111 protein-coding genes (2 of these 111 cut by a window edge) are annotated in these 111,587 nt (G+C 73.1%); 55 read left to right on the plus strand and 56 right to left on the minus strand.

Going from position 1 to position 111,587, the window contains the following annotated elements; all coding sequences use genetic code 11:
* From ABD671_RS08020 to mgrA, 7 genes are all read left to right on the plus strand, one after another.
* Positions 1-2,828, plus strand: the 3' end of a protein-coding gene (locus ABD671_RS08020) for a fibronectin type III domain-containing protein (protein WP_344732775.1). The gene continues 3,883 nt to the left of window position 1, outside the view; 2,828 of the gene's 6,711 nt are visible here — the last part of the coding sequence; its start codon lies beyond the left edge, outside the window; it ends in the stop codon at positions 2,826-2,828.
* A 280-nt stretch (positions 2,829-3,108) separates the two neighbouring features.
* A complete protein-coding gene (locus ABD671_RS08025; RefSeq protein WP_344732777.1) occupies positions 3,109-3,375 on the plus strand; it encodes a hypothetical protein in 267 nt (88 codons plus the stop codon).
* Positions 3,375-4,601 carry a non-hydrolyzing UDP-N-acetylglucosamine 2-epimerase gene (gene wecB, locus ABD671_RS08030; RefSeq protein ID WP_344732778.1) on the plus strand — a complete coding sequence of 409 codons (1,227 nt, stop codon included), beginning with the start codon at positions 3,375-3,377 and terminating at the stop codon, positions 4,599-4,601. The genes ABD671_RS08025 and wecB overlap by 1 nt, the downstream gene beginning before the upstream one ends.
* 11 nt (positions 4,602-4,612) lie before the next feature.
* Positions 4,613-5,230 carry a hypothetical protein gene (locus ABD671_RS08035; protein WP_344732779.1) on the plus strand — a complete coding sequence of 206 codons (618 nt, stop codon included), beginning with the start codon at positions 4,613-4,615 and terminating at the stop codon, positions 5,228-5,230.
* The gene (locus tag ABD671_RS08040) at positions 5,227-6,528 is read left to right on the plus strand and encodes a glycosyltransferase (protein ID WP_344732780.1); all 1,302 of its coding nucleotides are present in this window, start codon (positions 5,227-5,229) and stop codon (positions 6,526-6,528) included. The genes ABD671_RS08035 and ABD671_RS08040 overlap by 4 nt, the downstream gene beginning before the upstream one ends.
* On the plus strand, positions 6,525-8,198 hold the full coding sequence (locus ABD671_RS08045; RefSeq protein WP_344732781.1) for a CocE/NonD family hydrolase: 1,674 nt from the start codon (positions 6,525-6,527) through the stop codon (positions 8,196-8,198). The genes ABD671_RS08040 and ABD671_RS08045 overlap by 4 nt, the downstream gene beginning before the upstream one ends.
* The gene (gene mgrA / locus ABD671_RS08050; protein WP_344732782.1) at positions 8,195-9,199 is read left to right on the plus strand and encodes an L-glyceraldehyde 3-phosphate reductase; all 1,005 of its coding nucleotides are present in this window, start codon (positions 8,195-8,197) and stop codon (positions 9,197-9,199) included. The genes ABD671_RS08045 and mgrA overlap by 4 nt, the downstream gene beginning before the upstream one ends.
* Positions 9,200-9,229: 30 nt before the next feature.
* Here mgrA and ABD671_RS08055 read toward each other — a convergent pair whose 3' ends face one another.
* The 4 genes from ABD671_RS08055 to trhA form a co-directional block, all read right to left on the minus strand.
* Positions 9,230-10,405, minus strand: a complete 1,176-nt coding sequence (locus ABD671_RS08055) for a glycosyl hydrolase family 18 protein (protein ID WP_344732783.1) — start codon at positions 10,403-10,405, stop codon at positions 9,230-9,232.
* An 18-nt stretch (positions 10,406-10,423) separates the two neighbouring features.
* Positions 10,424-11,794: a flavin-containing monooxygenase gene (locus ABD671_RS08060; protein ID WP_344732784.1), complete on the minus strand. Its 1,371-nt coding sequence runs from the start codon at positions 11,792-11,794 to the stop codon at positions 10,424-10,426.
* Entirely contained in the window at positions 11,791-12,987 is a 1,197-nt protein-coding gene (locus ABD671_RS08065) for a serine hydrolase domain-containing protein (RefSeq protein WP_344732785.1), read from the minus strand. Before ABD671_RS08065 ends, ABD671_RS08060 begins: the two co-directional genes overlap by 4 nt.
* Before the next feature lie 179 nt (positions 12,988-13,166).
* A complete protein-coding gene (gene trhA / locus ABD671_RS08070; RefSeq protein WP_344732786.1) occupies positions 13,167-13,898 on the minus strand; it encodes a PAQR family membrane homeostasis protein TrhA in 732 nt (243 codons plus the stop codon).
* A gap of 99 nt (positions 13,899-13,997) precedes the next feature.
* Here trhA and ABD671_RS08075 point away from each other — a divergent pair, with 99 nt between their 5' ends.
* Positions 13,998-14,771: an isoprenyl transferase gene (locus tag ABD671_RS08075; RefSeq protein ID WP_344732787.1), complete on the plus strand. Its 774-nt coding sequence runs from the start codon at positions 13,998-14,000 to the stop codon at positions 14,769-14,771.
* Here the strand turns inward: ABD671_RS08075 and ABD671_RS08080 are convergent.
* A complete protein-coding gene (locus ABD671_RS08080) occupies positions 14,759-15,379 on the minus strand; it encodes a hypothetical protein (protein ID WP_344732788.1) in 621 nt (206 codons plus the stop codon). The two genes, ABD671_RS08075 and ABD671_RS08080, sit on opposite strands and share 13 nt — an antisense overlap.
* Before the next feature lie 342 nt (positions 15,380-15,721).
* Between ABD671_RS08080 and phoH2 the strand changes: the two genes are divergently transcribed.
* The 3 genes from phoH2 to ABD671_RS08095 all read left to right on the plus strand — a co-directional run bounded on the left by phoH2 (position 15,722) and on the right by ABD671_RS08095 (position 18,670).
* Entirely contained in the window at positions 15,722-17,092 is a 1,371-nt protein-coding gene (phoH2, locus tag ABD671_RS08085; RefSeq protein WP_425574898.1) for an RNA 5'-3' helicase PhoH2, read from the plus strand.
* A 241-nt stretch (positions 17,093-17,333) separates the two neighbouring features.
* Positions 17,334-18,011, plus strand: coding sequence for an aggregation-promoting factor C-terminal-like domain-containing protein (locus tag ABD671_RS08090; RefSeq protein ID WP_344732790.1), 678 nt, complete (start codon positions 17,334-17,336; stop codon positions 18,009-18,011).
* A gap of 68 nt (positions 18,012-18,079) precedes the next feature.
* The gene (locus ABD671_RS08095) at positions 18,080-18,670 is read left to right on the plus strand and encodes a nucleoside/nucleotide kinase family protein (protein ID WP_344732791.1); all 591 of its coding nucleotides are present in this window, start codon (positions 18,080-18,082) and stop codon (positions 18,668-18,670) included.
* 221 nt (positions 18,671-18,891) lie between these two features.
* Here the strand turns inward: ABD671_RS08095 and ABD671_RS08100 are convergent, their stop codons facing one another.
* Both ABD671_RS08100 and ABD671_RS08105 read right to left on the minus strand, forming a co-directional pair.
* Complete coding sequence (locus ABD671_RS08100) at positions 18,892-20,301, minus strand: class II fumarate hydratase (protein ID WP_344732792.1); 1,410 nt, start codon at positions 20,299-20,301, stop codon at positions 18,892-18,894.
* Positions 20,298-21,059 (minus strand): spermidine synthase, encoded by a 762-nt coding sequence (locus ABD671_RS08105; RefSeq protein WP_344732793.1) that lies wholly within the window; start codon positions 21,057-21,059, stop codon positions 20,298-20,300. Before ABD671_RS08105 ends, ABD671_RS08100 begins: the two co-directional genes overlap by 4 nt.
* A 53-nt stretch (positions 21,060-21,112) precedes the next feature.
* Here ABD671_RS08105 and ABD671_RS08110 point away from each other — a divergent pair, with 53 nt between their 5' ends.
* Positions 21,113-21,547 (plus strand): hypothetical protein, encoded by a 435-nt coding sequence (locus ABD671_RS08110; RefSeq protein WP_344732794.1) that lies wholly within the window; start codon positions 21,113-21,115, stop codon positions 21,545-21,547.
* Between the two features lie 84 nt (positions 21,548-21,631).
* On the opposite strand, the gene ABD671_RS08115 is transcribed toward ABD671_RS08110, so the two are convergent.
* The gene (locus ABD671_RS08115) at positions 21,632-23,317 is read right to left on the minus strand and encodes a fumarate hydratase (RefSeq protein WP_344732795.1); all 1,686 of its coding nucleotides are present in this window, start codon (positions 23,315-23,317) and stop codon (positions 21,632-21,634) included.
* Positions 23,318-23,352: 35 nt separating this feature from the next.
* Positions 23,353-24,414 (minus strand): LacI family DNA-binding transcriptional regulator, encoded by a 1,062-nt coding sequence (locus ABD671_RS08120; RefSeq protein ID WP_344732796.1) that lies wholly within the window; start codon positions 24,412-24,414, stop codon positions 23,353-23,355.
* 41 nt (positions 24,415-24,455) lie between these two features.
* On the opposite strand from ABD671_RS08120, the gene ABD671_RS08125 reads away from it, so the two are divergent.
* A complete protein-coding gene (locus ABD671_RS08125) occupies positions 24,456-25,814 on the plus strand; it encodes a GH1 family beta-glucosidase (RefSeq protein ID WP_344732797.1) in 1,359 nt (452 codons plus the stop codon).
* A 126-nt stretch (positions 25,815-25,940) separates the two neighbouring features.
* Here ABD671_RS08125 and ABD671_RS08130 read toward each other — a convergent pair whose 3' ends face one another.
* From ABD671_RS08130 to ABD671_RS08140, 3 genes are all read right to left on the minus strand, one after another.
* Positions 25,941-26,897, minus strand: a complete 957-nt coding sequence (locus ABD671_RS08130) for a carbohydrate ABC transporter permease (protein ID WP_344732798.1) — start codon at positions 26,895-26,897, stop codon at positions 25,941-25,943.
* Positions 26,898-26,949: 52 nt separating this feature from the next.
* Complete coding sequence (locus ABD671_RS08135) at positions 26,950-27,942, minus strand: carbohydrate ABC transporter permease (protein ID WP_344732799.1); 993 nt, start codon at positions 27,940-27,942, stop codon at positions 26,950-26,952.
* A gap of 84 nt (positions 27,943-28,026) precedes the next feature.
* Positions 28,027-29,403, minus strand: a complete 1,377-nt coding sequence (locus tag ABD671_RS08140) for an ABC transporter substrate-binding protein (RefSeq protein ID WP_344732800.1) — start codon at positions 29,401-29,403, stop codon at positions 28,027-28,029.
* Positions 29,404-29,751: 348 nt separating this feature from the next.
* Here ABD671_RS08140 and ABD671_RS08145 point away from each other — a divergent pair, with 348 nt between their 5' ends.
* The 5 genes from ABD671_RS08145 (at position 29,752) to ABD671_RS08165 (ending at position 34,895) form a co-directional block, all read left to right on the plus strand.
* Positions 29,752-30,831, plus strand: a complete 1,080-nt coding sequence (locus tag ABD671_RS08145) for an ABC transporter ATP-binding protein (protein ID WP_344732801.1) — start codon at positions 29,752-29,754, stop codon at positions 30,829-30,831.
* A gap of 219 nt (positions 30,832-31,050) precedes the next feature.
* Entirely contained in the window at positions 31,051-32,166 is a 1,116-nt protein-coding gene (locus ABD671_RS08150; RefSeq protein WP_344732802.1) for an ABC transporter substrate-binding protein, read from the plus strand.
* Between the two features lie 4 nt (positions 32,167-32,170).
* Positions 32,171-33,049, plus strand: coding sequence for an ABC transporter permease (locus tag ABD671_RS08155; protein WP_344732803.1), 879 nt, complete (start codon positions 32,171-32,173; stop codon positions 33,047-33,049).
* Positions 33,046-33,819 carry an ABC transporter permease gene (locus ABD671_RS08160; protein ID WP_344732804.1) on the plus strand — a complete coding sequence of 258 codons (774 nt, stop codon included), beginning with the start codon at positions 33,046-33,048 and terminating at the stop codon, positions 33,817-33,819. The genes ABD671_RS08155 and ABD671_RS08160 overlap by 4 nt, the downstream gene beginning before the upstream one ends.
* A complete protein-coding gene (locus ABD671_RS08165) occupies positions 33,816-34,895 on the plus strand; it encodes an ABC transporter ATP-binding protein (protein WP_344732805.1) in 1,080 nt (359 codons plus the stop codon). The genes ABD671_RS08160 and ABD671_RS08165 overlap by 4 nt, the downstream gene beginning before the upstream one ends.
* Before the next feature lie 125 nt (positions 34,896-35,020).
* Here ABD671_RS08165 and ABD671_RS08170 read toward each other — a convergent pair whose 3' ends face one another.
* Entirely contained in the window at positions 35,021-35,926 is a 906-nt protein-coding gene (locus ABD671_RS08170) for an alpha/beta fold hydrolase (RefSeq protein ID WP_344732806.1), read from the minus strand.
* Positions 35,927-36,022: 96 nt separating this feature from the next.
* Here ABD671_RS08170 and ABD671_RS08175 point away from each other — a divergent pair, with 96 nt between their 5' ends.
* Complete coding sequence (locus tag ABD671_RS08175; protein ID WP_344732807.1) at positions 36,023-36,886, plus strand: alpha/beta fold hydrolase; 864 nt, start codon at positions 36,023-36,025, stop codon at positions 36,884-36,886.
* Between the two features lie 110 nt (positions 36,887-36,996).
* Here ABD671_RS08175 and glpX read toward each other — a convergent pair whose 3' ends face one another.
* Positions 36,997-38,025, minus strand: coding sequence for a class II fructose-bisphosphatase (gene glpX / locus ABD671_RS08180; protein WP_344732808.1), 1,029 nt, complete (start codon positions 38,023-38,025; stop codon positions 36,997-36,999).
* A 122-nt stretch (positions 38,026-38,147) separates the two neighbouring features.
* On the opposite strand from glpX, the gene ABD671_RS08185 reads away from it, so the two are divergent.
* A complete protein-coding gene (locus tag ABD671_RS08185; protein ID WP_344732809.1) occupies positions 38,148-38,768 on the plus strand; it encodes a DNA-3-methyladenine glycosylase I in 621 nt (206 codons plus the stop codon).
* Positions 38,769-38,778: 10 nt separating this feature from the next.
* On the opposite strand, the gene ABD671_RS08190 is transcribed toward ABD671_RS08185, so the two are convergent.
* Positions 38,779-40,098, minus strand: a complete 1,320-nt coding sequence (locus ABD671_RS08190; RefSeq protein WP_344732810.1) for an SLC13 family permease — start codon at positions 40,096-40,098, stop codon at positions 38,779-38,781.
* Positions 40,099-40,133: 35 nt separating this feature from the next.
* On the opposite strand from ABD671_RS08190, the gene ABD671_RS08195 reads away from it, so the two are divergent.
* Entirely contained in the window at positions 40,134-40,688 is a 555-nt protein-coding gene (locus ABD671_RS08195; protein ID WP_344732811.1) for a DUF4245 domain-containing protein, read from the plus strand.
* A gap of 50 nt (positions 40,689-40,738) precedes the next feature.
* Here ABD671_RS08195 and ABD671_RS08200 read toward each other — a convergent pair whose 3' ends face one another.
* Positions 40,739-40,975 carry an exodeoxyribonuclease VII small subunit gene (locus ABD671_RS08200; protein ID WP_344732812.1) on the minus strand — a complete coding sequence of 79 codons (237 nt, stop codon included), beginning with the start codon at positions 40,973-40,975 and terminating at the stop codon, positions 40,739-40,741.
* The gene (gene xseA, locus ABD671_RS08205) at positions 40,968-42,215 is read right to left on the minus strand and encodes an exodeoxyribonuclease VII large subunit (RefSeq protein ID WP_344732813.1); all 1,248 of its coding nucleotides are present in this window, start codon (positions 42,213-42,215) and stop codon (positions 40,968-40,970) included. Before xseA ends, ABD671_RS08200 begins: the two co-directional genes overlap by 8 nt.
* A 64-nt stretch (positions 42,216-42,279) precedes the next feature.
* Here xseA and ABD671_RS08210 point away from each other — a divergent pair, with 64 nt between their 5' ends.
* On the plus strand, positions 42,280-43,290 hold the full coding sequence (locus ABD671_RS08210; protein ID WP_344732814.1) for a 4-hydroxy-3-methylbut-2-enyl diphosphate reductase: 1,011 nt from the start codon (positions 42,280-42,282) through the stop codon (positions 43,288-43,290).
* Here ABD671_RS08210 and ABD671_RS08215 read toward each other — a convergent pair.
* The gene (locus ABD671_RS08215; protein WP_344733104.1) at positions 43,259-43,720 is read right to left on the minus strand and encodes a GtrA family protein; all 462 of its coding nucleotides are present in this window, start codon (positions 43,718-43,720) and stop codon (positions 43,259-43,261) included. The genes ABD671_RS08210 and ABD671_RS08215 overlap by 32 nt on opposite strands.
* Positions 43,717-44,799 (minus strand): glycosyltransferase family 2 protein, encoded by a 1,083-nt coding sequence (locus tag ABD671_RS08220; protein WP_344732815.1) that lies wholly within the window; start codon positions 44,797-44,799, stop codon positions 43,717-43,719. Before ABD671_RS08220 ends, ABD671_RS08215 begins: the two co-directional genes overlap by 4 nt.
* A 155-nt stretch (positions 44,800-44,954) precedes the next feature.
* Between ABD671_RS08220 and ABD671_RS08225 the strand changes: the two genes are divergently transcribed.
* Positions 44,955-45,575 (plus strand): L-threonylcarbamoyladenylate synthase, encoded by a 621-nt coding sequence (locus tag ABD671_RS08225; protein ID WP_344732816.1) that lies wholly within the window; start codon positions 44,955-44,957, stop codon positions 45,573-45,575.
* Here ABD671_RS08225 and ABD671_RS08230 read toward each other — a convergent pair.
* The 4 genes from ABD671_RS08230 to ABD671_RS08245 form a co-directional block, all read right to left on the minus strand.
* Positions 45,516-46,013, minus strand: a complete 498-nt coding sequence (locus ABD671_RS08230; RefSeq protein WP_344732817.1) for a DUF6542 domain-containing protein — start codon at positions 46,011-46,013, stop codon at positions 45,516-45,518. The two genes, ABD671_RS08225 and ABD671_RS08230, sit on opposite strands and share 60 nt — an antisense overlap.
* The gene (locus ABD671_RS08235) at positions 46,010-47,182 is read right to left on the minus strand and encodes a DNA recombination protein RmuC (protein WP_344732818.1); all 1,173 of its coding nucleotides are present in this window, start codon (positions 47,180-47,182) and stop codon (positions 46,010-46,012) included. The genes ABD671_RS08230 and ABD671_RS08235 overlap by 4 nt, the downstream gene beginning before the upstream one ends.
* A 278-nt stretch (positions 47,183-47,460) precedes the next feature.
* Positions 47,461-48,468 (minus strand): NAD-dependent epimerase/dehydratase family protein, encoded by a 1,008-nt coding sequence (locus ABD671_RS08240; RefSeq protein ID WP_344732820.1) that lies wholly within the window; start codon positions 48,466-48,468, stop codon positions 47,461-47,463.
* Positions 48,469-48,606: 138 nt separating this feature from the next.
* Complete coding sequence (locus tag ABD671_RS08245) at positions 48,607-49,395, minus strand: exodeoxyribonuclease III (protein WP_344732821.1); 789 nt, start codon at positions 49,393-49,395, stop codon at positions 48,607-48,609.
* A gap of 67 nt (positions 49,396-49,462) precedes the next feature.
* Between ABD671_RS08245 and ABD671_RS08250 the strand changes: the two genes are divergently transcribed.
* On the plus strand, positions 49,463-51,223 hold the full coding sequence (locus ABD671_RS08250; protein ID WP_344732822.1) for an NAD-binding protein: 1,761 nt from the start codon (positions 49,463-49,465) through the stop codon (positions 51,221-51,223).
* Here the strand turns inward: ABD671_RS08250 and ABD671_RS08255 are convergent.
* Together ABD671_RS08255 and ABD671_RS08260 are read right to left on the minus strand one after the other, a co-directional pair.
* A complete protein-coding gene (locus tag ABD671_RS08255) occupies positions 51,175-52,836 on the minus strand; it encodes a PH domain-containing protein (protein WP_344732823.1) in 1,662 nt (553 codons plus the stop codon). The genes ABD671_RS08250 and ABD671_RS08255 overlap by 49 nt on opposite strands.
* Complete coding sequence (locus tag ABD671_RS08260; RefSeq protein WP_344732825.1) at positions 52,833-53,348, minus strand: PH domain-containing protein; 516 nt, start codon at positions 53,346-53,348, stop codon at positions 52,833-52,835. The genes ABD671_RS08255 and ABD671_RS08260 overlap by 4 nt, the downstream gene beginning before the upstream one ends.
* A gap of 103 nt (positions 53,349-53,451) precedes the next feature.
* Here ABD671_RS08260 and ychF point away from each other — a divergent pair, with 103 nt between their 5' ends.
* The 6 genes from ychF to ABD671_RS08290 all read left to right on the plus strand — a co-directional run bounded on the left by ychF (position 53,452) and on the right by ABD671_RS08290 (position 57,327).
* On the plus strand, positions 53,452-54,525 hold the full coding sequence (gene ychF / locus ABD671_RS08265; protein ID WP_344732826.1) for a redox-regulated ATPase YchF: 1,074 nt from the start codon (positions 53,452-53,454) through the stop codon (positions 54,523-54,525).
* A 399-nt stretch (positions 54,526-54,924) separates the two neighbouring features.
* Positions 54,925-55,479 (plus strand): hypothetical protein, encoded by a 555-nt coding sequence (locus tag ABD671_RS08270; protein ID WP_344732827.1) that lies wholly within the window; start codon positions 54,925-54,927, stop codon positions 55,477-55,479.
* Between the two features lie 39 nt (positions 55,480-55,518).
* The gene (locus tag ABD671_RS08275; protein WP_344732828.1) at positions 55,519-56,250 is read left to right on the plus strand and encodes a TIGR02391 family protein; all 732 of its coding nucleotides are present in this window, start codon (positions 55,519-55,521) and stop codon (positions 56,248-56,250) included.
* A gap of 224 nt (positions 56,251-56,474) precedes the next feature.
* On the plus strand, positions 56,475-56,708 hold the full coding sequence (locus ABD671_RS08280; RefSeq protein ID WP_344732829.1) for a hypothetical protein: 234 nt from the start codon (positions 56,475-56,477) through the stop codon (positions 56,706-56,708).
* Positions 56,705-56,908: a hypothetical protein gene (locus ABD671_RS08285; protein WP_344732830.1), complete on the plus strand. Its 204-nt coding sequence runs from the start codon at positions 56,705-56,707 to the stop codon at positions 56,906-56,908. The genes ABD671_RS08280 and ABD671_RS08285 overlap by 4 nt, the downstream gene beginning before the upstream one ends.
* Positions 56,905-57,327 (plus strand): hypothetical protein, encoded by a 423-nt coding sequence (locus tag ABD671_RS08290; RefSeq protein ID WP_344732831.1) that lies wholly within the window; start codon positions 56,905-56,907, stop codon positions 57,325-57,327. The genes ABD671_RS08285 and ABD671_RS08290 overlap by 4 nt, the downstream gene beginning before the upstream one ends.
* A 19-nt stretch (positions 57,328-57,346) precedes the next feature.
* On the opposite strand, the gene ABD671_RS08295 is transcribed toward ABD671_RS08290, so the two are convergent.
* Entirely contained in the window at positions 57,347-57,823 is a 477-nt protein-coding gene (locus ABD671_RS08295) for a hypothetical protein (protein WP_344732833.1), read from the minus strand.
* 65 nt (positions 57,824-57,888) lie between these two features.
* Here ABD671_RS08295 and ABD671_RS08300 point away from each other — a divergent pair, with 65 nt between their 5' ends.
* Complete coding sequence (locus tag ABD671_RS08300) at positions 57,889-58,197, plus strand: putative quinol monooxygenase (RefSeq protein WP_344732834.1); 309 nt, start codon at positions 57,889-57,891, stop codon at positions 58,195-58,197.
* Between the two features lies 1 nt (position 58,198).
* Positions 58,199-58,729: an HIT family protein gene (locus ABD671_RS08305; protein WP_344732835.1), complete on the plus strand. Its 531-nt coding sequence runs from the start codon at positions 58,199-58,201 to the stop codon at positions 58,727-58,729.
* Between the two features lie 6 nt (positions 58,730-58,735).
* Here the strand turns inward: ABD671_RS08305 and ABD671_RS08310 are convergent, their stop codons facing one another.
* Both ABD671_RS08310 and ABD671_RS08315 read right to left on the minus strand, forming a co-directional pair.
* On the minus strand, positions 58,736-59,779 hold the full coding sequence (locus ABD671_RS08310) for a zinc-dependent alcohol dehydrogenase family protein (protein WP_344732836.1): 1,044 nt from the start codon (positions 59,777-59,779) through the stop codon (positions 58,736-58,738).
* 21 nt (positions 59,780-59,800) lie between these two features.
* Positions 59,801-60,265, minus strand: a complete 465-nt coding sequence (locus tag ABD671_RS08315) for an AAA family ATPase (protein ID WP_344732837.1) — start codon at positions 60,263-60,265, stop codon at positions 59,801-59,803.
* A 39-nt stretch (positions 60,266-60,304) separates the two neighbouring features.
* On the opposite strand from ABD671_RS08315, the gene ABD671_RS08320 reads away from it, so the two are divergent.
* The 3 genes from ABD671_RS08320 to ABD671_RS08330 are packed head-to-tail and all read left to right on the plus strand — an operon-like array spanning position 60,305 to position 62,431.
* Positions 60,305-60,715: a VOC family protein gene (locus tag ABD671_RS08320; RefSeq protein WP_344732838.1), complete on the plus strand. Its 411-nt coding sequence runs from the start codon at positions 60,305-60,307 to the stop codon at positions 60,713-60,715.
* A gap of 46 nt (positions 60,716-60,761) precedes the next feature.
* Positions 60,762-61,175, plus strand: a complete 414-nt coding sequence (locus ABD671_RS08325) for a VOC family protein (RefSeq protein WP_344732839.1) — start codon at positions 60,762-60,764, stop codon at positions 61,173-61,175.
* A gap of 20 nt (positions 61,176-61,195) precedes the next feature.
* Positions 61,196-62,431, plus strand: a complete 1,236-nt coding sequence (locus ABD671_RS08330) for a hypothetical protein (protein WP_344732840.1) — start codon at positions 61,196-61,198, stop codon at positions 62,429-62,431.
* A 123-nt stretch (positions 62,432-62,554) separates the two neighbouring features.
* Here the strand turns inward: ABD671_RS08330 and ABD671_RS08335 are convergent, their stop codons facing one another.
* The 4 genes from ABD671_RS08335 to ABD671_RS08350 all read right to left on the minus strand — a co-directional run bounded on the left by ABD671_RS08335 (position 62,555) and on the right by ABD671_RS08350 (position 67,900).
* Complete coding sequence (locus tag ABD671_RS08335; protein ID WP_344732841.1) at positions 62,555-64,330, minus strand: redoxin domain-containing protein; 1,776 nt, start codon at positions 64,328-64,330, stop codon at positions 62,555-62,557.
* An 81-nt stretch (positions 64,331-64,411) separates the two neighbouring features.
* Entirely contained in the window at positions 64,412-65,341 is a 930-nt protein-coding gene (locus ABD671_RS08340) for an alpha/beta hydrolase (protein ID WP_344732842.1), read from the minus strand.
* 10 nt (positions 65,342-65,351) lie between these two features.
* Positions 65,352-65,984: a TetR/AcrR family transcriptional regulator gene (locus ABD671_RS08345; protein WP_344732843.1), complete on the minus strand. Its 633-nt coding sequence runs from the start codon at positions 65,982-65,984 to the stop codon at positions 65,352-65,354.
* On the minus strand, positions 65,981-67,900 hold the full coding sequence (locus ABD671_RS08350; protein WP_344732844.1) for a flavin-containing monooxygenase: 1,920 nt from the start codon (positions 67,898-67,900) through the stop codon (positions 65,981-65,983). The genes ABD671_RS08345 and ABD671_RS08350 overlap by 4 nt, the downstream gene beginning before the upstream one ends.
* 66 nt (positions 67,901-67,966) lie before the next feature.
* Here ABD671_RS08350 and ABD671_RS08355 point away from each other — a divergent pair, with 66 nt between their 5' ends.
* From ABD671_RS08355 to ABD671_RS08365, 3 genes are all read left to right on the plus strand, one after another.
* The gene (locus ABD671_RS08355; RefSeq protein ID WP_344732845.1) at positions 67,967-69,004 is read left to right on the plus strand and encodes an alcohol dehydrogenase catalytic domain-containing protein; all 1,038 of its coding nucleotides are present in this window, start codon (positions 67,967-67,969) and stop codon (positions 69,002-69,004) included.
* 42 nt (positions 69,005-69,046) lie between these two features.
* Positions 69,047-70,468 carry a phytoene desaturase family protein gene (locus ABD671_RS08360; protein WP_344732846.1) on the plus strand — a complete coding sequence of 474 codons (1,422 nt, stop codon included), beginning with the start codon at positions 69,047-69,049 and terminating at the stop codon, positions 70,466-70,468.
* Positions 70,469-70,676: 208 nt separating this feature from the next.
* On the plus strand, positions 70,677-72,521 hold the full coding sequence (locus ABD671_RS08365) for an N-acyl-D-amino-acid deacylase family protein (protein WP_344732847.1): 1,845 nt from the start codon (positions 70,677-70,679) through the stop codon (positions 72,519-72,521).
* Here ABD671_RS08365 and ABD671_RS08370 read toward each other — a convergent pair.
* Complete coding sequence (locus tag ABD671_RS08370; protein WP_344732848.1) at positions 72,434-73,414, minus strand: sterol desaturase family protein; 981 nt, start codon at positions 73,412-73,414, stop codon at positions 72,434-72,436. The genes ABD671_RS08365 and ABD671_RS08370 overlap by 88 nt on opposite strands.
* Positions 73,415-73,478: 64 nt before the next feature.
* Positions 73,479-73,802 carry a DMT family transporter gene (locus tag ABD671_RS08375; protein ID WP_344732849.1) on the minus strand — a complete coding sequence of 108 codons (324 nt, stop codon included), beginning with the start codon at positions 73,800-73,802 and terminating at the stop codon, positions 73,479-73,481.
* Between the two features lie 78 nt (positions 73,803-73,880).
* Here ABD671_RS08375 and ABD671_RS08380 point away from each other — a divergent pair, with 78 nt between their 5' ends.
* Together ABD671_RS08380 and ABD671_RS08385 are read left to right on the plus strand one after the other, a co-directional pair.
* Positions 73,881-74,447: a TetR family transcriptional regulator gene (locus tag ABD671_RS08380; RefSeq protein WP_344732850.1), complete on the plus strand. Its 567-nt coding sequence runs from the start codon at positions 73,881-73,883 to the stop codon at positions 74,445-74,447.
* Between the two features lie 4 nt (positions 74,448-74,451).
* Positions 74,452-75,150: a YoaK family protein gene (locus ABD671_RS08385; protein ID WP_344732851.1), complete on the plus strand. Its 699-nt coding sequence runs from the start codon at positions 74,452-74,454 to the stop codon at positions 75,148-75,150.
* A 57-nt stretch (positions 75,151-75,207) separates the two neighbouring features.
* Here the strand turns inward: ABD671_RS08385 and ABD671_RS08390 are convergent, their stop codons facing one another.
* The 18 genes from ABD671_RS08390 to ABD671_RS08475 form a co-directional block, all read right to left on the minus strand.
* On the minus strand, positions 75,208-75,999 hold the full coding sequence (locus ABD671_RS08390) for an SDR family oxidoreductase (protein ID WP_344732853.1): 792 nt from the start codon (positions 75,997-75,999) through the stop codon (positions 75,208-75,210).
* A gap of 178 nt (positions 76,000-76,177) precedes the next feature.
* Positions 76,178-76,879: an aspartate/glutamate racemase family protein gene (locus ABD671_RS08395; protein WP_344732854.1), complete on the minus strand. Its 702-nt coding sequence runs from the start codon at positions 76,877-76,879 to the stop codon at positions 76,178-76,180.
* A 5-nt stretch (positions 76,880-76,884) separates the two neighbouring features.
* Entirely contained in the window at positions 76,885-78,477 is a 1,593-nt protein-coding gene (locus ABD671_RS08400) for an NCS1 family nucleobase:cation symporter-1 (RefSeq protein WP_344732855.1), read from the minus strand.
* A gap of 136 nt (positions 78,478-78,613) precedes the next feature.
* Positions 78,614-79,342: a GntR family transcriptional regulator gene (locus ABD671_RS08405; RefSeq protein ID WP_344732856.1), complete on the minus strand. Its 729-nt coding sequence runs from the start codon at positions 79,340-79,342 to the stop codon at positions 78,614-78,616.
* 1 nt (position 79,343) lies between these two features.
* Positions 79,344-79,811 carry a nucleoside deaminase gene (locus ABD671_RS08410; RefSeq protein WP_344732858.1) on the minus strand — a complete coding sequence of 156 codons (468 nt, stop codon included), beginning with the start codon at positions 79,809-79,811 and terminating at the stop codon, positions 79,344-79,346.
* Positions 79,808-82,552 (minus strand): molybdopterin-dependent oxidoreductase, encoded by a 2,745-nt coding sequence (locus tag ABD671_RS08415; protein WP_344732859.1) that lies wholly within the window; start codon positions 82,550-82,552, stop codon positions 79,808-79,810. Before ABD671_RS08415 ends, ABD671_RS08410 begins: the two co-directional genes overlap by 4 nt.
* Complete coding sequence (locus tag ABD671_RS08420; protein WP_344732860.1) at positions 82,549-83,361, minus strand: FAD binding domain-containing protein; 813 nt, start codon at positions 83,359-83,361, stop codon at positions 82,549-82,551. Before ABD671_RS08420 ends, ABD671_RS08415 begins: the two co-directional genes overlap by 4 nt.
* On the minus strand, positions 83,361-84,182 hold the full coding sequence (locus tag ABD671_RS08425; protein WP_344732861.1) for a MurR/RpiR family transcriptional regulator: 822 nt from the start codon (positions 84,180-84,182) through the stop codon (positions 83,361-83,363). The genes ABD671_RS08420 and ABD671_RS08425 overlap by 1 nt, the downstream gene beginning before the upstream one ends.
* Complete coding sequence (locus ABD671_RS08430; RefSeq protein ID WP_344732862.1) at positions 84,179-85,462, minus strand: allantoate amidohydrolase; 1,284 nt, start codon at positions 85,460-85,462, stop codon at positions 84,179-84,181. Before ABD671_RS08430 ends, ABD671_RS08425 begins: the two co-directional genes overlap by 4 nt.
* Positions 85,459-86,682, minus strand: a complete 1,224-nt coding sequence (locus tag ABD671_RS08435; protein WP_344732863.1) for a pyridoxal-phosphate-dependent aminotransferase family protein — start codon at positions 86,680-86,682, stop codon at positions 85,459-85,461. The genes ABD671_RS08430 and ABD671_RS08435 overlap by 4 nt, the downstream gene beginning before the upstream one ends.
* Positions 86,679-88,085 carry an allantoinase AllB gene (gene allB / locus ABD671_RS08440; protein ID WP_344732864.1) on the minus strand — a complete coding sequence of 469 codons (1,407 nt, stop codon included), beginning with the start codon at positions 88,083-88,085 and terminating at the stop codon, positions 86,679-86,681. Before allB ends, ABD671_RS08435 begins: the two co-directional genes overlap by 4 nt.
* An 11-nt stretch (positions 88,086-88,096) precedes the next feature.
* Positions 88,097-89,014, minus strand: a complete 918-nt coding sequence (gene pucL / locus ABD671_RS08445) for a factor-independent urate hydroxylase (RefSeq protein ID WP_344732865.1) — start codon at positions 89,012-89,014, stop codon at positions 88,097-88,099.
* Between the two features lie 6 nt (positions 89,015-89,020).
* The gene (gene uraH / locus ABD671_RS08450; RefSeq protein ID WP_344732866.1) at positions 89,021-89,347 is read right to left on the minus strand and encodes a hydroxyisourate hydrolase; all 327 of its coding nucleotides are present in this window, start codon (positions 89,345-89,347) and stop codon (positions 89,021-89,023) included.
* Positions 89,344-89,868, minus strand: coding sequence for a 2-oxo-4-hydroxy-4-carboxy-5-ureidoimidazoline decarboxylase (uraD, locus tag ABD671_RS08455; protein WP_344732867.1), 525 nt, complete (start codon positions 89,866-89,868; stop codon positions 89,344-89,346). The genes uraH and uraD overlap by 4 nt, the downstream gene beginning before the upstream one ends.
* Before the next feature lie 229 nt (positions 89,869-90,097).
* Positions 90,098-91,624: an AtzH-like domain-containing protein gene (locus ABD671_RS08460; protein ID WP_344732868.1), complete on the minus strand. Its 1,527-nt coding sequence runs from the start codon at positions 91,622-91,624 to the stop codon at positions 90,098-90,100.
* Positions 91,621-92,700 carry an acetamidase/formamidase family protein gene (locus tag ABD671_RS08465; RefSeq protein WP_344732869.1) on the minus strand — a complete coding sequence of 360 codons (1,080 nt, stop codon included), beginning with the start codon at positions 92,698-92,700 and terminating at the stop codon, positions 91,621-91,623. The genes ABD671_RS08460 and ABD671_RS08465 overlap by 4 nt, the downstream gene beginning before the upstream one ends.
* A gap of 281 nt (positions 92,701-92,981) precedes the next feature.
* Positions 92,982-93,413, minus strand: a complete 432-nt coding sequence (locus ABD671_RS08470) for a pyridoxamine 5'-phosphate oxidase family protein (protein ID WP_344732870.1) — start codon at positions 93,411-93,413, stop codon at positions 92,982-92,984.
* Between the two features lies 1 nt (position 93,414).
* The gene (locus tag ABD671_RS08475) at positions 93,415-95,148 is read right to left on the minus strand and encodes a dolichyl-phosphate-mannose--protein mannosyltransferase (protein WP_344732871.1); all 1,734 of its coding nucleotides are present in this window, start codon (positions 95,146-95,148) and stop codon (positions 93,415-93,417) included.
* 68 nt (positions 95,149-95,216) lie between these two features.
* On the opposite strand from ABD671_RS08475, the gene rsmI reads away from it, so the two are divergent.
* The 8 genes from rsmI to ABD671_RS08515 all read left to right on the plus strand — a co-directional run bounded on the left by rsmI (position 95,217) and on the right by ABD671_RS08515 (position 104,049).
* Positions 95,217-96,119 carry a 16S rRNA (cytidine(1402)-2'-O)-methyltransferase gene (rsmI, locus tag ABD671_RS08480; protein WP_344732872.1) on the plus strand — a complete coding sequence of 301 codons (903 nt, stop codon included), beginning with the start codon at positions 95,217-95,219 and terminating at the stop codon, positions 96,117-96,119.
* Positions 96,116-96,976 (plus strand): alpha/beta fold hydrolase, encoded by an 861-nt coding sequence (locus tag ABD671_RS08485; RefSeq protein WP_344732873.1) that lies wholly within the window; start codon positions 96,116-96,118, stop codon positions 96,974-96,976. The genes rsmI and ABD671_RS08485 overlap by 4 nt, the downstream gene beginning before the upstream one ends.
* On the plus strand, positions 96,973-97,836 hold the full coding sequence (locus ABD671_RS08490) for a TatD family hydrolase (RefSeq protein WP_344732874.1): 864 nt from the start codon (positions 96,973-96,975) through the stop codon (positions 97,834-97,836). Before ABD671_RS08485 ends, ABD671_RS08490 begins: the two co-directional genes overlap by 4 nt.
* A 379-nt stretch (positions 97,837-98,215) precedes the next feature.
* Entirely contained in the window at positions 98,216-99,373 is a 1,158-nt protein-coding gene (locus tag ABD671_RS08495) for a resuscitation-promoting factor (RefSeq protein WP_344732875.1), read from the plus strand.
* A 111-nt stretch (positions 99,374-99,484) separates the two neighbouring features.
* Positions 99,485-100,339: a 16S rRNA (adenine(1518)-N(6)/adenine(1519)-N(6))-dimethyltransferase RsmA gene (gene rsmA, locus ABD671_RS08500; protein WP_344732876.1), complete on the plus strand. Its 855-nt coding sequence runs from the start codon at positions 99,485-99,487 to the stop codon at positions 100,337-100,339.
* Complete coding sequence (locus ABD671_RS08505; protein WP_344732877.1) at positions 100,336-101,277, plus strand: 4-(cytidine 5'-diphospho)-2-C-methyl-D-erythritol kinase; 942 nt, start codon at positions 100,336-100,338, stop codon at positions 101,275-101,277. The genes rsmA and ABD671_RS08505 overlap by 4 nt, the downstream gene beginning before the upstream one ends.
* Positions 101,271-103,094: an ABC-F family ATP-binding cassette domain-containing protein gene (locus ABD671_RS08510; protein ID WP_344732878.1), complete on the plus strand. Its 1,824-nt coding sequence runs from the start codon at positions 101,271-101,273 to the stop codon at positions 103,092-103,094. The genes ABD671_RS08505 and ABD671_RS08510 overlap by 7 nt, the downstream gene beginning before the upstream one ends.
* A 127-nt stretch (positions 103,095-103,221) precedes the next feature.
* Positions 103,222-104,049 (plus strand): patatin-like phospholipase family protein, encoded by an 828-nt coding sequence (locus ABD671_RS08515; RefSeq protein WP_344732880.1) that lies wholly within the window; start codon positions 103,222-103,224, stop codon positions 104,047-104,049.
* A gap of 107 nt (positions 104,050-104,156) precedes the next feature.
* Here ABD671_RS08515 and ABD671_RS08520 read toward each other — a convergent pair whose 3' ends face one another.
* Entirely contained in the window at positions 104,157-104,648 is a 492-nt protein-coding gene (locus ABD671_RS08520; RefSeq protein WP_344732882.1) for a MarR family winged helix-turn-helix transcriptional regulator, read from the minus strand.
* An 82-nt stretch (positions 104,649-104,730) separates the two neighbouring features.
* Between ABD671_RS08520 and ABD671_RS08525 the strand changes: the two genes are divergently transcribed.
* The 4 genes from ABD671_RS08525 (at position 104,731) to ABD671_RS08540 (ending at position 107,386) form a co-directional block, all read left to right on the plus strand.
* The gene (locus ABD671_RS08525; protein ID WP_344732883.1) at positions 104,731-105,630 is read left to right on the plus strand and encodes an alpha/beta fold hydrolase; all 900 of its coding nucleotides are present in this window, start codon (positions 104,731-104,733) and stop codon (positions 105,628-105,630) included.
* Positions 105,631-105,668: 38 nt separating this feature from the next.
* Positions 105,669-106,088 (plus strand): hypothetical protein, encoded by a 420-nt coding sequence (locus tag ABD671_RS08530; RefSeq protein WP_344732884.1) that lies wholly within the window; start codon positions 105,669-105,671, stop codon positions 106,086-106,088.
* A 68-nt stretch (positions 106,089-106,156) separates the two neighbouring features.
* The gene (locus ABD671_RS08535; protein WP_344732885.1) at positions 106,157-106,945 is read left to right on the plus strand and encodes a methyltransferase domain-containing protein; all 789 of its coding nucleotides are present in this window, start codon (positions 106,157-106,159) and stop codon (positions 106,943-106,945) included.
* A gap of 174 nt (positions 106,946-107,119) precedes the next feature.
* The gene (locus ABD671_RS08540) at positions 107,120-107,386 is read left to right on the plus strand and encodes a metal-sensitive transcriptional regulator (protein WP_344732886.1); all 267 of its coding nucleotides are present in this window, start codon (positions 107,120-107,122) and stop codon (positions 107,384-107,386) included.
* A 36-nt stretch (positions 107,387-107,422) separates the two neighbouring features.
* Here the strand turns inward: ABD671_RS08540 and ABD671_RS08545 are convergent, their stop codons facing one another.
* On the minus strand, positions 107,423-108,487 hold the full coding sequence (locus tag ABD671_RS08545; protein ID WP_344732887.1) for a phosphotransferase family protein: 1,065 nt from the start codon (positions 108,485-108,487) through the stop codon (positions 107,423-107,425).
* Positions 108,488-108,579: 92 nt separating this feature from the next.
* On the opposite strand from ABD671_RS08545, the gene ABD671_RS08550 reads away from it, so the two are divergent.
* Positions 108,580-109,056, plus strand: coding sequence for a hotdog fold domain-containing protein (locus ABD671_RS08550; protein ID WP_344732889.1), 477 nt, complete (start codon positions 108,580-108,582; stop codon positions 109,054-109,056).
* A 129-nt stretch (positions 109,057-109,185) separates the two neighbouring features.
* Here ABD671_RS08550 and ABD671_RS08555 read toward each other — a convergent pair whose 3' ends face one another.
* On the minus strand, positions 109,186-109,614 hold the full coding sequence (locus ABD671_RS08555; RefSeq protein WP_344732890.1) for a hypothetical protein: 429 nt from the start codon (positions 109,612-109,614) through the stop codon (positions 109,186-109,188).
* A 108-nt stretch (positions 109,615-109,722) separates the two neighbouring features.
* Here ABD671_RS08555 and ABD671_RS08560 point away from each other — a divergent pair, with 108 nt between their 5' ends.
* Positions 109,723-110,343 (plus strand): lipocalin family protein, encoded by a 621-nt coding sequence (locus ABD671_RS08560; protein ID WP_344732891.1) that lies wholly within the window; start codon positions 109,723-109,725, stop codon positions 110,341-110,343.
* A 54-nt stretch (positions 110,344-110,397) separates the two neighbouring features.
* Here the strand turns inward: ABD671_RS08560 and ABD671_RS08565 are convergent, their stop codons facing one another.
* Positions 110,398-110,808 (minus strand): hypothetical protein, encoded by a 411-nt coding sequence (locus tag ABD671_RS08565; RefSeq protein WP_344732892.1) that lies wholly within the window; start codon positions 110,806-110,808, stop codon positions 110,398-110,400.
* Between the two features lie 108 nt (positions 110,809-110,916).
* Here ABD671_RS08565 and ABD671_RS08570 point away from each other — a divergent pair, with 108 nt between their 5' ends.
* Positions 110,917-111,587, plus strand: the 5' portion of a protein-coding gene (locus tag ABD671_RS08570; protein WP_344732893.1) for a helix-turn-helix domain-containing protein. Its footprint extends 118 nt past the window's final position; the window shows 671 of its 789 coding nt (coding positions 1-671); it begins with the start codon at positions 110,917-110,919; the stop codon falls past the right edge of the window.

A 111,587-nucleotide genomic window follows, 5' to 3' on the forward strand; every position in this document is an offset into this window, starting at 1 on the left:
CCTCCGTGCCCACCCAGACCCCGGGCTCGGGCACCTTCAGCGACGGCACCTCCACCTGGACCCGCACCCTCTTCGTGCGGTGGGACGCCCCGCCGCGCACGGCACCGGGCTCGCCGAAGACCCAGGTGATCACCGGCAGCATCGGCGGCTACCCGTGGGAGAAGGTCAGCGCGACGCTGAGCGTCGTCGTCGACACGACCGTGCCCGGCGCCCCCACCGGCGTGACGGCGACCCCGCGCAGCGGACGCGCCGTCGTCTCCTGGACGGCGCCCGCCGACGACGGCGGCACCACGATCACCGGCTACACGGCGACCGCCTCGCCGGGCGGTGCGACGTGCTCGACCACCGGAGCGACCACCTGCACCGTCACCGGCCTGACCGACGGCACCGCCTACACCTTCACCGTCGTCGCGACGAACGCCAAGGGCTCCTCCGCGGCCTCGGCGGCGTCCGCGCCGGTCACGCCGCGTGCCTCGGTGCCCGAGGCGCCCACCGGCGTCGAGGCCGTCGCCGCCGCCGCGTCGGCCACCGTCTCCTGGACGGCGCCGTCCGACGCGGCCGTCACCGGCTACCGCGTCAGTGCGGCGCCGGGCGGGGCGACCTGCTCGACGACCACCGCGACCACCTGCACGGTCTCCGGGCTGACCGACGGCACGACCTACCGCTTCACCGTGGTGGCCTCCAACGCGGAGGGCGACTCCGACCCGAGCGCCCCCTCGGCCTCCGTCGTCCCCGGCGCCGGTGCTGTGCCCGGTGCCCCGACCGGGGTGAGCCTGGCGGTCGGCAACGGCCAGGTCGAGGCCCGCTGGACCGCGCCCGCATCCGACGGCGGCAGTCCGCTGACGGGCTACGTCGCGACGGCGAGCCCCGGCGGCAGCACCTGCACGGTCGCAGCGACCGCCACCTCCTGCGTGCTGCGCGGCCTGACCAACGGCACCGCGACCACGGTGACCGTGCGGGCCCGCAACGCCCGCGGCCTCTCCACGGCGTCCGCCGCCAGCGCGTCGGCCACGCCCACGGCCGCGAACGTCGCTGTCGGCAAGCCTGCGACGTCCTACTACACCTTCGGCGGATCGACGGCCACGAACAACGCCAACCGCGTCGTGGCGAAGATGGTCGACGGTGACGCCACCAGCAACGACGTCGGCTACTTCACCGGCGGCAACTCCGAGGGTGCCCTGCTGAACTACGCGGGCTCCGGCGGCGACCTGTGCAGCTGGGCCTACGTCGACCTCGGTGCCGACCACTGGATCGGCAGCTACCGCATCATGTTCGGCCAGAACTCCACCAACAGCGGCAACCGCATGTGGGACTCGCCGTACCAGATCCAGGTGCTGACCGCCGCCCAGGCGGCGGCCGCCACCGTCGCTCAGCGCAACTCCAGCCCCTGCCCGGCGCGCACTTTCGCCAAGGGCACCGGCAACTACAACACCGCCGCGTACGTGGTGGCCGCCGATGCGGACATCTGGACGACGGTGGACTCCGGCACCGGCACGCTCACCCTCGACAACCACACGCTCAGCACTCCGGTGCGGGCCCGGTACGTCCGGGTGTTCCTGCGGGAGAACACCACCGGCATGGTCTACGGCACCGCGGTCAACGAGCTCGAGCTCCTGCCCGCGGCCACCCCGGGAGCGCCCGAGCCCCCGACCGCCGTCAGCGTGACGTCGGCGGACGGGACCGCCGCGGTCTCCTGGACCGCACCCGCCGGCACTGGAGGCTCCGCCCTCACCGGCTACACGGCGACCGCCACCCCCGGCGGGGCGTCCTGCACGGCGTCCGCGAGCGAGCGCTCCTGCACGATCAGCGGCCTCGACCAGAGCACCGACTACACGGTGCGGGTGACGGCCGCCTCGGCCGCCGGCACCTCGGTGCCCTCCGACCCCTCGCCGGTGTTCCGCGCGAAGGTCGCGGTGCCGCCCGCCGCGGTGGCGGGCACGGTCGCGGCCGCCGGTCAGCCGGTCGCCGGGGTCTGCGTCTACCTCTACACCGCCCGCACGGCGCCCGCCGCCTCCTACGCCTCGTGCACCCGCGCCGACGGCGGCTTCGTCATCGCCGACGTCGCCGCGGGCACCTACGAGGTGGCGGTGGCCGACCCGACCGGCGTCTACGCCACGCGCTGGCGTGACACCCCGCTGGTCGTCTCCGGCAGCGCCGTCACCGATCTCGCCCTGACGGTCGAGGAGGAGGCCACCGGCGCGGTCGCGGGCACCGTCACCGACGCGCCGTCGGGCGACCCGCTGGCCAACGTGTGCGTGTTCGCCTACCCGCACGGCGTCTCCACGGCTGCCGCCTACGCGACCTGCACCTCCACCACCGGGAGCTACGGGCTGTACGGCATCGCCGCCGCGGGGTACGACCTCGCCTTCTTCGACCCCACCGGCGTGCACCGCACCCGGTGGTGGACCGGGACGGCGGGCGGGTCGCCGAGCCAGCAGGGCGCCGGTGTCGTCACCGTGCCCAAGCGGGGTGGTCAGGTCACCGCCGATCTCGCGATGCCGCGCGACACGCTCGGTGCGGTCGGCGGCCGCGTCACCGCGGTGAGCGACGGGTCGGCGATCGAGGGGGCCTGCGTCTACCTCTACACCTCCGCGGCCGGGCCCGCTGTGCTCGCCACCTGCACCCAGCCCGACGGCACCTGGTACCTCGGCGACGTGCCCGCGGGCACCTACCGGGTGGGCTTCGCCGACCCGGGCCGCGGGCGGGCCACCCAGTGGTGGACCGGCTCGGACGGCGGTGCCCCGACCTACGCCGGCGGTGCCGACCTGACGGTCACGGCGCGCCAGACCCGCTCCGGGGTGGACGCCGTCCTGCGGGACGCCTCGTGACCCGCCGCTGGCCGATGCGCGGTCGGTTCCGGGACGCCGCGATCGCGTGCTGCTCGCTCCTGGTGGTGCTGGCCGGTGTCGCCTACGTGCTCGCGCCGCCTTCGGTGACGCTGCGACTCTCGGTCGCCGAGGCGCCCGTGGGCTCCGTGCCGCTGGAGCGGTTCGGGCCCCTCATCGAGGCCGATCTCCAGCCGGTCTCGGCCACGGTCTCCGGCACCAGCCGCCCCGCCGGCCCTGGCGGGAGACGTTCTACGGCGTCGTGCGGGCCGACGGCGTCCCCGTGTCCGGGATCGTGCTGCGGCTGCGCGGCCTCGGGCGCGCCACGCGCGGCGAGCGGGCCGACGTCCGCATCGGCGACCCCGGCACCTACCGCACCGTCCTGCGGCTGCGGCCCGGTCGCTACCGGGTCGGCCTCTCGCTCCTGGTCGACGGCCGCCGCCGCAGCACCTCCGTCGACCGCCGCATCCGCGACCGGCGGGCCTACGCGGTCTCCCTCGAGGTGCGCGAGGGAGGTGTCGTCACGATGCTGCCGGTGACGAGCTACTGATGCGGGTCGCCGTCGTGCTCGGGACCCGTCCCGAGGCCGTGAAGCTCGCACCGGTGATCGTGGCGCTGCGGCGCAGCGAGCACGAGGTCGTGGTCGTCTCGACCGGTCAGCACCGCGATCTGCTGGCCCCGATCCTGCGGATGTTCGACATCGTGCCCGACGTCGACCTCGACCTGCGGGGCCACGGACGCGACCTCGCCACCGCCACCGGCACCGCGCTGATCCGGACGGCGTCCGCCCTCGCACCGCTCGGCCTCGATGCGGTGATCGTGCAGGGCGACACCCTCACCACCCTGGCCGGCGCGCTCGCCGGCTTCCAGCTCGGCATCCCGGTCGTGCACGTCGAGGCCGGCCTGCGCACCGACGACCTGCGATCGCCGTTCCCCGAGGAGGGGCACCGGCGGATGGTCACCCGCATCAGCGACCTCCATCTCGCCCCGACCGAGCACGCCGCGTCGCGGCTGCGCGCCGAGGGCGTCCCGGCGGAGCGGGTCGTCGTCACCGGCAACACCGGCATCGACGCCCTCCTCTCCGCGGTCGCTCGCGACCTGCCCTTCGAGGGGGCCGCCGGCGACGCGGCCGCCCGGCTCGCGGCGATCGAGGCCGCACCGGGCCCGATGCTGCTGGTCACCGTCCATCGCCGCGAGGCGTGGGACGCCGGTGTGGCCGACGTGGCCGCGGCCGTGCGCCAGCTGCTCGACCGGCACCCGCCCCTGTACGCCGTCCTGCCGCTGCACCCGAACCCGATCGTGCGGGACGCCGTCGTCCCGGTGCTCGCCGACCATCGCCGTGCCGTGCTCACCGAGCCGGTCGGGTACGCCGACATGGTGCGCCTGCTGCGTCGCGCCGACCTCGTGCTCACCGACTCCGGCGGCCTCCAGGAGGAGGCCTGCACCCTCGGCGTCCCGGTGCTGGTGACCCGCTCGACCACCGAGCGTCCGGAGGGCGAGGCGGCGGGCGGGCTGCGCGTCGTCGGCACCGATCCGGCGCGCATCGTCGCCGAGGTCGGCCGCCTGCTGGACGACCCGCTCGCCCGTGAGGCCCTGCGGTGCACGTCGCTGCCCTTCGGCGACGGCCGCGCGGCCGACCGCGTCGTCCGTGCCCTCGACCTGCTCACCGGCCCGCAAGCCGAGCCGCGACCGGCGGCGCACGCGACTCCGGCCAGCCCTGCCGGTCCTGCCGGTCCTGCCAGCCCTGCCTGTCCCGACGTCGTCGTCGCCGTCTGAGAGGACCTCCCGTGCTCGTCCCCCGATCCGCCTCCCCGTCGAGCCGCTCCGGCGCGCTCCTGCTCCCCGTGGCCGTGGCGCTCCTCGTCGCCACGGGTGCGGTGGGCTGCAGCGGGGAGCAGGCGGACCCGGTCGGCGCTCGCCCCGCGTCCCGATCGGAGCCGACGGATCGGGGGACGACCCCCGCCGCCGACCCGTCGCTGTCCCCGTCGGTGGTGGCGGCCGCCGCCGTGGGCGAGCGCAGCCACGAGCGGGTCGCCACGCTGCACGCCCTGGGAGCCGCGACCCTGCGGGACACGGGACTGCCCGGCGACGCGCTCGCCGCCCAGGGCCGCACCCTCGCCGCCGATCTCGAGGCGCTGGCCGCCGACGCCTCCCGTCTGCCCCCGCCCGCCGGTAGCCCGGCCGAGCGGCTCGTCGACGCGCTCGGGGACTACCGGGCCCTGGCGACCGAGCTCGGACGCCGGTCGCCCGCCGCCCTGCCAGGCTCCTGGTTCGCCCGCATCGCCCGGGTCGACCGCTCATGGCGAGGCTCGCTGCGCGACCTCGCGGAGCTCTCGGGTCGGCGCGAGGTCGCCGATGTGCCCGACCTGCTGCTGCCGGCCGGCGCGTCGGCTCCCACGCGATGAGCGACACCACCGGCCTGGTGACGATCGACCTCACCCCGGCGAGCTGGTTCGTGGCCCTGACCGTCGCCTACTACGCTGCGCTCTTCGTGCTGGCCCACCGGCGGCCCGCGCCGCCCGCGGGTGGGGCGACCCCGCTCATGGTGCTGGTCGTGCCGGCCCACCAGGAGGAGTCGGTGCTGGCCGCCACGCTCGCCTCCCTGACGGCGCTGCACTACGGCGGGGAGCACCGGGTGCTGGTCGTCGACGACGGGTCGACCGACGCCACGGGGACGATCGCCGATGCCTGGGCGGCGCGCGATCCGCGGGTGCGGGTCACCCACCGGCGTCCCCCCGACGCGGGGCTGGGCAAGAGCGAGGCCCTCAACCACGGTTTCGGGCTGGTCTCGCGGTGGGCGGCGGCAGGTGATCCCTGGCTGGGCGACCACGCCCTCGAGGACGTCGTCCTCGTCATCGTCGACGCCGACGGGCGGCTCGACCCCGAGGCGCTGACCACCGTGGCCCCCTACTTCGCCGACCCGCGGGTCGCGTCGGTGCAGATCGGCGTGCGTATCGCCAACGCCCGCGACAACGCCCTGGCGCGCATGCAGGACATCGAGTTCGTCGGCTTCTCCTGGCTGGTGCAGATCGCCCGCGACCGCCTCGGCTCCTCCGGGCTGGGCGGCAACGGCCAGTTCACCCGCGCGTCCGCACTGGCCTCCTTGGGCGTGGCGCCCTGGCGCCCCGGCGCGTTGACCGAGGACCTCGACCTCGGTCTGCGCCTGGTCGCCGCCGGGTGGCGCACCCGGTTCTGCTGGGCCGCCCACGTCGAGCAGCAGGGCCTCACCTCGTGGCGACCGCTCCTGCGCCAGCGCACCCGGTGGATCCAGGGGCACTACCAGTGCTGGCGGCACCTGGGCGCGCTCGTCGGGGCGCGCCGGGTGGCCTGGACGGCGCGCGCCGACCTCGCGCTCTACCTGCTCCTCGTCGTCACCGTGCTGGTCGTCAGCGCCACGGTCGTCGTCGGCCTGCTCGGCGCCCTCGGCGTCGTCGGCGTCACCAACGACCTCCTCCTCGCGGTGCCGTACGGGCGGCCGCGCCGGCTCGCGAGCCTCGTGCTCTCCGTGCTGCCCGTCGTGGTCTTCCTCCGCACCTATCAGCGGCACAGCGCCCATCCGTTCCGCTGGTGGCAGGTGCCCGCCGCCGCCGTGGCGTTCACCGGCTACGGCTACATGTGGTTCTGGGTGTCGTTGCGCGCCCTCGGCAACATCGCCCTGCGCCGCAACCGGTGGGTCAAGACGCCGCGGGTCGGAGCCGCGTGAGCACCGTCGAGCACCGCTCCCGCGAGGTCGCGATCCGGCTGCGCGACGGCGTCGTTCTGCGCGGCACCCTGCACCTGCCCGGGGCGGCGGACGCCGTCCGCGTGCCGACGCTGCTCCAACGCACCCCCTACGACCGGGCCGACCCGCACGAGACCCAGACGATGACGTGCCTGCCGGTGGCCCGGGCACTCGCGGCGGGCTTCGCCGTGCTGCTCCTCGACTGCCGCGGGCGCCACGGCTCGGCCGGCGCGTTCGAGCCGTTCGCCGCCGAGGCCGACGACGCCCGCGACGTGCTCGCCTGGGTGCGCGCCGCCGACTTCAGCGACGGTCGGGTGGTCGGCTACGGCCCCAGCTACGTGGGCGCGGTGCAGTTCGTGGGCGGCGAGGGCGGTTACGACGCGATCCTCCCGGCGCTGACCAGCGCGGCACCGCGCCGCGACTGGGTGCGGCAGGGCGGCGCGGTGAACCTCGGCTTCCTGCTCACCTGGATCATCGAGGCCCTCGCCCCGCACGACCTCGAGCGCCGCGGCATCGCCGCCGACGACCCGCGACGCCTGCTGCTCGACTCCCTGCTCGCCGATCCGCGTGCGGCCCTGCACCGGCTGCCGGTGCTCGATGGGGGGCTCGAGGCGATCGCGCCGTGGCTCGCGGACTGGCTCGCGACACCCGACGACGAGCAGGGGGACGGGCAGGACGACGGGCAGGACGACGCCGGCGTCCCCGCCCTGCACGTGGCCGGGCTGCACGACGTGTTCCTCGAGGGCTCGCTGGCCACCTACGCGGCGATGCGGGCCGGAGCGGCCGGCGATCGGCAGCACCTCGTGCTCGGGCCGTGGTCGCACGGCGAGCGGGGGGAGTGGCAGGGCGTCCTCCGGCATGCCGGCGGGGCGGCGTCGGCCATCGACCTCGCGGGTCGACAGCTCGCCTTCGCCGAAGCCGTGCTGGCCGGACGGCGGCCCGCCATGCCGCGCGTGCTGCACTACCTGACCGGCGCCGGCCGGTGGTGCGTCGCGGAGGAGTGGCCGCCGCCCTCCGCACCGCACGTCCTCCATCTGGCTCCGGGGGAGCTGCGGGCGACGCCGGGACCGGCCGCCGAGGTCGTCGTCCGCGCCGATCCCGCCGACCCCGTGCCGACCTGCGGTGGCCCGACCTTCCTGCCCGGCATGGCCGTGTGCCGCCACGCCGGCCCGCACGACCAACGGCCGATCGAGGCCCGCGACGACGTCGCCGTCTTCCGCTCCGAGCCGCTGGAGGAGCCGCTGACCGTCGTCGGGCCGGTCGTGGCCGAGCTGTCCTGCTCCTCCGACGCGATCGACCTCGACTGGGCCGTGCGGCTCGTCGACGTCGCCCCGGACGGCGTGCCCCACGGCGTCACCGACGGCATCCGGCGGGTGCGGCAGGAGCCGGGGATCATGCGGGTCGAGATCGCGATCGGCCACGTCTCCCACGTCTTCGGCGCCGGCCACCGCATCGGCCTCCAGATCGCCGGGTCGAACCACCCGCGCTTCGACCGCGCCACCCACACCGGCGCCGACCCGTGGCGGACGCCGCCGTCCCGGATGCGGCCCGCCGTCCAGATCCTCCATCTCGGAGGCGAGCACGTCGCCCGCATCGCGCTGCCCGTGCCCGTCCCGCCCGTCCCGCCCGTCCTGCCTGAGGAGCACCCGTGATCCCCGCCCCGTACCGACCCGCCGACGACCGCTACGCCGCCGCGACCTTCCGCCGCTGCGGAGGCTCGGGGCTGCTGCTGCCCGCGGTCTCCCTGGGCCTGTGGCAGAACTTCGGCGACGACCGCGCCCTGGCCGATCAGCGCGCGATCCTGCGCCGCGCGTTCGACCGCGGCGTCACGCACATCGACCTCGCCAACAACTACGGGCCGCCCTACGGCGCGGCCGAGCGCAACGCCGGCCGGCTGCTGCTGGAGGACTTCGCGCCGTACCGCCACGAACTGGTGATCTCCACCAAGGCCGGTTACGACATGTGGCCGGGCCCCTACGGCGACGGCGGATCGCGCAAGTACCTGCTGACCTCGCTCGACCGCAGTCTCGCCGCGCTCGGGCTCGACCACGTCGACATCTTCTACAGCCACCGCTTCGACCCGCACACGCCGCTGGAGGAGACCATGGGGGCGCTCGCCACCGCGGTCACCTCGGGCCGAGCGCTGTACGCCGGCATCTCGAACTACACCGCCGAGCAGACCCGGGACGCCGCCCGGCTGCTGCGGGAGGCCGGCGTCCCGCTGCTGATCCACCAGCCGCGCTACTCGATGCTCGACCGGTGGGTCGAGGACGGCGACCCCTCGCTGCTCGACGTCCTGGAGCAGGAGGGTGCGGGCTGCATCGCCTTCTCCCCGTTGGCGCAGGGGCTGCTCACCGACCGCTACCTCGACGGCGTCCCGGCCGACAGTCGGGCGGCTCGCCACGGCTCCCTCGACCCGGGGGTGCTCACCGACGACGTCCTGGCCCGGCTGCGGCGCCTCGACGCGATCGCGCGCGGGCGCGGCCAGAGCCTCGCCCAGCTCGCGCTGACCTGGGTGCTGCGCGACCCGCGGGTCACCTCCGTGCTGATCGGCGCCAGCAGCGTGCGCCAGCTCGACGACAACCTCGACGCGCTCACCAGCCCGCCGCTGGAGGCCGCCGAGATCGCGACGATCGAGGAGGCGCTGGGCTGAGCCGCGACCGGTCGCAGCGACGGCGGCCGGTCAGCGGAAGTGGCGACGCACCGCCCGCAGGAGCGGGTCGGTCCGCCCGGCGGCCGCGCCGCGCACATGCCCCTGCGGGATCGACCAGACGATCTCCGCGCCCAGACCCGCGGCGGTGGCGTAGTCGCCCTTCGCGGCCACCGAGCGCGGGTCCTCGTAGGAGACGTAGGTGCACCGGCGCGGTCCGTGGCCGCCCGGCAGCCGCAGGTACGGCGCCTGCGCCTCGGTGTCGTACCGGTAGGCCCGGCGCGTGTAGTACGACCGCACGATCGTCGTGTAGGCCATGACGCCGTCGTCGGCGACCAGCGCCGCCCCGTCGAGACGCTGCCGCGGGCCGGTGACGCCGCGCCAGCACGAGCCGTAGAAGCCGATGCCGATACCGAGCTGGGCGGCGGGCACGCCCGCGTCGCGGTAGGCCGCCACGTTCGCCTCGATGCTCGACGGCGTCGAGGCGCTCGCACCCCGCAGCGCCGAGGAGTGCCAGCTGCGCCAGCCCGGCCAGGCGCCCGCCATGCCGTAGGACATCACGTCGAGGCGGTCCAGGACGCCGGCGAGCTGGGCGTAGAGGTCGGGGAACTCGAGCGGGGAGGTGGAGGCCACCCACCCGACCGGCATCGTCAGGACGGCGTCGGGCAGGGCCTCGCGCAGGTCGCGGGCCAGGGCGAGCAGCGGCTCCTGATCGCCGTCGACCACCGGCTCCCAGTCCAGGTCGAGCCCGGCGAAGCCGCCGTCCCGCATCGCCGTCACGAGGTGCGCGACGAGGTCGCCGCGATGGTCGCGGGCGGCGGCCAGGAACGCGTCGTGGTCGCCGGCCCCGCCGATCATGAGGAGCGGGGTGACGCCGTGGGCGGTGGCGGCGTCCGCGAGACGCTTCGCGTAGGCGGGTGCGCGGTCGGCGTCCCAGTCGTAGTCCTCGTCGAGACCCCCGTCGGGCAGCGGACTGACCCGGCCCACGACGAGGTGGGTCATCGCCGACCAGTCGATCTCGCCGATCGGCAGGAGCCGCCGCTCGTAGAGCGGGAAGTAGCCCATCACCCAGCGCCCGGGCGCCGCCTCGAACCGGTCGGGCGCCTGGATCGCCTGGGGCGCCGCCGTCCCCGGCGCCGCGAGCAGCGCGAGCACGGACGCCGTCGCCGCGACGAGGGCGCCGAGGCGACGCCGTCCACCACCCGTCATGCCGGGATCATCGCAGCGTCAGCCCCCGACGGGAACCTGTCCGGCCGCCTGCCGTGCGCGCTCCCGACCCGCCGCGATCTCGGCGTGCAGGTCGACGCAGTAGCGCCCGAAGTCGATCTGGATGGTGTGGCGCGGGGCGTCGTAGTACTGCTCGAGGTGGAAGGCCTCGTCGGCCCGCATGATGCGCACCTGCTCCTCGACGGGCGGCAGCAGGTAGGAGCCGTCGATGATCGCGGCGATGAGCTTCGACTGCTGCTCGGCGAGGTTGACGATGGTCGGCGACGACTGGGCGAGGCCGGCGTAGAAGAGGTGGTCGACGCCGGGCTTGAGCACGCGCTTGAACAGCGGGTAGCGGTGCTCGTCGTCGGGGTGCAGATCGGTGTCGGCGTCGTCGAAGAACGGGAAGCTCATCTCGTAGCCGGTGGCGCACACGATGACGTCGACCTCCTCGATGCGGCCGCCGTCGGCGAGGTGCACGGTGCGGCCGTCGAGCCGCTCGATCGCGCCGACGACGCGCAGGTCGCCCGAGCCGGCCTTGGTGAGGAAGTCGGCGCTCACCGAGGGGTGGGCCGCCAGCGGCTCGTGGTCGGGCTCGGGCAGGCCGTAGGTCGACATCGAGCCGACCAGGTCGCGGATGAGCTGGCGCGAGGCGACGAGCGCCTGCTCCTTGGGGATGTCGGGCGGCGCCATCACCTTGTCGGCCGGCTGGCCGCCGCGGTACTTCGGCAGCACCCACACGCCGCGGCGCGCGGAGACGATGAGCTCGCTGGCCATCCACGGGAACGACAGCTCGCTGGCGATGTCCATGGCCGAGTTGCCCATGCCGACGACGATGACCCGCTTGCCGCGCATCTCGATCGGCTCGAACGGCGAGACGTAGTGGTGGGAGTGGATCAGCTCGCCGTCGAAGTGTCCGGGCCACTGGGGCAGGCGGGGCTTCCAGTGGTGGCCGTTGGCGACGACGAGATCGGTGTAGTGCCGGGTCTCGCCGGTCGACAGGGTGACCTCCCAGCCGCCGTCCGGTGTGCGGCGGGCACGCTCGACGCCGGTCTCGAACGTGATGCCCTCCCGCAGGCCGAAGTGGTCGACGTAGTCGCGGAAGTACTGGTGGATGAGCGTGTGGTGCGGGAAGTGCGGCCACTCCGCGGGCGCCGGGAACTCCTCGAACTGCAGGCGGGTGGTGGAGGTGTCGATGTGCAGCGACTCGTAGACCGAGGAGCGGCCGTTGGGGTTCTTGAAGTACCAGTTGCCGCCGACGTCGTCGGAGAGCTCGAACTGCTCGTAGGCGATGCCGTGGTCCTTCAGCCGCTTGGCGGTGGTGATGCCGGAGCAGCCGGCGCCGATGATGCAGACGAGCGGGGTACGGGTCGGGGCGTTCGGGTCGGTCATGCGAGGCACTCCCAGGCGGTACGGACGTAGGCGTCGGTGCGGGGCGAGGACATGAGGTGGGCGTCGAGCTTGTTGGGGGTGTAGGCGAAGGTGACCCGGCGGTCGAGGTCGTTGACGACGATCGAGCCGCCGTAGCCGGTCCACCAGCACACCCGGCCCTCGGGCACGGCGGGCGCCGAGGCCGACACGGGCAGGCTGTAGCCGATGCCCCAGCGGGTGGGGGAGTAGAGCACATGGTCGACCCCCTCGGCCTGGAGCTCGAAGATCCGCTCGATCGTGCCCGGCGAGAGGTACCGGACGCCGTCCACCTCGCCGCCGTGGGAGACCACCGACTGCACCCGCGCGACGCCGCGCGCGTTGGCGTGGCCGTTGGCGCCGGCCACCGAGGTCGTGCGCCACGGCGCCTGGTTGCAGGCGCCGCCGATGTCGAGCACCGGGTTCACCAGGGTGCGGATGAGCAGGTTGTCGGGCGGCAGAGCGCTGAAGTCGATGCCGCCCGGGGGAGCGGGGATGAGGTCGGCGCAGCGGCCGAGCTCTGCCTCGGGGACGCCGAGGTGCACCTCGGCGCCGAGCGGCCCGGCGAGCAGCTCGGCGAACAGCTCGGCGAACAGCTCGGCGAGCGGCGCTCCGGTGGCGCCGCGCACGAGGCCGTCGAGGAGGTGGCCGTAGCAGACCATGTGGTAGCCGGACGCCGTGCCGGGCTCCCACCACGGCGCCTGCGCGGCGAGCAGGGCGTTCGCGTGCGGCAGGTCGAGCAGCTCCTCGAAGGAGAGCTGCTCGGTCCAACCCGCGAGCCCCGAGGTGTGCGCGAGCAGGTGGCGTACCAGGACGGCGTCCTTGCCCTGGGACGCGAACTCCGGCCAGTACCGGGCGACGGGAGCGTCGAGGTCGAGCTCGCCGCGGTCGGCCAGCACCAGCACGGTCAGCGCCGCCATCGTCTTGGTGACCGACCAGACCTGGACGATCGTGTCGCGCTGCCACGGCGTCCCGGGGCGGGCCTGGCCGCCCCAGAGGTCGACGAGCAGCTCGCCGTCCCGGATCAGCGCGAGCGAGGCCCCGACGTCGCCGTCCGAGCCCGTGGTCGCGCCGGTGGCCTCCCCGGCGGCGAGGTTGGCGGCGAGCAGGTCGCGCAGCGGCTCGAAGCCGGGAGCGCAGTGCCCCTCGACCCCCGGGAGCGTCGTCGGTCCGGACATGCCGGCACTGTAGAACGTGTTCTCGTTCTCGTGAAGGGTGCGGGCCGCCGTCCGCTTGTAACGCCCGGTTCGGTACCTCTAGGCACCCCTTACAAGGGTCACCTAGAGGTGGGTAACCCCGCGTTACAAGCCCGGCGGCGCCGAAACCGTCCGACCGGACGGCGTCCGGGGCAAGGCGGTCAGCGCAGGGAGTAGACCGCCAGCGAGACGCCGACGTAGTGGGTCACGAAGGCCAGGATCGTGAAGGTGTGGAAGACCTCGTGGAAGCCGAACCAGCGGGGCCACGGGTTGGGGCGCTTGAAGCCGTAGACCACACCGCCGAGGGTGTAGAGCGCGCCGCCGGTGACGATGAGCACGAAGGTGGCGATACCGACCCCGGTGCCCAGGCGCGTGGCGCCGTCGAGGAAGTCGGGGATGAAGAAGACCGCGGCCCAGCCCAGCGCGATGTAGATCGGGGTGTAGAGCCAGCGCGGGGCGTCGGTCCAGAAGATGCGGAACCCGACGCCGGCGATCGCGCCGGCCCACACGACGCTCAGCAGGACGGCGCGGTCGGTGCCCTGCAGCAGGATCAGCGCGAACGGCGTGTAGGAGCCGGCGATGAGCAGGAAGATGTTGCTGTGGTCGAAGCGGCGCAGGAACGCCCACGTGCGCGGCGACCAGGTGCCGGTGTGGTAGATCGCCGAGACGGTGAAGAGCACCAGGGCGCTGCCGGTGAAGGCCGCCGAGCCGATGCGCGTGAGCGTGTTCGGCGAGAGGACGACGAGCACGATGCCGGCCGCCAGGGTGAGCGGGGCGATGCCCAGATGCAGCCAGCCGCGCAGCTTCGGCTTCACATCGGCGACGACGTCGGCCACCGCGTCGGCGACGGCGTCGATGCCGTGTCGGACGGCGTCGGGCAGGTGCTGGCTCATGCCCACCACGGTAACCGAGGCTCCTGTCCCTCGTCCTGCGTCCGGGACCTTCGACCACAGGAGATCCCTCACAGCCGCGCGGTGGCCTAACCTGAGGCCGTGGCCGACTGGAGGAGGGGCGTGCGCCGGGTGCTGTACCCCGCGTACGAGGCGCGCCTGGTGCGCCGCCTGCCCGACAACCTGCCGCGCCACATCGGCGTGATGCTCGACGGCAACCGGCGCTGGGCCAAGGCGGTCGGGCGCGACACCGCCCACGGTCACCGCGCCGGCGCGGCCAACATCGAGCCGCTGCTCGGATGGTGCGACGAGGTCGGCATCCAGGTGGTCACCCTCTGGCTGCTCTCCACCGACAACCTCAACCGGCCCGCCGCCGAGCTCGAGGCGCTGCTGGAGATCATCGAGGAGGCCGTCGACTCCCTCGCCGACCAGCGCAAGTGGCGGCTGCACCCGGTGGGTGCCCTCGACCTCCTGCCGGCCCGCACCGCCGAGCGGCTCAAGGCCGCCGCGGACGCCACCCGCGACGTCGACGGCATGCTCGTCAACGTCGCCGTCGGCTACGGCGGCCGCCGCGAGATCGCGGACGCCGTCCGCTCGCTGCTGCACGAGCACGCCGCCAAGGGCACGAGCCTGGAGGAGCTGGCCGGCACGCTCACGGTCGAGCACATCGCCGACCACCTCTACACCAAGGGCCAGCCCGACCCCGACCTCGTGATCCGCACCTCCGGCGAGCAGCGGCTCGGCGGGTTCCTGCTCTGGCAGAGCGCGAAGTCGGAGTTCTACTTCTGCGAGGCCTACTGGCCCGACTTCCGCCGCGTCGACTTCCTGCGCGCCATCCGCGCCTACGCGCTGCGCGATCGCCGTCACGGCGTCTGAGGGCGCTCTCGCGGGTCGCCCTCCTCCAGGGGCACGTACGCGCCGTACCCGACCTCGCGGACGCGTTCGGGGAAGGCGGCACCCAGCGCGGCGGCCACGACGGTCGAGCACCCGACCGTGAACTCGACCTCCTCGTCGACGTCGCAGGCGAAGAACCACGAGCGGTCCGCCGGCCAGGCGAGGTGCGGCGGCACACTCCACTCGGGCCGTCTGCCCCACAGCCGTGCCGCCGCGCTGAACAGGTGTGCTGCCTCGCACGGGGCGACGACGAAACGGCGGAAGGTGAGATAGGGCGTCTCCGGAAGGGCGAGGAGTGGTCCGGCGGGTACCTCGCCGTGGCTGGTCCAGCCCTCCCAGATCCCCACGAACAGCGCGACCCCGGGGGAGTGGGCGGCCAGCAGGTCGAGCACGGCGCCAGCCGGCCACCATCCGTCGTCCGCGCCGTCCGGCTCCTCGCCGAACTCCACCCGCAGGTAGCGCTCGAAGCCGGGAGGGCCGAAGCGCAGCGCGGTGTCCAACGGAATCGCGCGGACGGCGTCGACCCACCACGAGGCGGCCGAGACGGCCGAGGGGTCTGAGGTGTTGGAGGCGGGGCGGACGTCGTCCATGCGGTGATCCTCGCCGAGGCTCGCCCCCCGCGCGAACGACATTCCAGGGGTCCGGGGCCGTGCCCGACGTCCCGTGAGAGTTCACACGCACGTCACACGCCGGATCGGCGTGTTGCCCTTGCCGACACCTCGCCCGGCGTACCGTCGTGCGCACCGGCGGGTGGGGAAGCCCGCTGCACCTGGAGGCTCGAAGCGTTGAGGTTCGACGACTGCATGATCACCGGCCACTCGCCGGCGATCGCTGCCGGCAGGCACTCCTGCCGTCGAGCTGCCTCCCGGTCCACTGTGAACTAGGACCGGGGCGGAGTGCGCGCGTCGGTCTGTGAGGGGTTGACCTGAACCGTGGCGTCCCAGGCGAAGAAGTCTCCGAAGTCCCCCGCTCCCGCGCGTCCCTCGACGCGAACCGCGCCCGCCCCAGGCGTGCGCACCTACGTGCTCGACACCAGCGTCCTGCTCGCCGACCCGGCTGCGCTCAAGCGTTTCGCCGAGCACGAGGTGGTTCTGCCGGTCGTCGTCATCACCGAGCTGGAGGGCAAGCGGCACCACCCCGAGCTGGGCTACTTCGCCCGTACCGCGCTGCGGTCGCTCGACGACCTGCGGGTGCAGTTCGGACGCCTCGACGAGCCCATCCCGATCGGCGAGGACGGCGGCACGCTGCGCGTCGAGCTCAACCACACCGACGCCGACACGCTGCCCTCGGGCTTCCGGCTCGGCGACAACGACACCCGCATCCTCGCCGTGGCTCACAACCTCGCGGCCGAGGGAGCCGACGTCTGCCTGGTCTCCAAGGACCTCCCGCTGCGCATCAAGGCCTCCGCCGTCGGTCTCGACGCCCAGGAGTACCGCGGTGAGCAGATCGCCGACTCCGACACCGGCTACTCCGGCATGGCCGAGCTCGACGTCGCGGCCGCCGACCTCGACGAGCTGTACGACGACGGCGTCCTCGACCTCGCCGAGGCCCGCGAGCTGCCCTGCCACCAGGGCCTCGTGCTGCTCTCCGAGCGGGGCACCGCGCTGGGCCGGGTCGGCCCCGACAAGCGGGTGCACCTGGTGCGCGGCGACCGCGAGGCGTTCGGCATCCACGGCCGCTCGGCCGAGCAGCGCATCGCCCTGGAGATGCTGCTCGACCCCGACGTCGGCATCGTCTCCCTGGGCGGCCGCGCCGGCACCGGCAAGTCGGCGCTCGCGCTGTGCGCCGGGCTGGAGGCCACCCTCGAGCGCGGCCAGCACAAGAAGGTCGTCGTCTTCCGTCCGCTCTTCGCCGTCGGCGGCCAGGAGCTCGGCTACCTGCCCGGCTCGGAGTCGGAGAAGATGTCGCCCTGGGCGCAGGCCGTCTTCGACACCCTCGGTGCGATCACCTCCCGCGAGGTCATCGAGGAGGTGCTCGCCCGCGGCCTGCTCGAGGTGCTGCCGCTCACCCACATCCGCGGCCGCTCGCTGCACGACGCCTTCGTGATCGTCGACGAGGCGCAGTCGCTGGAGCGCAACGTGCTGCTCACGGTGCTCTCCCGCATCGGCGCGAACTCCAAGGTGGTGCTCACCCACGACGTCGCCCAGCGCGACAACCTGCGGGTCGGGCGCCACGACGGCGTCATCGCGGTCATCGAGAAGCTGAAGGGCCACCCGCTCTTCGCGCACGTCACGCTGACCCGCTCGGAGCGCTCGCCGATCGCCGCGCTCGTCACCGAGATGCTGGAGAACGTCGTCCTCTAGATCCCACCGCAGTTCCTGTCGCGACGCCCGTCCCCGTCATCGGGGGCGGGCGTCGTCGCGTGGCCGATGTGGCTTCTGTGACGCGTGGGACGGGACGCCGCAGGAATTCTGCTGAGATTCCGACGAATTGTGCGGTTCGGTTTGCGAGGGCCCGCATGGTCATGCAGGGTGGGGCGAGCCGTTCGCCGGCTCAGGTCCCCCCGGGTGCCGCTGTCCTGTCGTCTCACGTGAGATCCCCGACTTGTCGAAGCACGCGAAGTACGAACCGAAGCACCGTGGTGCGGCCGCGCCGTCCCGCGTGGCCGAGGTCCCGCAGAAGGCCATCCGCACCACCGTCGTCCTCTCCGGGATCGCGGTCGCCGCCACCGGCGTCGCCGTCACCGGCGGGGTGTTCGGCAGCTCGCCGGCGGTGAGCAGCGCGGCCTCCGACCTCGGCGGCGTCGATATCGCTCCGTCGTCCCCGGCCTCCGACGCCCCCGCGCGCGGCGAGGAGATCTCCCGCGACTCCGACCGCAGCACGGCCGCCGCCACCGACGCGGCGACGATCGACCCCGCGAAGGTCGCCTCGCTCGCCCAGGACGCCGGCCCCGGTGTGGCCCGCACCGAGCAGCTCGACACCGGCGACCCGCGTTCGATCGCCCAGGCGCTGCTCGGGGAGTTCGGGTTCTCGGCCGACCAGTTCGGCTGCCTCGACTCGCTGTGGACCCGCGAGTCGGGCTGGCGGGTCAACGCCGACAACCCCTCCTCCTCCGCCTACGGCATCCCGCAGGCGCTGCCCGGCTCGAAGATGGCCTCGGCCGGCGCCGACTGGGCCACCAACCCGGCCACCCAGATCCGCTGGGGTCTCGGCTACATCCAGAGTCGCTACGGCAGCCCCTGCGGCGCCTGGTCGCACTCCGAGAGCCACGGCTGGTACTGATCCGCGCCGACCTGCTCGACGCCCTCACTGCGCGCATCCTCCGGGCGCGCGGCGATCGACCGTTGCGCGTGGGCCTCGACGGTCGCTGCGGGTCGGGCAAGACGACGCTGGCGCGTGAGCTCGTCGCCCGGCTGAGGCAGGACGGCGTCCCCGCCACCCACCTCGACTCCGACGGCTTCCACCACGTGCGCGCCGTGCGCTACCGCCAGGGCCGCGACTCCGCCCGCGGCTACTACGACGACGCCTACGACCTCGGCGCGCTCGCCGATCGGGTGCTGGGGCCGCTCGGTCCGGGCGGTTCCGGGGTGTACGCCACCCGCGTGCACGACATGGCCACCGATGCCGTCATCACCGACGAGACCGCGACAGCCGGCCCGGGGGAGGTCGTCGTCCTCGACTGCACCTTCCTCCAGCGCGGCGCGCTGCGCGAGCTGTGGGACGTCGTGGTGTGGCTCGAGGTGCCGCGGGAGGTAGCGCTGGCGCGCGGCATCGCCCGCGACGCAGCGGCGCTTGGGGGCGAGGACGCCGCCCGCGCCGCGTACGAGTCGCGCTACATGGCCGCCTGCGACCTCTACCTCGCCGAGGAGCGCCCGGCGGAGCGGGCCGACATCGTGGTCGACCACGCCGACCCGGAGCGTCCGGTCCTCCTGCGCGGCTGACGCGGGCGTGCGCCGGTACCGGTCACTGAGGTGCGAGCGGAGCGAGCTTGGTCCGGTCACTGAGGTGCGAGCGGAGCGAGCCTCGAAGTGCCCGCACCCGACCTCCGTGCGGTACGGGTGGACGTCCGTCTCGCCGGGTCTCGCGGCTCGGCGCTGGGGCGCCTCGCACCTCGACCACCGGAAGGATCCCCTGCCCCGACCGTCCGCCGGGTACCGGGGCCTCAGGGGTGCGTCATCGACTCCACGTCGAGGGCGGCGTCGAGGTCGGCGAGGCTGATCTCGCCGCGCTCGACGTAGCCGAGCGCGAGCACGGTCTCGCGGATCGTGCGGCCCTCGGCCAGGGCCTTCTTGGCGATCGCAGCGGCGGCCTCGTAGCCGAGGAAGCGGTTGAGCGGCGTGACGATCGAGGGCGAGGACTCCGCGTACGCGCGCAGCCGTTCGGGGTTCGCGGTGATGCCGTCGATACAGCGGGTGGCCAGCAGGGGAGCGGTGGTGGCGAGCAGGCGCACCGACTCCAGGAGGTTGCGGGCCAGCACCGGCATCGCGACGTTGAGCTCGAAGGAGCCCGAGGCGCCGGCCGCCGTGACGGCGGCGTCGTTGCCGATCACCTGCATGCACACCATCAGCGTCGCCTCGGGCAGCACCGGGTTCACCTTGCCCGGCATGATGCTCGACCCGGGCTGGAGGTCGGGCAGGTGGATCTCGGCGAGCCCGGTGGTCGGGCCCGAGGACATCCAGCGCAGGTCGTTGCAGATCTTCGTCAGGCCGACCGCGATCGTGCGCAGCACGCCGGAGAGCTCGACGAGGGAGTCGCGGGTGCCCTGGGCCTCGAAGTGGTCGCGGGCCTCGGTGAACGGCTGGCCGGTCGTCTCGGCGATCGCCGCGATCACCCGGGCCGGGAACCCGGCGGGGGTGTTGATGCCGGTGCCCACCGCCGTGCCGCCGAGTGGCAGCTCGCGCACCCGCGGCAGGACGGCGTCCAGCCGCTCGATCCCGTAGCGCACCGTGGCGGCGTATCCGCCGAACTCCTGGCCGAGCATCACCGGGGTGGCGTCCATGAGGTGGGTGCGCCCGGCCTTCACCAGGTGCGCGAACTCCGCGGCCTTCGCCTCCAGCGAGGCCGCCAGGACGCCGAGGGCCGGCTGGAGGTCGCGGACGACGGCGAGCACGGCGGCCACGTGGATCGCCGTCGGGAACGTGTCGTTGCTCGACTGGCTGGCGTTCACGTGGTCGTTGGGGTGCACCTCGACCCCGGCGCGCGCGGCCAGGGTGGCGATCACCTCGTTGGCGTTCATGTTCGAGCTGGTGCCCGATCCGGTCTGGAAGACGTCGATCGGGAACGCGTCGTCGTGCCCGCCCGCGGCAACCGCGCGGGCGGCGTCCTCGATCGCGCGGGCCTGCTCGGGTGTCAGCACGCCGAGCTCGCCGTTGACCCGGGCGGCGGCCGCCTTCACCTCGCCGATGGCGTGCACGAGGGCGGGCTCGATCGGGGTGCCGCTGATGGGGAAGTTCTCGACGGCCCGCTGGGTCTGCGCCCGCCACAGCGCGGTGGCCGGCACGCGGACCTCGCCCATGCTGTCGTGCTCGATGCGGAACTGCTCTCCCGTGGCGGTGGGGTCTGCGGTGCTCACGCCTCCGACGCTACTCGCGCGACATAGAGCCAGTACCGCTCCTCGCGCCCCTGGAGCGCGACGTCGTAGCCGAGCTCCTCGACCTCGCCGAACACCGCGCGGACGACGTCGGCCAGCTCCGGTGAGGTGGCGGCCGACCAGATCGCCAGGACACCGCCGGGGCGCAGGACGGGCGCGATCCGCTCCAGGAACGCACGGCCGTACAGGGCGGCGTTGGCGTCGTGCACCAGGTAGCCCGGGCCGTTGTCGACGTCGAGGAGCACGAGGCCGTAGCTGCACGGTGGCGCCTCGAGCAGGGCCACGGCGACGTCGGCGACGACGATCCGCACCCGGTCGTGGGCCAGCAGCGCCGGACCGTGGGGCACGGTGCCGTCGCGCATCCACCCGACGAGCGCATCCTCGATCTCCACCACCGTGCACCGTTCGACGCGCGGGTCGGCGAGCACCTCGGCGAGGGTGAAGCCCAGCCCGAGCCCGCCGACGAGCACCTGGGCGGGGTGCGGGCACAGCGCCAGGGCGGCGGTGGCCAGCGCGCGCTCGCTGGTCGTCTCGAGGGTGTCCATCACGAAGACGCCGTTGGCCCGCAGCTCCCAGACCGGGTGGACGGCGTCCCCGCGCCGACGCAGCACCAGCTCCCCGCGCTCGGACTCCGCCCGCGCCACCTCGATCGGTCCCGCCTCGGTTCCCGTCTCGGGTCGCGGCTCGGGCACGTGTCCGGCACCCGGGACGATCGTTTCTCCATGGGGGACGTCGGCCATGCGGGGATCGTAGAGTGACGGCTGCCCCCACTACGCAACCACGAGGTGACCCGATGTCCTCCCTCCCCCGCATCATCGCCACCGCCTTCCTGGCCCTCATGTTCGGTCTCGTCTCGACCGGCGGCGCCCAGGCGGCGACGCCGAAGTACGGCCCCTGGACCGACCCGGTCTACGGCCTCCAGGGCCGTATCTCCCCGGCCTCGGCGAAGCAGGCCAAGACCTACGTGCAGGTGCGGCGCATCTCCGCCGACACCACCGAGAACATCGGCGACCGCCAGGTGCGGGTCTCCTACAAGATCGGCTCGGGCAAGACCCGCACGTCCTCGATCCGCACCCTCGCCAAGGGCGAGCTCACCACCTTCGTCACCGCCAAGGCCGCCTGCGGCGCCCGGGTCACGATCACCATCTCGGGTCGCGGCCGGGCCTCGAGCTCCCAGGCGTGGTCGGACTGGCAGGACCTCACGTCCTCCTTCACCCGCTCCTGCTGAGCCGGGCGCACAGCACCTGACCCACGACGCCGCCGTCCCCCTCGCGGGGACGGCGGCGTCGTCACGTCGTGGGCGGGGACGCCGTCACTGCGCCGAGCGCACCCGCAGACCGGTGATCGGCACGGTGACCGCGCCCCCGGGGTCGGTGAAGAAGTCGTTGCCCTTGTCGTCGACGACGATGAAGGCCGGGAAGTCCTCGACCTCGATCTTCCAGACCGCCTCCATGCCGAGCTCGGGGTACTCGATGACCTCCTGGCTCTTGATGCAGTCCTGGGCCAGCCGCGCGGCGGGGCCGCCGATCGAGCCGAGGTAGAAGCCGCCGTGCGTGCCGCACGCCTCGGTGACCTGCTTGGACCGGTTGCCCTTGGCCAGCATGACCATCGAGCCGCCTGCGGCCTGGAACTGCTCGACGTAGGAGTCCATGCGGCCCGCGGTGGTCGGGCCGAAGGAGCCGGACGCCATGCCCTCCGGCGTCTTCGCCGGGCCGGCGTAGTAGACGGGGTGGTTCTTGAGGTAGTCGGGCATCGGCTCGCCGGCGTCGAGGCGCTCCTTGATCTTGGCGTGCGCGATGTCGCGCGCCACCACGAGCGGGCCGGTGAGCGAGAGCCGGGTCTTCACGGGGTACTGCGAGAGCTGGGCGAGGATCTCGCTCATCGGCCGGTTGAGGTCGACCTGCACGACCTCGCCGCCGGAGATGTCCTCGGCCACGCCGGCGTCCGGCATGTACTGGGCGGGGTCCATCTCGAGCTGCTCGAGGAAGACGCCCTCGGGGGTGATCTTGCCCAGCGCCTGGCGGTCGGCCGAGCAGGAGACCGCGATGGCGACCGGGCAGCTGGCGCCGTGGCGCGGCAGCCGGACGACGCGGACGTCGTGGCAGAAGTACTTGCCGCCGAACTGGGCGCCGATGCCGAAGCTCTGGGTGAGCTTGAAGACCTCCTCCTCGAGCTCGAGGTCGCGGAAGCCGTGCGCGCTCATCGAACCCGACGTGGGCAGGTTGTCGAGGTAGTGCGCGCTCGCGTACTTCGCGGTCTTGAGCGCGTACTCGGCGCTCGTGCCGCCGATGACGATCGCGAGGTGGTACGGCGGGCAGGCCGCGGTGCCGAGGGAGCGGATCTTCTCGTCGAGAAACTCCAGCAGGCGCGTGGGATTCAGTACCGCCTTCGTCTCCTGGTAGAGGAAGGACTTGTTGGCCGAGCCGCCGCCCTTGGCCATGAAGAGGAACTTGTACTCCGGCTTCCCGGAGCTCTGCGGGGTCGAGTAGATCTCGATCTGCGCCGGCAGGTTCGTGCCGGTGTTCTTCTCCTCGTACGTCGTCAGCGGGGCGAGCTGCGAGTAGCGCAGGTTGAGCTTGGTGTAGGCGTCGTAGACGCCGCGGCTGATCCACTCGCCGTCCTCGACGCCGGTGATGACGCCCTCGGATTTCTTGCCCATCACGATCGCGGTGCCGGTGTCCTGGCACATCGGCAGCACGCCGCCGGCGGAGATGTTGACGTTCTTGAGCAGGTCGAGCGCGACGAACCGGTCGTTCCCGCTGGCCTCGGGGTCGTCGATGATGCGGCGCAGCTGGGCGAGGTGGGCGGGCCGCAGGTAGTGGCTGATGTCGTGCATCGCCTCGGCGGTCAGCCGCTGCAGCGCCTCGGGGGCGACCTTGAGGAAGGTCTGGCCCTCGACCTCGACGGTCGAGACGCCCTCGGTGGTGATGAGGCGGTAGGGCGTGTCGTCCTTGCCGGTGGGCAGCAGGTCGGAGTAGCGGAACTCGGGCTCGGTCACGACATCCCAGCGTAGTGCCGTGGCCCGGGCACCGGTCAGGAGGGCGGGGGAGCGGTCGACCCGCGCTCGACGAGGGTGAACTCCACCATCCGTCCGGTCTCCTCCAGCGGCTCGCCGGCGAGCAGGTGCAGGGTCATCTCGCCGGCGATGCGGGCCTGCTCGGCGGCGTGCTGGTCGATCGAGGTGATGTCGAAGACCTCGCCGAGCGGATTGCCGTCGACGGCGATCAGCGAGACGTCCTCGGGCACCCGCAGGCCGCGGCGGATCGCCTCCCGGTAGGCGCTGACGGCGATGTCGTCGGAGTAGCAGAAGACCGCGGTCGGACGCCGGTCGGCGGGCAGGTCGAGCAGCCGTGCCATGCCCCGTGCGCCCGCATGGACGCCGTACGCCTCGGTGACCAGGGTCGGCTCGCCGAGTCCGTGCTCGGCGAGCATCTCGGTGTAGCCCTGGCATCGGTGCAGGTCGCTGGTCCAGTGGGCGCCGTCGGTGTCGCTGGTGCGGATCATGCCGATCCGCCGGTGCCCGAGCCCGATGAGGTGACCCACGGCGGTGCGGGCGATGGCGACGTCGTCGACCTCGACGAACGGGTAGTCGCGCAGCCGCGCCCCGGCGATGACCATGTGCACGCCGATGAGGTCGAGCCGCTCCTCCTCCTCGGCCTCCAACGGCAGGGAGACCAGCACGACCGCGTCGACCTTGCGGCGGGTGGGCAGTTCGCGGAAGAAGCGGCTGCGCTGGTCGCGGCCGTCGACCTGGTAGACCAGCACGTCGCGATCGCCGCCGCGCACGGTGGCCTCGATCGAGGCCATCATCGTGGAGGAGAACCACGAGTCGAGCTTGGGCACCACGACCGCGACCCGGCCGGTGGCGCCGCCGGAGAGGCTGGACGCCGCGTTGTTGACGACGTAGGAGAGGTCGGTGGCCGCCTCGAGCACGCGACGCCGGGTGTGGGGGCTGACCCCGCTCACCCCGCGCAGGGCGCGGGAGACGGTGGCGATCGAGACGCCGGCGTGGCGGGCGACGTCCTCCATGTTGATCTCGCCGCCCGTGCTGCCGGGGCCGCCGGGACCGCCGGGGATTCGCGACGTCCTGCTCATGCCGCCTCCTCCCCGCGCACCGCGGGCTCTAGGTTGGTGACATGAGTCACCCACTCCAGCCAGGCCGGCTCGCGCTCGGCACCGCGTCGGCATCGTTCCAGATCGAGGGCTCCTCGACCGCCGACGGCCGGGGCGTCTCGATATGGGACACCTTCTGCGAGCGTCCGGGCGCCATCCGCGACGGCGGCGACGGCACGCGTGCCTGCGAGTCCTATACGCGCCTGGACGAGGACGTCGAGCTGGTCGCCGGCCTCGGGGTGGAGTGGTACCGCTTCTCGATCGCCTGGCCGCGGGTGGTGCCCGAGGGCACCGGCCGGGTCGAGCCGCGCGGCCTGGACTACTACGACCGTCTGGTCGACGCGCTGCTCGCGCGCGGCATCGCCCCGACCGCCACGCTCTACCACTGGGATCTCCCGCAGCCGCTCGAGGACGCCGGTGGCTGGCTGGTGCGGGAGACGGCCGAGGCCTTCGCCGCCTACGGGGCGATCGTCCACGAGCGGCTCGGCGACCGCGTGCGGCTGTGGGCCTCCCACAACGAGCCGTGGTGCGCGGCCTACCTCGGCTACGCGGCCGGCGTCCATGCGCCCGGACGCCGCGAGGGCGGCGACGCACACCGCGCCGCCCACCACCTCAACCTCGGCCACGGACTGCTGCGCCAGGCGCTCGGCGACGTCGAGGGCCTCGGCATCGTCTGCAACCTCGCGCCGATCTGGCCCGAGGGGGAGGAGGCCCGCGAGGTCGCGAGTCGGGTCGACGCGATCCGCAACCGGGTCTGGCTCGACCCGCTCGTCGACGGCGCGTACGACGACGAACTGCTCGATGTCGCTCCCGTGCTGGCCGACCCCGCCGTCGTCCGCGACGGCGACCTGGCCCTCATCCAGGGCTCGGCGGACTGGTTGGGCATCAACTACTACACGCCGGTGCGACCCGCGTTGCCCTCGGGCGGCCCGGCCCACACCGAGGGCGAGGCCTACCCCGGCGCCGGCGCGTTCGACATGGTCGTGCGCGAGCCGCGCACCGATATCGGCTGGGAGATCGACGCCTCCGGCCTCGAGGAGCTCCTGGTGCAGGTGCACCGGCGCACCGGCCTGCCGATCGTGGTCACCGAGAACGGCGCGGCCTGCGCCGACACCGTGATCGACGCCGACGGCGTCGTCGACGACCAGGACCGCATCGACTACCTGCGCGACCACCTCGCGGCGACTGAGCGGGCCGTCGCGGCGGGCGCCGACGTGCGCGGCTACTTCGTGTGGACGTTGCTGGACAACTTCGAATGGGCCGAGGGCTACACGAAGAAGTTCGGCCTGGTGCGGGTGGATCGGGACCATGGCGATCTGCCGCGGGTGCCCAAGGCGTCCTACCGCTGGGTGGCCCAGCAGGCGGCCGAGCGGCACGCGTGAGCGGCTCCTCCTTCCCGGACTGACGACGGTGGCGGTGAGGGTCGGTCGAGCACTCGGGCGTCCCCGGAGACCGGGGACGCCCGAGAGTGGGATGTGCGTGCCGGGCGGTGCCGGCACCGGCAGGGCTCAGCCCTTGACGCTGCCCGCGAGCAGGCCGCGGACGAAGTAGCGCTGCAGGCTGAGGAACACGATGAGCGGGATCACCAGGGAGACGAAGGCACCCGCCGAGAGCACCTGCCAGTCCTCGCCACGGGTACCGGCGAGGGATCCCAGCCAGTACGTCAGAGGCGCGATCTCCGCCTGACCGCCGGCGAACACGAGCGCGACGAGCAGGTCGTTCCAGACCCAGAGGAACTGGAAGATGCCGAAGGCCGCGATCGCCGGTGTCATCAGCGGCAGCATGATCCGGGTGAAGATCTGCACGTGGCCGGCGCCGTCGACGCGAGCCGACTCCACGAGCTCGCCGGGGATCTCCCGCATGAAGTTGTGCATGAGGAAGATCGCCAACGGCAACGCGAAGATCGTATGGGAGAGCCAGATCGTGTAGAAGCCGCCGCCGGGTGCGTTGGGCCCAGCCAGTTGGGGGAGGCCGAACGGCGGCTGGACGAACAGGCGCAGCAGCGGGATCAGCGTCACCTGGATCGGCACGATCTGGAGGGCGAAGACGGCAACGAAGAGCGTGTCGCGGCCCTTGAAGTTCATCCACGCGAAGGCGTACGCCGCCAGCACGCTCAGGGTGATCGGGATGAGCACCGACGGCAGCGTGATCACGATGGTGTTCACCAGGTAGCGCGGCAGCTGGCTGTCGTCGTCGGTGAAGATCGTGCGGTAGTTCTCCAGGGAGAACTGCGGATCGGTGAAGATGTTCCACCACCCGTTGCCTTTGACGTCGCGCTCCGGCCGGAAGCTGGAGACGAGGAGCCCGAACGTCGGGACCGTCCAGAGGATCGCGATCACGATCGCCGAGGCCGAGGCGAATCGGGAGCTCAGTCCGGCGCGGGCCGCGCTCGAGGCCGAGCGCACCGGGCCGCGCGTCGGAACCGGGTCGCCGGTCGGGGTGACGGTCGGGGTAGCCGTGCTCATCGCGTCACCTCCGCTGGCCCTCGGGTCGCGATGATGTTCTCGCTTGGCTGGTTCATCGTGCCTCCAGGCGGCGCATCTGACGGATGTTGTAGAGAACGATCGGGCTGACCAGGACGAAGATCAGCGTCGCCAGGGCGGCGCCGAGCGCGGGGTTCAGGGTGCGGAACGACTGCACGTAGAACTCGAAGGCCAGCACCTTGGTGCCGAAGTTGCCTCCGGTGGTGCTGCGCACGATGTCGAAGACCTTCAGCGTGCTGATGCTGATCGTCGTCAGCACGACGATCAGCGAGGGCCGGATGCTCGGCACGGTGATGTGCCGGAAGAGCTGGAGGCCGCTGACGCCGTCGAGCCGGGCGGCCTCGATGATGTCCTCGGGGATCGCCTTGATCGAGGCCGAGAGGATCGTCATCGCGAAGCCGGCCTGGACCCAGATCAGGATCACGATCAGGAAGAGCGTGTTCCAGGGTTGGTTGAACAGGAAGTTGTAGGTGTCGATGCCCAACGCATCGAGGATCCCGTTGAGGACGCCGATCTGCTCGACCTTGCCACCGTTCGTGGTCCCGGCGTTGGCGTTGGCGTCCTTGTAGGCGTAGACGAACTTCCAGATGATCGAGGCGCCCACGAGCGAGATCGCCATCGGGAGGAAGATCAGGGCCTTGGCGAAGCGCTCGAATCGCGCCCGGTCGACGAGGACGGCGTAGATGAGGCCGACGGCGGTGGCGATCGTGGGCACGAGGAGCACCCACAGGGCGGTGTTGCGCAGGATCTGGAGCTGGTCGGCGTTGGTGAAGATCTTCTGGTAGTTCTCGAACCCGACGAACTCCGTGCTCGCCGAGTTGCGGAACGACAGGTAGACGGTCTTGACGGCCGGGTAGAGCAGGCCGACGCCGATGAGCAGGAGGCTGGGCGCGATGAAGGCCGCGGCCTGGACGCGCTCGCCGGCGCGCGAGCGGAGCCGCTGAGTGAGCAGCAGGATCACCGCCATCACGCCGAGGAACAGCACGATGGCGATGACCATCTGGATGAGCTTCTCAGTCGTGGACATGGTTCACCTCTCTGGGAGCCGGACGGGTGCCGGCCGAGCGGTGGAGACTCGGCCGGCACCCGTGGGATCAGCGCTGGGCGTCGATCAGGCGGGCCAGGAGCTCTCGATGGCGTCGAGGACCTTGCTGGTGGAGTCGCCGGAGATCCAGTTCGTCATCTCGCTCCAGAAGGTGCCGGCGCCGACGGCGCTGGGCATCTGGTCGGAGCCGTCGAAGCGGAACGTCGCGTCGGGGTCCTGCAGGATCGAGGCCGACAGCTGGTCGATCGGGCTGTTCAGGTTGGCGATGTCCAGGCCCTTGTTGGCGCTCACCCAGCCGCCGCCTGGAGTGGCCTTGGCCTTCTCGTTGGCCCACACGTCGGAGGACAGGTAGGTCTGGAAGGCCTGCACCTCGGGACGGTCGGAGAACGCGGTGACGAACTCGCCGCCGCCGAGCACCGGCTTGCCGAAGTCCTCGTTCTCGGTCGGCAGGTAGAAGGCGAACACGTCGCCGTCCTCGGCGACCTTCACGCCCTCGCCCCACTGGGCGGCGTAGAAGGAGGCCTGGCGGTGCATCGCGCACTCGCCCTTGAGGATCGGCAGACCGCCCTCCTGGAAGGAGGTGGTGGCGATCGAGGTGACGCCGCCGATGCCGCCGTTGACGTAGTTCTCGTCCTTCAGCACGCCGCCCACGGTGTCGAGCGCGGCCGCGACCTGCGGGTCGTTGAACGGGATCTCGTGGTTGACCCACTGGTCGTAGACGTCCGGGCCGACCTCGCGGAGCATGACGTCCTCGAGCCAGTCGGTGAGCACCCAGCCGGTGGCCTCACCGGACTCGATGCCGGCGCACCACGGCTTCACGCCGGAGGCGGCGATGGTGTCGCTCAGCGCCATCATGTCGTCCCACGTGGTCGGGACCTCCCAGCCGTTGTCGGCGAACATCTTCGGGGAGTACCAGACGAAGGACTTCACGTTCGCGCCGAGCGGGGCGGCGTAGAACTTGCCGTCGACGGTGCCGTAGGCCTTCCAGTCCTCGCCGAAGAACTCATCGACGTTGTCGGAGACCGACTGCGGGGCCTCCTTGACGTAGCCGGCCTCGACCAGCGACTTCACCAGGCCCGGCTGCGGGATGTAGGCGATGTCGGGCAGGTTGCCGGCCTGGGCCCGCACCTGGAGCTGGGCCTCGAACTCCTGGGAGCCCTCGTAGGACACCGTGGCTCCGGTGCAGTCCTCGAAGACCTTGTAGGACGCCTTGTGGGCGGCGTCCTCGGGGGCGACGATCGAGGTGTAGACGCTGACGGTCTTGCCGGTCAGGTCGCCGAACGACTCGAGCTGGGCGCACTCGGGCTTGCCGGCGCCCGGGGCGGTGCCGCCCGCGCTGGGCGAGCCGCTGTCGCTGTCGTCACCGCAGGCGCTGAGGCCGAGGCCTGCGATCGCGAGGGCTGCGATCCCGGCGGTGATCCGACGGGGCAGGGGTGTGGTCATCCGCTGATTCCTCTCCGAAGGGATCCGGCCGCGTGGCCGGCGTCTGCGACGGCGACCTGCGGTGGTGCACCGGTGGGGTCCAGGTGCTGCGACCGGAGTGACGTGGGTCACGAGAATGAAAACGTTTGCAACGCCGGACGTCAAGAGCGGTCCAGGCGGCCGTGACCGAGCTGTGACCTCGGGGCTGCGGTCGTTGACGCGGGCGCGACGGGGTGCCTAGGGTCAGCCTGTCCTGTGGCCTGCGACACACCCTGCGGGGGCGGGCCGCTCGTCGGGCCGGATCGCCGATCCGGCCCGTTTCCTCACATTCGGATCGTCGGCACGTTCCTGCCGGTGAAGGAGTTCAGCATGGTCAACGTTCGTTTCGAGAAGGCTCAGCGCTGGTATCCCGGTGCTGACACCCCGGCCGTCCCGGGTATCGACCTGGAGGTCGAGGACGGCGAGTTCATGGTCCTGGTGGGGCCGTCGGGCTGTGGCAAGTCCACGACCCTGCGGATGCTCGCGGGGCTGGAGGAGGTGAACTCGGGTCACATCTACATCGGCGACCGCGAGATCACGCACCTGCCGCCCAAGGACCGTGACATCGCGATGGTGTTCCAGAACTACGCGCTCTACCCGCACATGTCGGTGGCCGAGAACATGGGCTTCGCCCTGAAGATGGCCAAGGTGTCGGCTGCCGAGCGGGAGAAGCGGGTCAAGGACGCCGCCGCGCTGCTCGGTCTGACCGAGTACCTCGAGCGCAAGCCGAAGGCGCTCTCGGGTGGTCAGCGCCAGCGCGTGGCCATGGGCCGCGCGATCGTGCGTGAGCCGCAGGTGTTCTGCATGGACGAGCCGCTGTCGAACCTGGACGCCAAGATGCGCGTGCAGACCCGTACCGACATCGCCAAGCTCCAGGCCGATCTGGGCATCACGACCGTCTACGTCACCCACGACCAGGTCGAGGCGATGACGATGGGCGACCGCGTCGCGGTGATGAAGCTGGGCGAGCTCCAGCAGGTCGACACCCCGCTGCGCCTCTACGACAAGCCGGCCAACCTGTTCGTCGCCGGGTTCATCGGCTCCCCGCAGATGAACCTGCTCGAGGCCGTCGCGGCCGACGGCAAGGCCAAGCTCGGCGGCTACGAGGTGCCGGTCGACCCGGTCGCGGCACAGCGGATGAACGGCCGCATCACGGTCGGGGTGCGCCCCGAGGCGTGGCGATTGGTCAACGCCGGCGAGGGTCTGCCCGTCACCGTGACGGTCGTCGAGGAGCTCGGCGCCGACGGCTTCGTCTACGGCACCAGCGACGTCGAGGGCACGCCGTCGAACGTGATCGTGCGCATCAACGCCCGTGACTCGGTGCGCAAGGGCGAGGTCATCCACGTGACCACCGACCCCGCGCACGTGCACGTCTTCGACACCGAGACCGGCGTCCGCCTCAGCGACTGAGACCGGGCCTGCGTCCCAGCATCGACGGGCCCCCTCGATCCACCGATCGAGGGGGCCCGTCGGCTTGTCCAGCGTCGCCTCACCTCGCCGGGTGGGAGATCGCGGAAGGTTCACCGAGGCGCCGCCGACGGGTCACGGGGGCGTCGGCTGGTCGCATCCGGGAGGGCCACGGTGGGTCCGGCGCGTCCCGAGCGCCCACTCACCAGGAGGCACAACGCTGTGACCCGTACCTTCCTCGCCGGCGTGGCACTGCTCGCCACGACGTCCGCCCTCGCCGCCTGCGCCCCTCCGGGCGACGACGAGAACGACAGCGCCGACACCCCCGCCGCGAGCGCCACCTCGCTCGCCGACTTCGGCACCATGGACGACCTCGTCGCCGCGGCCAAGAAGGAGGGCACGCTCAACGTCATCGCGCTCCCGCCGGACTGGGCCAACTACGGCGCGATCATTCAGAAGTTCGAGGACACCTACGGCATCAAGGTCGTCTCCGCCCAGCCCGACGCCGCCAGCCAGGACGAGATCAACGCCGCCGAGCAGCTCAAGGGCACCGACCGCGCTCCCGACGTCTTCGACCTCGGCCAGTCGGTCGCGCTGGCCAACACCGACATGTTCGCGCCCTACCAGGTCGCCACGTGGGACTCGATCCCCGACGAGCTCAAGGCGCCCGACGGCGGCTGGGTCAACGACTACGGCGGCTACATGTCGATCGGCTACGACTCCAGCAAGGTCCCCGACGTCACCTCGTTGAAGGACCTCCTCGGCGCCGACTACAAGGGCAAGGTTGCCCTCAACGGCGACCCGACGCAGGCCGGTTCGGCGTTCAGCGCCGTGGTCATGGCCTCGGTGCAGAACGGCGGCTCGGCCGACGACATCAAGCCGGGTGTCGACTACTTCAGCCAGCTGAAGAAGGCCGGCAACTTCGTGCCCGTCGACCCCACCCCGGCCACGATCGAGTCCGGTCAGACCCCGGTCGTCTTCGACTGGGACTACCTCAACGCCGCGGAGTCCAAGACCCTGCCGAGCTGGAAGGTCGTCGTCCCCTCGGGCCAGACGGTCGCCGGCTACTACTACCAGGCCATCAACAAGGACGCCCCGCACCCGGCGGCCGCCCGCCTGTGGGAGGAGTTCCTCTACAGCGACGAGGGCCAGAACCTGTGGCTCGCCGGCGGTGCTCGCCCGGTGCGCGCCGACGCGATGGTGAAGGCCGGCACGATCGACGAGAAGCTCTACAGTGCGCTGCCCGAGGTCTCCGGCACGCCGGTCATCCCGGACGCCGACCAGACGGCGACCATGGCCTCCTATCTCGCCGACAACTGGGCCAAGGCCATCGGCTGATCGGGTGACCTCCACTGCCGCACCGGCGGCCCGGCGAGGGTGGCGCGCGCCGCTGCCCTCGCTGGGCCTGCTGCCCTTCCTGATCTACCTGACGATCTTCCTCGTCGTGCCGACGCTCACCGTGCTCGTCGGCGCCGTGCACGACGACGACGGCTTCTCGCTGGCCCGCATCCGCGCGCTCGGCGACGGTCCGGCGCGCGACGCGCTGCGCGCCAGCGTCGAGCTGTCGACGGCGTCCGCCCTGCTCGGGGCGTTCCTCGGCGCGGTGCTCGCCTGGCTGATCGTCGCCTCGCCGGCCACCAGCGCCCTGCGCCGCGTGGTGCTCGCCGCCTGCGGCGTGCTGGCGCAGTTCGGTGGCGTCACGCTCGCCTTCGCCTGGGTGGCCACGCTCGGCTTCGGCGGCCTGGTGACCACCGCGATCGCGGACGTGTTCGGCGGCCAGCCCGACGGCGTCCCGTGGCTCTACGAGCTGCCGGGCCTCGTGCTGGTCTACACCTACTTCCAGATCCCGCTCATGGTGATCGTGTTCCTCCCCGCGCTCGAGGGACTCCAGCCGCAGTGGCGCGAGGCGGCCCGCACGCTCGGGGCGACGGGGCGCCAGTACTGGTGGCACGTCGGGATCCCCCTGCTGCGGCCCGCGTTCCTCGGCGCCACGCTGCTGCTCTTCGCCAACGCCTTCGCGGCGTACGCGACCGCGGCTGCGCTGGTCAGCCAGGGCGCGCCGATCACGCCGCTGCTGATCCGCTCGGCCCTGACCAGCGAGATCGTGCTCGGGCAGGCCGACTTCGGCTACGCGCTCGCCCTCGAGATGGTGGTCGTCGTCGCGGTGGTGATGGCGGCCTACAGCTGGCTGCTCAAGCGGACGTCGCGGTGGCTGACGTGACCGCCCGTCTCGTGCGCTGGGTGCTGCTCGCCGCCTTCGCCGCGTTCTTCCTCGTGCCGCTGATCGCGCTGGCCGACTTCAGCACCAAGAAGCCCGCCGGTGGCCGCTCGGGTGCCGCCTGGCACGCCCTGATCAGCGATCCGACCCTCACCGCGGCGGTGCGGGTGTCGGTGACCCTGGCGATCCTGACCGCGCTCGGGATGCTGCTCCTCCTCGTGCCGACGATGGTGTGGGTGCGGCTGCGGGTGCCGCGCGCGCGACGCCTCATCGAGCTCCTGTGCCTGCTGCCGCTGACGATCCCCGCGCTCGTGCTCGTCGTCGGTCTCGACAACGTCTACGCCTGGGTCGACTACCTGTTCGGTGACAGCCCCTATGGACTCACCTTCGTCTACGTCGTCCTCGTGCTGCCCTTCTCCTACCGGGCCTTGGACGCCGCGCTGTCGGCCATCGACGTCCGCACCCTGGCCGAGGCGGCTCGCTCGCTCGGTGCCGGGTGGCCGACGGTGATCCTGCGCGTCGTCCTGCCCAACATCCGCACGGGCGTGGCCTCGGCCGCCTTCGTCACCGTCGCGCTGGTGCTGGGGGAGTACACCGTCTCCTCCCTGCTGCACTACGACACCCTGCCGGTGGTGATCGTGCTGCTCGGCAAGGCCGACGCCGCGGAGTCGACCGCGGCGGCCCTGGCCTCCCTGCTCGCCGCGGCCGCACTGCTGGTGCTGCTCTCGCTGCTCGATCGGCGCCGCCGTGCGCCCGGAAGGACGTCTCGATGACCGCCCAGCCCGCCACCCGGCCCGCCGTCCCCGCGCCCGGCTCGGGCGCCTCCGTCGCGCTGCGCGGCCTGCGGCGCAGCTACGGCGACGTGCACGCCCTCGACGGCCTCGACCTCGATCTCGCCGCCGGCGAGATGGTCGTGCTGCTCGGCCCGTCGGGCTGCGGCAAGACCACCGCGCTGCGAGCGCTCGCCGGGCTGGAGATCCCGGACACCGGATCGGTCGCCATCGGCGGGCGCGACGTCACCCGCACCCCGCCGAACAAGCGCGACATCGGCATGGTCTTCCAGGCCTACAGCCTCTTCCCGCACCTCACGGTGCTCGACAACGTGGCCTTCGGACTGCGGCTGCGCGGCCGCACGCGCGCCGCCCGCCGGGAGCGCGCCGCCGAGATGCTCGCCCTCGTCGGACTCGGCGCCCACGGCGACCGGTTCCCGGTGCAGCTCTCGGGCGGACAGCAGCAGCGGGTCGCGCTCGCCCGCGCGCTGGCCGTCGAGCCGGCGGTGCTGCTGCTCGACGAGCCGCTCTCGGCGCTCGACGCCCAGGTGCGGGTGCAGCTGCGCGAGGAGATCCGGCGCATCCAGCGCGAGGTCGGCACGACCACGCTGTTCGTCACCCACGACCAGGAGGAGGCATTGGCCGTCGCCGACCGGGTCGGGGTCATGAACGCCGGCCGGCTGGAGCAGATCGCCCCGCCCGCCGAGCTCTACACCGCGCCCGCCACCGCCTTCGTCGCCGGCTTCATCGGACTCTCCAGCCCGCTCTCCGCGCGCGTCACCGGCGGTCGCGCCGAGCTGCTGGCCCTCGGTGCCTCGGTGCCGGTGCTGCCCGGCTCGATCGAGGGTGCGGGGACGGCGCTGCTGCGGCCGGAGAGCCTCGGCCTGGTGCCCGACCCCAGCGGCACCGCACGCGTGGCCGCGGTCTCCTTCCTCGGCGCCGTCACCCGCTACGACGCCGACCTGCCCGACGGCTCCCGCATCACCGTCCAGGCCGCGACCCGCGGCGTCCCGCTGCAGGTCGGCGACGCCGTCCGCGTGGAGGTGGAGGAGCGGGCCGTGCTGGTGACGGCGTCCTGAGGAGCCGGGGACGGCCGGCAGGGTTGGTCGGCTGAGTCTGGCGGTGGGCGTACGAAACTTCGGCTGACCAACGACAGAGTCACCGGGCGCCCGGTGACTCCCGAGGCCCCTGGGGCCCCTGGGGCTCAGGCCCGGTCGGCGACCCGCCGGATGCCGCGGATGAGCCGCGGCCAGATCTCCACGGGCGTGTCGTGGCCCATGCCGCCGATCAGCATCAGCTCGGCGTCGGGCACGGCGGCGGCGGTGGCGCGGCCGCCCGAGACGTGCACCATCTTGTCGGCCAGGCCGTGCACCACCAGCGTCGGCACGGTGAGCTCGCGCAGCCGGGGCGTGCGGTCGGGCTGGGTCAGCACGGCCATCATCTGGCGCACGACGCCGCTCGCGCTCACGCCGCGGCGGAAGGTCTCGCGGGCCCGGGCCTCGAGCTCCTCGGTCGGCGTCGGGTAGCCGGGGGAGCCGATGAGCTTCCAGACCTTGAGGGAGTTGGCGACGTAGCCGTCCTCGCCGGGGCCGACGCGACCGATGAGGGTCGGCAGGAGCGCGGGATGCTGGAAGCCGACGGTCCGGCGTCCGGTGGTCGACATGATGCTGGTCAGCGACCGCACGCGATCGGGGCGGCTGAGGGCCATCGTCTGCACGATCATGCCGCCCATCGAGATGCCGGCGACGTGCGCCGAGGCGATCCCGAGGTGGTCGAGCAGGGCGAAGGCGTCGTCGGCGAGGTCGCCCATGCCGTACGGCGCCCGCACCGGCGCACCGACGAAGGCGCGCACCAGGGCGCTGCGACCGAGCCGGCCGCGGGCCCGCGAGGAGCGCCCCGTGTCGCGGTTGTCGTAGCGGATGACGTAGAAGCCGGCCTCGGCCAGTTGGCGGCAGAACTCCTCGGGCCACCACGTCATGGGGCCGCCGAGGCCCATGACGAGCAGCAGCGGGTCGGCGTCGGCGTCCCCGAAGGTCTGGTAGCACAGCTCGAGATCGGTGCTGATCGGTGCGAACAGCTCCTCCGAGGCGGTCGTCGTCCCGTGGGCCATACCGCTAGTGAACCGTATGGACCACCCGAGCGATCGTTCGGGCCCTTCGGGTGGATAACCGCCACGAACCGTTAACCAGGCCGTAACGTGTTCTATGTGACCGATCCCACCATGGGCGCGTTCCTGCTCCCCGCAGGTTTCCGGCGCCCCGCCGCCGTCGCGATGCTGCGCGAGGGCCATGTCGTCGGCGAGGCCGGACGCAGCGTCGTCCACTCGCTCAGCGAGCGCCGCGCCCGCCGCAACCGGCCCTACGTCGCGCCCGATCCGGTCACCCGCACCAACGATCCGGTGCTGCTCATCCCGGGGTTCTTCGCCGGCGACTACACGCTGCGCACCGTCGCCGCGACCCTGCGCGGCGAGGGGTTCCGCACCTACCGGGCCCAGATCCTCGCCAACGTCGGGTGCACCCTGACGGCGGCCGCGATCCTCGAGTCGCGCCTGGAGCAGATCGTCGAGCGCCGCGAGCAGCGCGTCCAGCTCGTCGGCCACAGCCTCGGCGGCATGCTGGCCCGCGGCATCGCGGTGCGCCGGCCCGACCTGGTCTCCGGCATCGTCACCATGGGCAGCCCGATGATGGCGCCCGCCGCCCACCACCGCGCGCTCACCGCCGGCGCGGCCGTCCTCGCCGGGCTCAGCCGGGTCGGCGTCCCGGGCCTGATGAGCGCCGACTGCCTCGGTGGCAGCTGTGCTCGCCAGTCCTTCGAGGAGAGCCGCCTGCCGGTGCCGGACGACGTCGCCTTCACCGCGATCTACTCCCGACGCGACGGCATCGTGCACTGGAAGGCCTGCATCGACCCGCAGGCCGAGGCCGTCGAGGTGCGCGCCTCCCACCTCGGCATGGCCGTCGACCCGCGGGTCGCCACGCAGGTCGTCGCCGCCCTGCACCGCCACCGCGGTGTCGGCGAGGCGGCCGCCACCGCGCCGGTGGCCGGTCTGCTCGACGTCGCCGGCTCCGCCTAGAGCCGCTCGACCCCCGAACGCCACGAACCGCCGGTGCTGATGCACCGGCGGTTCGTCGTGTGTCGGGGGCGGCGCCCCGCGATCAGTGCTCGCGGATCCGAGCCCGCTGATCAGTGCTCGAAGTCGATGGCCGAGTAGGCGCGCAGCTTGCCCAGGCGGTGCTCGGAGGTGATCGTGCGGATCGTGCCCGAGCGCGAGCGCATGACCAGCGACTGCGTGGTCGCGCCGCCGGCGGAGTAGCGGACGCCGCGCAGCAGCTCGCCGTCGGTGATGCCGGTGGCGACGAAGAAGCAGTCGTCGCCGGTGACGAGGTCGTCGGTGGTGAGGATGGCCTCCGCGGAGAGGTCGTGGCCGGCGTCGAGGGCGCGCTGGCGCTCCTCGTCGTCCTGCGGCCACAGACGACCCTGGATGACGCCGCCGAGGCACTTCATCGCGCAGGCGGTGATGATGCCCTCGGGGGTGCCGCCGATACCGAGCAGCAGGTCGACGCCGGTGTCCTGGCGCGCGGCCATGATGGCGCCCGCGACGTCGCCGTCGGAGATGAACTTGATCATCGCGCCGGTCGCGCGGATCTCCTCGGCGAGCTTCTCGTGGCGCGGCCGGTCGAGGAGCACGACCTTGACATCCTCGGGGCGCTTGCCCTTGGCCTTGGCGACCTGGTGGATGTTCTCGGCGACGGGGTAGCGGATGTCGACGACGTCGGCGGCCTCGGGGCCGGTCACCAGCTTCTCCATGTAGAAGACGGCCGAGGGGTCGTACATCGAGCCGCGCGGGGCGACGGCGAGCACCGAGACGGCGTTGGTCATGCCCTTCGCGGTCAGCGTCGTGCCGTCGATCGGGTCGACCGCGACGTCGCACTCGGGACCGGTGCCGTCGCCGACGAGCTCGCCGTTGTAGAGCATCGGGGCGTTGTCCTTCTCGCCCTCGCCGATCACCACGACGCCCTGCATGCCGATGGTCGAGATGAGCACGCGCATCGCGTTGACGGCCACGCCGTCGGCGCCGTTCTTGTCGCCGCGGCCGACCCAGCGACCGGCGGCCATCGCGGCCGCCTCGGTGACCCGGACCAGCTCGAGGGCCAGGTTGCGGTCCGGGGACTGGGGGGCGACGGTGAGGTCTGCGGTCTGCGGCGGCGTCATGGCCGGATGCTACCGGTCGGTGCTGCCGCCCCGCCCCGCCTCGACGGGCGCGGACACGTGAGTGGAGGCACAGTTCGCGTGCCGTTCACCGGGTGTCGGTGCTGGCTGGTAGGCCTGTCCCCGTGACGCTCACCGCCGTCCCCGGCCCCGATGGTTCGCTCCGCTGCCCCTGGGGGGTCGCGATCCCCGACTTCCCCGCCTACCTGACCTACCACGACACCGAGTGGGGCTTCCCCGTGGTCGCCGAGCGGCGGCTCTTCGAGAAGCTGTGCCTCGAGGGTTTCCAGTCGGGGCTGTCGTGGCGCACGATCCTGGCCAAGCGCGATGCCTTCCGGGCCGCGTTCGCCGGCTTCGACCCCGAGCGGGTCGCCGGCTTCGACGAGGCCGACGTCCAGCGTCTGCTCGGCGACGCCGGCATCGTGCGGCACCGCGGCAAGATCGAGGCGGCGATCGGCAACGCCGGCCGCCTGCTCGAGCTGCGTGAGGAGACCTCGCTGGCCGCCTACGTGTGGTCGTTCGAGCCCGATCCGGCCACCTTGGGTGCACCCCAGAGCCTGACGACCTCGCCCGAGGCCGTTGCGATGGCGAAGGATCTCAAGCGGCGGGGCTGGCGCTTCGTGGGCCCGACCACCGTCTACGCCTTCCTCCAGTCGATGGGGCTCATCAACGACCACGTCGAGGGATGCGTCGCGCGGCCGCAGGTCGAGGCGGCGCGTGCCGCGCTGGTGCGCCCCACGGCGTGATCGGCCCGGTTCAGCCGAGCACGCGGGCCGTGGCCCACAGGGTCGCCACCGCCAAGGCGACGACGATCGGCGTCGCGACCAGCGAGCGCCGATGGAACGCGGCCAGGCCGGTGGCCGCCGCGGTGCCGTCGAGGGTGCGACGCCACAGCAGGTTGGCCAGCGATCCGCTGTAGGTGAGCCCGGCGCCGGCGTCCAGGCCGATCAGCGCCGCCAGGATCGCGGTGTCGCCCAGCGGCGCCACGAGGGGCACCACCAGCAGCGTGGCGCTGAGGTTGGTCACCAGGTTGGCGACCAGCGTGGCGACCGCCGCCACGCCGAGCAGCGTCAGCAGACCGGGCGCGGCCGGATCGGCACCGGCGACGACGGCGTCGACGAGATGGCGGACGGCGTCGCCCGGACCGCTCGTCGCGACGGCTGCGACCACCACCCCGAGCCCGAGCACGTAGAGGGCGAAGCTCGGCTGCGCGGCACGCACGACGTCCGGTACGACGAGGAGCCCGCGGCGGCCCGCCCACACCGCCAGCACGACGGCGGCCGCGGCGGCGATCCAGCCCGGCTCGACACCGAGCGGCGACCCGATCGCGAAGCCGGCCAGCATCAGCGCGACGACCACGAGCGGCAGCCGGGCGAGCGGGACCTCCTCGGCCGTGGCCTCCGGGTCAGGGGCGGGCGTGGTGCCGACTGCTGCGGCCGTGGCGGCCGTGGCGGCAGGCCGCAGTTCGCGGCGGAACTGCACCCGGGCGCACGCCCATTCGGCGGCCACCACGACGACCAGCGCGGGCGCCATCAACCGGGCGAAGCCGAGGAAGCCCACGTCGAGATCGGGCACCGCCAGCAGGTTGGTCAGGTTCGCCACCGGCAGCAGCAGCGAGGCCGAGTTGGCCAGGCGCAGGCACAGCCAGGCGCCCGGGGCCGGGGAGGCCGAACGTCGCAGCGCGGCAGCCACCACCACCGGTGTCAGCAGCACCACGGTGGCATCGAGGCTCAGCACGGTCGTGACGACGGTGGCCAGCACCGCCACGCCCACGAGCAACCGCACGGGGGAGTCGCCGGCGAAGCGCGCGACCCGGGTGGCCGCGACGGTGAACAGCCCCGCCCGCCCGCAGACGTCGGCGACGACGAGCACCGCGGCGAGGAACAGCACGACCGGCGCGAGCCTCTCGAGGGCGTCGCCGGCGTCCGACGGCGACACGGCACCGACCGCCAGCACGGCCGCGGAGGTCAGCAGTGCCGCGGCCGCCTCGCCGCGGGGGCCCAGATGGCGCCAGGCGGTGACCAGGAGCGCCAGCAGCGCCGCGACCGCCACCGTCTCCCGCAGGAGGGTGCTCACCGGCACCTCACCACGACTCTGTGACGATGGGTGCCGTGAGTGAGGAGAAGCCGGGTCGCTACCCGCGCACCGCCAGCGGGCTCGTGGCCTCGATGCTGGTGCTCGTGCTCGGGGTCGGCGCCTTCGTCGTGTTCCGGTCGCTGTTCCGTGATCAGACCGAGTACGAGCCGCCGAATGTCGACTACCTCTCGGTGGTCGAGGAGGCCGCGGACGCCGGGATCGACCTCGTGCACCCCACCAGCCTGCCGCAGGGCTGGAAGACCACCTCGATCACCTTCACGCCGGGCGACCGGTGGGTGTGGAACATGTCGATGCTGACCGATGCCGGGAAGTTCGTGGGGATCCACGAGGAGGACGAGGACCTCTCGACCCTGCTGAAGACCTACGTCGACGCCGACGCCCAGCAGGGCGACCCCGTCACGGTGTCCGGTTCGGTGGCCTCGTCGTGGGACACCTACTCCGACTCCGGCGGCGACCATGCCTTCGCGGCCGAGGTCGGCAAGGGCGCCCAGGCGCGCACGGTGCTCGTCTTCGGCTCGGCTCCGGTCGACGATCTGCGGCTCATCCTGGACTCGCTCGCCCGCGGCTGAGCCGATCCACCGGGCCTGACCGGCCGGCCGGAGGGACGGCGTCCGGCGGCTCACTCCTCGTCGGGTGCGTCGGCCAGGACGGCGTCCAACCGTTCGCGGGCGCCGTCGAGCCATTCCTGGCACCAGGTGGCCAGCTGCTCGCCGCGCTCCCAGAGGGCCAGCGACTCCTCCAGTGTGGTGCCGCCGGTCTCCAGACGGCGCACGACCTCGACGAGCTCCTCGCGGGCCGCCTCGTAGCTGGCCGGCCGCTCGGGCGCGGGACGGGCGGTCGTCTTCTTCTCAGCCATCGGACTCCTCGGGTCGGGAGGGATCGGGGTCGGCGGCCAGGACGCCGACGCGCAGCCGGCCGTCGGCCACGCGGGCGCTCAGCTCGGCGCCCGGCGCCACCGCGCCGACGGCGGTGACGACGTGGCCCTCGGCGTCCTGGAGCACCGCGTAGCCGCGGCGCAGGGTCTCGAGCGGGGAGAGCGCGCGGGCGCGGGCCCGGTGGTGCGCGATGTCGTCGGCGGCGCGGTCGAGGCGGTGCCCGACGGTGCGGCGCGCGCGGTCGCGCAGGGCGGTGAGCTCGTCGGTGCGCGAGCTCAGCAGGCTGCGGGGATCGGCCAGGACCGGTCGCGACCGCAGGCCGTCGAGGCCGTGCTGCTCGCGGTCGATGCGGGCCGCGAGCAGGCTGCGACACCGGGCGCGGGCCCACGCGACGCCGGACTGCTCCTCGGCGACGTCGGGGACGACGAGCTTGCCGGCGTCGGTGGGGGTGGAGGCGCGGACGTCGGCGACGAGGTCGAGCAGCGGGGAGTCGGGCTCGTGACCGATCGCCGAGACCACCGGGGTGCGCAACCGGTGGACCGCGCGGATGAGGCCCTCGTCGGAGAACGGCAGCAGGTCTTCGACCGCGCCGCCGCCGCGAGCCACCACGATGACCTCGACCTCGGGTTGGCGATCGAGCCGTTCGAGGGCCTCGATGACCTCGGCCGCCGACCGCGGGCCCTGCATCGCGGCGTACGCGGTCTCGATGACGACCGCCGGCCAGCGGCGGCGGGCGTTCTCGACGACGTCGCGCTCGGCGGCGCTGTTGGGGGCGGTGACCAGACCGACACGGCGCGGCAGGAACGGCAGCGGGCGCTTGAGCTCGGCCGCGAACAGCCCCTCGGCGGCCAGCAGCTGCCGCCGGCGCTCGAGCTGGGCGAGCAGCTCGCCGAGCCCGACCATGCGGATCTCGCGGGCCTGGAGCGAGAGGGTTCCCCGGTTGGCGTAGTAGGAGGGCCGGGCGTGGACGACGACGCTCGCGCCCTCGACCAGCGGCGGGTTGAGGCCGTCGAAGTAGGTGCGCTGGCAGGTGAGCGGCACCGAGATGTCGGCGACCTGGTCGCGCAGCGTGAGGAAGACCGTGCCGACCCCGGGACGCCGGTTGATCTGGGCGATCTGGCCCTCGACCCACACCGCGCCGAGCCGGTCGATCCAGCCGGCGATCGCGTTGGCGATCTGGCGGACCGGAGCCGGTGCGCTCGGCGAGGTCTCCAGGGCCATGGCGGCGACCCTATGGCATGGCGCCGACAGCGGTCGGCTGCGCGTCACCGCCTACGATGGGCCCATGAGCACCGAGATCGGCATGCCGCCCGTCCTGAGCCCCGAGGAGGCCGAGAAGGCCGTCCTGCTGGCGGCGCCGCGCGGCTACTGCGCCGGTGTCGACCGCGCCGTGGTCACCGTCGAGACCGCGCTCGAGCTCTACGGCTCGCCGGTCTACGTGCGCAAGCAGATCGTGCACAACAAGCACGTGGTCGCCGACCTCGAGGCCCGCGGCGCGGTGTTCGTCGAGGAGCTCGACGAGGTGCCCACCGGCGCCACCGTCGTCTTCTCCGCCCACGGCGTCTCGCCCGAGGTGCACCGACAGGCCGAGGTCCGCGAGCTGAAGACCATCGACGCCACCTGCCCGCTGGTCACCAAGGTGCACCACGAGGCGAAGCGGTTCGCCGCCGAGGACTACGACATCCTCCTCATCGGTCACGAGGGGCACGAGGAGGTCGAAGGCACCGCGGGTGAGGCGCCCGAGCACATCCAGCTGGTGCAGAGCCCCGCCGACGTCCCCCACATCGTCGTGCGCGATCCCTCCCGCGTCGCCTGGCTCTCCCAGACCACGCTCTCGGTCGACGAGACCCTCGAGACCGTCGCCGCGATCCGCGAGCGGTTCCCCGAGCTGCTCGACCCGCCGAGCGACGACATCTGCTACGCCACCCAGAACCGCCAGCTCGCGGTCAAGGAGATCAGCCCCGGCACCGATCTCGTCATCGTCGTCGGCTCGGGCAACTCCTCGAACTCCGTCCGGCTCGTCGAGGTCGCCCTCGAGGCCGGGGCGAAGGCGGCCTACCGCGTCGACGACGCCTCGGAGATCTCCGAGGCCTGGCTCGAGGGCGTCCGCACCGTCAGCGTCACCTCGGGGGCGAGCGTGCCCGAGGCGCTGGTGCAGGGGGTGCTGGAGTTCCTGCGCGAGCGCGGCTACCCCGACGCCCGCGCCGTGCACAGCGCCGAGGAGTCGCTCATCTTCGCGCTCCCCAAGGAGCTGCGCCGCGACCTCAAGCTCGCCCGGCAGTCCGCGGGGGAGTGACCCCGTTCGTCACCGCGGGCGCCGGCGCGTCGGCCCGCCACACCCACCAGCGGTAGCCGGCGAAGTTCACCATCAGGCTCACCGCGATCGCGGCCAGCTTGGCCACCAGCAGGACGCCGACGACCGCCTCGACCGCGGTGATGACGAGCGGCTGCACCAGCCACATCGTCGTCCCGGTGATGGCCAGGAAGCGCACGGCGTGCCCCAGTGTCAGACGCTGCGACCCGAAGGTCACCAGGCCGTTGACCACGAAGCTGAACAGCATGCCGGCACTGGTGGAGACCAGGTTCGCCAGCAGCACCGCCTGCTCTCCGCCGCCGAGTCGGGCGTGCAGCAGCAGGAACAGGCCGGTGTCGATCGCGGTGTTGCACACCCCGACGGCCGCGAACCGCAGCAGCGTGCGGCTCGGGCCGGCGTCCGGCGTGCTCAGGACGCCCCGCCCTCGCGGCGCAGGAGCTGCTCGGACGGCGTCCCGTCGGGGTTGACCGCGAACGCCGAGGAGCGGCTCAGCGTGCGCACACCGGGCTGGTGACCGCGGGCGGCGAGCGCGAGGGAGTAGAGCGGGCGTCCCTGCACCTGGCTGTAGACGCGACCCAGGTAGCTGCCGATGACGCCCATCATCACCATCTGCAGGCCGCCCATGAGGAAGATGCCGACGCCGAGGAACGCCCAGCCGGGCACGGAGTCCTCGGGGCGCAGCAGTCGGACGCCGGCGACGTAGACGGCCATGAGCACGCTCAGCAGCGAGATCGCGATGCCGAGCCGGGAGATCCAGCGCAGGGGCGCGGCCGAGAAGCCGACGATGCCGTCGGCGGCGAAACGCAGCATCGTGCGCAGCGGGTAGCCGCTGGTGCCGGCGTGGCGCTCGTCGCGGTCGAAGAGCACGGCCTCCTGGCGGAAGCCGACGTGGGCGACGATGCCGCGCAGGAACCGGTCGTGCTCGCGATAGCGGGCGACCTCGGCGACGACGCGGCGGTCCATGAGGCGGAAGTCGCCGGTGTTGCGTGGGATCCGGGTCTCCGAGAGCCGGTCGAGCAGCCAGTAGAAGCTCCAGGCGGTGGCGCGCTTGAAGGTGCCGTCCTTGCGGGTGCGGCGCTGGGCGTAGACGACGTCGGCGCCGCGCTCCCACACCTCGATGAGCTCCATGCTGACCCGGGGCGGGTCCTGGAGGTCGGTGTCCATGATGATGACGGCGTCGGCGTCGGTGGCGGCGTCCAGACCGGCGGTGACGGCCACCTGGTGGCCGCTGTTGCGCGAGAGCTGGAGCACGCTGACCCGGGTGTCGTCCTGGCGCAGGGCGAGCATCGTGGCCAGCGAGTCGTCGGAGCTGCCGTCGTCGACGTAGAGGAACTCGTAGTCGAACTCGGGCCGGGTGGCGGTGGCCCGGGCCAGTTCCGCCTGGAACAGGCGGAGGTTCGCGCCCTCGTTGAAGACCGGCAGCACGTAGGTGATGCGGCGTCGGCCGTGCACGCTGCGGTCGGCGGGGTGGCGGGTGGCGGGGGTGGTCACGGGAGCCTCCGGGACGGGAGTTCGGTCGGGCGTCTCTTGGACGCCGTCGGATGGTGGTTCCGTTGGTACCCCTGCTCCTCCGGGTGAAGCCTGAGCCGTACCTGTGAAGAGGCGATGAACCCGGTCGGGTGGCGCGGGCGTAGCCTGGCGCCACCATGGCCCGGTACCTCGACATCCACCCCGACAACCCCCAGCCCCGCCTGCTCGCCCAGGTGGTGCAGGCGCTCCAGGACGACGCCCTGGTGGCCTACCCGACCGACTCCGGCTACGCCCTGGGCTGCCGGGTGGGCAACCGCGAGGGCCGCGACCGCATCCTGCGCATCCGCGGCCTCGACGACCGGCACCACTTCACGCTCGTGTGCCGCGACTTCTCCCAGCTCGGGCAGCTGGTGCACGTCGACAACGCGGCGTTCCGGGCGATCCGGGCCTGCACGCCCGGGCCGTACACGTTCATCTTGCCCGGCACCCCCGAGGTGCCGCGGCGGCTGCTGCACCCCAAGAAGAAGACCGTCGGCGTGCGCATCCCCGACCACCACCTGGTGCAGACGCTGCTCGCCGAGCTCGGCGAGCCGCTGCTCTCCAGCACCCTGATCCTCCCCGGCGAGACCGAGCCCCGCACGATGGGCTGGGACGTCAAGGAGGAGCTCGACCACGTGGTCGACATCGTCATCGAGGCCGGCGAGACCCCCGCGGAGCCGACGACGGTGGTGGACTGGTCAGAGGGCGCGCCGGTCGTCGTCCGCGAGGGTGCGGGCGATGTCTCCCGCTTCGCCTGAGCGACGCTCGCCCGGGCGCCCGCGCAGCGGCGCCGTGGGCGGGACGGTGCGCTGTCGGCGATCGCGGATGGCCAGCACGCCGAGGCTGAGCAGGTAGCCGAGCACCAGGGTCAGGCTGTGCAGCGCCAGCCCGGACACGACCGCCTGGACGGCGGCGTCGTCGGGTTGGGCGATCGCCTCGGGCCGCGAGACGGCCAGGATGGTGAAGGCGCCGACCAGCAGCAGCGGCGGCAGGATGCCGATCTCGAAGAAGTCGCCGGGCCGCACGGCCAGGGCCAGGGCGATGCAGAGGGGCACGAATCCCAGGTCGAGGAACCAGCCGACCTCGCCGGTGAGCGCGATGTCGAGCGCGACGAGGGAGAGGGTGCAGGCGGCGCCGAGCGCGACGAGCTCCCGGCCGGCCACGCGGCCCTCGTCCCAGATCACGCGGGAGCTCACGAGACCACGCTAGAGCGACGTGGCGGCGGCTCGGGGGAGCCGCGCCGCAGCGTCGGATCGGCGGCGGCGCCGGCGCCGGCGACGTCGTCCGCCTCGGCCGGGGCTCCGGAGCCCTCGACGGCGCGCAGCGTGACCTGGCGAGGCGTGGGCAGCTCGTCGTCGGTGACGGCGAGATCGCGGAAGCGCCGCGCCCCCACGAGCACGCGGTGGTCGTAGGAGCCGACGGCCGAGTTGTAGTGCCCGACCGCGGCGTTGAGGGAGCGGCCCACCTGGTCGAGGTGGGAGCCGAAGGTGCCCAGGCGATCGTGCAGGTCGCGGCCCAGCCGGTGGATCTCGCGGGCCTGGTCGGCCAGCCGCTCGTGCGCCCACCCCTGCGCGACCGTGCGCAGCAGCGCGATGAGCGTGGTGGGGGTGGCGAGGACGACCTGGCGGGCCGCGGCGTACTCCAGCAGCATCGGGTCGGTCTCGAGGGCGGCTGCGAGGAACGACTCGGCCGGCACGAACAGCACCACGAACTCCGGGGTGTGCTCGAGGCTGCGCCAGTACGCCTTGCCGCTGAGGCCGTCGACGTGGGTGCGCAGCTGGCGGGCGTGCCGCTGCAGGTGGTGCTGCTGCTCGGCGGGATCGTCGGTGGAGGTGGCCTCGAGGTAGGCGTCGAGCGGCACCTTGGCGTCGACCACGATGCGTCGCTCGCCGACCAGCTGGACGACGAGGTCGGGGCGCCGCGCGCCGTCGTCGAGCTGCACCTGCTCGTGGAAGTCGCAGCGGTCGACCAGACCGGCCAGCTCGACCGCGCGCCGCAGGTGCAGCTCGCCCCAGCGGCCGCGCACCTGCGGCTTGCGCAGCGCGGTGGCGAGCGCGCGGGTCTCGGTGCCCAACGCTGCGGTGGCCTGCTGCATCTGGGCGACCTGGGCCTCCAACGCGCCCCGGAACCCGGCGCGCTCGCGGTCGAGGTGGAGCAGCTGGTCGCTGATGCGATCGAGGCTCTGCACCAGCTCGGCGTGCTCGCGTGCGGCGGGGTCGCCACCCGCGGCCGCCTGCCGGGCGGCGTCCGCGATCGCGTGCTCGGCACTGCGGGCCCGCTGGCGCAGCTGCCCGATCGGGACGCCGAGCAGGGCTCCCAGTGCGAGCCCGGCCAGGAGGGTGATCACGGCGATCGTGGTGTCCATGGGGACAGCGTGGACGGGGGTGCCGACATTTCCGGTGGGGGTGGGGCGGGGCCGGGGGGCAGTTTCCCCGGCCGGCCGGGGAAACTGGCCGATTCCGGCCCCGATCGGCCCGTATCCGGGCAGTTTCGCCTGTCGACTGTGACCAGTGGTGCAGATGGGGTCGACGGTCGCAGATTGGTCAGCTGAGTCTGTCGGGTTGCGACGCAAGACTTGCCTGACCAATGGCAGGAGTCACCGGGCGACCGGTGACTCCTGACGCCGGCCGGCCCTGCCGCCGCTCAGACCAGCCCCTGCTCCCGCAGCCACGCCTCGGTGCGGGCCATGCCCTCGGCGAGGTCGACCTGCGGCTCGTAGCCGAGCAGCCGGCGGGCCTTCGCGATCGAGTAGGTGCCGGTGCGCAGGAAGTAGCGGACGGCGGTCGGGTTGGCCTCGGTCTCCCCGCCGGCCAGGCGGGCGGCGCGGTCGGAGGCGGTGGCCAGGGCGAGGGCGACCGGCGTCGGCAGGCACAGGGGTCCGCGCTGCCCGAGCATCCGGGCGTAGTGCCCGAAGAACTCCCGGTTGGTCACCCCGATGCCGCCGCTGAGGGTGAACACCTGCCCGGCTGCCGCCGGATGCGTGGCGGTGAGCGTGAGGCCAGAGACGAGGTCGTCGACGTACACCGGGCTGAAGATGCCGCGGCCACCGGCGGGCAGCACGAAGCGCCGCGCCTTCATCATCTCCACCGGCAGGATCGTCCACGGCCGCGAGCCCGGGCCGTAGACGTCGCCGGGGCGCACCACGACGACCTCCATCTCGCCGGCGGCATGGGCCTGGAGCACCGCCTGCTCGGCGGCGATCCGGGTGTCGACGTAGGGGTTGCCGTCGGGGCGCAGCGGGTGCTCCTCGGTGACCTGGTCGGGGAAGCCGAGGTCGGAGAACGCCCGCACCGAGGAGACGTAGACGAAGCGCCGCGCGCCCGCGGCGATCGCGGCGTCCAGCACCCGGCGCGTGCCCAGCGTGTTCACCCGCCACGCCTCGGCCAGGGTCGGCGTGTTCGAGACGAGGGCGGCGGTGTGGACGACGACCGCGCCCGGCACGATCGAGGACGTCCATCCGTCGGGCTCGGTGATGTCGCCGGCCACGACCCCGGTGCTCGGATCGGCTGCGACATCGACTCCGGCCACCCGGCTGCCCCGCTCGCGCAGGTGCGCGGCCAGAGTGCGGCCGATGAAGCCGCGTGCGCCGGTGATGAACACGGCGTCCGGCGCGGCGTCGTCCTGGTGGGGCTGGCGGGGGTCGTCGGTCATGGGGTGCCTCGTGGGGGATCGGGGGCGGGGGCGGTGCGGTCTCGGGTGGGGCACTTGGGGGGCGAAACCTGATGTGGGGCGAAGTTTCGCCCATCAACATCAGGTTTCCCCGGCCGACCGGGGAAACCTGCAGCAGCCTCAGCCCAGGTCGACGACCACCGGCGCGTGGTCGGACGGCGCGCCGGTGCCCTGGGCGGGGTCGCGCTCGTCGCGGTCGATGAAGGCGCCGGTCACGCGGGCGGCGAAGGACGGCGTCCCGAGCACGAAGTCGATGCGCAGGCCGCGGTTGCGCTCGAAGCGCTGCCGGTAGTAATCCCAGTAGGTGTAAACGTCGGGGCCGGGTGCGTGCGGGCGCACGACGTCGACGTACCCGTCGTCGAGGAAGCCCGCGAAGGCGGCGCGCTCGGGCGGGGTGACGTGGGTGGACTTCGCGAACTGCTTGACGTCGAAGACGTCCTCGTCGGTGGGGCAGATGTTCCAGTCGCCGACGAGCGCGACGTCGTCGCCGCGCCATTCCTGCGCGGCCTCGCGCAGCCGGGCGAGCCACTCCAGCTTGTAGACGTAGTGCGGGTCGTCGGGCTTGCGGCCGTTGGGCACGTACAGGCTCCACACCCGGACGCCGCCGCAGGTCGCCGCGATCGCCCGGGCCTCGACCTCGGCCGGATCGCCGAAGCCGGGCTGGCCGGGGAAGCCGACGGCGACGTCCTCGAGCCCGACGCGGCTGATGATCGCCACGCCGTTCCACTGCGAGTAGCCGGCCGCGGCCACCTCGTAGCCCAGCGAGTTCAGCCCCATGATCGGCAGCTGCTCTTCGCGGGCCTTGGTCTCCTGCACCGCGAGCACGTCGATGTCGTGGCGCTGCAGGAAGGCCTCGACGCGGTCGATGCGGGTGCGGAGGGAGTTGACGTTCCAGGTGGCGATGCGCACGAGGGAACCCTAGGGCTCGGGCCCCAATCCCCTGCAGGGGGCGCTCGTGCTGCGGCAGGCTGAGGCCATGCCGCCCGAGGAGCCGGACGCCGCGCCGCACGTCATCGTCTGCGGCCTGCACGACGAGGGCGTGCGCGTGGTGCAGCAGCTGCACGCGGCCGGCGTCGAGGTGGTCGTGGTCGACGCCGAGCCCGATCTGCGCCTGGTGCCGCTGCTCACCGAGATCGGCGTACGCCACCTGGTCGCCGACTCCCGGATGCCGGAGACCCTGCGCGCCGCTGGCATCGACACCGCCGCCGCGCTGGTGTGCGTGGAGAGCGACGACCTGCAGACGCTGGCCACCGCCCTGCTGGGTCGGCAACTGCGCCCCGATCTGCGGGTCGTCGCGCAGATGCGCAACGAGGCGGTCGGTCGCGCGCTGGAGGGCACCGGCGTCGCCGTCCTGGACGTCGCCCGCCTCTCGGCGCCGGCCGTCGTCCGCGCCTGTCTGCGCACCGACCGCTGGTCGCTGCGGGTGGCCGACCGGGACGTCGTCATGGTCGAGGCGTCATGCCGGCGCGACGGCACCCTGCGCGACCTGTTCGGCGACCTCTCGCCGATCGCCGTCGCCCACGCCGACGGGCCTGTCGAGGTCACCCCGGGCCGCGACCTCGCGGTCGCCAGAGGCGATCGCGTGCACCTGCTGGGCACGCCGGCCGAGGTGGACGCCGCGGGGCTGGCGCCGCGCCGCCGTCCTGCCGTCGCCGAGTTCGTGGGGGCACGGGCCGGCCGCCCCGACCGCCCGCACCGCGACCCGTGGCTGCGGGTGCTGCTGCGCGATCTCGATCGGCGGGTCAAGCACGCCATCCTCGCGCTGATGTGTCTCGCCGCGGTGTCGGTGACGGTGCTGATGCTCGGCTACGAGGAGGCCGACGGGCGGCGGATGAGCTTCCTCGACGCCCTGTATTTCACCGTCGAGACCATCGGCACGGTCGGCTACGGCGACTTCTACTTCCGCGACCAGCACGGCTGGCTGCGGGTGTGGGCGATCCTGCTCATGGTCGTGGGCGCCACGCTGGCCACCGTCTTCTTCGCCCTGCTCACCAACGCCCTCATCGCCCGCCGCATCGAGGAGTCGCTCGGCCGCCGCCGCATCACCGGCCTCACCGACCACGTGATCGTGGTGGGGTTGGGCTCGATCGGCGTGGAGTCGGTGCGCATGCTGCGCGCCGAGGGCGTCGAGGTGGTCGTGGTGGAACGCGACCAGACCAACCGGTTCCTAGGCGAGCTGAACGCCCTGCGGGTGCCGGTGGTCGCCGCCGACGCCACCCTGCCCGACACGTGGCGCCAACTGCGCCTCGAGCACGCCCGCGCGGTGGCGGTGCTGATCTCCGACGACCTGGTGAGCATCGAGACCGCGCTCGCCGTGCGCGAGCTGCTGGGGGAGCGATGGGCCGAGGTGCCGGTCGTCGTCCGGGTCTTCGGACGCCGGTTGGCCGCCACGGTCGAGCAGAGCTTCGGCTTCCGGCACGTGCGCTCGCCCGCGGTGCTGGCGGCGCCGTGGTTCGTCGGCGCGACGCTCGGCGTCGAGGTCGTCGACACCTTCTACGTCGGCGACCTGCCGCTGCTGCTGGCCAAGCTCACCGTCCGCGCCCAGGGCGGCCTGGACGGCGTCACGCTGGCCGATCTGCCCGCCCAGGTGCGCATCGTCGTCCTGCAGCGCGCGGACGGCGTCATCGAGCAGCCACCGCGCCGCGACACCCGGCTGCGGGCCGATGACAACGCCTACCTTGTCGGCCCCTACGACGAGCTCATCGCGCTGGTGCGCGCCGACGCCGCGGTGGTCTGAGGGGCGGCGAAGGCCGCGACGAGCCGGGGTGAGACGGCGCCGATGACGGCGTGGGCCTCACCGAGGGGGACGTCGCGGATCGCCGCCTGCTCGGGGCCGGCCGCCGTGGTGGCGACGAGCGTGGCCACGCCCGCCCGGCGCTGGAAGAACGACTGCCGCACCACCCAGCCGATCACCCCGTCGGCCTCCAGCACGGTGCGGCGGCGGGTGAGGATGCCCGATCCGGCGACCACGTGACCGCCCCGCGGCCCGGGGACGACGGCGTGGCCCAGGTGCCGGTAGCAGCTCTCGGCGCACCCGGCGCCGATGAGTGCCGCGATCGGAGCGAGCGTCAGGGTCGCCTGCCAGGCGGGGCCTGCGTCCGGGACGAGGGCGAGCACCGCGGTGGCCGCCAGCAGTGCGAGCGCCGGCCACTGGCCCCGCAGGTGCGTGCGGCGACGAGCCACCCGGCCGTGCCGGGTGAGCGGGACGGCGAGCGGGGCGTCGTCCGCGAGGCCGAGCACGCGGGCGGCCACCTCGACCGCCACGGGCCGCGGGCAGGGAGGCAGCACCTGCGCGACGCCGTCCTTGACGCCGGTGGCCCACGTGCTGACCTCGGCGCCGCCGGCCCAGCGCAGCAGGAGCGGCTCGGTGAGCACGACGCCGCGGATGCGCCGCTCCTCGATCGTCACCGCCCGGGTGCTCAGCAGCCCGGCCTGGAGGTGGATCGCCGGCCGCTCGCCACGCTGCTGGCGCGAGAGCCGCAGGCCGCCCCACTGGAGGGCGTAGCCGATCACGGCGATGGCGAGCCAGGCCACCACGATGCCGACGACACCGAGCACGACGATCAGGGCCACGGCCTGCTCCTGCACCCACCCCCAGAAGCTGGACGCCGCGTGGTTCTCGTCGATGTGCAGGTCGGGCAGCACCTGGCTCAGCGCGGTGAACGCACCGGCCACCACCGCCAGGCGGGCCAGGCTCAGCGGCGCGAACCGCAGCCAGCGCCAGTCGAGCAGCGCGAGCACCTCCTCGGTCGCGCGGGGAGTTGCGGTCGGCGCCGCCGCGTCGGGGGTCGGCGGGACGCCGACGTCCGCGATCGCGGCGGTCGGTCCGGCAGCGGTCGGCGCTGCGGTGGTGGCGGGTTCGTACGGCGGGGCGCCGTCCGGGAGGAGCTCGGCGCGCAGGCGGGCGGCCTCGCCGTGGGTGACGGCCCCGAGCTCGACACGGTGGAGGTCGACGCCCGTGCCGATGGCGACCTTCGTGACGCCGAGGATGCGGTGCAGCAGGGGAGCGGTGAGGTCGATCGTGCGCACGCGGTCGAGCGGGGCGTTCTGCAGGTTGCGGCGCAGCACGCCGCTGCGCAGTTCGAAACGGCGGTCGGTGACGCGGTAGCCGGTGGTGAGCCAGTGCGCCAGGCCGAAGGCGCCGGCGACGACCAGGACGCCAGCGAGCGCGAGCACCGTCCAGTACCCGAGGCGTCCGGCGAGGCCGAGCAGGGCGGGGATCGCCGGCAGCGCCGCCGAGCCGACCACGCGGGCGCCGGTGACGATGCTCATCCGCGGATCGAGGCGCCGCCAGCCCTCGGCGTCGGGCGCCGTCCAGGAGGCCAGCACGGTCTCGCGGGGATCGCTCACGTGGCGTCGCCCCGCTCGCGGGCGGTGATGGCGGTCAGCTCGGCCACCAGGCGCTGCGCCTCCTCGGCGTCGAGGCCGTCGATCATGATCGGGCCGGCCGCCGAGGCGGTGGTGACCACCAGCGAGCGCACCCGGAAGAGCCGTTGGAGGAACGACTGGCGCGAGTCGATGGTCTGCACCCGCGAGAGCGGCGCGATGCGGTCCTCGATACGCAGCAGCCCGCGGCGGGTGGCGATCGCGTCGTCGGCGACCTCCCAGCGGTGGATGCGATAGCGCACCTGCGGGACGATGAACGCGCCGGCGATCAGCAGCACGGCCACCGCCCCGGCCGCCAGCACCGGCCAGGTGTCGCCACCGGGCCACAGCCAGGCCGCCACGGCGCCGGACGCCGGCACGATCGCCGTCACCAGCAGCTGCACGCGCCACTGCTGCTTGGCGCGCGGGCTGACGAGCCGGGTCGGCTCGCGCAGCGCGACGGCGTCCGAGGGGTGGGGCGTCGGCGAGGCGGTCACGGGTCCAGCCTTCCACCCGCCCGGCTGTTCACGCCTGGTCGCCGGTCGCGCCCGCTTCCGGCGATGACGGACGACGGCGTCCCGGACGGTAGATTGCCCGGCCGTGGCACTCACCATCGGCATCGTCGGCCTCCCGAACGCGGGGAAGTCCACGCTCTTCAACGCCCTGACCAAGAACAACGTGCTCGCCGCGAACTACCCGTTCGCCACGATCGAGCCGAACGTGGGCGTCGTCGGCGTGCCGGACGAGCGGCTGGGGAAGCTGGCGGAGATCTTCTCCTCCGAGCGGCAGCTGCCGGCCACGGTCGAGTTCGTCGACATCGCCGGCATCGTGCGCGGCGCCTCGCAGGGCGAGGGTCTGGGCAACAAGTTCCTCGCGCACATCCGCGAGTCGGCCGCGATCTGCCAGGTCACCCGGGTGTTCCGCGACGAGGACGTCACCCACGTCGACGGCGAGGTGAACCCCGCCAACGACATCTCGACCATCCAGACCGAGCTGATCCTCGCTGACCTCGAGACGGTCGAGAAGGCCGTCGTCCGGCTGGAGAAGGAGGCGCGCAAGGTCAAGGAGCTCGCCGCCAACCTCGAGGCCGCGAAGGAGGCGAAGGAGGCGCTGGAGGCCGGCACCCCGATCATCGCCACCTCGATCGACCGCACCCTGCTGCGCGAGCTGTCGCTGCTGACGGCCAAGCCGTTCATCTACGTCTTCAACTGCGACGCCGACGAGCTGGCCGATGAGGACCTCAAGGCGAAGATGCGCGAGATCGTCGCGCCCGCCGAGGCGATCTTCCTCGACGCCAAGTTCGAGTCCGAGCTGATCGAGCTCGACGACGAGGAGGCCGCGGAGTTCCTCGCCGAGGCCGGCGTCACCGAGCCCGGCCTCAACGTGCTGGCCCGCGTCGGCTTCGACACCCTCGGCCTGCAGACCTACCTCACCGCCGGGCCCAAGGAGGCCCGCGCCTGGACGATCAAGAAGGGCGCCACCGCCCCCGAGGCCGCCGGCGTCATCCACACCGACTTCCAGAAGGGCTTCATCAAGGCCGAGATCGTCTCCTTCGACGACCTCGTCGCCGCGGGCTCGATGGTCAAGGCCCGCGAAGCCGGCAAGGTGCGCATGGAGGGCAAGGACTACGTCATGGCCGACGGGGACGTCGTGGAGTTCCGCTTCAACGTGTGACGGTCCGTGCTGGTCCACAGGAAGTAGATTCGGCGCATGGCTTTCTGGAAGCGCAATCAGTCACTGGCCGATACGGTGTCGGGTTCGTGTCCGGGGGAGAGCCGATTGACGGCTGCGACGCCGTCACGTTGCTGATCGTCGGCGCTTCAGCCGAGGAGATGGAAAGCAGGGCTCGGGACCTCGGCGTCTGGGACCCGTCTGTCTGGGATGACATGCGGATTCGGCCGCGCGACGTCGCGCTTGCAGTGGCCGATCCAAGTGGCTTCGTCTGGAAGCCTGGCCACGAGCGGGAGTGGCGCGGCTCGGGGTCGTGGCCCACTGCGCGATGAAGTAGCGAGCCGGATCGCACCATTGCGGCGGTCCGGGTGAACTGCCGGGCCTGCGTGGGACGATCTGCCCATGCTGCTCAAGGTTCTGCCGATCCTGCTCTCGGCTGGCTCCCTCGCCGTTGCCATCACAGCGCTGGTCCTCACCTACCGGCGATCGGGCCAAGCTCTGGAGCACTCCCGCAAGGCAGCCGCCAGCGCGCTCTGGTCCGGCGTGCAGACGGCGGTCCAGCGGTTCATCGGCTTCGACCCGTCGGTGGAGCCGCTGGGCGACCGGCTCGCCAACTTCCGGATCGCGACCATCGCCCTCGTGGACGAGTTGGACGGGTGGAAGGGCCTCGACACTTGGCTGGACGCGGAGAGGAACCTCGGCGCCCTGCTGGGTCGCCAGGTGATGGAGGCGGCGCAGGACGGCGACAGCGTCGACCAGCGGCTGGCCAACCTCGACCCCTACCAGCAGTGGGCGCAGGCGCTCGGAAGCAACCTGCGCCGCTTCCGAGCGGTTGGGTTCGATGCTGACGCGGCAGCGAAGCTCCAAGCGGCTGCCGAGCGCAACATCGAGAACCTGTACGCCAAGCACGGCTGGGAGAAGCCACAGGTAGTGCAGCGGATTCGGCCACTCGCCTGAGCCGCGGTGCTGTCGGGGCGCTCCTGCACAATGGCCTGCATGGCGAAGCTCGACGTTGACTGGGCGATCAAGGAGATCGACGCGTTCCTCCACGTGACGGATCAGGTGGCCTACAACAACCGACCCGGCTCGGGCGTGTTCATCGCGGGCGGGCACATGCGCGGGACTAATACGGACGCCTCGGCGCGGGCGCACGTGGTGGAGCAGATCCTCGACCGCGTCTTGCCCGGCTGGCGCAAGGACGCCCCCGAGAAGGACGCTAAGTACAGCTGGCTCCGGGACCAAGCCTCGCGGGCCAAGGCGGCGCTCCAACGGCAGGCTGAGCTGGTCGAGAAGCTCGGCGACAACGCGCCGGACATGGACGCGGCCAATCTCCACCCGTGGGCGTGGGAGAACGGCAAGAGCTACTGGAACACCGGGCACTACCACCAAGCCGTGATGCAGGCGGCGATCCGCGTCAACGCAGAAACCCAAGCCAAGCTGAGCCGTATGGACGTGTCGGAGACGGACCTGTTCAACCAAGCTTTCTCTCTCAACGATCCGACCGAGGGTGCTCCGCGCCTGCGGCTGATGGAGAACGACGGCAGCAAGACGTACGAAAACCTCCACCGAGGCGCCCGCGCCTTCGCAGAGGGCCTCTATGCGGCGATCCGCAATCCCGGCGTGCACGTGCCGCACGACGGCGGCGAGGAACAGCTCGCCCTAGAGCAGCTCGCAGCGTTCAGCCTGCTGGCCCGCTGGGTCGATCAGGCCGACGTATTGGAGGCGTGACACTTCCCGAGTGCCGAGACGGTCGTCTCGCGAGCCGAGAGAATTTCGACCCTCTCGGAGGCGGAATCGCTGGCCTCGATGGGCGATTCCACGCTTGCGGTAGGTGCGAGTGCCTGATCCGTCAAGGAAGTCCCCTGTCCCTGTAGTAACCAGCGGTCGCCTGCCGACCTCGTGCACCTTGGTGCCGCGCCTCAACACCGAGGCCAACCACCAAGGAGGACAACATGAAGACCAGCATCGAGGTCGCCGCTGACATCGCCGTCGTGGCCGACACCTTGGCCGACCGGATCATGGGCGAGCTCACCGAGCTGCTCGTCGAGGCCGACATGTCGTACGACTACGGCATCACCCAGCCGGCGGCTGAGGCCGCCATCGACCACCACGCGGTGTCGCGCATGGTGGCTCACGCCGTTGAGCTGCTCGGCCAGTCGGCGCGTGAGATGGCGGTGTCGGCGTGAACGTCAAGGACCTGATCGAGGCGCTGGCGAACCACGACCCTGAGGATTACGTCCAGGTGCTCGTTCGCTTCGGTGACGCGGGCTACGTGCTTCGCGATCTCGACATCGAGGAGGCGTTGGAGTGGGACGAGGACGGCCACGGTGTAGACCACGGGTTCGGCGTCGAGATCTCCTGCCACCTGCTTCCGGTGCGTCGATGAAGGAGATGGCCCTGCCCTCGGGGTCGGCCTTCTTGCTGGTCCGGGTGTTCCCGTGGCGGGTGCGCCCGCGGGTGATGAAGGCGTCGACCCTGCGCGACGCCGACCCGATGTTCGACCTGACTGACGTCGGTGGCTTCCTCGTCGGCCTGGGGCTGTGGATCCTGATCCTGGTCGCCGCGCCTGTCCTCGTGGTCGTGTTCGCCGCCCTGCTGTTGCCGGTCGAGGTCACGCTCGTGGTGCTCCTCGTGCCTGTCGTCGTCCTGGCCCGCCTGGCCGGGGTCGTGCCGTGGGTGATCGTGATCGTCGACGGTGCGGGTCACGAACGGGTCGAGCGCACACGCAACCTCCTCCGCGTCGTCCGTCGGGTGCGGGCGATCAACGGCGGCGGGCGGGTGCCGGTGCGGTGGAGATGGTCGTGAGGCGCATCGCGACGAGTCGTCAGCGGGCCGCGGTGACCCGGTAGTCGGTGAGGAAGTCCGGGACGACGTCCGTGGGGCAGTGCTGCCGGACGACGACGCCGGGCTCGATCCCGGTGTGTCCGTAGACCCGGACCCGTGAGCCCGCCGGATAGACGACGCCGGGGAGCACCGCCTGACCGGTGCCGCGCTGGAAGCCGCTCGCGGCGGTGTCGACGCGGCCGTTGCGGAACGCCGTGTGCGGTACCCAGCGGCCGTCGCCGGAGATCAGTTGGAAGCGTCCATGCGGGGTCGTCAGCACCAGGCAGGAGGCTGCGCCGGGGCTCCCGAGCACGCTGAGGGTGCCGGTGCGCCACACGTCGACCGGCGCTCCGGGTGCCTCCGCCCCGCCGACCGCCGGCGGAGGTGCAGCTGTCTCGATCGGCGCTCCGGCCGAGCAGCCCGAGGCGACGACGGCCAGAGCGAGGCCCCAGCCGAGAGTCGGGAGCACGGATCTCACGGATCGAGTGAAGCACGCGAGGCTCGCTGCGTTCCGTTGTCGGTGCCCACCCCTACCGTCGTCCCATGACCTTCGCGAACGCAGGAACCCTCGGCGCGTTGCCCGGCAGGCGCGACGAGCTCGTCGCCCATCTGACCCGCCCAAGCACGGCGCTCGCCGAGGTCGGCTGCCTGCTCTACGAGGTGGGGGTCAGCGAGGAGCACCCCGACACGGTCTTCGTCGTCGAGCTGTGGACCTCCGCCGAGGCGCACCGCGCGTCGCTCGAACTGCCCGAGGTGCAGGAGTCGATCGCCGCCGCCCGGCCGCTGCTGTCGGGTGAGTTCGGCGGGTTCCGCTTCGACGTCGTCGGGTCGCCGCTGCGGGGAGGCGCCTGAGGTGCCGAGCATCGAGCCGGAGGACTGGCGTCACGACCGCATCCGGGCCGCGATCGAGGGCCGCAATCCGACGGTGCTCGCCGAGCTCGCGGCCGCCTACGCCGTCATCGGCGACGTCCAGTTCCTGCCCGGCTACGCGCTCGCCCTCACCAAGACCCCCGGCGTCGATCGTCTCTCCGACCTGCCGCGCCCCGAGCGGCTGCGCTTCCTCGCCGATGTCGACCTGCTCGCGGACGCCGTCGAAGCGGTGTGCCGTCGACGCGACCCGCGGTTCCGCCGGGTCAACATCGAGATCCTCGGCAACACCGACGCGTTCCTGCACTGCCACATCTGGCCCCGCTACGAGTGGGAGCCGGCGGCGATCGTCGGGCATCCGGTATGGGGGTACGACCCCTTGCACTGGCGCGATCCGGCGCACGCCCTCGGCCCAGCCCACAACGCCCTCCGCGCCGACCTCACCGCCGAGGTCCTGCAGCGTCGCGACTCTGAGGAGTTCCGGTTCGACCCGCCCGACCTCGAGCGTGGAGCGTGAACCGCCTCAGGTCAGGGTCGGATCGATGATCGTCATGCCGGCCACCTCGGCGTCCTCGAAGCGCGGGAGCAGGTCGGCGGCCTCGCCCAGGCTGATGGTGCGTTCGACGAGATCCTGGGGCCGCAGGGCGCCGGTGGCGACGAGATCGAGGAGCGCGGGATAGTCGCGGGCGGCCATGCCGTGGCTGCCGAGCAGGTCGAGCTCCCAGCCGATCACCCGGTCCATCGGCATGCGCGGGTGGCCGTCGATCGGCGGCAGCAGGCCGATCTGCACGTGCCGGCCCCGCCGTCGCAGACCGAGGATCGCGGACGCCGCCGTCTCGGCGTGCCCCACCGCGTCGACGGCGACGTGTGCTCCGCCGTCGGTGAGGTCGGTGATCCGGCCCGGTACGTCGACACCGGGCTCGGCCAGCACTGTGTGCTCGGCCCCGAGCGCGCGGGCCGCGGCGAGCGCACCGGCATGCCGATCGACCACGACCACCTGGGCGCCGAGCGCGCGGGCGATCATCACCGCGCTCAGCCCGACCCCTCCGGCCCCCACCACCGCCAGCCACTCACCCGGTTGCAGCCGCGCCCGCGCGACCAGGGCCCGGTACGCCGTCGCGAAGCGGCAGCCGAGCGCGGCCGCCGCGGCCATCGGGACGCCGTCCGGCACCGCCACCAGGTTCGTGTCGGCCGCGTGCAGGACGACGAACTCGGCGAACGAGCCGTCGTGGGTGAAGCCGGGCTGCTGCTGGTCGGGGCAGACCTGGGCGTCGCCCTGACGGCACCACGCACAGCGGCCGCAGCCGCACACGAACGGCACGGTCACCCGGTCGCCGACGCTCCACCGGGCCACGCCCTCGCCGAGCGCGACGACCTCGCCGGCCAGCTCGTGGCCCGGGATGTGCGGGAACGCGATCGTGTCGTGCCCGGCCCAGGCGTGCCAGTCCGAGCGGCACAGCCCCGTGGCGAGCACCCGTACGACGACGCCGCCGACGGGCGCCGTCGGGTCGGGCACCTCGCGCACCTCGGGCCGGGCCCGCACACCGTCGACGACCATGGCTCGCATCCGGTCATCGTGGCACGAGCATCAGCGCGGTCGATCGGTGCCTGCAGTGCGCAGCGCCTGCTCAACGGCGTCCGCGAGATCCGCCACCGGACGGCGTCCGTCGAGTTCGAGGCTCGCACCGCGACGCAGCAGCGGCTCGACCTCGGCGTGGTAGCGGGTGATCTCGGCGCGATCGGCCGGGGTGCGTCCGTAGGGGTTGGTGGAGCGGTGCGCGACCGGCTCGAGCAGCACCTCCAGCGGAGCGCTGAGCAGGACGACGGCGGCGAAGCGGTCGTAGAACGAGCCCTGGTTCTCGACCGTTCCGGAGACGATCACGTGGTCGGCCTCGGCCAGCAACGCGGTCATCCGGGCCTCGTCCCAGCGTCCGTCCGGCGTGGTCCAGCCGTCGTGATCGGTATCGATCGTGCGGTGGCCGCGGCGCGCCAACTCGGCCAGGAGGGTCGACTTGCCGGCGCCCGACATGCCGGTGACGAGGGCGCGTGGCATGCGGCCCAGTATCGCGCCCGGCTCTGGGACGCTGGGCCGGTGCCGTCCACCACCCCGCCCCCGACCCGGCCCGCACTCGTCGGCCTCGCGGTCTACGCCGTCGACCTCGACCGGCTCGTCGCCTTCTACCGCGGCGTGCTCGACCTGGCCGAGGTGGAACGCGGACCGGGTTTCGTCACCCTCGCCGACACCTCCTGCGAGCTGAGCGTCGTGGCCATCCCCGCCGAGATCGCCGCCCGTCTGACCGTCGGCTCGCCGCCGAGGCTGCAGGAGGACGCCGCCCTCAAGCCGGTGTTCGTCGTCGCCTCGCTCGCGGAGGCCGCCGTCCGCGCGGCCGAGCTCGGCGGCGGCACCCGCGATCAGGACAGTGCGTGGACCTTCCGCGGTCTGCGACGCCTCGACGGCTTCGACCCCGAGGGCAACGTCGTCCAGTTCGCCGAGGTCGTCTGAGCTGCGTCACGCCCCGGCGCCTGCGCGACCACTAACCTCGGGCCGCATGGACCCCCGCCTCAGCTTCGTCACCCTGGTCGTGCGCGATCTCGCCGCGAGTCGGCGCTTCTACGTCGAGGGTCTCGGCTGGCCGGTGGCCCTCGAGGCGCCCGCGGAGGTGCTGATGATCCCGGTGGCCGACAAGGTCGTCCTCTCCCTGTGGCAGCAGGACGCCGCCGAGGCCGAGCTGGGTCCGATCGGCCGCACCGAGGGCGCACTGCCCTTCACCCTCGCCCACAACGTCGCCACCCCCGAAGGCGTCGACCGGGTGCTGGCGGAGGCGGCGTCCGCCGGCGCCTCGGTCGTCAGTCCGGCGGCGCGCCGCGACTGGGGCGGCTACTCCGGCTACTTCGCCGACCCCGACGGCGTCCGGTGGGAGGTCGCCTACAACCCCGGGCCGATCGGCGCCTCGGTGCTCTGAGCGGGTTTCGCCGGGACGGCGTGCGGGCACCGAAGGTCGTGTCACCGACCCGCGAGCCCCGCCTGTTCCCGGCCACGGGCCGCGGCCTCGGCATCGAGGCGGTGCGTCACCAGCAGATCCATGTCGACGAACGTGGCGCCGTGCTCGTCGGCGACGGACCGCGTGCCCGCGTGCTCGCCGAAGCCCGCACCGTGCGTCGGATCGTCCTGGTGACCGCCGATCCGCTGCGTCCGCGACTCGTGCTCGTCGGTGCCGACGGCCCGCTCGCCGTCCTGGCCCTGGAGCGCTACCTGGTGTCCCCCTCGGCGCTGGTCGACCCGGACACCGACCTCGTGACCTCCGGCGCCGCCGCGATCGCCACCGCACTCGGCCTGCGGATCGAGGCGTCGCGCGACGACGCCGTCGCCCTGACCGCTCGCCTGCCGGTGATCGGCCCTCGTCTGCCCGACGACGGTGCTCGTGCGGCAGTGGCGCGCCTGACCCTCGCACTGACGCTGCTCAGCGTCGTCGCGGTCGTGGCGCTCGCTGTCGAGCCGGCGCTCCTGGTGCCCGTCGTCCTCCTCGCGACGGCGCTGATCGTCGGTCCGGCCCGCATCGTCGACCGGCTGCGCCGGCGCGCGCTCGCGGCGATGACGACCTCGCCCGAAGGTCTGCCGGGCACCGACGGCGTCCGTCGTCTCGCGCCGACCCACCCCGACGCGCGCACCCAGCGCACCGCGGCTGCGCTCCTGATCGGACCTCGGCGGATCATCGAGATCCACCACGGCGGCGAAACCTGGTTCCCGGGTCCGGCTGCCGGCGGCGTCGCCGCCGCACGGGTGACGCCGGAGTCGATCCTCCTCAGCGACGTCGCGGGTCGCGACCTCGGCCGCCTCGAGGGCGGATGGGCGACCGATCCCGGTGAGTTCCAGCGGGTGTGTGCCGAGGTCGGCATCCGGGTCGAGCTCGATCCGACGCCCATGGCCGACGTGCCCGGACTCTGGCGCCTCGAGCCGTGGCGCGCCGGCGAGGGCCCGGGGCGCCGATGGGGGCTCGACACCGAGGAGGAAGGCGGGGTGTCCGTCGCGGCGTCCGCGTTGCTGGACGCCGCCCTCCCGTTCCTGCTGGTGGTCGGGTTGCTCTGCGGCACCTGGCAGCCCTGGGCGGTCGTGTTCGCGCTGCCCGGGGTGGTGCTGCTGACCATCCACGTGCGCGGACGACTGCGACTGCTGCGGTGGAGGCGCGGCGACGCAGCCTTCCGCGATGGATCCGTGTGAGCCCGCGTCCGGCCGCCGACCGGATCAGCCCCGATTGGTCAGGTGAGTCTGGCGGTGGGCGTACGAAACTTCAGCTGACCAACGACAGAGTCACCGGGCGCCCGGTGACTCAGAGCGCCGGCCCTACCCGAACGAGAACCCGTAGCTCGACACCCCCGCCGAGTACCGCAGCGTGACGACGGCGTCCTGGAAGCCGGCGTCCCGGGTGAGCCGGTACAGCCGTGGGACGCCGGAGATGCGGATCGTGCGGGGTGGCTCGTCGCCGCGCGTGAGGGTCACCGTGCCGGTGCCGCCGAGCAGCTGCCAGACCTCGTTGGCGTGGTAGTGCAGCCGCAGCTCGGCGTCGCGGCGAGCGGTGATGCCGTCCTGGGCGACGTCCCAGTAGCCGCCGAGGCTGAAGGTGTCGGGCGGCTGGCTGATGTCGACCGCGTAGCTGGTGGTGTCCCTGCTCAGGTAGTCGGGGCTGCCGTGGTAGCCGGACTGGCCGGGCCGGGTGCGCAGCGTCGGGGTGCGGCCGACGGAGAAGGTGGCGGCGACGTCGATGACGTCGACCGGCGGGGCCAGCCGGACGCCGGGGCGCGCCTGGCGCAGCAGGGTGCGGATCTGGCGTTCGACCACGGCGTATCCGCCGCCGCCGAAGCGGATCGCCCGCACCGTGCCGGTGGCATCGACGAGGTACTTCGACGGCCAGTAGCGGTTGCGGTAGGCGTCGAAGAGGCGACCGTCGGGGTCGCTCACCAGCGGGTAGTCGATGCCCTCGCGGCGCACGAGCGCCGCCGGCACCTCCGGGTCGGCCTCGACGGCGTACTCGGGCCGGTGCACGGCGATCACCGTCAGCCCGGCGGCGGCGTAGTCGTCGGCCCAGTGGGCGAGGTGGGTGCGGTCGTCGCGGCAGGTGAGGCAGGCCGAGCTGGTGAAGTCGATCAGCACGATCCGCCCGCGCAGCGAGTCCCATGTGGGTGCGGGGTTGCCGCGCAGGTTGAACCACGGACCGGTGACGTCGAGCGGCGGCGCCTGACCGCAGCGGGCCAGCTGGTCGGAGGCCGGGACGCAGCGCGACAGCGAGCGGTTCGTGCGGTCGGCGAAAGGGGTGAGCTGGCCGCTGTCCTGGAGCAGCTCGTAGGTCTGGCCGGGAGCGTCCTGGTCGAGCGGTGCGTCGAGCGGCGGGTCGGCCGGCGCCTCGGGGTCGGCCGTCGGAGCTGCCGACGGGGTGGTCGTGCGCGGCAGCTCGGCGGCCGGTGCGGCGAGCGCGGCAGCAGCCACGATCGCGAGGACGCCGAGGGCCGCCGTGGTCGAGCGCGTCGTCAGGTGGGGGAGGCGGCCACCGGCGAGCTGGCCGAGCAGCACGCCGAGAGCGAGGGCCGCCGTCCCGGCCAGCACGGAGGCGTCGTCGAGCCGGGCGCCGTCGTCGGCCCAGCGCACCAGGGGTGCGGCCACCGGCACCAGGAGCACCCCGGCGACCAGGCCCTCCCGCACGCCGACGGAGGGCTCGGTGGCCGCGCGTCCACGCAGCACGGCGAGCAGCAGCGCGATGGCGCCGATCGTTCCCACGACGCGCAGCGCGCCCGGGGGCAGCCCGAGGAGATCGGCGGCCCGCGGCGCCAGCAGCACCCCGGCGGCGAGCACCGCCGCCGCGGCCGCGGCCGGGACGGCGTCGCGCACCCAGCCGGGCAGCTCGCGCCGGTCGCGCGGGTCACGGGCCGGCCGGGCCGGACCGCCCAGCAGATCGTCGACCGGCACCTCCAGCGGTTCGACGGCGCCACCGTCGTCCTCGTGCACGAGGCGGCGAGGCAACACCGCGGCCAGCACCGCACCCAGGGCCGGCAGCAGCACGAGCCGCGCGACCACCCCGAGCACCCCGCCGGCGAGGGCGAGGAGCGCGAGCGGCAGCGGACCCATGGACGTCATCATCGCCGGAGGTTCGTCACGCCCCCCGGGCTCGGATGTGACCCCACCCCTCAGGACACGATCGGGCGCGGGTCAGGCCCGCAGCCCGCGCCGCAGCGCTCCGTGCAGGTCGGCTCGCATGCGCTCGACGATCGGGGTGCCCTGCGCGATCTCGACGCCGTGGAAGGTGCCGGGGTAGGAGTGCAGCTCCACCGACACGCCGGCGGCCAGCAGCCGCGCGGCGTAGGCGATGCCCTCGTCGCGCAGCGGGTCGAGCTCGCAGGTCACCACGTAGGCGGGCGGCAGCCCGGCGAGGTCGGCCATGCGGGCGGGGGCGGCGTAGCCGTCGGCGTCCTGGCCGCCGAGATAGAACTCCCACGACTTCGCGCCCTGCGACCGGCTCCACATCGGCATCGCGTCGGCGTGCCGCATCGAGGGGGTGTCGAGCCGGTCGTCGAGCTCGGGGACGCCGAGGGACTGGAACGCCAGCGCCGGGCCGCCCCGGTCGCGGGCCAGCAGCGCGGTGGCCGCCGCGAGTCCGCCGCCCGCGCTCTGCCCGTGGACGCCGAGGCGCGCGGGGTCGACGCCGTCCAGCTCGGCCAGCAGCCGCAGGCCCGCGTAGCAGTCCTCGAGGCCGGCCGGGTAGGGGTGCTCGGGGGCGAGCCGGTACTCCACGCTCGCCACGACGACGCCCAGCGAGCGGGCGAGGTCGGCGCTCACGGCGTGCTCGAGGTCGACGCTGCCCAGGCAGAACCCGCCGCCGTGCAGGTGCAGCAGTCCCGGCAGCGGCGCGGTGGCACCGCTGGGCCGGTAGACCCGCACGGAGGCGGGGGAGTCGTAGGCGGTCAGCGGCAGGTCGGCGACCTCCAGCCCCGACAGGTCGACCTCGCCGCCCGCCTCGGCCATCGCGGCGAGCATCGCGCGGGCGGCGGGCAGGTCGTCGAGGCTGTCGCCGAGGTCGGGGATCGCCGCGATGATGCCGGCGAGGTCGGGGTCGAGGTTCGGGAAGGCGGCGGGGTCCATACGGCTCTCCTCAGGGGGCGGGGTGCGGCGCGAGCGCCGGCACCAGGAAGGTCTGCAGGTAGCGGCGCACGGACGTCGGGTCGTCGGCGTCGACGGCCCGTCCGGGGATCGTGACGAGCGAGACGACGGTGCGCAGCACCCCTTCGGCTGCGGTGTCGAGGTCGAGGTCGGCGCGCATCCAGGCGCGTTCGCGTGCCACGGCCAGCACGTCGCACCAGAAGCCGCTCATCCCGGGCACCACCTCGTGCACGTAGGTGCCGACGACCTCGGCGTAGGCCTCGGGCTCGCTCTCGGCCAGGTGCAGCGCGAGCGGCCCGAGGGGCGAGGTGCGGGCGATCGCGACCGCCTCGGCCACCATGCCGGCGAGGTCGCTCGCTGCGATCACCCGGGCGCGGGCGTCGTCCCAGAAGGCCTGGTCGCGGCGGATCAGCGCGGCGCACACCAGCGTCGCCTTGTCGGGGAAGAACCGGTAGAGGTAGGCGCGGGAGAGCCCCGCCTCCTCGGCGACCTGGGCGACCGTGGTGCGACGGATGCCGTCGCGCCGCAGGCACGCCTCGGCGGCGTCGAGCAGGCGGTCTCGGGTCGCGGTGGGGCCGGTGGTCGGGCCGGTGGTCTGGCCGGTCTCCGGCAATGCTGCGGTCATCGCAGCACGTGCTCGGCCGGGTCGGCGACGCGGGTCCACGACCACCAATCCAGGGTGCGCCACGGATTGAGGCCGTGCACCCGCCCGCCGGCGTCGCGGTAGTAGTTGTGCTCGATGTGCGGGGAGGCCCAGACCGTCTGCGTGACCTCGGCCTGCGTGCGCTCGTAGTAGTCGTCGTAGGCGGCCTGGGTGGGTTCGATCGTGCGGGCACCGGCGTCGGCGAGCAGCCGCAGGCACGCCAGCACGTGGGCGACCTCGCACTCGCTGGCGAAGATGATCGAGCCGCCGCTGGCCAGGTTGGTGGCCGGCCCGTAGAGCAGGAACAGGTTCGGGAAGCCCGGCACGGTCACGCCGAGGTGCGCGCGCGGCCGGTCGCCCCACGAGGCGCGCAGGTCGACGCCGTCCCTGCCGCGGATGCGCAGCGGCAGCAGGAAGTCGTTGGTGCGGAACCCGGTGGCCCACACCAGCACGTCGGCGCGATGGCGTGCGCCGTCGGTGGTGACCACCGCGTCGCCGTCCAGCGCCGCGACGCCCGCGCGCACGAGCTCGACGTGCGGACGCCGCAGGGTGGCCAGCCACGAACCGTTGTCCTGCAGGGTGCGCTTGCCGGTGGGTGGGTAGGTGGGCAGCACCTTCGCGATGAGGTCCGCATCGCCCTCGCACTGGCTGACGATCCAGTCGCCGAACATCTGGCGCACGAGGTCGTTGGTCTCGCTGACGCTGTGCTCCTGGTCGGCCCAGTCGGGGTCGACGCGTGCGGCGGCGAGGCCGGTGTCGCAGCCGGGATAGAGGATGAGGAAGCGGAACCAGCGGCCGTAGAAGGGCAGGTGCCGGATCGCCCAGCCGACGCCGGGGCCGACGCGGTCGTGGTAGCCGGGGTTGGGGAACATCCACTGGGCGGTGCGCTGCACGATCGTCAGGCTGCGCACCTGGTCGGCGATGGCCGGGGCCAGTTGGAAGCCGGTGGCGCCGGCGCCGACGAGGACGACGTCGCGGTCGGTGAGGTCGACGTCGTGACGCCAGCGGGCGGTGTGGAACGCCGGGCCGTCGAAGCTGCCGGGCACCTCGGGCACCAGCGGCCGGTTCATCTGCCCGACGGCGCAGATCAGGGCGCGACCGAGCAGCGTCGTGCCGTCGTCGAGGTGGACGGTCCAGGTGCCGGCGTCGTCGTCCCAATCGGCGCCCAGCGCCTCGACGCCGTACCGCACGTGGGCGCCGAGGCCGTGGCGCGTCATCACCTGCTCGACGTAGGCGCGCAGCTCCGGCGCCTGGGCGAAGTACTCGCTCCAGTGGTCGGCCGGCTCGAAGCTGTAGCAGTAGAAGTGGTTGCCGACGTCGACCCGCGCGCCGGGGTAGGTGTTCTCGAACCACGTGCCGCCCGGTCCCGGGTTCTTCTCCACGATGGTGAACGGGACGCCGGCCTGCTGGAGCCGGATCGCGGCCAGCACCCCCGAGAGGCCGCAGCCGATGATGACCGTCGGCAGCTCGGCCGCACCCGGCAGCGGTGCCGGACGCCGCGGGTCGACGCCCTCGAGGTCCATCTCCTCGGCCAGCAGTGGCACGTACTCCTCGGCCACCGCCTCGCCGGTGACCAGATCCATGAGGCGGTGCAGGTCGGCAGGGGAGAGCGGCTCGGGCTCGGGGCAGCCGGCGTCGCGCCACGCGGTGACCAGATCGAGCGCGAGGGCGCGGACGGCGTCCTGCTGCTCAGGAGGCATGAACCCCTGGTACTCGTTGAGGAACACCCCGGCCGGCCGTAGGTCGCCGTCGAGGATCTCCCCGCGTCGGTGCGACGGCAGCAGGTGCACGCAGGTGGCCAGCAGGGCGGGCGCCGAGAGGTCGGCGAGGTGCCGGGCCAGGACGTCGTCGGGCACCTCGGCCGCGGTGAACGGGACGCCGGCGTGGGGGTTGCGCACGGGGTGCAGTAGACACTCTCGCCGATCTGTCGACAAGGGTCGGCGGCGCCGCTAACGTCGCCCGGCATGCGATCGGTCGTGGTGCAGGGGCATCGTCAGGTGAGCGTGGAGCAGGTGCCCGACCCGGTGCTGCCCGGCCCGGACGGCGCGATCGTGGCGGTCGAGACGGCCGCGATCTGCGGGTCCGATCTGCACTTCTACGACGGCGACCTGCCGTTCTATCCGGTCGCGGTCGGGCACGAAGTGGTCGGCCGCATCGTCGAGGTCGGGACTCAGGTCAGCAGGTTCCACGTCGGCGAGCGCGTGCTGGTGGCCTCGGTCGCCGGATGCGGTGCCTGTGCCGGCTGCCAGACCCGCAATCCGATCGCCTGCCACAGCGGCGCGAAGGTGTTCGGCTCCGGCGAACTCGGCGGTGGCCAGAGCGACCTGCTCGCCGTGCCCGCCGCCGACTTCCAGCTGCTGCGGGTGCCCGAGGGCATCGACGACGAGGCCGCGCTGCTGCTCACCGACAACCTCGGCACCGGGTGGGCCGGCGCGCAGCGTGCCGACATCCCGCCCGGCGGCACGGTCGTCGTCCTCGGGTTGGGTGCTGTGGGGTTGTGCGCCGTCCGCTCGGCGCTGGTGCTCGGTGCGGGCCGGGTGCTCGCGGTCGACCCGGTAGCCGGACGGCGTGCCCGGGCGGCGTCCTTCGGCGCCGAACCCCTCGCGCCGCCCGAGGGCGTGAGCATCGGCGAGGCCGTGCTCGCCGCCACCGGCGGGCTGGGCGCCGACGCCGTCATCGACGCGGTGGCCGTCGACCGGTCGCTCGACGACGCCTTCGCCGCGGTGCGCGCCACCGGCACGATCTCGGTGATCGGCGTGCACGATATGGCGCCGTACCCGATGCCCGCGCTCATGGGCGTCTTCCGCTCGATCACCCTGCGCATGACCACCGCGCCGGTGCACCGCACGTGGAGCGACCTGGTGCCGCTGATCCGGCACGGGCGGCTCTCGACGACCGGACTCTTCACCGACGTCTACGACCTCGACCAGGCGCCCGCGGCCTACGAACGCATCGCCGCTCGCACCGCCGACTGCGTCAAGGTGCGCTTCCGCGTGGGGTGAGGCTCGGTCTCTCGCTTGGCGATCGCTGACATGCTCGGAGGCGTGACCTCCACTGCGGACGCCGTCGTCGTCGGGTCGGGCCCCAACGGCCTGGCCGCCGCGGTGACGCTGGCCCAGGCCGGACTGCGGGTCACCGTGCTCGAGGGCGCGCCGACGGTCGGGGGCGGCACCCGCACCGCCGAGCTCACCCTGCCCGGACTGGCCCACGACATCTGCTCGGCGGTGCATCCGCTCGGCGTCGCCTCGCCCTTCCTCTCCCGGCTGCCGCTGGCCGAGCACGGGCTCGAGTGGTGCTTCCCCGAGGTCGACCTGGCCCATCCGCTCGACGACGGCTCGGCCGGCGTCCTGCTGCGCGACCTCGAGGCCACCTGCGCCGGCCTGGGGGACGACGCCGCCGCGTGGCGCGGACTGTTCGGTCCGCTGCTGCCGGGGCTCGATGCGCTGCTGGACGACGTCCTCGGGCCGCTGGTGCACGTGCCGCGGCATCCGCTGCGATTGGCGCGGTTCGGGCTGCGCGCCGGGCTGCCGGCCTCGGTGCTGGTGCGGCGGCTGCGCACCCCGCAGGCCCGGGCCCTCTTCGCCGGCTCGGCGGCGCACGCCTACGGATCGCTCTCGGCTCCGGCGTCGGCCGCGGTCGGGGTCATGCTCACCGTGGCCGGGCACGCCTACGGCTGGCCGGTGGCCCGCGGCGGCTCGGCGTCGATCGCCGCGGCCATGGTCTCGCTGCTGGAGTCGCTGGGCGGCGAGGTGACCACCGACCATCCGGTGCGCTCGGCCGCCGACCTGCCGCCGGCACGGCTGGTGCTGCTCGACACCGGACCCGAGGCCGCGCTCACCCTGCTCGACGGCCGGCTGCCCGCGCGCACCGAGCGGGCCTACCGCCGCTTCCGGCGCGGCCCGGCTGCCTTCAAGCTCGATCTCGCCGTGCGCGACGGCGTCCCGTGGACGGCGCCCGCGGCGCGGCGCGCCGGCACCGTGCACGTGGGCGGCACCTGGGAGGAGATCGCCGCGGCCGAGGCCGCCGTGGTCGCGGGCCGGATGCCCGAGCGGCCCTTCGTGCTCGTGGCCCAGCAGTCGTTGGCCGACCCCGGACGCGCCCGCGACGGCGTCCACCCGGTGTGGGTCTACGGGCACGTGCCGTTCGGTCACGAGGGCGATGCCACCGACGCCGTCCTCGACCAGGTGGAGCGTTTCGCGCCGGGCTTCCGCTCGCGGATCGTGGCCTCGGCGGTGCGCACCCCGGCCGACTTCGCCGCCGAGAACCCCAACTACGTGGGCGGCGACATCGCCGGCGGGGCGAGCGACCTGATGCAGCTCATCGCCCGGCCGCGGTTCGGGCCCGACCCCTACGCCACGGGCGTGCCCGGCTTCTACCTGTGCTCCTCCTCCACGCCGCCCGGCGCCGGCGTCCACGGGATGTGCGGGCACCGGGCCGCGCTGAGCGCGCTGGCGTCGCTGGGCTGAGCTGGGGTGACCCGGTCGCATTCGGGCGGTAGACCGGTGCGGCGTCCGATAAACGGGCGCACTTCTCAGGGGAAACTGTCGCTTATCGGCCGAAGTTTTCCCTGAGAAGTGCAGGAGTCACCGGTGCACCGGTGATTCCGACACGCCGCCCCCGAAACCGTCCACCCAGACTCTTGACGCGCGTCAATCCGCCCGATCTCATGGGAACGTGACCTACGACACCATCATCCGCGGCGGGCTCTGGTTCGACGGCAGCGGTGCGCCCGCGGCCGTCCGCGACATCGGCGTCACCGACGGCGTCGTCACCGCGGTGAGCGCCGCCCCGCTCGAGGCTGGCGAGCACACCGAGGTCATCGACGCCGCGGGCGCGTGGGTGATGCCGGGCATGGTCGACATCCACACCCACTACGACGTCGAGGTGCTCGAGGGCCCGGCGCTCGCCGAGTCGGTGCGGCACGGCGTCACCACGATCCTGCTCGGCTCCTGCTCGCTCTCGACGGTGCACGTCGACCCCGTCGACGCCGGCGACCTGTTCGGCCGGGTCGAGGCGATCCCGCGCATGCACGTCATCGGCGCGGTGCAGCGCAACAAGACCTGGAGCGACCCGGCGTCCTACATCGAGGCGCTCGAGCGGCTGCCGCTCGGCCCCAATCTCGCCGCGTTCATCGGCCACTCCGACATGCGCACCGCCACCATGGGCCTCGACCGCGCCACCCGCAAGGAGGTGCGCCCGACGCCGTCCGAGCAGGCCCGCATGGAGCAGATGCTCGAGGAGGCCCTCGACGCCGGGTTCGTCGGCATGTCCTCCCAGCAGCTGCTCTTCGACAAGCTGGACGGCGACCTGTGCCGCTCGCGCACGCTGCCCTCGACGTACGCCAAGCCCCGCGAACTGCGCCGCCTCAACGCGGTGCTGCGCCGACGCCGCCGCGTGCTGCAGTCCGGGCCCGACATCAAGAACCCGCAGAACATCCTCAGCCAGGCCGCCACCTCGCTGGGCATCGGCCGCCCGCACCTGAAGACCAGCCTGCTCTCGGCCGCCGACATCAAGGCCAACCCGGCCGTCGTCCACATCATGGGGCCGCTGGCGAAGCTGGTGAACCGCCTCGGCGGCGACTTCCGCTGGCAGCACCTGCCGGTGCCGTTCGAGGTGTACGCCGACGGTATCGACCTGGTGATCTTCGAGGAGTTCGGCTCCGGCGCCGCCGCCCTGCATCTCGCCGACGCCGTCGCCCGCGACGAGCTGCTGCGCGACGAGGCCTACCGCCGCTCGTTCCGCAAGGACTACGACTCGAAGTTCGGCCCGCGCGTGTGGCACCGCGACTTCTTCGACGCCGAGATCACCGAGTGCCCCGACGCCAGCCTGGTGGGCAAGAGCTTCGGCGACGTCGGCGTCGAGCGCGGCGGCCTGCACCCGGTCGACGCGTTCCTCGACCTCGTGCTCGAGCACGGCACCGCGCTGCGCTGGCGCACCACGATCTCCAACCACCGCCCCGAGTTCCTGCGCAAGCTGGCCGTCGACCCCGGCGTCCAGATGGGCTTCTCCGACGCCGGCGCCCACCTGCGCAACATGGCGTTCTACAACATGGGCCTGCGGCTGCTGCGCCACGTGCGCGACGCCGAACGCGCCGGCACGCCGTTCATGAGCATCGAGCACGCCGTGCACCGCCTCACCGGCGAGCTGGCCGACTGGTACGGCCTCGACGCCGGGCATCTGCGCGAGGGTTCGCGCGCCGACCTCGTCGTCGTCGACCCCGAGCACCTCGACGCCACCCTCGACGCCTACGCCGAGAGCCCGGTCGAGCAGTACGGCGGCCTCTCGCGCATGGTCAACCGCAACGACGACGCCGTCCGCGCGGTGCTCGTCTCCGGGCGCACCGTCGTGCGCCACGGTGCGCCGACCGAGCTGCTCGGTGCCGAGCGCACCGGCGTCTTCCTGCGGGCCGAGACCCCGACGCCCCCGGTGCGTCAGGCCTCGGCCGGTGCCGCCGCTCCGGTCGCCGACGCCGCGGCGCCGGTGGCGGTCGGCGTCCAGCCGGGCGGCCCGAACACGTAACCCAGGCGCTCGCGCCAGGTGCCGGCCGCCCGCACGTCGCGGGCGATGGCGGCGTACTCGTGGGTCTGGAGCTCCCAGATGTTGGTGCTGAGCATCGGCTTGGTCAGGCCGTAGGTCGGACGGCGGATCTCGGCCTGGAACGAGCCGAACATCCGGTCCCACACGATGAGGATGCCGGCGTAGTTGCGGTCGAGGTACTCGGGGTCGCAGCCGTGGTGCACCCGGTGGTGGGAGGGGGTGTTGAACACGAACTCGATCGCCCGCCACAGTCGGTCGACCCGCTCGGTGTGCACGAAGAACTGGTAGACGAGGTTGAGGGAGAAGGCCGCGAAGATCATCGCCGGCGGCACGCCGAGGGCCGGCAGCGGCAGCCAGATGATGAGGTCGTGGCTGTTGTTCCACTTCTGGCGCAGCGCGGTGGCGAAGGTGAAGTAGGCGCTGGAGTGGTGGGCCTGATGGGTCGCCCACACGATGCGCACGCGGTGCGCGATGCGGTGGGTCCAGTAGAAGAGCAGGTCGACGACGATCACCACCAGCACCCACGACCACCAGGCGTCGGTGGGCAGGTGCCAGGGAGCGACGTAGGTGAAGAGCAGCGCGTAGACCGCCAGTGCACCGAGCTTGAGGACGCTCGTCGTCCCGACCGAGATGAGCCCCATGAGCATGCTGGCCATCGCGTCGTGCCGCTCGTAGGCGCCGCGCAGCGGCAGGGGGCGGCCGTCGGGGGCGACGCGCTCGGCCTCGGGCCGGTCGTCGTCCAGCAGCGCCGCCGCCCCGGCCTCGAGGATGACTGCCAGGAGGAAGAACGGGATGGCGAGCGCCACTGGGTCGCGCAGCGGTTCGGGCAACGCATGCCAGGCGTCGCTGATCGGCGTCAGTGCGGCAGGGATCACCAGGCCAGGGTAGGTCGGTGTGCCGCCGGTGTCAGGGCGTCGACGGGACGGCGCCAGGGCGTCGTCAGTGTGCGCCGGCGAGGTTGAGGCCGATGACGCCGGTGACGATGAGGCCGAGCGAGAGCGCCTTGAGCGTGTTCATCGACTCGCCGAGGAAGGCGAAACCGACGATCGCCACGATGGCGGTGCCGACACCCGACCAGACCGCGTAGGCCACCGAGATCGGCATCGTGCGGACGACGAGGGCGAGCAGCCAGACCGAGAGCGTGTAGCCGCCCAGCACGATCGCGCTCCAGCCGGGGTGGCTGAATCCCTGAGCACGCGGGAGCAGGGCCGTCGAGACGACCTCGACCCCGATCGCGGCGAGCAGGAGGAGGGCGGCGTACATCGTGGATCACGTCCTTCGTCATGTATGTAGCAGTCGCTACATTTCTGAGATGACTGTAGCACTCGCTACGCTGCCCTGGTGAATCGACAGGAGGAGCTCCTCGAGGCGGTCGCCGAGCACGTCCTGCGGCACGGACTCATCGGCCTGACGCTGCGCCCGCTCGCGGCTGCCATCGGCACCTCCGACCGGATGCTCGTCTACCACTTCGGCTCGCGTGACGCGCTCGTCTCCGCGGTGGTCGCCGCGATCGGTGCGCGGTCGGTGGCCGCCGTCGACGCCCTGCCCGGCGCACGCACCGTGCGGGCCGGCGTCAACGCCCTCTGGGCCGCGTACCAGCGCGAGCCGCTGCGCGGCTGTCTCGACGTCTACCTCCAGGCGGCGGCGACCGGGCTGATCGGCCAGGAGCCCTATCTCTCCGACGTGCGCGCCAGCAACGCCCAGTGGTCGGCGGCGCTCGAGCGCTACGTCGTCCGGTGCGGAGCCTCGCCGCGGCGGGCCCGGAGGGTGGTCACGATGGTGGACTCGGCGCTCTACGGCTTCCATCTCGACCTCACCACCGACACCCCCGAGCACCTCGCCTCGGGGGTCGACGATCTCGCGCGCGCGGCCCAGGCCATCGCCCACCCGGCGACGACGGGAGAATGACCGCGTGACCCGACTGCGCGCCGTCCCCACCGAGCGGATGCACCTGTGGCTGATGCTCGTCCTCACCTTCACCACCGGCATCGTCGACGCCGTCGGCTACCTCGGACTCGACCGGGTGTTCACCGGCAACATGACCGGCAACGTGGTCATCCTCGGCATGGCGCTCGTCGGCGGCGACAACCTGCCGATCCTCGGCCCCACGCTCGCCCTGCTCGGCTTCATGGCCGGAGCCGCGTTGGGCGGCCGCACGCTCAAGGCGGCCGGCGCGGCGTGGACGCGCCTCACCACGATCCTCTTCGCGATCGTCGCGGTGGTGACCCTCGCGCTGGCCGTCGTGCTGTTCGTGGTGGGGGAGACGCCGGGCCGCCCGCTGGGCGTCACCGTCACCACGCTGCTCGGCGCGGCGATGGGGCTCCAGGCGGCGGTCGCCCGGTTCATCGCCATCAAGGACGTCACCACCGTCGTGGTCACCTCGACCATCACCGGCCTGGCCGCCGACTCGATGTTCGGCAGCGGCAAGTCGCGGGCGGGGGACGGCGGTTCAGGACGCCGGTTCACCGCCGTGGTCTCGATCCTCGCCGGCGCCGCGGCCGGTGCCGCGCTGCTGCAGTGGCACCTCGGCGCGGGCCTGCTGCTGGCCGGCGTCCTGATCGCGGGGGTCACCGTGGTCGGTGCGCTGCACGCCCGGCCGGCGTCCGCCTGACCTCGCCTCCCGGGCGGCGTCCCGTGCGCCACGTGGGGGGCGAAACCTGCAGCCGCCTCAGTGCGCCGCCAACCGCTTGTTCACCAGCCGCGTGAGCCACGCGGGGGAGAACCGGGAGCCGAGGGTGAGGGTGGAGGCCTGGCGACCGACCGGGTAGTGCACCTGGTGGATGAGCCGGCGGGCGAGCGGCGGCTCGACGGCCTCGAGGATGGTGTCGGCGACGTCCTGCGGGCCGAGGTTGATGCCGAGCGACTCGGTGGTGCCGGTGGAGATGTCGGCGGTCATCGCGGTCTCGACGTAGAGGGGCCAGATGGCGACCACGCGGATGCCGTGGCGGCTCCACTCGAGATCGAGCGCCTCGGAGATGCCGCGCACGAAGAACTTGGTGGCGCTGTAGTTCGCCAGCTCGGCCTGGCCGTAGATCGCCGAGGCGGAGGACAGGTTCACCACCACGGACTTCTTGGTGGCCTTCAGGTGCGGGAAGCCGGCGTGCAGGCCGTTGACGACGCCCTTGACGTTGATGTCGATCTCGCGGTGGTGGGTCTCGACGGCGAGGTCCTCGAAGTTGCCCGCGCGCAGGATGCCGGCGTTGTTGACCAGGACGTCGAGGCGCCCGGTCTGGAGCACGAAGTCGTCGACGGCCGCGGCGAAGGCGCCCGCGTCGGTGACGTCGAGCTTGCCGGTGATCGCGGTCGAGCCGAGCGAACGCACCTCGGCGGCCAGGGTCTCCAGGCCCGCCTCGTCGATGTCGTAGCCGCCGATCGTCCAGCCGCGTCGGGCGAAGGTGAGGGCGGTGGCGCGGCCGATGCCGGCGGCGGCGCCGGTGATGAGAACGGTGCGGGTGGTCATGGTGAACAGTCGTACCAGAGCGTCGACGCAGGGTCATCGGCCATCCCACCCCACATCGGGTGACGCTCGTCATCACATGTGGGGGACGTCGGACCCGCGGCGCGCCCGCCCGAGCCGGGCGCGCCGATCAGCTCCGGCCAGCCCCGACGAGCTCGCGATCAGCCCCGGCCAGCCCCGGTCAACCCAGCAGCGCCGGGAGGCGGGGAGTGGCGAACTCGCCGGTCTTGCCGGTGGCCAGCCCCAGCCGCACCAGCCGCTCGACCTCCGTGGTGGCCGCGGCGACGCCGTCGACCACCGGCACCCCGAGATCGGCGGCGAGCCGACCGGTGAGGTCGGCCATGCCCGCGCAGCCGAGCACCAGGCTGTCGCTGCCGTCGGCGGCGAGCGCGGCCCGGGCGGTGGTGAGCACCCGCACGTACGCCGTCGGGTCGGTCTCGAGGTCGAGCACCGCGACGCCGCTGGCGTGCACGCCGGCGCACTGCCGGCCCACGCCGTACCCCGCGGCCAGGTCGCGGATGTGCCCGACCGTGCGGTGCAGCGTGGTGACCACCGAGAACGACCGCCCCAGATAGCAGGCGGTGCGCATGCCGGCCTCGGCGATGCCGACGACCGGTCCCGAGGCGATCTCGCGGGCGGCCAACAGGCCGGGATCGCCGAAGCAGGCCACCACGAAGCCGTCGACATCGGGACGCCGGGCGATCTCGGCGAGCACTCCGGGTGCGGCCAGGACGTCGTCGGTGTGGCTCTCGATCGAGGCGGGGCTGCCGGGCGGATGGACCGCCTCGACGCTCACGCCCGGGCCCACCACGGCCCGGGCGTGAGCGCCGATCGCCTCGGTCATCGACCCCGTGCTGTTCGGATTGACGACCAGGATGCGCATCTCGGTCAGGCCGCCGCCGCGGCCGACGTCCCGGAGGTCGACCGGGCCAGGGCCCGGCGATCGGCCGAGCCGGCCACGTTCATCGCCAGCGCGATGACGTAGTAGGCGGCGAAGCCGGCACCGCAGCCGATGAACCAGCTGTACTTCGTGATCCAGTCGATCGGCGAGGTGCCGTCGGCGGCCATCAGGTCGAGGACCTTCGGCACGACGACCGATCCCAGCGAGAGGGCACCGGAGACGGCCAGGGCGTAGACGGCCGCCCGGTTGGTGCCGTTGGTGTACCAGTACTCGCCGTCCTCCTCCATGGTGAACAGGTCGTCGACGACGATGCGCTGCTGGCGGATCAGGTAGTAGTCGGCGATGAGGATGCCGAACAGCGGGCCGATGAGGCCGCCCAGGATGCCGAGGGTCCAGAAGATGGCATCGTCGTTGGCGTACCAGTTCCACGGCGTCACCAGCACCGAGCCGACCGCGGCGATCATGCCGCCGGCGAACCACGAGATCCGCTGCGGCGCGACGTGGGAGAAGTCGAAGGCCGGGCTGATGAAGTTGGCCACGATGTTGATGCCGATGGTCGCGATCACGAACGTGATACCGCCGAGCACGATCGCGTAGGTGTTGTCGAGGGCGTTGACGGTCTCGATCGGGTCGGTCATCAGCTTGCCGTAGACCGGCAGCGTCGCGGCCGCCGTGAGCACGGTGAGCAGCGAGAAGAACATGAAGTTCAGCGGCAGGCCGAGCAGGTTGCCGCGCTTGACCTTCTCGTAGCTGGAGGCGTAGCGCGAGAAGTCGCCGAAGTTCAGCATCGGACCGGAGAAGTACGACACCACGGCCGCCACGGCGCCGCACATGGCCCACACCAGCGCCCAGCCGTGCAGCTGCTCGGTGGAGAAGTTGAGGTCGATGTCGAAGTCGGCCTTGACCAGCAGGTAGCCGCACAGCACGACCATCACCACGTAGACGGCCGGGCCCGCGTAGTCGACGAAGGTGCGGATCATGTCCATGCCGCGCCAGAACAGCAGCGCCTGGAGGACCCACAGGATCGCGTAGCAGAGGTAGCCGAGCGCGGAGAGGCCGAGGAAGGAGTGCGAGAGCATCGAGGCCGACCAGTCCGGCGCGAGCCGCACGAACACGATGATGAGCGACTCCGCGGCCAGGAAGGTCTGGACGCCGTACCAGGCCACCGCGATCAGACCGCGCACGATCGCGGGGATGTTGGCTCCCAGGACGCCGAAGGACGCGCGGCTGGTCACCGGGTAGGCGACGCCCGCGATCTGGCTGGGCTTGGCGACGAGGTTGACGAAGAACTGCACGATGCAGATGCCGACGATCAGGCAGGCGAACACCTGCCAGGCGTTGAGCCCGATCGCGAAGAGCGCGCCCATCGTCACGTAGCCGCCGACGCTGTGCACGTCGGACATCCAGAAGGCGAAGATGTTGTAGGCGCCCCAACGCTGCTCCTTCAGCGGCGCGAGGTCCTCGTTGGTCAAGCGCGGGTCGTAGGCGCGCTTCGGCACGCCGCGACCGGGCGGGTAGCCGGCGGCCTCGACGAGGTCGGCCTCGGGCGGCGGTGTCGAGTGGGCGGACTGCTGGGTCATCGGGACTCCTCGATGCGGATGCGGCTCCGGGTGGGCTGATCGGGTGCGCACGACGCTAGGAACGCCGCGTTTCGACCGCGCACGTCGAGCGGTGTCACCGAGGTGTCGGGAAAGATATAGGGGTATACGCGCGGGCTCACTGCGCCGGCCGGAACAGGTCGGGGGAGTCGGCGAGCAGCGCGATCGCGGCACCCAGATGCTCGTAGTGCGCCTGGGATTCCGCGACCAGCCGGACGGCGTCGCGCGCCAGGAACGCCTCGATGAGCCGGTCGTGGTCGGCGTGCAGCAGCGCGCGTCCGTCGGCGTCGACCCGGGCCATCGGTCGCGCGGGCTCGGTCATGTTCCAAGCGGTCTCGTACATGTGCAGCAGCCGCTGCATGGCGGCCGGCGCGATGAGCGCCATGTGGAAGCGCCGGGACGCCGCGTGATAGCCGCGCTCGTCGCCCGCGGCGATCGCGGCGGTGAGGGCCTCGTGGGCGTCGAGCACCTCGGCGTCGTCCGCGGGCCCCGCCCCGAGGACGGCGGCCCGCAGCGCCGAGGCTTCCAGCGCCTGCCGGACGTCGTAGAGCTCGCGGAACTCGCGGAAGGTCAGCTTGGCCACCGAGTAGCCGACGTGCGGCACGTGCTCGACCAGCCCCTCGCCGAGCAGCACCTTGAGCGCCTCGCGCACCGGGATCTGGCTGACCCCGAAGAACCGCGCGACCTCCTCGATGGGGATCAGGGTGCCCGGGGGCTCGTCGCCGGCCAGGATCGCCTGGCGCATGTCGTCGGCCACCCGCGGCACCTCGCCCGCCGCCGCGGTGTTGACCAGCCGGGCGGTGAAGATCGAGCGCCGCCGAGGGGCGGCCGGACGCGGGCCGGCCACGTCAGTACGGCGTCCGTGCGGCGTCGCCGAGCCAGGCGTCGAAGGGGGCGAACGCCTCGGGGTGCGCGGTGCGTTCGACGGGCGTGGGCCAGGTGGCGCGTTCGCGGGCGAACAGCTCGTAGAACTCCTCGTCGTCGAACCCGCCGCGGGCGGCGTCGTAGCGGTCGGCGGCGAAGACGACCCGGTCGACCCGCGCCCACAGCGAGGCGGAGAGGCACAGCGGGCAGGGTTCGCAGGAGGCGTAGAGGGTGCAGCCGGACAGGGAGAAGTCGCCCAGGGCCTCGCAGGCGCGGCGGATCGCCACCACCTCGGCGTGGGCGGTGGGGTCGAGGTCGCGGGTCACCCGGTTCTGCCCGTCGGCGACCAGCACGCCGTCGCGCACGATGACGGCACCGAAGGGCCCGCCGCCGGCGGCGACGTTGTCGACGGCCAGCGCGATCGCGCGCTCGAGCCAGGGGGCGTCGGTCATGGGGTCTCCTCGGCGGGCGGGTCGGCGGGCGGGTCGGCGGGTGTCTCGGCGGGGTTGTCGGCGAGCAGCCGCCAGACCCGGTCGCGGCTGATCGGCAGGGCATGGGGACGGCGTCCGACGGCGTCGCGCACCGCGTTGGCCACGGCCGGGGCGACGGGGTTGTAGGGCGCCTCGCTCATCGACTTCGCGCCGAACGGGCCGAGCGGGTCGACGGTGTCGGCGAAGAGCACCCGGGTCGTGGGCACGTCGCCCATCTGCGGCACCCGGTAGTTGCGGAAGGTGCGGGTGGTCACCGCGCCGTCGGCCACCATGACCTCCTCGGCGAGCGCGGAGCCGAACGCCTGCGCGACGCCGCCCTCGACCTGGCCGCGCAGCTGTTCGGGGTTGAGCACCCGCCCCGCGTCGGCGGCGTGCACCGAGCGCAGCACCCGCACCTCGCCGGTCTCGGGGCGCACCGCCACCCGCACGCCGTGCACGTTGAAGGCCACCGCGCGCGGCGACCCGTGGTGCTCGCCCTCGCCGACCAACGGCGTCTCGGGGGTGGGCCGCTCGCCGGCCTCGAGCCGAGCGCGCAGGGCGCGGGCCGCGAGCAGGACGGCGCCGCCCGCGACGACCGATCCCGTCGACCCGTAGGCGCCGGTGTCGTAGGCGGTGGCGTCGGTGTCGGCCGAGTGCAGCGAGATCGCGCCGTCCCAGCCGAGGGGCGCGAGCTCGGAGGCCACCAGTTGCGTGTGCACGGTGGCCGAGCCGTTGCCGAACTCCGCCGAGCCGACGCCGATCTCGACGCGGCCGTCGGCGAAGGCCGTGACGGTGGCGGTGGCGTGGTGCCCGCGCGGCGGGATCGTGGCGATCATCGCCGCGGCCAGGCCGGAGCCGACCAGCCAGCCGTCGGGCGCGGGTCGCTCGTGCTCGTCGGGCGCAGCGGCCAGCGCCGCCTCCACCAGATCGAGGCACTGCGGCAGGCCGTTGCCGGCCTCGGTGAGCACCAGGTCGTCGTCCGGGGCGCCGTTGACGACGAAGTCGTCGCCGGGCCGTACGGCGTTGCGCCGCCGGATCTCGGCCGCGGAGATGCCGACCTCGCGGGCGAGGTCGTCGAGGGCCGACTCGACCCCGAAGATCACCTGACCCAATCCGTAGCCGCGGAACGCGCCCGAGGGCACGTGGTGGGTGTAGACCGCCTCGGCGTCGACCCGCTTGTTGGCGCAGCGGTAGAGCGCCACCGACTCGTGGACGCCGTGGAACAGCACTCCGGCCGCGTGGTTGCCGTAGGCGCCGGTGTCACTGAGCACGTCGAGCCGCATCGCGGTGAGCACGCCGTCGGCGTCGGCGCCGAGCTCGACCTCCACCCGCATCGGGTGGCGGGAGGGCACGAGGGTGAACTGCTGCTCGCGGGTCAGCTCGAGCTGCACCGGCCGCGGGGTGCCCTGCTCGGCGAGCCGCAGCACGGCCAGCGCCACGAGGTCCTCGACGAGCATCTCCTGCTTGCCGCCGAACCCGCCGCCCACCCGGGCCGCATGCACGCGCACCCGCTCGCGGTCGAGGCCGAAGAGGTGCGCCAGCTCGTCGCGCACCAGGAACGGCACCTGGGTCGAGGTGCGCAGCACGAGCCGCCCGCCGGCGGCCCAGTCGCCCTCGATCCAGCCGCGCGCGCCGTGGGTCTCCATCGCGGCGTGGGTGACCCGCGACGTCGTCCACGTGCCGTGCACGCGGTGTGCGGCCGCGGCCAGGCCGGCGGCGACATCGCCGATCTCGCCGTGGGTCTGCGCCACGACGTTGCGTCCCGGCTCGGCGATGCGGGACGCCGCGGGGTCCTTCTCCCCGTGCACCAGCGGCGCCCCCGGACGCCGGGCGGCCTCGGGGTCGAGCACCGCGGGCAGCACCTCGTAGTCGACGACGATCAGCCGGGCCGCGGCCTCGGCCTGCGCCACCGAGTCGGCCACCACGAGCGCGACGCGCTGCCCGGCGAAGCGGACGACGTCGTCGAGCAGGCGGGTGTCGTCGGGGTCGTCGCGGCGATCGTCGTGACGACCCGAGGAGTACAGCACGTCGGGCACGTCGGCGTGGGTGAGCACCAGGTGGACGCCGGGCGCGGCCAGCGCGGCCGCGGTGTCGATGGAGCGGATCCGCGCGTGCGGGTGCGGGCTCTGCAGCACCACCGCGTGCAGGGTGTCGTGGGCGGGGTGCCCGACCGGGATGTCGAGGGTGTACTCCTCGCGGCCGGTGACGATGCGGCGTCCGGCCGGCACGGCCCGCGAGACACCCACGCCGGAACCGGCGTCGGCCGTGTGCTCGACGTTGACCCGGCCGGCCAGCGCGTCGCGGATCGAGCGGTAGCCCGTGCAGCGGCACAGGTTGCCCTTCCAGGTGCGGTCGGTCGCGTCGACGACGCCGTCGTCGGCGCCCTGCTCGGCGGCCAGCGCGGCGGCCGTGACCACTAAGCCCGCCGTGCAGAAGCCGCACTGGAAGCCCTGCGCCGCCAGGAAGTTCTCCTGCACCGGGTGCAGGTGCTCGGGCGAGCCCAGACCCGCCACGGTGGTGACCTCGGCGGACTCCGCCACCGCGCGCGCCGCCGGGTAGAGGCAGGAGTGCCGTGGGGCGCCGTCGACGAGCACGCCGCACGCACCGCAGTCGCCGGCGTCGCAGCCCTTCTTGACCTCCAGGTGGCCGGTCTCGCGCAGGTAGGTGCGCAGGCACTGCCCCGGACGCGGCGCCCGGCCGACCTCGACCCCGTTGACCCTCATGCGGCCGCCCCCGCGGGAGCCTCGAGCTCGGCGAGCACCTCGTCGACCAGCACCGCCGTCACCGCGGCACGCCAGTCGGGCGGGCCGTGCGGGTCGTCGTACCAGCCGCACAGCTCGGGGACGGCGTCCAGGCCGCGCGGGTCGTCGACCTCGCCGCCGGCGCCGAGCACCACCGGCCGCGGCGTGGCCGCGGTGACCGTCACGCGTGGGCCGGCGTCGGTGAGCACGCCGAGCACGACGCTGCTGGAGCGGCCCTGCTCGGTCAGCGCGATCTTGCGGAACGCCACCGGCAGCGCGAGGGCTGCGGCGGAGACCTCCACCCCGCGCAGCACCTCGCCGGGCAGCAGGGTGGTGCGCTGCACGCCGAGCACGAAGCGGGCCACGGGCTCGCGGCGCTCGCCGCCCCCCGGCGTCCAGATGACGGCGTCGGCGCCGAGCCCCGCGAACAGCGAGATCATCGCGCCGGCGGGCAGGGCCAGGCAGATGTTGCCGCCGACCGTGGCGACCTGCTGGATCTTGAACGACATGAGCAGCGCGTCGGCGGCGGTGCGGAACAGCCCGGACGCCGGCGCCGCCTCGTGATCGGCCAGCGTGGCGATCGGGCAGGTGGCGGCCACCCGCAGGCCGCCGTCCGGCAGGCGTTCGACCGGCGGCCAGCCGAGCGCGGCGAGGTCGACGAGGCCGGAGACCTGCGGCTGCGGCTCGGAGAACACCCAGGTGCCGCCGGCCACGAGCGTCTCCCCGGGCCCGAGGGCGAGGTCGGCGCGGCGCTGGGCGAGCCGGTAGGAGGTGACGGTGCCGAGGTCCATCAGCCCTCGACCTCGCCGAGCCGCTCGTAGGTGCGGCTGATGCCGCTGACCCGCTCGCGTCCGGCGGCACCGGCGGCCTCGAGCACGCGGTCGGCCAGCACGGCCACCAGGCTCATCGGGGCAGCGTAGGAGTCGAAGCCGAGCCGGCTCGAGATCGGGCACTCCAGCCACAGGTCGACCCCGCGGGCGTGGTCGAGCGCGGTGCCGTCGGCGATCAGGACGACGCGGGCGCCGGTGTCGTGGGCCGCGGCGAGGAAGTCGCCGAACCAGCCGGGACGCCGCCGGAAGCCGACCGCCACCACGACGTCGTCGGGGCCGAGGTCGGCGAGCTCCTCGCCGGTGACCTGGCCGGGCAGCGGTGCGAGACGGACGTCGCCGCGGGTGTGCGCCAGCTGCTGGCGCAGGTGCAGGGCCACCGGGTGGGAGTTGCGCCAGCCGACGACGGTGATGCGGGCGGCCGCGACCAGCAGCTCGACGGCGGCCGGCACGTGCGGATGCTCGACCGCGCGGCGGATCGCCTCGGCCTCGGCCGCGAGGTGCGCCACCAGGTCGCCGTCGTCGTCGCGGCCGGGTTCGCCGTTGGTGCGCAGGGCGCGCAGGTGGTCGCGCACCTCGTCGAAGTCGGCGAAGCCCAGGCTGCGGAAGAGCCGCGACATCGTCGCCTTCGAGACCCCGGCCATGTGGGCCAGCTCGGTGGCGCGGTAGGTGGCCAGGTCGTCGAGGTGCTCCAGCAGCGTCGCCGCGGCCCGACGCTCCTGGGGGGAGAGGTCGAGCTGGCGGGCGGCGATCCGCTCGTCGATGCGCACGCTCGGCTCGATCATGACCGTGCCTCGTAGGCCTCGGCCACGCGCAGCACCGCCGCCTCGAACGCGTCGATGCCTACGGCGACGTCCTCGGGCAGCACGGCCTCGTCGGGATGGTGGCTGATGCCGTCGTCGCAGCGCAGGAACAGCATGCCGATCTCGGTGACCTCGGCCATCACCATGGCGTCGTGGCCGGCGCGGCTCCACAACCCGAGCGGGTCGGTGTTGCCGGTGGTGGCGATGCCGTGGACGACGGCCTCCTGGAGCCAGGGTGCGCACGGCGCGGCCGGGGCGCAGTGGGTCTCGGAGACCTCCAGGCGCAGGCCGCGGGCGTCGCACTGGCGGCGGATCGCGGCGAGCATCAGCTCCCACATCTCGTCGCGCTCGGTGTCGGTGGCCGCGCGCAGGTCGAGGCTGAAGTCGGCCCGGCCGGCGATCACGTTGACCGCGCCCGGGCTCACCTCGATGCGCCCGACCGTGGCGATGCACTCGCTGGCCCGCGCCAACTGCTCGATCTCCACGATGGCCTCGCTGGCGCCGACGAGGGCGTCCTTGCGGCGCGGGTACGGCGTCCCGCCGGCGTGCCGGGCCTCGCCGAGGATGGTGAGCCGGAACCGGCGGGCGCCCGCGATGGTGGTGACGTAGCCGAGCGCCTCGTCGCGGGCCTCCAGATAGGGGCCCTGCTCGATGTGCGCCTCCAGGTAGCCCACCAGCTCCTCGGGACGCCGGGCCGCCGTCCGCACGTGGCGCGGCTCGAGACCGAAGGCGTCGAAGGCCTCCAGCAGCGTGGTGCCGTGCCGGTCGCGCAGGTCCCACCACTCGTCGTCCCACACGCCCGCCACCGCGCTCGAGCCGAGCAGCGCCTTCCCGAACCGGGCGCCTTCCTCGTCGCTGAACCCGATGACCTCCAAGGCGAACGGAAGCGGCGCCAGCTCGCCGGCGTCGATGCGGCGCCCGAGTCGCTGCGCCACGGCGATCGCCATGACGACCCCGAGCATGCCGTCGAAGGACCCGGCGTCGGGCACGGTGTCGAGGTGGGAGCCGAGCAGCAGCGCGGGCAGACCGTCGGTGCGGCCCTCGCGGCGTCCGCAGATGTTGCCGGCGGCGTCCTGCCAGGTGCGCAGGCCGGCCTGCTGCATCCAGGCCGCCGTGAGCCGGTTGGCCCCCGCGTGCTCGGGGGTGAGGTAGATGCGTTCGAGGCAGTCGGGGCGCGAGGACCAACCGTCGAGCTGGCTGCAGCGTTCGAGCACACCCTCGGCGGTGGTCGGGTCGGCCAGCGAGTCCGGGACGGCGGTCACGACGCGTACACCTCGCGGGCCGCGCCGACGCCGCCGCCGGCCGTCACGCTCGCGCCCTCGGCGCGCAGCACCTGCTCGAGGCAGGCCAGCGTCGTCAGGACGGCGTCGGTGCGGGCGTTGTAGCCCATCGTGCCGATGCGCCACACCTTCCCGTGCAGCGGGCCGAAGCTGGTGCCGATCTCGATGCCGAAGTCCTCCAGCATCGCGGTGCGCACGCGGTCGCCGACCACGCCGTCGGGGATGTGGACCGCCACGACGTTGGTCATCTTGTGCGCGACGTCGCCGAACACCTCCAACCCCAACCCGCGGACGCCGGCCAGCATCGCCTCGCCGTGCAACCGGTGCCGCTCGATCGCCTGGGGGATGCCCTCCTCGACGAGGATCCGCGCGCACTCGCGCGCGCCCCACAGCATGGTGGTGGCCTCGGTGTGGTGGTTGAGCCGGCGCGGACCCCAGTAGGCCATGATCTGCGCGAGGTCGAGGTAGTTCGAGGCGATGCGGCTGCCGCGCGGGGTGTCGGCTGCGTCGCCTGCGTCGGCGATGCCGGCCTCGATGTGGCGGCGGGCCTCGATGACCTCCACCGCACGGGGGCCGATGGTGATCGGCGCACTGCCCGACGGCCCGCCCAGGCACTTCTGCAGGCCCGCGGTGACGACGTCGAGGTGCCAGGCGTCGGTGAGCAGCTCGTTGCCGCCGAGCGAGGCGGTGGTGTCGACGTAGAGCAGCACGTCGTGGCGGCGGGCGATCTCGCCGAACGCCGCCAACGGCTGGCACATCGTGGTGGAGGTGTCGCCCTGCACGGTGGCCAGCACCTTCGGGCGCACCCGGACGATCGCCTCCTCGACCAGCTCGGCGGGCACGACCTCGCCCCACGGCACTTCCACGGTGTGCACCTCGGCGCGGCAGCGTTCGGCGATCTCGGTCAGCAGGTGACCGAAGCGCCCGAACACCGGCACCAGCACGCGGTCGCCGGGCTCCAGCAGCGAGACCAGCGCCGCCTCGATGCCGGCCCGGGAGGTGCCGTCGACGAGGAACGTCTGCTCGTTCTCGGTGGCGAAGACCGTGCGGTAGAGCGCCATCGTCTCGTTCATGTACGCCGTCATCGCCGGGTCGTACTGGCCGACCAGGGCCGCGGACATGGCCCGCAGCACCCGCGGGTCGGCGTCGATCGGGCCCGGCCCCATGAGCATCCGCGGGGGCGGGTTGATGGGCAGGCTCACGCAGGTGCCTCCTGAGTCGTGGGCTGGGTCGTGGGCTGGGTCAGCGGCTGGGTCGGGGCGCCGGCGCGTGCCAGCTGTCGTCCCCAGTGGTGGTCGGGACGGTCGACGTCGATGGCGTTGCCGCGCACGACCGAGCGGGTGATGCGGCCGCCGTAGCGCAGGCCGTCGTAGGCCGAGATCGGGTTGCGGTGCGCCAGGCGGGTGGCCTCGATGCGGAACTCCACCCCGGTGTCGTAGATCGCCAGGTCGGCGTCGGCGCCCACCTCGATGCGGCCTTTGTGCGCCAGGCCCACGAGGTCGGCGGTGTTGCGCGACATCCAGCGGCTCACCTGGTGCAGGCCGATGTTGCGGCGCCGAGCCTCGAACGCGACGGCGCTGAACCCGACCTGGAGCCCCGAGACCCCGCCCCAGGCCTGCTGGAGGTCGCCGTCGCCGCGCTGCTTCTCCTCGGCCGTGGCCGGGGAGTGGTCGCTGACGACGGCGTCGATGACGCCCGCGCGCAGCGCCTGCCACAGCTGCTCGCGGTTGCCGGCGTCGCGGATCGGCGGGCAGCACTTGAACTGCGGGGAGGCGTCGGGGATCGACTCGGCGTTGAAGCACAGGTAGTGCGGGCAGGTCTCGACGGTCAGCGGCAGCCCCTCGGCGCGGGCGTCGGCGATGAGGTCGAGGGCGCGGGCCGAGGAGAGGTGCAGGATGTGGCCGCGCGCGCCGGTCTCGCGCACACCGTCGATGACCTGCTGGATCGCCGCGGTCTCGGCGGTGTCGGGCCGGGAGAGCAGGAAGTCGGCGTAGGCGCGCGAGGGCGGGGACGGCGCCTCCTCCAGCACGCGGGCGTCCTCGGCGTGCACGATCATCAGGCCGCCGAAGCGGCCGATCTCGGCGAGGTGCTCGCGGAACTGCTGCGGGTCGAGCGGGGGGAACTCCTCGACCCCGGACGGCGCGAGGAAGCACTTGAAGCCGAAGACACCGGCCTCCCACAGCGGTTCGAGGTCGGCGAGGTTGCCGGGGATCGCGCCGCCCCAGAAGCCGACGTCGACCATCAGCTGCCCGGCCGCCGCCTCCTGCTTGATGCGCAGATGCTCGACGGTGGTGGTCGGCGGGATCGAGTTGAGCGGCATGTCGATCAGCGTGGTCGCGCCGCCGAGCGCCGCGGCCTCGGTGGCCGAGGAGAAGCCCTCCCAGTGGGTGCGGCCCGGCTCGTTGATGTGCACGTGGGTGTCGACGACGCCCGGGACGACGAACGCGGTGTCGGGGGCGCGCAGCACCAGGCCCTCGACGGCGTCCAGAGCAGCGCCCGGATCTGCGTCGTCCGGCACCACGTCGACGGTCTCGATGCGGCCCTGCCGGATGCGCACGACGGCCGGCACGAACCGGTCGCCGACCAGCACGCGGCGTCCGGCCACGGCATCGATCCTCATGCGAAGCCCGGGATCGTCGCCCACGCACGGGGCTCGGCGGGCGCGCCCTCGCGCTCGATGGTGGCCTGGATGAGGCCGTAGGGACGGTCGGCGGCGTAGAAGACCTCGTTGGGGTTCTCCTGGCCGAAGGGGGAGAGGTCGACGAGGAAGTGGTGCTTGTTGGGGCACGACAGCTTCACCTCGCCGACCATCGGGTAGGCCTCCAGCACCGCCTTGCCCATGGCGAAGATCGTCTGCTGGAGCGCGAGGGAGTGCAGGCCGGCGAAGGTGGAGAGCAGCAGCTCGCGGATGCCGGTGAACAGCGCGTCGTAGTCGAGGCCGAGCTCGGTGTAGCGCCACCAGGCGGTGACGCTGGTGGCCAGGATGCGGTCGTCGGTCTCGACCAGCGTCGTGTAGCGGTCGCGCGGGAAGCCGTGGAACTCCGAGCCGGTCGACTTCAGCACCACGCAGTCCTTCAAGCCGCTGACGACGAAGGCCTCCTCGCCGTCGAACTGGACGACGGTCGTGCGGGTCTCGGTGCCGGCGCGCACGAAGGCGTGGTCGTGTGGGACGCCGTCGACCCCGATGCGCTTCCAGGCGTACTGCTCGGCCTCGAAACGCCCGCCGCTCACCCACTCGAAGCCGCCGACGAAGTGGCGGCCCAATCGCAGCAGGAAGTCCTCGGGGGCGCCGACGCCGAACTCCTGGGCGAAGGCGTAGACGGTGTTCTTCTGGGTGTCGGTGGCCACGACCTGGGAGTTGTCGCCCTCGGTGTGGCAGGTGACGAAGTCGCCGCGCAGCTGGCTGGTGACGTTGAGATCGGTGATCTCGTGGTAGCCCGGCCGGGCCGGGTCGGCGTCGCGGGTGACCCGCACCAGGCGGCACTCGGCCTTCCCGTACTGGTTGGCTCCGAGCACGATGTCTCCAACTGCCATGGTTCCTCAGCTTCCGCGATAGGTGGTGTAGGCGAACGGGCTCAGCAGCAGCGCGACGTGGTAGTGCGGCTGGTCGTCGGTGACGGCGAAGACCAGCTCGACCTCGGGGTAGAGGGTCGATCGGGCTGCGGCTGCGAACCACGGACCGGTGGCGAACACCAGGCGGTAGGTCCCAGGGCCGGGGAGGGTCTGGTCGGCGAACCGCACGCGCCCGTCGGCGTCGGTGGCGGTGGCCGCGAGCTCGATGCGCTGCGCATCGAGCAGCACGACGTCGAGGCCGGCCGCGGGGCGGCCGAGCGCGGCGTCGAGGACGTGGGTCGAGAGCGTGGTCATGCGATCGCCTGCGTCGGGGACTCGTCGGCGGCGTCGAGCAGGTCGCCGAGCCGCAGCAGGGCGATCTCGGCGAGCTGGCCGATCACCACGGCGTCCTCGGTGGCCGGGTCGTGGGTGAGGCGCTGGTCGAGCAGCGCCAGCAGCTCCTCGGCGCTGCGGCCCTTGGCCCGGACGAGGTAGATGCGACCGAACTTCTCCTCGTAGGCGGCGTTGCCGGCGCGCAGCCGCGCGGCGACGTCGGCGTCGTCGCCGACCCCGGCCTGCTCGCGGCTGCTGAGCGCGGCGGCCGCGGCGTCGCCGGTGTGCCGCTCCCCGATGCGCGGGTGGTCGGCCAGCGCGCCGTCGACCTCGGCGATCGTCCAGCCCGCCGCCAGCTCGCGGGCGGCGGCCAGCACGGCGTCCTGGTCGGCGAAGGGGCGGGCGTCGGCGAGTGCCGTCGTCCAGCTCTCGATGCGCGCGCACGCCGTCAGCGCCGTGACCACCTCGGCCCTCGGCATCGCGTTGAACTCCTGCACCAGCACGTCTCACCCCGTTCCGGCCCTGAAACTAGGACCCGGTCGTTTCGCGGAACCGAAACCAGCGTTTCAGAGGCGTAACGGTTCGCGGGGTTCGGCGCGCGGGTGGGGTGGGAATCGGCGGTCTGAGTCACCGGGCGCCCGGTGACTCCTGCCATTGGTCAGGCAAGACTTGCGTCACGAACCGACAGACTCAGCTGACCAATCTCCCGGATCCCGGCTGATGGCGTCCGCGTCAGGCCAGCGTGACCGCGAGTTGCAGCAGCGCCCGGTCGCGGTCGGGCGCTCCGACCAGGCAGACGCCGGCGGGGAGTCCGGTCGTCGTGCTGACCGGCACGCTCACCGCGGGCAGCCCGCCGAGGCCGGCCAGGCAGGTGAGGCGCAGGGTGGCCTCGCGGGTGGCCTGGAGGCGATCGGCCAGGCCGGTGCCGAGCTCGGGTGCTGTCGTCGGCGCCGAGGGCAGCACGAGCACCCGGTCGCCGAGCAGTTCGCGGATGCGGGCCCGCGCCGCGACGACCACGTCGTAAGCGGCGTGCGCCTCGGCGTTGGTGACCTGCGAGGCGTTCTCGAAGCGGGCGCGCACGTCGGGTCCGAGCACGTCGAGGCGGCCTTGCAGGAACGGCGCCCGCACCTGCCAGGCCTCCCATGCCTGCCAGGTCGAGAACGCCCGCACCCAGAGGTCGAGGTCGGCCAGCGGCCAGGTCTCGCGGACGACGAGCCCGCGGTCGGCGATCCAGCGGTCGCACGCGGCGGCGACGTCGTTCTCGGCCAACCGCAGCAGTTCGGGGACGACGACGAGGTCGAGGCCGCCGTCCGGCTCGCTCTGATCGGGCAGCAGCACCTCGCCGACCAGCGCCAGCAGGTCGGCGCTGCGGGTGAACCAGCCGACGGTGTCGAAGGTCGGTGCCAGCGCCAGCAGCCCGTGCCGGTCGACGACGTCGTGCGTGGTGCGGATGCCGTAAAGGCCCTGATAGGCCGCCGGCACCCGGATCGAGCCGCCTGTGTCGGTGCCCAGCCCGATCGTCGCCTGGCCGAGGGAGACCGCAGAGGCCGACCCGGACGACGATCCGCCGCTGATGCGGTAGGGCGCCTTCGGGTTCGGCGGGGTGCCGGTGTGGGCGTTGGTGCCGGCCAGGCTGTAGGCGAACTCGTCGGTGCGGGCGATGCCACGGACCGCCGCACCGGCCTCGACCAGGGCGGAGACCACGGCGGCGTCCCCGCGCTCGACCGTGGCCTCGGCCTCCCAGCTCGGGTTGCCGGCGCCGATCACGTGGCCGGCGACGGCGTAGAGGTCCTTGACGGCCACGCTCTCCCCGGTGAGCGGGCCGGTGGCCGCGCCCGGCACCAGCGGGTCGCCGACGACCCGCCAGATGCGTGTGTCGAGCGCCGGCGCGGGCACCGACACGTGGGCGGCGGTCACCTTCCAGCCGTCGGCGAAGCGCGCCCACAGCTGGGTCTGCTGGCCGCGGCCGCCGCGCGCGAGCTCGGTGACGGCGACGACGAGGGCGTGGTCGGCGTCGATGGTCTGTACGTGGGTCTGCACGATCCGGCGCTGCGGCGCACCGCCCCGGCCGCTGCGGAACGCGCTGATGCGCTCGTGCCCCACCAGCAGCCCGTTCGCGTCGCCGCGCAGGGTGGTGGACGCGTCGGCGAAGAGCCGGTCGAGGGTCGCGACGTCGTCGGCCATGAGGGCCCGCTCGTACTCCCAGAACGCCTCGACCAGGCCGTCGGGCACCGGCAGGGCCGCGCCGGTCGCCGTCATGACGGCGTCCCGAGGTGCGCGAAGTCGGCCTTGCGGATGCGGGCGTGCACGCCCTTGACGACGTCGACCACCTGGGAGATGTCGAAGTCGGTGGCCGCCGAGAGGTAGGCGTAGGCCATGCGGGGGTCCATCCCGTGGCGCGCCTGGAGCAGGGCGATCGCGGCGCGCACGCAGTTGCTCATCGCGACGTCGAGGTCCTCGTCGAGGCCGGTCGGGATGAGGTGGTCGGCGTCCTCGGCCAACGGTCCGGCGAGCTCGCCGAAGCGCCGCACGGCGTCCTCGTGCGCGACGACGTCGAGGCGCACGGTCGCGCGCAGCGACGCCTCCATCGCGGTGAGCGCCACCTCGCCGTCACCCTGCGCGAAGTGCGGGTCGCCGACGTAGACCAGGCCGCCCTCGGCCTGCACCGGCAGGTAGAGCGTGGCGCCGGGCACCAGCAGGTTGATGTCGATGTTGCCGCCGTGCGCGCCGGGCGGCACCGAGTGCGGCCGCTGGTCGCCGGCCACCGCGACGCCGATGATCCCCAGGAACGGTCGCAGCGGGAACCGCGCGTGCTGCTCGCCCCCGGGCACCAATGGCAGCTCCCCGTGGACGCCGTCCGCGGCCACGCGGGCGAAGGCCGAGAACACCGCACCGTCGTCGGCCAGCGGGTACTCGCCGGGCAGCGCGCCGCGGCCGTGCCGGTTCGACACCACCCCGTAGGGCACCCGCGGGGTGGTCTCGAGGATCGTCACCGCCAGCAGGTCGCCCGGCCGAGCGCCGTGCACCGCGACCGGTCGGCTCACCACGTGCGGTCCGTCGACGCCGAAGGTGCGCGGCGTCTCGGAGGCCGCGAGCGCGACGGCGTCGCGCAGCACGGGCACCTCGTAGGGGGCGAAGAACCGTTCGGGATCACGGCCCTGGTCCTCCAGGATCCCCTCGTGGCTCAGGGTGTCGAAGGTGACCTCGCTGCCCGGCTCGACGGTGAGGATCGGGGCGTCGGTCGCGCACGGCAACCGCCCCCACAGGACCTGGTCGACGGTCGGGGCGACGTACTCGCCCCGGATCTCGCCGTCCCCGACTTCGAGCACGCGCATGGCGCGAAGCCTAGGGGGAGCGTGTTGCGGGGATGTTGTGGCGCGGGGGTGGGTGGGGCTGGTGGCGGCGAAAGATTCGGCGGGTGAGCGCTGAAGCTTCGGCGGGTACCCGCTGAAACTTTCGCTGCGGTGTCGAAGCTTCGGCCGGGAACCGAAAGAATCGGCGGGTACCCGCTGAAACTTTCGGCACGGTGCCGAAGCTTCGGCCGGGAACCGAAAGAATCGGCGGGTACCCGCTGAAACTTTCGGTCACCGCCCCCGGCTCATCCGTGCACCGGGCCTCAGCCCTCGGCCACCCGCAGCAACCCCGGCCCGAAGACGAACCGCTCGACGGTGAGCCGCAGCGCGACCCGGTCGGGGTTCTCGCGCGGCTGGCGGTAGCGGGAGGCGTAACGCTCGACGGCGCGGGCCACCGAGGCGGCGTCGTCGCGCAGCTCGGCGGTGCCCTCGATCGTCGACCAGCGGGGGCCGTCGACCTGGCAGGCCGCGATCTGCCCGGCCCCGGCGCCGGCGAGCACGTTGCGGGCCTTGCGCGAGCCGGGGTTGGTGATCACCCACGCGCACTCCTGCTCGGGGTCGAGCGCGACCCCGACCGGGACGACGTGGGGCCGCCCGTCGGGGCGCAGCGTCGTCAGCGTGCACAGGTGCCGCTGGGTCCAGAACTCCAGCAGCGGCGCGGGGATCTCGCCCCAGCCGGGCTCGAACGAACTCATCTCAGACCCACCTCGAGAACCAGATGCGGTCGAGCCACTCGGAGTGGGTGAGCAGCCCGTTGGTGTAGATCGGCCAGAACCAGGCGAAGTTCGCGATCACCAGCACCACGAAGGTGCCGCCGGCGATGACGCCGATCGTGCGTCGTCGGGTGGCGCCCTCGTCGCTGCCGATCATCCGCCCGATCGTCAACGTCAGCGCCAGCACGAGGAAGGGCAGCGAGACGATGATGTAGTAGAGGAAGATCGGCCGGTCGGCGTAGAGCAGCCACGGCAACCAGGTGGAGGCCACCCCCACGACCGCGAGCCCGAAGCGCCAATCGCGCGCCCCGGCCCACATGAGGACGGCGTAGAGCAGCGCCAGGCATCCGCCCCACCACAGGGCCGGCGTGCCGATGAGCAGCACCTGACGCAGGCAGTCGCTGCCGGCCGGGGCCTCGCAACCGCGGGTGCCGGGCTGGATGCCGGTGTCGGCGGCCACCCCGACGGGTCGGTTGAGGAACAGCCAGCCCGAGGGCTGCGAGGCGTAGGTGTGGGTGGCGCAGTTCAGGAAGTGGGTGTGGAAGATGTAGACGTCGTGGTGGTAGTGCCACAGCGACTCGAGGTTGGTCAGGATCGTGCCGGGCCCGGACCGGTCGTAGTCGTCGGCCGTCGGCCACCGCTTCTCGGGGTCGAGCTCGGCCTGGAGGCTCTCGCCCTGGCAGCCCTGCTCGGCCACGAACTGCGTGTACTGGGTCGAGGAGAGGTGCTGCTCGTAGGCGCCGGCGTGCATGAGCCAGCCGGTCCAGGTGGCCAGGTAGACCACGAACCCGACGACGACCAGGTAGCCGAAGGCGGGCAGCCCGTCGGCGACGAGCGCCTTCAGCCACGCGTGCCGCACCCCGAAGGAGCGCCGGGCGCCGGCCGACCACGCCACCAGCAGGACGCCGAACGCCGCGAGCGGGTAGATCGCGGTCCACTTGGTGCCGCAGGCCAGGCCGAAGCAGACGCCGGCTGCCAGCAGCCACGGCCGCCACAGCAGTGCCCGTACCGGGCCCCAGGACGCCGGGTCGTCGATGCGCTCGGGCACGAGCGCCGCCATCCGCGACCGCGACCAGTCGCGGTCGTTGACCAGGCAGGCCACCGCGCAGAGGGTGAAGAAGGCCAGGAAGATGTCGAGCAGCGCCAGCCGGGAGAGCACGAACTGCAGGCCGTCGAACATCAGCAGGACGCCGGCCACCAGCCCCAGCGCGGTCGACCCCGTGACGCGGCGGGCCAGGCGCACCATGACCAGCACCATCAGCGACCCGACGATCGCCGAGGCGATGCGCCAGCCGAAGGGGTCCATGCCGAACGCCTTCTCGCCCAGCCCGATCAGCCATTTGCCGACCTCGGGGTGGACGATCATCGACGGGGTGTCCTTCCACAGGCCCGTGGTGGTGCCCGCGAGGATCTTGTCGTTGGCGTCGCTCACGTAGTCGTGCACGTAGCCCTGGTTGATCAGCGACCAGGCGTCCTTGGCGTAGTAGGTCTCGTCGAACTCGAACTCCTTCGGCGAGCCGAGCTTCCACAGCCGCAGGAAGAACGCGAGCAGCGTGAGCCCGATCGCCGCGGACCAGCCGATGAAGGGGTCCTCGAGGTCGAGGCGCCCGCGCGCCCGCTGCCAGGCCGACGGCACGGGCCGACCCTCGGCGGTGCTCCCGAGGAGCTGCCGGCCGGACGCGTCGCGCTCGGACGCGGGCGGGGCGGTCGTGGTCACGGGACGGAACTCTACGGACCCCCACCGACGTTCCGGCGTCCGCGCGCGGGTTTGCGATGATGCGGCCCATGACCGCCCCCGCGAACGCCCCCGCCGGCCCCGGTGGCGGCCCCACCGGCGGTGCCGGCGTCCTCGTGCTCGCCGGGACGCCGATCGGCCGGGTCGGCGACGCGCCGCCCCGCCTGGCCGAGGAGCTGCTGGCGGCGGAAGTGATCGCCGCGGAGGACACCCGCCGGCTGCGGCGCCTGCTCGGCGATCTCGGCATCGAGCCGAGCGCGCGCATCGTCTCCTACTTCGAGGGCAACGAGGCGGCCCGCACCCCGGTGCTGCTCGAGGAGCTGCTGGCCGGACGCCGGGTCGTGCTCGTCACCGACGCCGGCATGCCGAGCGTCTCCGACCCGGGGTACCGCCTGGTCGCCGCAGCGGTCGAGGCCGACGTGCGGGTCACCGCCGTCCCCGGCCCCAGCGCCGTGCTCACCGCGCTCGCGGTCAGCGGCCTGCCGGTCGACCGCTTCTGCTTCGAGGGCTTCCTGCCGCGCAAGGCCGGCGAGCGCGAGCGCCGCCTCCAGGGCCTGGCGTCCGAGGAGCGCACGCTCGTCTTCTTCGAGGCCCCGCACCGCACCGAGGCCGCCCTGCGCGCCCTGGCCGACGCCTTCGGCGCCGACCGCCCGGCCGCCGTCTGCCGCGAGCTCACCAAGACCCACGAGGAGGTCGTGCGCGGCCCGCTGGCCGAGCTGGCCGCCTGGGCCGCCGACGGCGTCCGCGGCGAGGTCACCCTCGTCGTCGCCGGCGCGAGCCCCACCGCCGTCGACACCGATCCGGCCAGCCTGCGCGCGGCCGTCGCCGAGCGTGAGGCCGCCGGCACCGCGCGCAAGGAGGCGATCGTCGAGGTCGCCAGGATTGCCGGCGTCCCCAAGCGCGTGGTCTACGACCTCGTGCACAAGCCCGCCACCGGAGGACCGACCCCATGATGAGCACGAGCACCCTCACCGAGTTCTCCCGCGACGGACTCACCTTCGACGTCATCGACACCGGCCCCCGCGACGGCGACCCGGTCATCCTGCTGCACGGCTTCCCCGAGCGGGCGAGCTCGTGGGAGCAGGTCGCGGCCCGGCTGCACGAGGCCGGCCTGCGCACCCTGGCCGTCGACCAGCGCGGCTACAGCCCCCGGGCGCGACCGCGGCGGGTCCGCGACTACCGCACCACCGAGCTCGCGGACGACGTCGCCGTGCTCGCCGAGCTGCTCCACGAGCAGACCGGACGCCGTCCGCACCTGGTCGGACATGACTGGGGCAGTGCGGTGGCCTGGACCCTCGCGATGCGCCACCCCGACCTCATCCGCTCGCTCACGGCGGTCTCGGTGCCGCATCCCGGCGCTTTCCTGCGCTCGGAGTTCACCTCCACCCAGTTCCTGAAGTCCTGGTACTTCGTGCCGTTCACCGCGCCGTTCGTCATGACCGCCCTGGCCCGGCGTCCGCGGCTGATCGACCCGATGCTGCGCCGTTTCGGCATGACGCCTGCGGAGGTCGCCCGCTTCCACACCGGCATCGTCGGCTACGGCGTCCTGCCCTACGGGCTGCACTGGTACCGCGCCATGGCACTGGCCGACCGCGGCCTGCTGGCCGAGCAGGTGCGGGTGCCCACGACGCTGGTGTGGAGCGACGGCGACGTCGCCGTCGGACGCCACGGGGTTGAGGGGACGGCGGCGCGCATGGCACCCGAGGCCGACTACCGGCTGGTGGTGCTCGAGGGCGTCACCCACTGGATCCCCACCCAGGCGCCCGAGCCGCTGGCCGCGGCCATCCTGGCGCGCGTGGCGGCGTCGTGAGCCCGAACGCGGGCGCCCGCACCGAGCGGCCGCCGGCCCCCGAGCCGCTGCCGCACCCGGTCGTCGACAACCACTGCCACCTCGACATCGCCCGCGGCGACCTCGAGACCCCCGCCCTGCCGGTCGCCGAGGCGATCACCGCGGCCGCGGCGGTCGGCGTCCCGCGCATCGTGCAGATCGGCTGCGATCTCGAGCGGGCCCGCTGGGCGGTCGCCGCGCTGGCCGACCACCCGCAGCTGGTGGCGGGCGTCGCGCTGCACCCCAACGAGGCGCCGCTCGTGGTCGCGGCGGGCCGGTTGGACGACGCGATGGCCGAGCTCGAGCAGCTCGTCCGCAGCCACGACCGGGTGCGCGCGGTGGGGGAGACCGGCCTGGACTTCTTCCGCACCGGCGAGGACGGCATCGCGGCCCAGGTCGAGTCCTTCCGGCGCCACATCGACCTCGCCAAGCGCACCGACAGCACGCTGGTGATCCACGACCGCGACGCCCACGACGCCGTCCTGCGGGTGCTCGACGAGGAGGGGGCTCCCGAGCGCTGGGTCATGCACTGCTTCTCCGGGGACGCCGCGTTCGCGCGCGCCTGCCTCGACCGCGGCGCCCACCTCTCCTTCGCCGGCACCGTCACGTTCGGCAACGCCGGGCACCTGCGCGAGGCGTTGGCGATGGCGCCGCAGGACCGCCTCCTGGTCGAGACCGACGCCCCCTTCCTCACCCCCGCGCCCCACCGGGGGCGGCTCAACGCCAGCTACCTGATCCCGATCACGATGCGGCTGATGGCGCAGGTGCGCGGGGAGGATCTCGGCGAGCTGTGCGCGGCCGTCGAGGCGAACACCGATCGGGCCTTCGGCGGCTCCTGGTGATGCTCGGGTAGTCCTCGGGTCGGGCATCCGAAGGTGCGAGGAAGCGCCTCTCACCGGTTTCTCATCAACGCGGCACACGACAGCCGTCAATTGCCCCTCTGACCTGCGAGAACGCCGTTCTCAAGCACGGCTCCTCAGCGTCGAGAGCCTCCTCACATCGGTGCAAGGGAGTTTGCATCGGCGGGTGGCGGGCTGTTCTCATCGATCCTCGACGGCCGGGATCGGGACCGATTCTGACCGGCGCATCACCGACAGATCCTGCTCCACTCGCGGTCTCCCACCGCACACCGACGCCTCCGTGGCCACGGTGCCCGGAGCAGTCCTCCCCGAACTGTCGCGCCGGCACCCGAGGCCCGGAGAGCACGACGTTCGGAGCACTGTGCACCACCTCACCAGGCTGACCCGCTGGGCGGCCGCCTCTCTCGACCGCGCCAGCAAGAACCGCAGCCTGGTGGTCGCCCTGACCGCCGTGGTGGTCGCCGCCGTCGCCGGCACGACCCTGGGCTACCGGGCGTTCTCGACCACCGTGACGCTCACCCTCGACGGGCACCGGCAGACCGTGCACACCTTCAGCGGCACCGTCGGCGACGTGCTCCGCGAGGAGGGCATCGACCTCGGCCCGCACGACGTCGTCCTGCCCGACCCCGACGAGACGGTCACCGACGGCTCCGCGATCAGCGTCCGCTTCGGCCGCCAGCTCACGGTGTCGGTCGACGGGCAGGAGAAGACCTACTGGGTCACCTCCACCACCGTGGCCGGCGCCCTGGGCGAGATCGGCCGCGAGTTCACCGACGCCGACCTGTCGCTGAGCCGCGGCGGACTCATCGACCGCTCCGGCGCCACGCTCGACGTCGTCACCCCCAAGACCCTCACCGTGGTCATCGGCGGCCGCAAGCCCGAGCGCCGCACCCTCACCGCCTCCACCGTCGCCGACGCGCTCGACGACCTCGGCGTGACGGTCGGCCGGCACGACGTGGCCAAGCCCGGACTCGACACCCCGATCCACGACGGCGACCGGATCGTGTTCACCGACGTGCGCATCGTCAAGCGCTTCGTCGCCGGTGAGGAGGTGCCCTTCGGCACCATCCGCCGCGAGGACGCCTCGGCCCCCGTCGGTCAGGACACCGTCGTCCGCGCCGGCCGCGACGGCCTGCGCAACGTCACTTACCGCCTCGTCTACCGCAACGGCCAGCTCACCGTGCGCACCGTGCTGCGCCAGAGCGTGCTGCGTGCGCCCGTCGACCAGATCCTCTCGGTCGGCACGAAGGCGCCGGTCGCGAACTTCGCGGGCGGCTCGACGGTCTGGGACCGCCTCGCCCAGTGCGAGTCCGGCGGCAACTGGGCCACCAACACCGGCAACGGCTACTACGGCGGTCTCCAGTTCAGCCTCGGCACCTGGCAGGCCTATGGCGGATCGGGTCTGCCGAGCAACGCCTCGCGCGAGACCCAGATCGCCATCGCCACCAAGGTCCGCGACGCATCCGGCGGGTACGGCGCCTGGCCGGCCTGCGCGGCGTCCCTCGGCCTGCCGCGCTGACGGAGCCGTCCAGCGACAGCTCCGCACGTGACGCACCCATCGATCGGACGGCGGTCGGGCCCGGCCCGGCCGCCGTCCGGCATGACCGGCCCCTGGCCTAGTCTGGCGCCCATGTCCGATCCCGCTGCGCCTCGGCTGTTGGGGCCCGCGGAGATCCGTGCGCTGGCCGCCGAGCTCGACCTGCGCCCCACCAAACAGCGCGGCCAGAACTTCGTCATCGACCCCAACACCGTGCGGCGCATCGTGCGCGAGTCCGGAGTGGGGGCCGGTGACGTCGTCGTCGAGGTCGGCCCCGGTCTGGGGTCGCTGACCCTGGCGTTGCTGGAGGTGGTCGACCGGGTGGTCGCCATCGAGCTCGACGACCTGCTGGCCGGACGCCTGCCGCGCACCATCGCCGAGTACGCCCCCGACCACGTCGACCGGTTCGAGGTCGTGCTCGCCGACGCGCTGCGCGTGCGCGAGCTGCCCGGTCCGGCGCCGTCCGCGCTCGTGGCGAACCTGCCCTATAACGTCTCGGTGCCGGTGCTGCTGCACCTGCTCGACCTGCTGCCCTCCCTCGAACGCGGCCTGGTGATGGTGCAGGCCGAGGTGGCCGACCGGCTGGCCGCGCGTCCGGGCTCGAAGGTCTACGGCGTCCCGTCGGTCAAGGCCGCCTGGTACGCCGACGTGCGCCGCGCTGGCGCCATCGGCCGCAACGTCTTCTGGCCCGCACCCAACGTCGACTCCGGCCTGGTCGCATGGACCCGGCGCGAACCGCCCACCACCGCGGTGGCCAAGGAGCGGGTCTTCGAGGTCGTCGACGCCGCCTTCGCCCAGCGTCGCAAGGCGCTGCGCGGCGTCCTGCGCTCCCTCGCCCCCGCCGAGCAGGTGGACGCCGCCCTCGCCGCCGCGGGCGTCGACCCGCTGGCCCGCGGGGAGTCGCTGGGCATCGAGGAGTTCGTCGCGATCGCGGAGGGACTCGCATGAGCCAGCAGGAGGCCCGGTCGGTGACCGTGCGGGCGCCGGCCAAGATCAACCTCTTCCTCGGGGTCGGTCCGGTGCGCCCCGACGGCTACCACCCGCTGGCCACCGTCTACCAGGCGATCGCGCTCTACGACGACGTCACCGTCACCGACGACGAGCGCTGGTCGGTGCAGCTCACCGGCGAATCGCGCATCGATCTGGCCGAGGTGCCCGCCGACGACACCAACATCGCGATCCGCGCCGGCCGGCTGCTCGTCGAGCACCACGGGCTGGGGGAGCGGGCCGCCCGCATCGAGATCCACAAGGGCATCCCGGTCGCCGGGGGCCTGGCCGGCGGGTCGGCCGACGCGGCTGCCACCCTGGTCGCGCTCGACCGGCTCTGGGACCTCCAGACCCCCGACGACGAACTGCTCGAGCTGGCGGGCCGGCTCGGCTCCGACGTCCCCTTCGCGCTGCTCGGCGGCACCGCCGCCGGCACCGGGCGCGGCGAGCTCGTCGAGCCGGTCGCCGACACCGGGTCGTGGTGGTGGCTGGTCGTGGAGAACGACGAGGGCCTCTCGACCCCGGCGGTCTACGCGGCCTTCGACCGGCTCGCCCACGAGATCGGCGACGGCACGGTGGCCGACCCGATCATCCCGCCGGCGCTGCTGGCGGCCCTGGCCGAGGGTGACGTCGCCGGGCTCGCCGCCTCGGTCGGCAACCACCTCACCGACCCGGCGCTGCTGCTGCGCCCCGACCTCGCCCACACCTTCGAGGACGCCGAGGCGGCCGGCGCCCTGGTCGCGCTGCTGTCGGGCTCGGGTCCGACCGTGCTGCTGCTGTGCGAGTCGATGGCCCACGCCCACATCGTCCACCGCGAGATGGTCGACAAGGGGCACACGCGGGTCTCCGCCGTCCCGGCCCCGGTCTCCGGCGTCCACGTGGTGACCTCGCCGTGGTGAACCTCCTCAACCTCGAGCGGGTCTCGAAGTCCTACGGCGTGCGGCCCCTGCTCAGCGAGGTCTCGCTCGGCATCGGCGCGGGCGACCGCATCGGCATCGTCGGGCGCAACGGCGACGGCAAGACGACGCTGCTCGAGGTGATGACCGGCCTGGAGGAGCCCGACTCCGGCCGGGTCTCGCGCCAGCGGGGGCTGCTCATCGGCTACCTGCACCAGGGCGACGAGCTCGACGACACCCACACCGTGCGCGAGTCGGTGCTCGGCGGCCGCTCCGACCACGAGTGGGCCGCCGACCCGCGCACCCGCGAGGTCGTGGAGGTGCTGCTCGCCGGGGTCGCGCTCGACCGCGCCGTCGTCGGCCTCTCCGGCGGTGAACGACGCCGATGCGCGCTGGCCGCGCTGCTGCTCGGCGACCACGACCTCGTCGTCCTCGACGAGCCCACCAACCACCTCGACGTCGAGGCCGTGGCGTGGCTGGCCGACCACCTCGTGCAGCGCACGTTCGCGCTCGTCGTCGTCACCCACGACCGGTGGTTCCTCGACGCCGTCTCGCAGTGGACCTGGGAGGTGCACGACGGCGCCGTCGACGTCTACGAGGGCGGGTACGCCGCCTTCGTGCTGGCCAAGGCCGAGCGGCAGCGCCAGGCCGCCGCCTCGGAGTCGCGGCGCCAGAACCTGGTGCGCAAGGAGCTGGCCTGGCTGCGCCGCGGAGCGCCGGCGCGCACCTCCAAGCCGAAGTTCCGCATCGACGCCGCCAACCAGCTCATCGAGGACGTCCCGCCGCCGCGCGACCGCTTCGAGCTCCAGCGCTTCGCCACCCAGCGGCTCGGCAAGGACGTCATCGACGTCGAGGACGTCGACCTCGCGCGCGGCGAGCGGACGCTGCTCTCCCGCGCCACCTGGCGCATCGGGCCCGGCGACCGCATCGGCATCGTGGGGGTCAACGGCGCCGGCAAGACCTCGGTGCTGAACCTGCTGGCCGGCGAGCTCGCGCCGTCCGCGGGCCGGGTGCGGCACGGGCGCACCATCGCGCTCCAGCACCTCACCCAGCAGCTCGACCACCTCGACCCCGAGGCGCGGGTGCTGCCGAGCGTGGAGTCGATCCGGCGGCTGACCAAGACCGTCGACGGCTCCGAGCTCACCGCCACCTCGATGCTCGAGCGGTTCGGGTTCACCGGCGACCGGCTCACCGCCCGCATCGGCGACCTCTCCGGCGGCGAACGGCGCCGGCTCCAGCTGCTGCGGCTGCTGCTCATGGAGCCGAACGTGCTGCTGCTCGACGAGCCCACCAACGACCTCGACATCGAGACCCTCACCGTGCTCGAGGACTTCCTCGACGGCTGGCCCGGCACCCTCATCGTCGTCTCCCACGACCGCTACTTCCTCGAGCGGGTCACCGACTCGGTGTGGGCGCTGCTCGGCGACGGGCAGATCTCGATGCTGCCGCGCGGCATCGAGGAGTACCTCGAACGGCGCCTGCCCGCACACCTCGAGCCGCGCGTCGACGCCGTCCCGGCCGCCGCCGCTGCCCCTGCCGCTGCCGCTGCCGCTGCGCCGGCCACCGCGGACGCCGTCCCGGCGACGTCGCGGGCCAAGGCCGGCAGCGCCGAGGAGCGGGCCGCGCGCAAGGTGATGGCCCGCATCGACCGGCAGCTGGAGCGGCTGGCCGAGCGCGAGGCCGAGTTGAACGCCGCCATCGCCGCGGCCGCCCAGGACTACGAGCGGCTCGCGACCCTCGCCGCCGAGCTCGACGCCGTCACCGCCGAGCGCGAGGAGCTCGAGCTGGAGTGGTTGGAGGCGGCCGAGGCCGTCGAGTGAGACCGCGCCGGTTCCGGTGACGGGCCGGTCGTCGGGGCTGGACCCGGCGGGTGGTGCGGACTCCTCCGATCGGTCAGATCCGCGCCGTGGCGCGAATCTCGCGCGGCCCGCTGCCGATGGGAGGGGCATGTCCCCCCGAGATGTGCTCGTCCTCTCCGGCGGCGCCTCGCGGGGCGCCGTCCAGGTGGGCATGCTCGATGTGCTGCTCTCCTACGGCGTCCGGCCCGCGGCGTACGTCGGCACCTCCGTCGGTGCGCTGAACGCCGTGTTCCTCGCCTGCCACCCCGGCTACGCCGGCGTCGCGCGGCTGGCCGAGCACTGGCGCGGCATCCGCGCCCAGGACATCTTCCCGGGCCGCGCCTGGAACAGGCTGGGCCACGTCGTGCGCCACCCCACCTCGCTCTACCCGACCACCGGCCTGGAGTCGCTGGTGCGGCGCTGGACCGACGTCGCCCGGCTCGAGGACCTCCCGGTGCCGGTGCGGGTGACGACCACCCGCATCGACGGCGGCCACGCCAGCTACCACGCGACCTACCACGACCGCGGCGACCTGCTCGGCGTCCTGCTCGCCTCCACGGCGCTGCCCGGGATCTTCGAGCCGGCCCGGCTCACCGAGCCCGACGGGACGACGAGCATGCACGTCGACGGCGGCATCGCCGACCTCGTGCCCGTCGCCGGCGCCGCCGAACTGGCACCAGACCGGGTCTTCGTGCTCGACGCCAGCGTCGACGCGATGCGCCGCAAGGCCCGCACGCCGCTCGACGTCCTCCTGGCCAGCCTCGCGGTCTCGATGCGGGTGCGCCCCGACATCGCCTTCCCGCCCGGCGTCGAGGTGGTGCACCTGACCGCCCCCGACCTCGGGGTGCGGATGAACGACTTCTCCCGCACCGCCGACCACATCGCGCTCGGACGCTCCTGCGCCGAGGCGGTGTTGGGGGCGCGGTTGGTGGCCTGAGGGGCCTGCAGGTTTCCCCGGCTGACCGGGGAAACTGGCACATAGTGGGCGAAGTTTCGCCCACTAACATCAGGTTTCCCCGGCTGACCGGGGAAACCTGACGCGGCTCAGCCCTCCGCGAACGGAGCGAGCAGCGTGCGCAGCAGCCCGGCCAGCCGGTCGCGGTCGGCGGCGTCCATCTCGGCGAGGATCTCCTGCTCGGCGTCGAGCAGCGCGCCGAACGCCGCGTCGACGGCGTCCTTGCCGTCGGGGGTGAGGCGCACGATGACGCCGCGCCGGTCGTCGGGGTCGGGGGAGCGCTCGACGTAGCCGCGGGCCGCCAGCCGGTCGACGCGGTTGGTCATCGTGCCGCTGGTCACCAGCGTCTCGCGCAGCAGGCGGCCGGGGGAGAGCTCGTAGGGCTCGCCGGCGCGACGCAGGGCCGCCAGCACGTCGAACTCCCACGACTCGATGCCCTGCGCGGTGAAGGCCTCGCGGCGGGCGAGGTCGAGGTGGCGCGCGAGGCGGGAGATGCGGCTGAAGACGGCGACGGGTGCGAGGTCGAGGTCGGGGCGCTCCCGCACCCAGGCCTCGACCAGGTCGTCCACCTCGTCGCGCATGCCGCCATGGTACGCCCATCGAGAATCTTGACGTCGAGATGTCTGGTGCCGTCGGGCCGACCCGGCCGTTAGGGTCGCCGCCGTGAGCGAACTCCTCGACGTCCGGCTCCCCGAGGTCACCCTGCGCGCGCTGACCTGGGGCGATCCCGCGGACGCCGACCGGCCGCTCGCCCTGCTGCTGCACGGCTTCCCCGACACCGCCCACACCTGGCGCCATCTCGGCCCGCGGCTGGCCGAGGAGGGGTACCGCGTGGTCGCGCCGTTCACCCGCGGCTACGGACCCTCCGAGATCCCCGTCGACGGGTCGTTCCACGTGCCGGCGCTGGTGAGCGACGCGATCGGCGTCCACCGGGTGCTCGGCGGCGACCATCGCGCGGTCGTCGTCGGCCACGACTGGGGTGCCATCACCGCCAACGCGCTGGCCGCGTGCCCTGACGCCCCCTTCGCGCGGGTCGTGGCGATGGCGGTGCCGCCGCTCTCGGCCATGGGCCACCTCGCGCCCGACCCGCTCGGCTACCTCACCACGCTCGCGCGGCAGGCGCGGATGAGCTGGTACATCGGGTTCAACCAGCTGCCGCGCCTGCCCGAGGCGCGCTTCGACCGGCTCGTGGCCGGGTTGTGGGCCGCCTGGTCGCCGGGCTACGACGCCAGCGTCGACCTGGCCTACCTGCGCCGCAGCGTCGACACCCCCGAGCGGCGCAGCGCCGTCCTCGGCTACTACCGCGCCTTCCGGACGGCGTGGCGCCCGCCCGCGCGCTACCGCGCCCACCGGCGCTGCTGGCTCGCCGACCCGATCCGACCGCTGCTCTACCTGCACGGCGCGGACGACGGGTGCCTGAACCCGCGCTACGTCGAGCGGGTCGCGGCGCACCTGCCTCCCGGCTCGCGCGCCCTCGCCGTCCCGGGGGCCGGCCACTTCCTCAACCTCGAGCGGCCCGATGTCGTCGCGGCCGAGGTGCTGGCGCACCTCGGCGCCGGCTGACCTCTACGGAACGGCCGACCGTGGCCGATGGGCACCCCATGAGTCGATTCGGGCGCCGTGACGACGCCGAGGAGGAGCGCGAGGAGCCGGACCGGCCCGGCATGCTCGACGACCCTGGCATCCCCGAGGAGATCCAGCGCATGGTCAGCGCCCGGGGTTCCTCCTCGCGCCCGCATCCGCACCTCGTGCGGAAGCGCGGCTCCCATCCCGCGCGCCTCCTGGCCGCGATGCCCGAGGCGTTGCTGCACGTCGAGTTCGTGGCGCCGAGCGGGGGAGCGCGCGTGCCCGACTACGGGGTCGACTTCATCCCGTGGCGGATGCTGGAGAGCATCCGGGTCAACGGGGCGACGATCCGGTTCTCCTGGGCCGGGCGGGCGGTCGTGTGCGAGCTGACCAGTCATGCGGAGGCGCTCCAGATGGCCCGCAGCTTCCTCGGCCAGGCCAGCCCGGAACGCTAGATCTCTTGACATCAAGATTCACGACATCGAGACTCTAGGGACACCATCACCCTGTCTCGGAGGTCGTCATGTCCGCATCCGCACCGCGCTGGGATCCCCAGCGTTACCTCGCCTACGCCGACGAACGGGCCCGTCCCCTCGTCGACCTGATCGCCCGCGTCGCGGTCGAGCAGGTGCACGACGTGGTCGACCTGGGCTGCGGGCCGGGTCACCTGACGGGACTGCTGCTCGCCCGCTGGCCGGGCGCCCGCGTGCGCGGCGTCGACTCCAGCCCCGCGATGATCGAGCAGGCCCGCGCGGTGCCCGGCCTCCAGGCCGAGCTCGCCGACCTGCGCACCTGGCTGGACCACGCCGGACCGTCGGTCGCCGACGTCGTCCTGAGCAACGCGACCCTGCAGTGGGTGCCCGGCCACCGCGACCTCCTGCCCGCGCTGCTGCGGGCGGTGCGCCCCGGCGGCGCGCTCGCCCTCCAGGTGCCGGGGAACATGGGCGCGCCCAGCCATGTGCTGCTGCGCGAGCTGGCGGCCGAGGGCCCGTATGCGGCGCACACCGCCGACGTCGCCGCGCCGGCGTCCGATGAACCGATCGACTACCTGCACGCCCTCGAGGACGCCGGCGCTGCCGCGGTCGACGTCTGGGAGACGACCTACCTGCACCGGTTGGCGGGCGAGGACGCGGTCTTCGAGTGGATCTCGGGCACCGGTGCGCGCCCGGTGCTGCAGGCCCTGCCCGCCGATCTGCGGGCGAGGTTCGAGGAGGAGTTCCGGCGGCGGCTTCGGGCGGCGTACCCCGCCCGGTATGGCGTCGTCGTGCTGCCGTTCCGGCGGATCTTCGCGGTCGCGACGCGATCGGCGTAACGCGCGGCCCTGCGGAACGTTGAAGCATTGTCGTCCCAAGGCAACCCCCCGGACGAGCGGGGGGGTGCTCGCACCGAGGGGTTGCCTTCGAACGACAGTCGCTTCACGTGTTGCGCGCGGGCGACAACCTAGCACCGCTCCCCGATCCGGCCTGCGCTTCGAAGGACTGCTCCCGTGAACTCCGAACTGCCCAGCGACCTCGTGCCGGTCGCCAATCGCATCAAGCGTGCCCAGGGCCAGCTGGCCGGCGTCCTCCGGATGCTCGAGGACGGTCGCGACTCCGATGAGCTGCTCACCCAGCTCCGCGCCGTGGGCCGGGCCCTCGACCGCGCCGGGCTCGCGCTCGTGGCCGCGCAGCTGCGCACCAAGCTCGGCGACGACGCCTCGCTCTCGGCCGACGAGCTGGCGGCCTTCGAGAAGCTGCTGCTCTCCGTCGCCTGACCCGGCCTCGGTCCTTCCCGGCTCAGCCTTCTGGGCTCAGGCCGGGTGTGCGACGAGTTCGAGCGACCCCAGCGCTCGGATCGCCGCCGCACTGCGGCTCGCCATGGCCGCGAACATCCGGTCGCCGCGCTCGGTGCGGGTGCCGTACGCGCAGCCGAACACGGTGACGAGCGGGCCCTGGAGCATGGCCAACCGGTAGTCGTCCCACGCTTGCTCGGCGGTGAAGGTGTCGAGGTCGACGCCGTGGGTGCCCAGGGCGATGCGGTAGGCCTCGACGATGTCGCGCTCGACCCGCGCGCGGAGAGTCGGCTCCAGGCCGGTGCCCAGCAGGTAGGCGAGATCGCGCGCCGGGAGTCCGCGCGAGACCGTCTGCCAGTCGACGGCGACGACGTCGAGGTCGGGCTGCTCCGGCGGCGCGAACAGCAGGTTGTCCAGGCGGTAGTCGCCGTGCACCGGGGCGAAGCGCTCGGGGCGGGCCAGCGACCAGTCGGCGATGACCGCTCCGCAGGCGCGCAGGGTCGCGGCGTCCTCGGTCGTCAGCAGGTCGCCGACGGCGTCGAGGAACAGGTCGGTGGTCGGGCCGTAGAGCTCGGCGAGCATCGCGGCGTCCTCGGCGGTCGCGGCGCCGAGGCCCTCGACGTCCTCCAGGCTCGGGTCGCACCAGCGCGGCCCGTGCAGTCCGGCGAGGTTGACGGCGGCGGCGCGGGCCTGTGCCGCGGTGCTCCCGGCGATCTGGTCGCCCTGGACGCGCGGGGCGAGATCCTCGAGCACGAGGGTGAAGGCGCCGTCGTCGCCGAGGGCGGCCAGGTGGCAGGTCGGCACGCGGACGGCGAGGGTCGGGGCCAGCTCGGTGTAGAACCGCACCTCGGTGGCGTACGCGCCCGCCACCAGCGCCCGCGCTGCCGGATCGGCCGCAGGCAGCTTCACCAGCACCGACCGCGCGTCGCCGCCGGAGCCCGTCCAGGCCGCCCGCACGCAGGTGCCCATCTGGCCGGTGCCGACCGGGCTCACCCGCAGATCGGACGGCGCCGCGTCGAGATCGAGGGCGGCGGCGAGGAAGGCGGCGTCGACGTCCTCGGGGAGCGTGGCGATCAGGGGCACGGCCGGACGGTAGCAGCGGATTTGACGGGTGTCAGCCGAGGGGACCGGCGTCCGATTGACCGGACAAGTTACCCATCGGTAAGTTTCGTCCCATGAGCCAGGTCCTCTCCCTGTGGCGCACGGCCACGACCGTCCCCGTCGTCGGCGCCAGCGTCGGCAAGCGCGTGTTCTCGCTGGCGTTCGCGCAGAAGGCGCCCTACTTCGCCACGATCCGCCCGCGGTTCACCGTGCTGGAGCCCAACCGCGCCGAGCTGGTCATCCCCAAGCGTCGCGGCGTGCACAACCACATCGGCACGGTGCACGCCATCGCGCTGTGCAACGGCCTCGAGGCCGCCATGGGCGCCCTCGCGGAGGCCACGATCCCCGCCGACAAGCGCTGGATCCCCAAGGGCATGGAGGTCGCCTACACGGCCAAGGCCACCAGCGACATCACCTGCATCGCCGAGACCGACCCCGAGCAGTGGGCCTCCGACGACCCCGACCTGCCGGTGCGGGTCACGGGCGTGCGCGACGACGGCACCGTGGTCGTCGAGGGCGTCATCCGGCTCTGGGTCACGCCGAAGAGCTGAGCCCGGATTCACCGGTTCCCCCGCTACTGCGCGACACCATCCGGGCGCCCTGCGCTCCCGCCGCTCGATGGTGCAACCAGACCGCCGTCGCGCCGGCGCCTTGCCAGGACACCCGCCTGGTGCCGCTCGCTACGCGGCCACCGGTGAATCCAGGCTGAGCCCCGCCCCGCGACGGCGCGCGCGGACCAGCAGTGCCGCGCCCGTCATCGCGAGGACGCCGATGCCGAGGCCCAGCCCGGGCGGGAGCGACGACCGCTCACCCCTCGCGGCGTGCCCGCGGACGGCGTCCTGGGAGCGGTAGGAGAGCAGGCTGCGGCGCGACTGGGCGCTGAGCACGGCGGTGTCGCTCTGATGCGACAGCACCGACCCTCGGCTCTGGTGCGAGCCGATGCTGGCGATGCTCATCGAGGAGCCGATCGAGGCGACCGAGGCGAAGGACCCGACGCTGCCGATGCTCAACACCGATCCCGCACTGGCGATGCTGAGCAGCGAGTCGCTGCTCGCGATGCTCCACCGGGAGCCGGAGGGCCCGCGGGAGGCGGCGGCGATGCGGCGCATGTCGCCACTCTAGGTCGCGCGCCGTCCGGCTCACCCTCTCGGACCCAGCTGTTCGGGGGTGGGTGGCGAACCATGGAGGAGAAAGTTCCATCCCGGAAAGGAATCCCCATGATCCGCATCCGAACCCGTCTCGCCGCCGCCGCTGCGGCCGGTGCCGCCGTCGTGGCGTCCCTCGCCGCGGTCGCGCCCACCGCCGACGCCGCTGCGGCCCAGGCGACCACGGCACCGCTCGCCCCGGTCGCCTCCGTCGACCTCCAGCGCTACCTCGGCGACTGGAACCAGGTCGCCGCCATCCCGCAGATCTTCCAGATCCAGTGCGCGCGCGACTCGCGCGCCACCTACACCGCGGTCGACGCCTCGACCATCGGTGTGCGCAACACCTGCCGCACCTGGCTGGGCTTCTCCAGCTCGGTCACCGGTCAGGCCACGGTCCTCGACCCGACGACGAACGCCCAACTGCGCGTGAACTTCAACGGGATCCCGAACTTCGGCGACACCAGCCAGCCGAACTACGTGATCACCTACCTCTCGCCCGACTACTCCACCGCGATCGTGGGCGATCCCGCCCGCCGGTCGGGCTTCGTGCTCTCGCGCACCCCCGACCTGCAGGGCATCACCTGGTCGCAGATCCGCGACATCGTCACCGAGCGCGGCTACGACGCCTGCAAGTTCCGCATCACGCCGGTCGCCGGCGGCCGCCAGGACCGCAGCAGGCTCTGCACGCTCTGACGCGCACGTCCTCCGCGCCGGGCGCACCCTCGGCTGTGCCCGGCGCGGAGAGGCTCAGGCGCCGGTCGCCGCCTGCTCGACCCGGTCGGTCGCCGATCTCCGCAGGACGATCGCCACGAGGGCGAGCAGGGCGATCGAGCCGGACGCGGCGATCGCGAGGAACCAGGGCACCCGCGGCAGCCCGAGCTCGCGCATGCGCGGCTGGAGCAGGAACCAGGCCGTGCCGGCCGCCAGCAGGAGGTCCCACCAGACCTGCACGCCCCAGGAGTCGGCGGTGTGCAGCGTCCAGAAGCCGGTCGGTCCCTCCGCTGCCACCGTGCCGATGCTCCAGCAGAGGAAGCCGGCGCTGAGCAGCGCCGGCGCCGCCCACGCCGGTCCCGGCGTCCGGGCGGCGACGGCGATCGCCAGTCCCGCCGCCACGAACGCGATCGCCCCTGCCGCTGCTGCCACCTCGTAGCCGCTCATCCGGCTCCTCCTCTCGTCGGGGACCGCCAGCGTGTCGCGCAGGGATAGGCGGCACAACTACCTCGCAGGTAGTGGCCGCACCGACCTGACGTGTGCTGGGATCACGAGATGACGCAGGTGGGCGAGCTGCTGCGCGAGGCGCGGCATCGACGACGGCTCAGCCAACTCGAGCTCAGCCACCAGCTCGGCATCTCGGCCCGGCACCTCGGGTTCGTCGAGGTGGGGCGCTCGCGGCCCGGCCGCGCGCTGCTCGTGCGGTGGCTCGCGCATCTCGAGGTGCCCCTCGCGGTGCGCAACCAGGCCCTCACGGCGGCGGGCTACGCACCCCTGTACGACGATGCTCCGCTGGACGGCGTCCACCTGCGCGAGGCGACCGCGGCGCTCGGCGCTCTCCTGGCCTCCCACGATCCGTTGCCCGCGCTGCTGCTCGATGCCGACTGGAACGTCGTGGCCGGCAACTCCGGTCTGACCCGGTTGCTGGGCTTCCTCGGAGTGAGCGCACCGGTACCCGACCTGCGCGACGGCGCGCCCTCGACGCCTCCGCTGCCGATGGTCGACCTGCTGCTCGAGCACGGCCTGGCCGCGACGATCGCCAATCTTGAGGAGGTCGCCCCACCGCTCCTGGCCCAGGTGCGGGCCGAGGCCGTCGGCGTCCCCGGCCTCGAGCCGTTGCTCGCGGTGCTCGAGGAGGTCGCCGGCACCGGGGGAGCGATCGATGTGCCCGCCGCCCCGACCCTCGTGACGCGCTATCGGGCACCGGGCGGCGAGCTCGCGTTCTT

The sequence above is a fragment of the Nocardioides fonticola genome (genome assembly GCF_039536805.1).
Lineage (GTDB): Bacteria > Actinomycetota > Actinomycetes > Propionibacteriales > Nocardioidaceae > Nocardioides > Nocardioides fonticola.

Bases quoted from the DNA above. Each gene is read 5' to 3' on its own strand.
- wecB (WP_344732778.1), top strand. From the start codon at position 3,375: ATGCGGGTCGCCGTCGTGCTCGGGACCCGTCCCGAGGCCGTGAAGCTC.
- ABD671_RS08040 (WP_344732780.1), top strand. From the start codon at position 5,227: ATGAGCGACACCACCGGCCTGGTGACGATCGACCTCACCCCGGCGAGC.
- ABD671_RS08055 (WP_344732783.1), bottom strand. From the start codon at position 10,405: ATGACGGGTGGTGGACGGCGTCGCCTCGGCGCCCTCGTCGCGGCGACG.
- ABD671_RS08060 (WP_344732784.1), bottom strand. From the start codon at position 11,794: ATGACCGACCCGAACGCCCCGACCCGTACCCCGCTCGTCTGCATCATC.
- ABD671_RS08065 (WP_344732785.1), bottom strand. From the start codon at position 12,987: ATGTCCGGACCGACGACGCTCCCGGGGGTCGAGGGGCACTGCGCTCCC.
- trhA (WP_344732786.1), bottom strand. From the start codon at position 13,898: ATGAGCCAGCACCTGCCCGACGCCGTCCGACACGGCATCGACGCCGTC.
- ABD671_RS08080 (WP_344732788.1), bottom strand. From the start codon at position 15,379: ATGGACGACGTCCGCCCCGCCTCCAACACCTCAGACCCCTCGGCCGTC.
- ABD671_RS08105 (WP_344732793.1), bottom strand. From the start codon at position 21,059: ATGGCCGACGTCCCCCATGGAGAAACGATCGTCCCGGGTGCCGGACAC.
- ABD671_RS08110 (WP_344732794.1), top strand. From the start codon at position 21,113: ATGTCCTCCCTCCCCCGCATCATCGCCACCGCCTTCCTGGCCCTCATG.
- ABD671_RS08120 (WP_344732796.1), bottom strand. From the start codon at position 24,414: ATGAGCAGGACGTCGCGAATCCCCGGCGGTCCCGGCGGCCCCGGCAGC.
- ABD671_RS08125 (WP_344732797.1), top strand. From the start codon at position 24,456: ATGAGTCACCCACTCCAGCCAGGCCGGCTCGCGCTCGGCACCGCGTCG.
- ABD671_RS08130 (WP_344732798.1), bottom strand. From the start codon at position 26,897: ATGAGCACGGCTACCCCGACCGTCACCCCGACCGGCGACCCGGTTCCG.
- ABD671_RS08135 (WP_344732799.1), bottom strand. From the start codon at position 27,942: ATGTCCACGACTGAGAAGCTCATCCAGATGGTCATCGCCATCGTGCTG.
- ABD671_RS08140 (WP_344732800.1), bottom strand. From the start codon at position 29,403: ATGACCACACCCCTGCCCCGTCGGATCACCGCCGGGATCGCAGCCCTC.
- ABD671_RS08145 (WP_344732801.1), top strand. From the start codon at position 29,752: ATGGTCAACGTTCGTTTCGAGAAGGCTCAGCGCTGGTATCCCGGTGCT.
- ABD671_RS08165 (WP_344732805.1), top strand. From the start codon at position 33,816: ATGACCGCCCAGCCCGCCACCCGGCCCGCCGTCCCCGCGCCCGGCTCG.
- ABD671_RS08170 (WP_344732806.1), bottom strand. From the start codon at position 35,926: ATGGCCCACGGGACGACGACCGCCTCGGAGGAGCTGTTCGCACCGATC.
- glpX (WP_344732808.1), bottom strand. From the start codon at position 38,025: ATGACGCCGCCGCAGACCGCAGACCTCACCGTCGCCCCCCAGTCCCCG.
- ABD671_RS08200 (WP_344732812.1), bottom strand. From the start codon at position 40,975: ATGGCTGAGAAGAAGACGACCGCCCGTCCCGCGCCCGAGCGGCCGGCC.
- xseA (WP_344732813.1), bottom strand. From the start codon at position 42,215: ATGGCCCTGGAGACCTCGCCGAGCGCACCGGCTCCGGTCCGCCAGATC.
- ABD671_RS08210 (WP_344732814.1), top strand. From the start codon at position 42,280: ATGAGCACCGAGATCGGCATGCCGCCCGTCCTGAGCCCCGAGGAGGCC.
- ABD671_RS08225 (WP_344732816.1), top strand. From the start codon at position 44,955: ATGGCCCGGTACCTCGACATCCACCCCGACAACCCCCAGCCCCGCCTG.
- ABD671_RS08235 (WP_344732818.1), bottom strand. From the start codon at position 47,182: ATGGACACCACGATCGCCGTGATCACCCTCCTGGCCGGGCTCGCACTG.
- ABD671_RS08240 (WP_344732820.1), bottom strand. From the start codon at position 48,468: ATGACCGACGACCCCCGCCAGCCCCACCAGGACGACGCCGCGCCGGAC.
- ABD671_RS08250 (WP_344732822.1), top strand. From the start codon at position 49,463: ATGCCGCCCGAGGAGCCGGACGCCGCGCCGCACGTCATCGTCTGCGGC.
- ABD671_RS08270 (WP_344732827.1), top strand. From the start codon at position 54,925: ATGCTGCTCAAGGTTCTGCCGATCCTGCTCTCGGCTGGCTCCCTCGCC.
- ABD671_RS08275 (WP_344732828.1), top strand. From the start codon at position 55,519: ATGGCGAAGCTCGACGTTGACTGGGCGATCAAGGAGATCGACGCGTTC.
- ABD671_RS08280 (WP_344732829.1), top strand. From the start codon at position 56,475: ATGAAGACCAGCATCGAGGTCGCCGCTGACATCGCCGTCGTGGCCGAC.
- ABD671_RS08290 (WP_344732831.1), top strand. From the start codon at position 56,905: ATGAAGGAGATGGCCCTGCCCTCGGGGTCGGCCTTCTTGCTGGTCCGG.
- ABD671_RS08300 (WP_344732834.1), top strand. From the start codon at position 57,889: ATGACCTTCGCGAACGCAGGAACCCTCGGCGCGTTGCCCGGCAGGCGC.
- ABD671_RS08310 (WP_344732836.1), bottom strand. From the start codon at position 59,779: ATGCGAGCCATGGTCGTCGACGGTGTGCGGGCCCGGCCCGAGGTGCGC.
- ABD671_RS08315 (WP_344732837.1), bottom strand. From the start codon at position 60,265: ATGCCACGCGCCCTCGTCACCGGCATGTCGGGCGCCGGCAAGTCGACC.
- ABD671_RS08325 (WP_344732839.1), top strand. From the start codon at position 60,762: ATGGACCCCCGCCTCAGCTTCGTCACCCTGGTCGTGCGCGATCTCGCC.
- ABD671_RS08335 (WP_344732841.1), bottom strand. From the start codon at position 64,330: ATGGGTCCGCTGCCGCTCGCGCTCCTCGCCCTCGCCGGCGGGGTGCTC.
- ABD671_RS08340 (WP_344732842.1), bottom strand. From the start codon at position 65,341: ATGGACCCCGCCGCCTTCCCGAACCTCGACCCCGACCTCGCCGGCATC.
- ABD671_RS08345 (WP_344732843.1), bottom strand. From the start codon at position 65,984: ATGACCGCAGCATTGCCGGAGACCGGCCAGACCACCGGCCCGACCACC.
- ABD671_RS08355 (WP_344732845.1), top strand. From the start codon at position 67,967: ATGCGATCGGTCGTGGTGCAGGGGCATCGTCAGGTGAGCGTGGAGCAG.
- ABD671_RS08375 (WP_344732849.1), bottom strand. From the start codon at position 73,802: ATGTACGCCGCCCTCCTCCTGCTCGCCGCGATCGGGGTCGAGGTCGTC.
- ABD671_RS08390 (WP_344732853.1), bottom strand. From the start codon at position 75,999: ATGACCACCCGCACCGTTCTCATCACCGGCGCCGCCGCCGGCATCGGC.
- ABD671_RS08395 (WP_344732854.1), bottom strand. From the start codon at position 76,879: ATGCGCATCCTGGTCGTCAATCCGAACAGCACGGGGTCGATGACCGAG.
- ABD671_RS08400 (WP_344732855.1), bottom strand. From the start codon at position 78,477: ATGACCCAGCAGTCCGCCCACTCGACACCGCCGCCCGAGGCCGACCTC.
- ABD671_RS08410 (WP_344732858.1), bottom strand. From the start codon at position 79,811: ATGACCGACGCCCCCTGGCTCGAGCGCGCGATCGCGCTGGCCGTCGAC.
- ABD671_RS08415 (WP_344732859.1), bottom strand. From the start codon at position 82,552: ATGAGGGTCAACGGGGTCGAGGTCGGCCGGGCGCCGCGTCCGGGGCAG.
- ABD671_RS08420 (WP_344732860.1), bottom strand. From the start codon at position 83,361: ATGGACCTCGGCACCGTCACCTCCTACCGGCTCGCCCAGCGCCGCGCC.
- ABD671_RS08425 (WP_344732861.1), bottom strand. From the start codon at position 84,182: ATGATCGAGCCGAGCGTGCGCATCGACGAGCGGATCGCCGCCCGCCAG.
- pucL (WP_344732865.1), bottom strand. From the start codon at position 89,014: ATGGCAGTTGGAGACATCGTGCTCGGAGCCAACCAGTACGGGAAGGCC.
- uraH (WP_344732866.1), bottom strand. From the start codon at position 89,347: ATGACCACGCTCTCGACCCACGTCCTCGACGCCGCGCTCGGCCGCCCC.
- ABD671_RS08460 (WP_344732868.1), bottom strand. From the start codon at position 91,624: ATGACGGCGACCGGCGCGGCCCTGCCGGTGCCCGACGGCCTGGTCGAG.
- ABD671_RS08465 (WP_344732869.1), bottom strand. From the start codon at position 92,700: ATGCGCGTGCTCGAAGTCGGGGACGGCGAGATCCGGGGCGAGTACGTC.
- ABD671_RS08470 (WP_344732870.1), bottom strand. From the start codon at position 93,413: ATGAGTTCGTTCGAGCCCGGCTGGGGCGAGATCCCCGCGCCGCTGCTG.
- rsmI (WP_344732872.1), top strand. From the start codon at position 95,217: ATGACCGCCCCCGCGAACGCCCCCGCCGGCCCCGGTGGCGGCCCCACC.
- ABD671_RS08485 (WP_344732873.1), top strand. From the start codon at position 96,116: ATGATGAGCACGAGCACCCTCACCGAGTTCTCCCGCGACGGACTCACC.
- rsmA (WP_344732876.1), top strand. From the start codon at position 99,485: ATGTCCGATCCCGCTGCGCCTCGGCTGTTGGGGCCCGCGGAGATCCGT.
- ABD671_RS08505 (WP_344732877.1), top strand. From the start codon at position 100,336: ATGAGCCAGCAGGAGGCCCGGTCGGTGACCGTGCGGGCGCCGGCCAAG.
- ABD671_RS08515 (WP_344732880.1), top strand. From the start codon at position 103,222: ATGTCCCCCCGAGATGTGCTCGTCCTCTCCGGCGGCGCCTCGCGGGGC.
- ABD671_RS08520 (WP_344732882.1), bottom strand. From the start codon at position 104,648: ATGCGCGACGAGGTGGACGACCTGGTCGAGGCCTGGGTGCGGGAGCGC.
- ABD671_RS08530 (WP_344732884.1), top strand. From the start codon at position 105,669: ATGAGTCGATTCGGGCGCCGTGACGACGCCGAGGAGGAGCGCGAGGAG.
- ABD671_RS08535 (WP_344732885.1), top strand. From the start codon at position 106,157: ATGTCCGCATCCGCACCGCGCTGGGATCCCCAGCGTTACCTCGCCTAC.
- ABD671_RS08550 (WP_344732889.1), top strand. From the start codon at position 108,580: ATGAGCCAGGTCCTCTCCCTGTGGCGCACGGCCACGACCGTCCCCGTC.
- ABD671_RS08555 (WP_344732890.1), bottom strand. From the start codon at position 109,614: ATGCGCCGCATCGCCGCCGCCTCCCGCGGGCCCTCCGGCTCCCGGTGG.
- ABD671_RS08560 (WP_344732891.1), top strand. From the start codon at position 109,723: ATGATCCGCATCCGAACCCGTCTCGCCGCCGCCGCTGCGGCCGGTGCC.
- ABD671_RS08565 (WP_344732892.1), bottom strand. From the start codon at position 110,808: ATGAGCGGCTACGAGGTGGCAGCAGCGGCAGGGGCGATCGCGTTCGTG.